82 protein-coding genes, 9 tRNA genes and 1 pseudogene (2 of these 92 cut by a window edge) are annotated in these 115,343 nt (G+C 35.7%); 69 read left to right on the forward strand and 23 right to left on the reverse strand.

The genetic code is table 11. The annotated features are described in order from the left end of the window. From IEW45_RS03545 to IEW45_RS03575, 7 genes are all read right to left on the reverse strand, one after another. Nucleotides 1–486, reverse strand: partial view of a phosphatase PAP2 family protein gene (locus IEW45_RS03545; RefSeq protein WP_229665885.1) — the 5' portion only. Its footprint begins 372 nt before the window's first position; the window shows 486 of its 858 coding nt (coding positions 1–486); its start codon is at nucleotides 484–486; its stop codon lies beyond the left edge, outside the window. A gap of 74 nt (nucleotides 487–560) precedes the next feature. Further along, nucleotides 561–1,661, reverse strand: a complete 1,101-nt coding sequence (locus IEW45_RS03550) for a DUF4407 domain-containing protein (protein WP_188619864.1) — start codon at nucleotides 1,659–1,661, stop codon at nucleotides 561–563. 95 nt (nucleotides 1,662–1,756) lie between these two features. After that, nucleotides 1,757–2,878 (reverse strand): energy transducer TonB, encoded by a 1,122-nt coding sequence (locus IEW45_RS03555; protein WP_188619865.1) that lies wholly within the window; start codon nucleotides 2,876–2,878, stop codon nucleotides 1,757–1,759. Beyond that, the gene (locus tag IEW45_RS03560) at nucleotides 2,868–3,416 is read right to left on the reverse strand and encodes an RNA polymerase sigma factor (protein ID WP_188619866.1); all 549 of its coding nucleotides are present in this window, start codon (nucleotides 3,414–3,416) and stop codon (nucleotides 2,868–2,870) included. The genes IEW45_RS03555 and IEW45_RS03560 overlap by 11 nt, the downstream gene beginning before the upstream one ends. Before the next feature lie 16 nt (nucleotides 3,417–3,432). Continuing rightward, nucleotides 3,433–3,852: a WG repeat-containing protein gene (locus IEW45_RS03565; RefSeq protein ID WP_188619867.1), complete on the reverse strand. Its 420-nt coding sequence runs from the start codon at nucleotides 3,850–3,852 to the stop codon at nucleotides 3,433–3,435. Nucleotides 3,853–3,967: 115 nt separating this feature from the next. Continuing rightward, on the reverse strand, nucleotides 3,968–4,426 hold the full coding sequence (locus IEW45_RS03570) for an energy transducer TonB (RefSeq protein ID WP_188619868.1): 459 nt from the start codon (nucleotides 4,424–4,426) through the stop codon (nucleotides 3,968–3,970). Between the two features lie 23 nt (nucleotides 4,427–4,449). Continuing rightward, nucleotides 4,450–5,838: a dipeptidase gene (locus IEW45_RS03575; RefSeq protein WP_188619869.1), complete on the reverse strand. Its 1,389-nt coding sequence runs from the start codon at nucleotides 5,836–5,838 to the stop codon at nucleotides 4,450–4,452. A 145-nt stretch (nucleotides 5,839–5,983) separates the two neighbouring features. Between IEW45_RS03575 and IEW45_RS03580 the strand changes: the two genes are divergently transcribed. Then, nucleotides 5,984–6,065: transfer RNA gene (locus IEW45_RS03580), tRNA-Leu, on the forward strand. Between the two features lie 120 nt (nucleotides 6,066–6,185). On the opposite strand, the gene IEW45_RS03585 is transcribed toward IEW45_RS03580, so the two are convergent. Together IEW45_RS03585 and IEW45_RS03590 are read right to left on the reverse strand one after the other, a co-directional pair. Further along, complete coding sequence (locus IEW45_RS03585) at nucleotides 6,186–9,506, reverse strand: CotH kinase family protein (protein ID WP_188619870.1); 3,321 nt, start codon at nucleotides 9,504–9,506, stop codon at nucleotides 6,186–6,188. Nucleotides 9,507–9,633: 127 nt separating this feature from the next. Then, entirely contained in the window at nucleotides 9,634–10,644 is a 1,011-nt protein-coding gene (locus IEW45_RS03590) for a helix-turn-helix transcriptional regulator (RefSeq protein ID WP_188619871.1), read from the reverse strand. A gap of 161 nt (nucleotides 10,645–10,805) precedes the next feature. Between IEW45_RS03590 and IEW45_RS03595 the strand changes: the two genes are divergently transcribed. From IEW45_RS03595 to IEW45_RS03665, 15 genes are all read left to right on the forward strand, one after another. Continuing rightward, the gene (locus IEW45_RS03595) at nucleotides 10,806–12,194 is read left to right on the forward strand and encodes an RtcB family protein (protein ID WP_188619872.1); all 1,389 of its coding nucleotides are present in this window, start codon (nucleotides 10,806–10,808) and stop codon (nucleotides 12,192–12,194) included. Nucleotides 12,195–12,469: 275 nt separating this feature from the next. Continuing rightward, nucleotides 12,470–14,233 carry a hypothetical protein gene (locus IEW45_RS03600; protein ID WP_188619873.1) on the forward strand — a complete coding sequence of 588 codons (1,764 nt, stop codon included), beginning with the start codon at nucleotides 12,470–12,472 and terminating at the stop codon, nucleotides 14,231–14,233. Next, entirely contained in the window at nucleotides 14,233–14,979 is a 747-nt protein-coding gene (locus tag IEW45_RS03605; RefSeq protein ID WP_188619874.1) for a nucleotidyltransferase domain-containing protein, read from the forward strand. The genes IEW45_RS03600 and IEW45_RS03605 overlap by 1 nt, the downstream gene beginning before the upstream one ends. After that, nucleotides 14,976–16,037 (forward strand): nucleotidyltransferase domain-containing protein, encoded by a 1,062-nt coding sequence (locus IEW45_RS03610; RefSeq protein WP_188619875.1) that lies wholly within the window; start codon nucleotides 14,976–14,978, stop codon nucleotides 16,035–16,037. Before IEW45_RS03605 ends, IEW45_RS03610 begins: the two co-directional genes overlap by 4 nt. Nucleotides 16,038–16,690: 653 nt before the next feature. Further along, nucleotides 16,691–16,777, forward strand: a tRNA-Ser gene (locus IEW45_RS03615). 6 nt (nucleotides 16,778–16,783) lie between these two features. Next, a tRNA-Asp gene (locus IEW45_RS03620) sits at nucleotides 16,784–16,856 on the forward strand. A gap of 5 nt (nucleotides 16,857–16,861) precedes the next feature. Beyond that, nucleotides 16,862–16,934: transfer RNA gene (locus tag IEW45_RS03625), tRNA-Pro, on the forward strand. 27 nt (nucleotides 16,935–16,961) lie between these two features. Beyond that, nucleotides 16,962–17,035, forward strand: a tRNA-Leu gene (locus IEW45_RS03630). 6 nt (nucleotides 17,036–17,041) lie between these two features. Continuing rightward, nucleotides 17,042–17,115, forward strand: a tRNA-Leu gene (locus IEW45_RS03635). Nucleotides 17,116–17,120: 5 nt separating this feature from the next. After that, a tRNA-Gln gene (locus tag IEW45_RS03640) sits at nucleotides 17,121–17,191 on the forward strand. A gap of 9 nt (nucleotides 17,192–17,200) precedes the next feature. After that, nucleotides 17,201–17,271: transfer RNA gene (locus IEW45_RS03645), tRNA-His, on the forward strand. A gap of 164 nt (nucleotides 17,272–17,435) precedes the next feature. Continuing rightward, complete coding sequence (locus IEW45_RS03650) at nucleotides 17,436–19,328, forward strand: cytochrome-c peroxidase (RefSeq protein ID WP_188619876.1); 1,893 nt, start codon at nucleotides 17,436–17,438, stop codon at nucleotides 19,326–19,328. A 7-nt stretch (nucleotides 19,329–19,335) separates the two neighbouring features. After that, on the forward strand, nucleotides 19,336–21,312 hold the full coding sequence (locus IEW45_RS03655; protein WP_188619877.1) for a cytochrome-c peroxidase: 1,977 nt from the start codon (nucleotides 19,336–19,338) through the stop codon (nucleotides 21,310–21,312). Between the two features lie 475 nt (nucleotides 21,313–21,787). After that, on the forward strand, nucleotides 21,788–29,686 hold the full coding sequence (locus tag IEW45_RS03660) for a LamG-like jellyroll fold domain-containing protein (RefSeq protein WP_188619878.1): 7,899 nt from the start codon (nucleotides 21,788–21,790) through the stop codon (nucleotides 29,684–29,686). Between the two features lie 88 nt (nucleotides 29,687–29,774). Next, nucleotides 29,775–30,686, forward strand: coding sequence for a leucine-rich repeat domain-containing protein (locus IEW45_RS03665; protein WP_188619879.1), 912 nt, complete (start codon nucleotides 29,775–29,777; stop codon nucleotides 30,684–30,686). Between the two features lie 94 nt (nucleotides 30,687–30,780). Here IEW45_RS03665 and IEW45_RS03670 read toward each other — a convergent pair whose 3' ends face one another. Beyond that, nucleotides 30,781–31,587, reverse strand: a complete 807-nt coding sequence (locus IEW45_RS03670) for a ferritin-like domain-containing protein (protein ID WP_188619880.1) — start codon at nucleotides 31,585–31,587, stop codon at nucleotides 30,781–30,783. A 23-nt stretch (nucleotides 31,588–31,610) separates the two neighbouring features. Continuing rightward, nucleotides 31,611–32,369, reverse strand: coding sequence for a ferritin-like domain-containing protein (locus tag IEW45_RS03675; RefSeq protein ID WP_188619881.1), 759 nt, complete (start codon nucleotides 32,367–32,369; stop codon nucleotides 31,611–31,613). 451 nt (nucleotides 32,370–32,820) lie between these two features. Between IEW45_RS03675 and IEW45_RS03680 the strand changes: the two genes are divergently transcribed. After that, a complete protein-coding gene (locus IEW45_RS03680) occupies nucleotides 32,821–33,846 on the forward strand; it encodes a LacI family DNA-binding transcriptional regulator (RefSeq protein ID WP_188619882.1) in 1,026 nt (341 codons plus the stop codon). Between the two features lie 45 nt (nucleotides 33,847–33,891). Here IEW45_RS03680 and IEW45_RS03685 read toward each other — a convergent pair whose 3' ends face one another. The 3 genes from IEW45_RS03685 to polA form a co-directional block, all read right to left on the reverse strand. After that, nucleotides 33,892–34,170 carry a hypothetical protein gene (locus tag IEW45_RS03685; protein ID WP_188619883.1) on the reverse strand — a complete coding sequence of 93 codons (279 nt, stop codon included), beginning with the start codon at nucleotides 34,168–34,170 and terminating at the stop codon, nucleotides 33,892–33,894. Between the two features lie 50 nt (nucleotides 34,171–34,220). Beyond that, nucleotides 34,221–35,549: a serine hydrolase domain-containing protein gene (locus tag IEW45_RS03690; RefSeq protein ID WP_188619884.1), complete on the reverse strand. Its 1,329-nt coding sequence runs from the start codon at nucleotides 35,547–35,549 to the stop codon at nucleotides 34,221–34,223. A 63-nt stretch (nucleotides 35,550–35,612) separates the two neighbouring features. Beyond that, nucleotides 35,613–38,447 carry a DNA polymerase I gene (gene polA / locus IEW45_RS03695; protein WP_188619885.1) on the reverse strand — a complete coding sequence of 945 codons (2,835 nt, stop codon included), beginning with the start codon at nucleotides 38,445–38,447 and terminating at the stop codon, nucleotides 35,613–35,615. 147 nt (nucleotides 38,448–38,594) lie between these two features. Here polA and IEW45_RS03700 point away from each other — a divergent pair, with 147 nt between their 5' ends. Continuing rightward, nucleotides 38,595–39,824, forward strand: a complete 1,230-nt coding sequence (locus IEW45_RS03700) for a metallophosphoesterase (RefSeq protein ID WP_188619886.1) — start codon at nucleotides 38,595–38,597, stop codon at nucleotides 39,822–39,824. 75 nt (nucleotides 39,825–39,899) lie between these two features. Then, nucleotides 39,900–40,196 carry a thioredoxin family protein gene (locus tag IEW45_RS03705; protein WP_188619887.1) on the forward strand — a complete coding sequence of 99 codons (297 nt, stop codon included), beginning with the start codon at nucleotides 39,900–39,902 and terminating at the stop codon, nucleotides 40,194–40,196. Here IEW45_RS03705 and IEW45_RS03710 read toward each other — a convergent pair. From IEW45_RS03710 to IEW45_RS03720, 3 genes are all read right to left on the reverse strand, one after another. Next, nucleotides 40,193–40,837 (reverse strand): polysaccharide deacetylase family protein, encoded by a 645-nt coding sequence (locus tag IEW45_RS03710; RefSeq protein WP_188619888.1) that lies wholly within the window; start codon nucleotides 40,835–40,837, stop codon nucleotides 40,193–40,195. The two genes, IEW45_RS03705 and IEW45_RS03710, sit on opposite strands and share 4 nt — an antisense overlap. 77 nt (nucleotides 40,838–40,914) lie before the next feature. After that, complete coding sequence (locus tag IEW45_RS03715) at nucleotides 40,915–44,199, reverse strand: DUF2723 domain-containing protein (protein ID WP_188619889.1); 3,285 nt, start codon at nucleotides 44,197–44,199, stop codon at nucleotides 40,915–40,917. Between the two features lie 88 nt (nucleotides 44,200–44,287). Continuing rightward, a complete protein-coding gene (locus IEW45_RS03720; RefSeq protein ID WP_188619890.1) occupies nucleotides 44,288–47,563 on the reverse strand; it encodes a glycosyltransferase family 117 protein in 3,276 nt (1,091 codons plus the stop codon). Nucleotides 47,564–47,710: 147 nt separating this feature from the next. On the opposite strand from IEW45_RS03720, the gene IEW45_RS03725 reads away from it, so the two are divergent. After that, a tRNA-Gln gene (locus tag IEW45_RS03725) sits at nucleotides 47,711–47,782 on the forward strand. A 156-nt stretch (nucleotides 47,783–47,938) separates the two neighbouring features. On the opposite strand, the gene IEW45_RS03730 is transcribed toward IEW45_RS03725, so the two are convergent. Continuing rightward, nucleotides 47,939–48,763 carry a universal stress protein gene (locus tag IEW45_RS03730; protein WP_188619891.1) on the reverse strand — a complete coding sequence of 275 codons (825 nt, stop codon included), beginning with the start codon at nucleotides 48,761–48,763 and terminating at the stop codon, nucleotides 47,939–47,941. Nucleotides 48,764–48,941: 178 nt separating this feature from the next. Here IEW45_RS03730 and rimP point away from each other — a divergent pair, with 178 nt between their 5' ends. The 3 genes from rimP (at nucleotide 48,942) to infB (ending at nucleotide 53,673) form a co-directional block, all read left to right on the forward strand. Then, on the forward strand, nucleotides 48,942–49,409 hold the full coding sequence (rimP, locus tag IEW45_RS03735) for a ribosome assembly cofactor RimP (RefSeq protein WP_188619892.1): 468 nt from the start codon (nucleotides 48,942–48,944) through the stop codon (nucleotides 49,407–49,409). Nucleotides 49,410–49,426: 17 nt separating this feature from the next. Continuing rightward, complete coding sequence (gene nusA, locus IEW45_RS03740; protein ID WP_188619893.1) at nucleotides 49,427–50,665, forward strand: transcription termination factor NusA; 1,239 nt, start codon at nucleotides 49,427–49,429, stop codon at nucleotides 50,663–50,665. 80 nt (nucleotides 50,666–50,745) lie between these two features. Next, nucleotides 50,746–53,673, forward strand: coding sequence for a translation initiation factor IF-2 (gene infB / locus IEW45_RS03745; protein WP_188619894.1), 2,928 nt, complete (start codon nucleotides 50,746–50,748; stop codon nucleotides 53,671–53,673). A gap of 68 nt (nucleotides 53,674–53,741) precedes the next feature. On the opposite strand, the gene IEW45_RS03750 is transcribed toward infB, so the two are convergent. Next, nucleotides 53,742–54,131 (reverse strand): SPOR domain-containing protein, encoded by a 390-nt coding sequence (locus IEW45_RS03750; RefSeq protein ID WP_188619895.1) that lies wholly within the window; start codon nucleotides 54,129–54,131, stop codon nucleotides 53,742–53,744. Nucleotides 54,132–54,344: 213 nt separating this feature from the next. On the opposite strand from IEW45_RS03750, the gene IEW45_RS03755 reads away from it, so the two are divergent. From IEW45_RS03755 to queG, 11 genes are all read left to right on the forward strand, one after another. Continuing rightward, on the forward strand, nucleotides 54,345–55,691 hold the full coding sequence (locus IEW45_RS03755) for a c-type cytochrome (RefSeq protein ID WP_188619896.1): 1,347 nt from the start codon (nucleotides 54,345–54,347) through the stop codon (nucleotides 55,689–55,691). A gap of 33 nt (nucleotides 55,692–55,724) precedes the next feature. Beyond that, the gene (locus tag IEW45_RS03760; RefSeq protein ID WP_188619897.1) at nucleotides 55,725–58,781 is read left to right on the forward strand and encodes a TAT-variant-translocated molybdopterin oxidoreductase; all 3,057 of its coding nucleotides are present in this window, start codon (nucleotides 55,725–55,727) and stop codon (nucleotides 58,779–58,781) included. Between the two features lie 36 nt (nucleotides 58,782–58,817). Further along, entirely contained in the window at nucleotides 58,818–60,224 is a 1,407-nt protein-coding gene (gene nrfD, locus IEW45_RS03765) for an NrfD/PsrC family molybdoenzyme membrane anchor subunit (protein ID WP_188619898.1), read from the forward strand. 22 nt (nucleotides 60,225–60,246) lie between these two features. Then, nucleotides 60,247–60,771: a DUF3341 domain-containing protein gene (locus IEW45_RS03770; protein ID WP_188619899.1), complete on the forward strand. Its 525-nt coding sequence runs from the start codon at nucleotides 60,247–60,249 to the stop codon at nucleotides 60,769–60,771. A gap of 8 nt (nucleotides 60,772–60,779) precedes the next feature. Further along, the gene (locus IEW45_RS03775; protein ID WP_188619900.1) at nucleotides 60,780–61,325 is read left to right on the forward strand and encodes a c-type cytochrome; all 546 of its coding nucleotides are present in this window, start codon (nucleotides 60,780–60,782) and stop codon (nucleotides 61,323–61,325) included. A 27-nt stretch (nucleotides 61,326–61,352) separates the two neighbouring features. Beyond that, nucleotides 61,353–62,765 (forward strand): quinol:cytochrome C oxidoreductase, encoded by a 1,413-nt coding sequence (locus IEW45_RS03780; RefSeq protein WP_188619901.1) that lies wholly within the window; start codon nucleotides 61,353–61,355, stop codon nucleotides 62,763–62,765. A gap of 19 nt (nucleotides 62,766–62,784) precedes the next feature. After that, nucleotides 62,785–63,975 (forward strand): cytochrome c oxidase subunit II, encoded by a 1,191-nt coding sequence (locus IEW45_RS03785; protein WP_188619902.1) that lies wholly within the window; start codon nucleotides 62,785–62,787, stop codon nucleotides 63,973–63,975. A 38-nt stretch (nucleotides 63,976–64,013) separates the two neighbouring features. Further along, nucleotides 64,014–65,822 carry a cytochrome c oxidase subunit I gene (locus IEW45_RS03790; RefSeq protein WP_188619903.1) on the forward strand — a complete coding sequence of 603 codons (1,809 nt, stop codon included), beginning with the start codon at nucleotides 64,014–64,016 and terminating at the stop codon, nucleotides 65,820–65,822. Nucleotides 65,823–65,915: 93 nt separating this feature from the next. After that, on the forward strand, nucleotides 65,916–66,212 hold the full coding sequence (locus tag IEW45_RS03795) for a GNAT family N-acetyltransferase (RefSeq protein ID WP_188619904.1): 297 nt from the start codon (nucleotides 65,916–65,918) through the stop codon (nucleotides 66,210–66,212). Nucleotides 66,213–66,239: 27 nt separating this feature from the next. Next, nucleotides 66,240–67,271, forward strand: coding sequence for a Holliday junction branch migration DNA helicase RuvB (gene ruvB / locus IEW45_RS03800; protein WP_188619905.1), 1,032 nt, complete (start codon nucleotides 66,240–66,242; stop codon nucleotides 67,269–67,271). Continuing rightward, nucleotides 67,261–68,184 (forward strand): tRNA epoxyqueuosine(34) reductase QueG, encoded by a 924-nt coding sequence (gene queG, locus IEW45_RS03805; protein WP_188619906.1) that lies wholly within the window; start codon nucleotides 67,261–67,263, stop codon nucleotides 68,182–68,184. Before ruvB ends, queG begins: the two co-directional genes overlap by 11 nt. Here the strand turns inward: queG and IEW45_RS03810 are convergent. Further along, nucleotides 68,125–68,862, reverse strand: coding sequence for a hypothetical protein (locus tag IEW45_RS03810; protein ID WP_188619907.1), 738 nt, complete (start codon nucleotides 68,860–68,862; stop codon nucleotides 68,125–68,127). The two genes, queG and IEW45_RS03810, sit on opposite strands and share 60 nt — an antisense overlap. Nucleotides 68,863–68,996: 134 nt before the next feature. On the opposite strand from IEW45_RS03810, the gene IEW45_RS03815 reads away from it, so the two are divergent. From IEW45_RS03815 to tsaB, 17 genes are all read left to right on the forward strand, one after another. Beyond that, entirely contained in the window at nucleotides 68,997–71,294 is a 2,298-nt protein-coding gene (locus IEW45_RS03815) for an NADP-dependent malic enzyme (RefSeq protein WP_188619908.1), read from the forward strand. Nucleotides 71,295–71,346: 52 nt separating this feature from the next. Further along, on the forward strand, nucleotides 71,347–71,928 hold the full coding sequence (gene ruvA / locus IEW45_RS03820) for a Holliday junction branch migration protein RuvA (protein ID WP_188619909.1): 582 nt from the start codon (nucleotides 71,347–71,349) through the stop codon (nucleotides 71,926–71,928). Between the two features lie 3 nt (nucleotides 71,929–71,931). Continuing rightward, nucleotides 71,932–79,266, forward strand: a complete 7,335-nt coding sequence (gene sov, locus IEW45_RS03825; RefSeq protein WP_188619910.1) for a T9SS outer membrane translocon Sov/SprA — start codon at nucleotides 71,932–71,934, stop codon at nucleotides 79,264–79,266. Nucleotides 79,267–79,326: 60 nt separating this feature from the next. Next, the gene (gene gcvH, locus IEW45_RS03830) at nucleotides 79,327–79,707 is read left to right on the forward strand and encodes a glycine cleavage system protein GcvH (protein ID WP_188619911.1); all 381 of its coding nucleotides are present in this window, start codon (nucleotides 79,327–79,329) and stop codon (nucleotides 79,705–79,707) included. After that, nucleotides 79,700–80,083 carry a VanZ family protein gene (locus IEW45_RS03835; protein WP_188619912.1) on the forward strand — a complete coding sequence of 128 codons (384 nt, stop codon included), beginning with the start codon at nucleotides 79,700–79,702 and terminating at the stop codon, nucleotides 80,081–80,083. Before gcvH ends, IEW45_RS03835 begins: the two co-directional genes overlap by 8 nt. A 46-nt stretch (nucleotides 80,084–80,129) precedes the next feature. Then, nucleotides 80,130–80,873: a deoxyribose-phosphate aldolase gene (gene deoC / locus IEW45_RS03840; RefSeq protein ID WP_188619913.1), complete on the forward strand. Its 744-nt coding sequence runs from the start codon at nucleotides 80,130–80,132 to the stop codon at nucleotides 80,871–80,873. Nucleotides 80,874–81,142: 269 nt separating this feature from the next. Beyond that, nucleotides 81,143–82,045 carry a heme o synthase gene (gene cyoE, locus IEW45_RS03845; RefSeq protein WP_188620273.1) on the forward strand — a complete coding sequence of 301 codons (903 nt, stop codon included), beginning with the start codon at nucleotides 81,143–81,145 and terminating at the stop codon, nucleotides 82,043–82,045. A gap of 3 nt (nucleotides 82,046–82,048) precedes the next feature. Beyond that, nucleotides 82,049–82,627, forward strand: coding sequence for a cytochrome c oxidase subunit 3 (locus IEW45_RS03850; RefSeq protein ID WP_188619914.1), 579 nt, complete (start codon nucleotides 82,049–82,051; stop codon nucleotides 82,625–82,627). A 45-nt stretch (nucleotides 82,628–82,672) separates the two neighbouring features. Next, nucleotides 82,673–83,653 carry a cytochrome c oxidase subunit 3 gene (locus tag IEW45_RS03855; protein WP_188619915.1) on the forward strand — a complete coding sequence of 327 codons (981 nt, stop codon included), beginning with the start codon at nucleotides 82,673–82,675 and terminating at the stop codon, nucleotides 83,651–83,653. Between the two features lie 27 nt (nucleotides 83,654–83,680). Further along, nucleotides 83,681–84,031 (forward strand): cytochrome C oxidase subunit IV family protein, encoded by a 351-nt coding sequence (locus IEW45_RS03860; protein WP_188619916.1) that lies wholly within the window; start codon nucleotides 83,681–83,683, stop codon nucleotides 84,029–84,031. Nucleotides 84,032–84,108: 77 nt separating this feature from the next. Beyond that, complete coding sequence (locus IEW45_RS03865; RefSeq protein ID WP_188619917.1) at nucleotides 84,109–84,759, forward strand: hypothetical protein; 651 nt, start codon at nucleotides 84,109–84,111, stop codon at nucleotides 84,757–84,759. Between the two features lie 5 nt (nucleotides 84,760–84,764). Beyond that, nucleotides 84,765–85,391, forward strand: a complete 627-nt coding sequence (locus IEW45_RS03870) for an SCO family protein (RefSeq protein WP_188619918.1) — start codon at nucleotides 84,765–84,767, stop codon at nucleotides 85,389–85,391. Continuing rightward, a complete protein-coding gene (locus IEW45_RS03875) occupies nucleotides 85,392–85,946 on the forward strand; it encodes a DUF420 domain-containing protein (protein WP_188619919.1) in 555 nt (184 codons plus the stop codon). Between the two features lie 12 nt (nucleotides 85,947–85,958). Continuing rightward, nucleotides 85,959–86,201, forward strand: coding sequence for a CAMCR motif-containing small membrane protein (locus IEW45_RS03880; protein WP_188619920.1), 243 nt, complete (start codon nucleotides 85,959–85,961; stop codon nucleotides 86,199–86,201). 117 nt (nucleotides 86,202–86,318) lie between these two features. Next, complete coding sequence (locus IEW45_RS03885; RefSeq protein WP_188619921.1) at nucleotides 86,319–87,704, forward strand: TolC family protein; 1,386 nt, start codon at nucleotides 86,319–86,321, stop codon at nucleotides 87,702–87,704. A gap of 10 nt (nucleotides 87,705–87,714) precedes the next feature. Then, nucleotides 87,715–88,998, forward strand: coding sequence for an efflux RND transporter periplasmic adaptor subunit (locus tag IEW45_RS03890; RefSeq protein WP_188619922.1), 1,284 nt, complete (start codon nucleotides 87,715–87,717; stop codon nucleotides 88,996–88,998). A gap of 35 nt (nucleotides 88,999–89,033) precedes the next feature. Then, entirely contained in the window at nucleotides 89,034–89,708 is a 675-nt protein-coding gene (gene tsaB, locus IEW45_RS03895; RefSeq protein ID WP_188619923.1) for a tRNA (adenosine(37)-N6)-threonylcarbamoyltransferase complex dimerization subunit type 1 TsaB, read from the forward strand. Here the strand turns inward: tsaB and IEW45_RS03900 are convergent. The 3 genes from IEW45_RS03900 to IEW45_RS03910 form a co-directional block, all read right to left on the reverse strand. Continuing rightward, nucleotides 89,705–90,379: a hypothetical protein gene (locus IEW45_RS03900; RefSeq protein WP_188619924.1), complete on the reverse strand. Its 675-nt coding sequence runs from the start codon at nucleotides 90,377–90,379 to the stop codon at nucleotides 89,705–89,707. The genes tsaB and IEW45_RS03900 overlap by 4 nt on opposite strands. Nucleotides 90,380–90,482: 103 nt before the next feature. After that, on the reverse strand, nucleotides 90,483–91,322 hold the full coding sequence (locus tag IEW45_RS03905; protein WP_188619925.1) for a mechanosensitive ion channel family protein: 840 nt from the start codon (nucleotides 91,320–91,322) through the stop codon (nucleotides 90,483–90,485). A 7-nt stretch (nucleotides 91,323–91,329) separates the two neighbouring features. Next, the gene (locus IEW45_RS03910; RefSeq protein WP_188619926.1) at nucleotides 91,330–93,354 is read right to left on the reverse strand and encodes a thioredoxin domain-containing protein; all 2,025 of its coding nucleotides are present in this window, start codon (nucleotides 93,352–93,354) and stop codon (nucleotides 91,330–91,332) included. 183 nt (nucleotides 93,355–93,537) lie between these two features. Between IEW45_RS03910 and IEW45_RS03915 the strand changes: the two genes are divergently transcribed. From IEW45_RS03915 to IEW45_RS04000, 18 genes and pseudogenes are all read left to right on the forward strand, one after another. Further along, entirely contained in the window at nucleotides 93,538–94,245 is a 708-nt protein-coding gene (locus IEW45_RS03915) for a peroxiredoxin-like family protein (protein WP_188619927.1), read from the forward strand. A gap of 14 nt (nucleotides 94,246–94,259) precedes the next feature. Continuing rightward, complete coding sequence (locus IEW45_RS03920; protein ID WP_188619928.1) at nucleotides 94,260–94,967, forward strand: flavodoxin family protein; 708 nt, start codon at nucleotides 94,260–94,262, stop codon at nucleotides 94,965–94,967. A 228-nt stretch (nucleotides 94,968–95,195) separates the two neighbouring features. Then, nucleotides 95,196–96,341: a site-specific integrase gene (locus IEW45_RS03925; RefSeq protein WP_188619929.1), complete on the forward strand. Its 1,146-nt coding sequence runs from the start codon at nucleotides 95,196–95,198 to the stop codon at nucleotides 96,339–96,341. A gap of 595 nt (nucleotides 96,342–96,936) precedes the next feature. Beyond that, on the forward strand, nucleotides 96,937–100,587 hold the full coding sequence (locus IEW45_RS03930) for an RHS repeat domain-containing protein (protein WP_188619930.1): 3,651 nt from the start codon (nucleotides 96,937–96,939) through the stop codon (nucleotides 100,585–100,587). A 28-nt stretch (nucleotides 100,588–100,615) separates the two neighbouring features. Beyond that, complete coding sequence (locus tag IEW45_RS03935; RefSeq protein WP_229665886.1) at nucleotides 100,616–105,553, forward strand: DUF6443 domain-containing protein; 4,938 nt, start codon at nucleotides 100,616–100,618, stop codon at nucleotides 105,551–105,553. A gap of 6 nt (nucleotides 105,554–105,559) precedes the next feature. Then, entirely contained in the window at nucleotides 105,560–106,270 is a 711-nt protein-coding gene (locus IEW45_RS03940) for a hypothetical protein (protein ID WP_188619931.1), read from the forward strand. A gap of 173 nt (nucleotides 106,271–106,443) precedes the next feature. After that, nucleotides 106,444–107,337, forward strand: coding sequence for an RHS repeat domain-containing protein (locus IEW45_RS03945; RefSeq protein ID WP_229665887.1), 894 nt, complete (start codon nucleotides 106,444–106,446; stop codon nucleotides 107,335–107,337). 1 nt (nucleotide 107,338) lies between these two features. Beyond that, the gene (locus IEW45_RS03950; protein WP_188619932.1) at nucleotides 107,339–107,875 is read left to right on the forward strand and encodes a hypothetical protein; all 537 of its coding nucleotides are present in this window, start codon (nucleotides 107,339–107,341) and stop codon (nucleotides 107,873–107,875) included. Between the two features lie 72 nt (nucleotides 107,876–107,947). Continuing rightward, a complete protein-coding gene (locus IEW45_RS14860) occupies nucleotides 107,948–109,462 on the forward strand; it encodes an RHS repeat-associated core domain-containing protein (protein WP_308421025.1) in 1,515 nt (504 codons plus the stop codon). 18 nt (nucleotides 109,463–109,480) lie between these two features. Beyond that, on the forward strand, nucleotides 109,481–109,885 hold the full coding sequence (locus IEW45_RS03960) for a hypothetical protein (protein WP_188619933.1): 405 nt from the start codon (nucleotides 109,481–109,483) through the stop codon (nucleotides 109,883–109,885). A 190-nt stretch (nucleotides 109,886–110,075) separates the two neighbouring features. Further along, nucleotides 110,076–110,495, forward strand: coding sequence for an RHS repeat-associated core domain-containing protein (locus IEW45_RS03965; RefSeq protein WP_229665888.1), 420 nt, complete (start codon nucleotides 110,076–110,078; stop codon nucleotides 110,493–110,495). Nucleotides 110,496–110,574: 79 nt separating this feature from the next. Continuing rightward, nucleotides 110,575–110,982: a hypothetical protein gene (locus IEW45_RS03970; RefSeq protein WP_188619934.1), complete on the forward strand. Its 408-nt coding sequence runs from the start codon at nucleotides 110,575–110,577 to the stop codon at nucleotides 110,980–110,982. Further along, nucleotides 110,979–111,593 carry a hypothetical protein gene (locus IEW45_RS03975; RefSeq protein WP_188619935.1) on the forward strand — a complete coding sequence of 205 codons (615 nt, stop codon included), beginning with the start codon at nucleotides 110,979–110,981 and terminating at the stop codon, nucleotides 111,591–111,593. The genes IEW45_RS03970 and IEW45_RS03975 overlap by 4 nt, the downstream gene beginning before the upstream one ends. Before the next feature lie 228 nt (nucleotides 111,594–111,821). Further along, nucleotides 111,822–112,553: an RHS repeat-associated core domain-containing protein gene (locus tag IEW45_RS03980; RefSeq protein WP_188619936.1), complete on the forward strand. Its 732-nt coding sequence runs from the start codon at nucleotides 111,822–111,824 to the stop codon at nucleotides 112,551–112,553. Nucleotides 112,554–112,722: 169 nt separating this feature from the next. Continuing rightward, a pseudogene (locus IEW45_RS03985) lies at nucleotides 112,723–113,380 on the forward strand (IS1 family transposase). Between the two features lie 661 nt (nucleotides 113,381–114,041). Then, entirely contained in the window at nucleotides 114,042–114,344 is a 303-nt protein-coding gene (locus IEW45_RS03990; protein ID WP_188619938.1) for a hypothetical protein, read from the forward strand. Then, nucleotides 114,334–114,660 carry an N-6 DNA methylase gene (locus tag IEW45_RS03995; protein WP_188619939.1) on the forward strand — a complete coding sequence of 109 codons (327 nt, stop codon included), beginning with the start codon at nucleotides 114,334–114,336 and terminating at the stop codon, nucleotides 114,658–114,660. The genes IEW45_RS03990 and IEW45_RS03995 overlap by 11 nt, the downstream gene beginning before the upstream one ends. Beyond that, nucleotides 114,648–115,343, forward strand: partial view of a hypothetical protein gene (locus IEW45_RS04000; protein ID WP_188619940.1) — the 5' portion only. It continues 162 nt past the right edge of the window; only the first 696 of its 858 coding nucleotides appear in the window; the start codon lies at nucleotides 114,648–114,650; its stop codon lies off the right edge, out of view. Before IEW45_RS03995 ends, IEW45_RS04000 begins: the two co-directional genes overlap by 13 nt.

Consider the following 115,343-nt stretch of genomic DNA (forward strand, 5'->3'; position numbering starts at 1 on the left):
GATAATATTTTTAGTTATGGTTTGCAAAACACCTGACGCTAAAGCTGAGGAAAATAAAAGTACTCCTGTTTTTCTTATTTTTTCCTGTTTTGTAACCAGCCCCAGTATATATACAGAGCCTGTAATAGAATAATTATATCCCGGGCTACCCATTGCCCAGCCATAATCAGAAATCTCCTGAGGAATGTCATCACGCTGCCTCCTCATAAAGTCGCTTGTTTCCTGATCTGTAGCAAAAAGAATAGCAGTGCCCGCTACTGAAGCCCCCAATGTATAAAAATCATTTTTCTCCCAGTGTAATGGGCGTGTATAGGCATACTTAATACCTCCGTACATGTTTAGGGCATCACTTTTTAGATTTTGCCATATAGTAGGTTTTACTTTTTCAATTTCAGCGGTAGAAATTGTGTCTTGTGAAAAGCTGTACAGTGTACAAAGTAAAGCACTCCATAGGAAAAGTACTTTACGGTATTTAAAGATATTCAAGGTTTTATGTTATTGCGGAATTGTCCTGTTATAAACAATAAAGATACAATATTTAAAGAGTATTATACAATACCCTACATAACGCCTTTTTGTTTTTCTGTAAAGCGGTCGCTTTGCAGTTTTAATAACTCAATAGCTTTTTGCTTTTTATAGTTATATAGTTCTTTATCAGTTCTTATTTCTCCATATACATCGTCATAAATAGCAGCATCGGTATCACGCATTAAGTTACGCTGATAGTTATTCTGCTGTAGATTGGTTTTTAGTGCGGTTTCACTGTCTTCCAATTTAAAATCATATTCACCTTTAGGCGATAAAAGTTTTGCAATGATGGGAGAGGTTTCGATAGCTAAAAATAAAAGCATTATAAATAATGAGGGTAAAAATGGTAGCTTATTAAGCGCATTAATTCTTGCCATTAAACCATCAAAATTATCAACTATTGGTTGACTTTCTGCTATCTTTTTATCTAAGTTAGTCTTTAAAGTAGCTGCTTCCTTCTCTTTATCACTTATTTTAGCTTCATTCTTTTTTCTTAGCAAGTCCAGTTCAGCTAACGCAGCATCATGTTTCTCCCGCTTTTCTTTATATACAGGACCTTTTCCCAACTTCATAGTTCCGCTTGTGCCTTCTGCTTCGCTTATGTAGGTGCTGTAAAGTGCATTAACTTCTTTTTCCTTTGCTGTAATTTCATTTTTCAGGCTATCCATAGCAGCTTGATTTTTTTCAAAATCAGTAGCGTAGTAATTAGCCATTTGCTCTTTATTTGCCAAGGCAAGTTCATTTTTTTCTTTTAGTAATACCGTATCTATTTCCTTTTCGAATATTTTTATTTCTAATGGTTTTGATATTACCAAAGCTATGATGATAGCTAACACTATACGCGGAGATGCTTGCAGTAATTCCTGACTGAATTTATCCCGTTTACGAATGGTAGAGACTATAAACCTGTCGAGATTGAATATTAGTAAACCCCATACCGCACCAAACAATATAGCAGGCAGCATACTGTCAAAAACTACATATAGTGCATAAGCTGAAGCTATCCATGCCATAAGTGCTGTAAAAAATACTGTAGCACCTATTCCGGCATATTTATTTTGCTCTCCGTTAGAGCAACTATAAATTAGATTTTTATCTGCCCCGGAGCAGATAATAAAAAAGCGTTTCAACATGATGATTGATTTTTTGATTGATGATGTTTAAATATAACGCTTTTTTATATCAGTATCTTATAACAGGGTGATTTTTTAATCTGATTATCTTATAGTTATTGGATAGTTATAGTTATTGGAATAACGAAGTTAAGTTTATCGGGTATCGTGTCCGTTCCTATAGGCTGTAACTTAGCTTTAGCTTTTTCGGCAGCTTTAATTACAGCTTCATCTAAGCCATAGCCTGCTTTTTTAATAACTTTAATATCTGATACTGAACCATCCGTATTTACTACAAAGTTTGTATATACTTTGTAAACCCCGGCAGGTATATTTTCGGGAAAAACTATATTTTCATTTATATCTTGTAGAAAAGTTTCAAAACCATCCAAGCTATAGGGTTGTATATCAAGTTTATTATCTTCCGATTTAATAAGTGGTTTGTTTTCTGTAAGAGTGTCAATTTGTTTGTTCTTTATAGGCATGAACCTAACATATTTTGTCTTTACAGTATCTGTACTTGCTTTTTTAGTGTATTTGGTAATACGTTCTCTATAAGGTTTAAGCCCCGGTGCACGTACAATTAACAAACTATTATAATGCTGTTGGTATGTTTTAAAAGAGGTATTTACAAGGCTGTCAAATTGCGTTTGTGTAATTCTTTCTTTTACCTGAACTAATATGCGCCCTTTGTATTTTTGAGTAGCAACCTTTATACCCGATGGTTTTACAGTATCCAGCGCTGTTTGGAACGCTGTTCCTTTCAGGCTGTCTAACTGTATTTTCGGAGTAAGGTGTATAGCAAATGGCTTTAAAACTATAGCTTCATTAGTGTCTTTTCGAGTTTTATTTTTGATAGGAATATTTGATGTGCTTATGCTTGCCGATGTTTCTTTTTCTGTGATTTGTTGAGTATTAATTTCTGGTTCTGTTGTATCTGTTTTATGCGTTTTTGAGCTATTGATGGTATCGGTGATTACTACATTCTGTTTTGATGAATTGTGAGGTTGAGGTAAATGGTTTGATTTCTGCGGAACTATCATATAAATAATTATTCCAATACCTAGAACGCTCAAAAGTATTAAAAAAGTCATTTTAGCTTTTCCTCTTGATGCAGATTGGCTATCCATTTTCTCAGTAATTGAATTCCAAAGCGCATCCCCCGGTTTTTCATCCAATGTATTACTACGGGTTCTAAAGTGATTATATAGCTCTTTGTCTGTTATTTTACTTGACATGATTTTTTGTTTTAGGAGTGAAATCTGCAAAAAAAGTTTTCTTCAGCTTTTCTTTAGCGTAGTTAAGTTGCGATTTTGAAGTGCCTTCGGATATGCCTAGCTGCTTTGCAATTTCTTTATGTTTATAGCCTTCTATAGCATATAGATTAAAAATAATACGGGCACCTTCAGGAAGTATAGCAAGCATTTTTTCAATGTCCTCGTGGTATATCTTTTCTAGGGTATTGCCGTCAACGGGTAGTTGTAGGGTGTCGGGTGATACCTCCTGATTAAAGTTTGTTTTTTTGCGTAATTCCATCAGGCAGCAATTCACGGCTATTTTTAATATCCAGCCTTCGAAACTACCATCACTTTTATATTGTTTTATTTTCTGAAAAACAGATAGGAAGGTATTCATTACCATTTCTTCGGCACGCTCCCTGTCTTTCATGTACCTGCGGCAAATGCCCAGTACCTTAGCTCCATAGGTATTGTAAACCTCCTGCTGAATGCGACGGTCTTTTTTTTGACAACCTTTTATAAGATCGGTTTCGATCATAGTATTTACTGAAGCGTTAATATAGTTTTGGTGTTTCGTTTTCTACTGCTTCGTATTCGGGTTTCACAACTTCCTCGCCTGTTTCGTCTATAAACCCATAATAACCATCTTTGCTTACTAATAACCATCCTTTTTTTATATTACCCGATTGTCCTATTGTGTCATATTTCGGTGGTACTATTTCTTCTCCGGTTACGTCAATGAAACCTAATAATCCATCTTTTTCAACTAAAGCCCATCCTTCAATATAATCACCAAACACACCGATGTTAGTGTAGACAGGTGGTACAATTTCGTTACCTGATTCATCTATATAACCAATTAGCCCGTCTTTTTGTATCTGCACCCATTCAGGTTGAGGTAAAGTGTTTTTGTACACCTGTGCATTACAATATATAGTAAAAATGAATAAACAAAATACAATAATCTTTTTCATAAGACATACTTTTAGTGGTTTCTTATAAAGATGCAGGCTTGTGCAATAGGGTTGGAACTATTCATAAAAAAATCCGCCACAATGGGCGGATTTTGTAAAAACTACATATAGAAGACTATTTTTTACTTGTAATATTTATAGTAATAGGCAAGTTATAATTTGCAGACACTTTTTCTCCATTTAATTCACCAGGTATCCATTTTTGATCCATACTTTTAAGCACCCTAACCGCTTCATCTCCCATGCCATAACCAGGGTCTCTTAGTATTTTAATATTAGACATAGAACCATCTTTTTCAATTACAAAAGAGAGGTATATTCTGGCAGTCATGTCTTTATTAACCTTTGGGACTTTAAAATGCTTATAAACATAAGTATAAAAGCCTTGCATACCACCATCGCTATATTCGGGTTGCTTTGTAAGTTCAGAAGCAGCATAGCTTAATTGCTGTTCTACAAGCGGGATACCTTCAAATTTTTCTGTTTTGCTTTTTTCTTGCGCATTTGCTTCCTCAGATAATGATAGCATTATGATTACCAATAAAAGACTTCGGACTATATTTCTCGATATCATAAAAAGATAGCTGTTGATGGGTGTTATTTACTCATTTCAGTAAAATACTTATAGAATAACGGAATTGTCTCAATACCTTTAAGGTAATTGAAAACCCCGAAATGCTCGTTAGGGGAGTGGATAGCATCACTGTCTAAACCAAAGCCCATCATTATAGTTTTACTTTTTAACTCTTTTTCAAATAAAGCTACAATAGGAATACTTCCTCCTGAACGTACCGGTATTGGTTTTATATTAAAACTTTCCTCATAAGCTGCTGCTGCTGCCTGATATCCTGTGCTGTCTATAGGCGTAACATAAGCCTGACCACCATGATGAGGTGTAACTTTTACTCTTACTGAATCAGGGGCAATGCTTTCGAAATATTTAGTGAACAATTCCGTTATCTCTTCCCAGTCTTGGTCAGGAACTAAACGCATTGATATTTTTGCATAGGCTTTACTGGCAATAACCGTTTTAGCACCTTCTCCTGTATAACCACCCCAAATACCATTTACATCAAGTGTAGGGCGAATGGAGTTACGCTCGTTAGTAGTATATGTAGCCTCACCATGAACATCATTAATGTCTAATGCTTTTTTATATTCGTCTAAAGAGAACGGAGCTTTAGCCATTTCATCACGTTCTTCACGCGAAAGTTCTTCTACTTTGTCATAAAAACCGGGAATAGTTATATGGTTGTTTTCGTCATGTAGCTGTGCTATCATTTTAGCCAGAATGTTGATTGGGTTGGCTACTGCACCACCGTATAAACCTGAGTGCAGGTCGCGGTTAGGTCCTGTAACTTCTACTTCTACATAGCTTAAACCTCTTAAACCTGTTGTGATAGATGGCTGTGTGTTAGATATCATTCCCGTATCAGAAATCAGGATAACATCATTTTTAAGTTTTTCCTGATTGCGTTCCACAAACCAGCTAAGGCTCGGCGAACCTACCTCTTCTTCACCTTCAATCATGAATTTCACATTACAAGGCAGGCTGTCATTTTGTACCATGTACTCCATTGCCTTTACATGCATATACATTTGCCCTTTGTCATCACATGCACCACGTGCAAAAATTGCACCTTCAGGGTGTTTAGGTGTTTCTTTAATAACAGGTTCAAATGGTGGTGAAGTCCATAGCTCTACAGGATCCGGTGGTTGTACGTCATAATGCCCGTAAACCAGTACTGTAGGTAAGTTTTTATCTATTATTTTTTCACCATATACAATTGGGTAGCCCGGAGTTTCACATATTTCAACTAAATCACATCCGGCTTTTTCTAAGCTTTCTTTTACTGCTTCAGCGGTATTTATTACATCCTGAGAGTAAGCACTGTCTGCACTAACAGAAGGTATTTTAAGAAGCTCTATCAGCTCGTTTAAAAATCTTTCTTTGTGTTCTTGGACGTAGTTTTTAATGTTATTCATTTTAAAATTAACGATATAGGTTTCTTGTCAAAATTACGTAAAAAATTAATTAAATATTTTTCGAATTTTTACTTGCATTATATCAAACTATGCGTATATTTGCACCCACAATAATGAAACACAATATCGAGTTCGTTATTACCCTGCGGGTGTGGTGAAATTGGTAGACACGCTAGACTTAGGATCTAGTGCTTCACGGCGTGTAGGTTCGAGTCCTATCACCCGCACAACAAAAGCTTCTGAATTTTCAGAGGCTTTTTTATTTTATATAGTTTTTATTATAAGTATTTCTAAATAAAAAAGCCACCTCTCGATAAAGGTGGCTTTAATTTTTTATACAGATTATATTATCGTTTAATTACTTTAATTGTTTTCTCCGTATTGTTTGAGGATACTTTAAGTAAATATATTCCTGAAGGAAGGTTTTCTAAACCAACCTGATAATTAGAAGTGTTAGGAGTATACTTATTTAAAGATTGCCCGTAAATACTGTAAATAGTTATTTCATCAATACTATTAGAGGCTTCAACTCTCACATAGTTGTCAGCAGGGTTAGGATATACATTAAAAGTAACATTTCTTTCAGGTGTAGTAACAGATAGTACTTCCAGACCTGTAACAGCAATGTTATTAAAGTAAACTCTTTCGCCATTTTCAGCAAACATATCTGTGCCGTCAAAACGAATACGAACTTTAAAATCAGGATTGTTGTTCGCTATAGTAATACCCGAAAAATCAAACTCTTTTACTTCGTAGCTATCCGCTAATGTAACTGATGCATTTTCAAGTTCATTGGTTGTCCACTCAGTACCGTTCCAGTAATCAACAAGCAATGTTTGCGCAGCACCATCTGAATATACAGCAAATGAAACTTTTACTTCTTCTAAATTAGTAGTTGGTACTTGTAACTCCATAGCGTTTTCTAAATCAGCAGCTCTGAAAGGTTGCCTTATTTGTATTCCTTTCATAATCCCGTCAGCATAAGGTATGTTATCGTTAGCTTCAGGGTAGTAGTTTAATGGAGTAGGTTCATTTTTACGCTCCATAGAAGCCTTGCGCCAGTTTTCATGACTACTGGTAAACGGATACCCTTCTAAACAAGAACTGTAAACTATTTCAGCATTTAATTCATTTGCAGCGTATGTTGCCGCAAGATTTTCTAAAGGTGTGTCGTTTGGAATTTCAGAATCCATTAACCAAAAATAAACAACCTCTTCTCCTGCCGGTTCCGGTTCAAAATTAGCCTGTATTTGCATGTCAGCGGTTGGAGTAACTGTTATGGCAGGTTCTGTACTGCTTACGTCACCAGACCAGTGAGAGAATACATAACCCGGCATTGCTTCAGCTTCCAGCGTTACAGGAATTGCGTTAAAGTAAGTACCTGTCCATGGGTATGGTGTTTCAGGTACACCCGGAGTAGAAGCTTCTATAGCAATAGTGTTAATTGTAACAGTACCGGCTTCGGTGTCCGAAACATTAAGTGTTAAATCGTGTGTTTCTGTAATATCAAAGTAGGTTTTAATTTGGTCTCTTTGTATATCAGGTCTGTTTGTTCCCCAATCCAATAAGCTCTGTCTTTCAATTTCCTGATAAAAGCTTTCACGTGGGAAACGGTTTGTGTCTTCTGCTAAATAAGGAGCAACTTCATCAAAAGTATTGTTTACTACTGTATTGAAGTACTCAGGAGTATATACCGTATTTAAAATATCAGCAAAGCGATTGATAAACTGTACTCTGAATTCATCATTATCTAACAGGTGTGCTAAAAACGATTCGTTAATCGATTCGCTCATATCGCCCCAGTGCTGTAACCAGTCTGTTTCACTTTTAAGTGATGCTTCAAAATCCTGAACGGTTAAACGCCATTTTCCGTCTCCAAAGCTATCATTTTCAACATCTCTTACTTTCCAGAAATTTCTTTCGTAGCTGTCATTGGCAGCGTAAATTTCCATAACCATATGATCAATAAACGATGCCATATCCAGCATATCGGCAGCCTGTGCATATAAGCCTGCATCAGCCATATCGTTTTGTACAATAAAATCGCGCATTTCAATAAAGGTCTGATAGTCGGTATCATCACCTTCATCTATTTCACAGTTAGCACCCTTACAGTCTACCTGAACAATATTGTCTTTATCAAGGTCAAAGTTTATAGCGTAATGGTGGTTGTCAAACCTGTCTCTTAGTGCTGTTATACCCCAATACTCACCGTTAATAAAGTGTATAGCTGGTTTTATACGGGTAACACCATTATAAACAGGTTGCATAACACGGTTAAAAACAACATCGTAAGATACAGGACCACCTGAACCGTCACCTCTTAGCATTATACGCTTAAACTCATTATTATTAATTGAACCCGGAATTGATTGCTCAAATAGATCATGTTCAAAAACATCTGTTTCGTCATAATCACTTCGGGCGTATAGCCTAAGGTTTTTTATAGCAAGAGCCCTTGAGTTGTTACCGTGTATTCTGAATCCTGCATTTACACTCATTACGGAGTTTAAACCTTCAGTTTCAAAAAACTCTACATTAATAGGGTACTCCCAGTCCGAACCACTTCTCCAGTAATTAGACCATTCCGGTCTGTACCATTGGTTGTTATCAGGGTTGTTTTCTCTCCATGTGTCAAAGTCCACCCCTGATGTGTAAACCCCATCGTTATAATCAAATAAATGGTTTTCCTGTATTTGTAATGAAATTACAGGTATTTGGTATGGATTACCTTCGCTCCAAACAAAAAATGTTTTAGCTATAGTTTCAGAACCTACTCCGTCAACAAAAACCTTTGCTTTTACAACGGTTGCCTTTCTTACCGGGTTTACAGGAGTGTGTAATGGATGCTGTCTTGTGTTTTTAACGGCTAACTCGTCTGCATCAGCAGAGCGGTCGTATATATTTACAGGTGCAGTATACGTGTTGGAAGTGTAAGAATCACTTAGTAGAGGTCCCGGTGTATCGGTACTTTCCAGCTTATAACTGTTTTTATAATTAAATTCAGTACCTGTTGTATTACCTAAATCGGGTTCAGAGCCATCTGTAGTATATATAATTACCGCATTAGGATTAGTGTGTGATAATGTAAGGTCAAAAGCTTCTGTGTACAGTCCTGATTCGTGAGAGAATACAGGAGGTGTTAATAGTTCAGATAGTCCTGTACCTGTATTCGACTCTCCCGGTGTTGGAGTATAGAAAAATAACCAATCTCCTGTGCCATCAGGCTGTCTTCCTGTAGAAACATCTCCTTCAAGAGCTGTGGCGGGAGCTTGGTTAACAATGTTTTCGTCAGAACTGGTAAGTGTTATGACTTCTCCTCCCGAACTGATTTTAAAGTTGGTGTGTAGTGGTTCTCCTGCAATAGCACGATCCTTATCAGATGCCCATATCAGCATATATTCATTAGCTGCTATAGTAACATCAGGGAAAACCCACTTAAACGGAACAGTTTCATCATCTGAAATACCGAATCCCTGTAAGTTTACAGGGGTTGTTCCGTAGTTATAAATTTCAATCCAGTCTTCATTATCTCCATCTTCATCTTCAATAATAGAGTTGTTTGATGACATTACTTCGTTAATTGCAATTTCCTGAGTCCAGCCTATACTGTAACTCATGAGTAGCAAAAATAAAGCACATAGCTTTTTAAGGGTAGTTTTACTCATGTAATAACATTTAAGAGTTTAAAATAATTTTAAGTATTTATAAGGTATAGGGAATTAATGCTTTACAAAAATAATGTTTTATAAAAGTTATGGTACATTTATTTTTTAAATATGTTAATACTTAAAGCTATTTGTATAACGCTACAGCTTTTTCGTGTTTTTTCCTGATTTTTCTTCGTAAAAGTCGGGGTTTTATAACCTCTATACACTCACCAAAACCTAAAATAAGACGTTCCAGTTCAAAGTTTATATGTACATCCAGTTTAACTATAATACTTTTGTCCTCCAATTCCTCTATAACCTCCTGAGTATGGTGTAAGGGTTTGGTAAGTACATAGGGAGCATTACTTCTATCTACTTTTAAATGAATTTCTTGTACATGCTCTTCTGCCAATACGGTAACGCCAACGGTGTTTTTATAATATTCTTCTCCGTTAAAGTTAATATCCAAATAGGGAATGTTTAAATCATAATCTACTTTCTCAATCCTGTCCAATGCGAAAGTAGCTATTGGTTTTTTTGCTGAAGTTTTACCTACCAAAAACCATCTGTTATTAAACTCTTTTAAGATGAATGGGTGAAAAACAATCTCCGATGCCTCTCTGGCTTTAAATGATTTATAGGTAATTCGTAATACTATTTTTTTGAGTATTGCCTGATATAGTGTGTCAAGATACTCCAATCCCTTTAGGTTCTCGTTTTTATCTAAATGGATAATAGCCGATTGTTTTGTTTTTTCAGTGTATACCTTGTCTTCCAATCGTTGAATGATACCGCCCAACTCCGAGAACAGCGAAAAATCTTTAAACTGTTTCAGCATTTCTACCGTTTCGGTAAGCACGCTCATATCATTTTCATTAAGCGGGATATCAGTTATAGAATATTCAGGGTCTTCATACTGGTAAAACTTTTTGTCATAGACTACAATAGGGGCGTTGTACCCCAGTTTATCACTTCGCATCATTTGTATATCAAGCTGAATTGTGCGCTTGCTCACGTTTACTTCTCTGCCTTCATATTCGTATAGTGCGTTGGAACAAGCTTCAATTAAGTCATCTAAAGTCCATTCCCTGTAATTGTTTTGCAGGCATTTATCAATGGTTTTATAGCGTATTAAAGCATTTTTATTAAGAGCCATAACAGATTTTTTTGGAAAAATAGTGAATAATTTCTTCTACGCAAAAAGAATGCGTAGTTGGGTTAAAATATTTGTATCGGAATCAAAACAATCTATACTAGATTAAACAGTAGTGCTCCGCCTAACGAGGGGTCGGCGGAGCTCCCTAAAAGGATAAAAAAATGGAAAACAAAATTGACATAACAGGAAAAGAACTTATAGAAATGGGTTTAAACCCGGGTAAGTGGATGAAGGAAGCTTTAGAGCATATTCATACAAATCAATTGGAAGGTGAAGCACTAATGAATTATTTAGAGCAGTTTAAATCGCCTCCTCCAATAGGTTTACATAACGCTGCTATCCCTTTTTCTATTAATATAAAAGCAGAAAATGAGTTGGAAGATGCCAATGTAAATAGTGTAGTAGAAACTATGGATGCTTTGATGCGAACTCCAACATTAGTAAAAGGGGCTATAATGCCCGATGCCTGCCCTACAGGTGGCATAGGTACAATTCCTGTAGGTGGGGTAGCTGTGGCAAAAAATGCAATACACCCCGGCATGCACAGTGCAGATATTTGCTGCTCTGTAATGCTAACCGATTTTGGAAAAGCGAACCCGAAAGATGTTTTGGATGCAGCACATAGTATTACTCATTTTGGTCCCGGAGGACGTTCTCGAGAAGACCAGTTCAGGTTTCCTATGGATTTACTTGCCGAGATTGAAGCTAACTTCTTTTTAAACGACCAGAAATGTATTTCAGCAGCGAGATCACATTTAGGAACTCAGGGTGACGGAAACCACTTTTTATTTATAGGTACTTCCAAAAAAACAGGAAATACCATGATGGTTACACACCACGGAAGCAGAGGTTTCGGAGCTAACTTATATGATAAAGGTATGAGGGTGGCTGAACGTTTCAGAAAAGAATTATCTCCTGAAACATTAAAGCAAAATGCATGGATTCCTTTTGATACTGAAGAGGGGGAGAAATACTGGGAAGCATTGCAGATTGTACGTAAATGGACAAAGATAAACCACGAATGTATTCATGATGCTACGCTTGAGAAACTGGGAATGGAGAAAGAAAACAGGTTTTGGAACGAGCATAACTTTGTGTTTAAAGATGGTGATTTATTTTATCATGCTAAGGGGGCTACGCCGCTTGACAAAAAGTTTATGCCCGATATTACAGGACCACGATTAATTCCTTTAAACATGTCTGAACCCGTTTTGATTGTGGAGGGTGAAACAACCGAAGGTAACCTGGGATTTGCTCCTCATGGTGCGGGTAGAAACATAAGCCGTACGCAGCATAGAAAGAGTAAAGAGGGAACATTTCAGGAAATTTTTGAAATGGAAACCGAAGGACTTGATGTTCGATTCTTCTCAAATGAGATTGATATTACAGAATTACCGAGTGCATATAAAAATGCCGAAACCGTGAGAAACCAAATGGAAGAATTCGGGTTAGGAAAAGTAATTGATGAGGTAATGCCTTATGGTTGTATTATGGCAGGCGACTGGAAAAAGAATGCGCCATGGAAGAAAAAAAGAAGACAAAATAAATAAAAAAAATACTACGCAAAATGATTGCGTACTACAACTATACTTTTGAAGTGTAATTAAAAAACAAAGTAAAAATCGGCAAAGGGAGTTCCTATTTATTTCCAAAAGATTACTTCTCGCTGATAAATAAAAGACAAAAAGAGTTCCTATATACTGGTTCGACTCCAGTGCTCGAAAGAGTCGTGGTTGATTTTACTCTTCGTCTTTTTAAAATAGGTAAAGGAAGTTCCTATTTATCAACCCTTAATTGACATACTTCCCACTTATTTTTTATAAAAATGAAAACATTAAAATTATTCAATGCAGTTGTTGCTAAAGAGTCAACTCAAAAACCATTTGTATCAGAACAAGGTTTTATAATAGAATCCGGTGCACTATGGGCTAAAAAAGAAATTATTAAGTTTTATAAAGATGAAAAACTTGATGGTTACGGACTGAATAAAACATTCCATAAGTCATGGAGCAAAATTCTGTTCAGTTCACGTGAGAATTTATTGATGGAGCAGATTGCACATTATATATCTACTTACGGCAGTAACTTTCAGAGTGAAATTTATATACCCGAAGAGGTGCTGAATGTACCTGGACTAAAAGTTACCTTTAAGGTAGTTAAGGCTTATACAAAAGCTGAAATGACTAACAAATGTTTAGCGTTATTGCAGTCGGGTATTGCCTTGAAGGAAGAAACAATAAATGATGTTTTATCTGTTTTAGCAGATGAACTTGGCTTTAAGTTTACAGGTAATGAGAATATTAAAAACAAAGAGGCGGTAATAAAGCTGGCCGATATGTATGGTGTGCTGCCTACCGATACTATGGAGTTTTTCCGTTACATTATTTACAGGGCTACAGGCGAATCATTATTAATTAAAAATGATGATGCCATAACAGCTATTACGGAGTCTAATTATAATCCGGCAGTTCAGTTAGAACAGTTTGGTTTAGAAAAAATGGCAGAGATATTTAACCGTTTCAAGCCCTTGTTTTTAGCGTTTAAGCCTAAGTGCGGTAAAACAATTAATAAGATAACTAAGCTGTCTAAAATACATCATAAGCCATTAGTTGTAAATCCGTTGAACTATGTTACCAGTATGCTGCTTTCAAAAGCAGATATGCATTGGTTAGATAACGCTACACCTTTTGCATTGTTCAAAGCTATTTCAGCTTGTTATACACGGATGAATGGTCAGGATGCATTTTTGTACCGTATAAGAAACGGTAAATCCTTCGTTAAAAAAGGAGATACAAAGCATGTTGTTTGGAATAATTATCAATTCCTGGAAAACTATATAAAAACAAGATTTAATATAGCAGGTAAGACATTTTTTATGCCCTACGATGTACAGTTTGCCTTGCCAACCTCAGAGAAAATGTATGTAGGTAACATTCCTACGGGTACCAAGTTTTATGGTAATGCTTTAGCGGTTGGCGTGTATTGGGAGGATGCCTGGGGTGCTCGTGATATTGATGTATCAGGTTTAAACATTGGCGGAAAAGTAGGCTGGAATTCAGCTTACAATCAGGCTAATAATCTGTTATATTCAGGTGATATTACCAGTGCACCAAACGGAGCGGTAGAGTACTTATATGCTAAGAGAGGTTTAAGCATGCCAACGCTTATTATGAGTAATGTATTCTCGGGTTCGGGTAACTGTGAGTATAAAATAATTGTTGGTAAGGGTGATAGCGTAAACTACAACTATATGATGGATCCTAATAAACTATTTGCAGAGGTTAAATGCCAGTCAGTAGAAATAGGAACCGTATTAGGTATGTTAATCCCCGAAGGTAAACGACAAAGTTTTGTATTACTAAACTTTGGCTCGGGTAATGCAAGAGTTTCCGGTAATTCGGAAGTGTCGTTACTTGCTACCCAAGCTTTATACCAGCAATGGCATAATCCTTTGATGTTTAATAATATTATTGAGCTATTAGGTGGAGAGATAGTTACAAAAGAGGATGAGGCTGATTATAATTTCTCTTTAAATAAATTAGAGAAGGACAGCTTTATAAAAGTTTTTACAGATAACGATTTAAAGTAATGAAAGATAGAATACTAAATAAATTAAAACAAATAGAACAGGAACGAAATGTAGAAATCCTGTTCGCAGTAGAATCGGGAAGTAGGGCATGGGACTTTGCTTCCCCCGACTCTGATTACGATATACGTTTTGTATATAAGCACCCAAAAGACTGGTATTTAAACCTGTGGGAACAGGGAGATACTATACAGTTTATGACCGAAGATGATTTAGATGGTTCGGGTTGGGATGTACGCAAAGCATTACGGCTCTTGGCAAAATCCAATGCCTCATTTTTAGGCTGGTTGTTTTCTCCGGTTGTTTACATAGAAAACGGTACATTTTTAAAGGAGGCAAAAGAACTTGCCGACAACAACTTTAATCCTGTAGCGGGCTTTTATCATTACCATAGTATGAACAAAGGTTTTGAGGAAACATTGGGTACAAATGAAATGACCCTGAAAAGCTTTTTCTATGCTATCCGTACGGCATTATGCGCTAACTGGATATATAAAAATGGTACTGTGCCAACAGTATTGTTTAAGGAACTATATCCTTTGATAGATAGTGGTTATCATAAAGTTCTTGATGACTTGATAGCTTTAAAGGCTACGCAGATTGAAAAGAGTAATGAGCCTGTTGATGATGTTTTAATCGATTTGGTGCGTACTATTGTAGCCGAAAACAATAAGGTTAAAAACGATTTGGTTAATAGCAAGCCAAACCTGGAAGAATTTAATAAGCTCTTCTTAAAAACAATATCATGACTATAGACGATTTGAAAAAATCAGGAAGTATAATATTTGAATGTATTGCCGGAAGCAGAGCATACGGTTTGGACACCCCTCAATCGGATACCGATATACGAGGGGTGTTTATATTGCCTGAAAATGATTTTTATTCCTTAAACTATGTAGATCAGGTTAATAATGAAACGAATGACATTGTTTATTATGAGCTGAAAAAGTTCATGGAGTTATGTTTAAAAAACAACCCTAATATTTTAGAGCTTTTAAACGTTCCTGAAGAATGCATTTTATATAAACATCCTTTATTCGATAAAATAAAAACAGATTATTTCCTGTCGAAGCAATGCGAATTGTCATTTGCTAATTATGCTTATGCTCAGATTAAAAAAGCCAGAGGGTTAGAAAAGAAAATTGTAAACCCAATGGAAAAAGAGCGTAAATCAGTACTCGATTTTTGTGTGGTGTACACTAACGGAGAATCTAAAAAACTAAAAAAGTTTTTATCAGAAAAAGGTATAGCGCAGGAAAACTGTGGTATCAGTAGTATTCCTAATCTGAAAGATTGTTATAATTTATATCATAGCACTGCTATTCCTTATAAAGGAATCATGAAAAGTGATATAGCTAATGATGTTGCTTTGAGCTCAATACCTAAAGAAGAAAGCGCAATAGCAATGGTGTACTTTAATAAAGAAGGGTATTCTACCTATTGTAAAAAGTATAAAGAATACTGGGATTGGGTAGAAAAACGAAATGAAGAACGTTATAATACAACCGTTACCCATGGTAAAAATTATGACTCTAAAAACATGATGCATACCTTTAGATTACTGCACATGGCGAAGGAAATAGCGGTGGAGAATGTTATTAATGTTAAGCGTAACGACAGAACATTTCTGTTAGATATAAAAAACGGAGTATATGATTACGACCAGCTTGTAAATTGGGCTGAAGAAAGAAAAAATGAGTTACAGGAACTTTATGCAGTTTCAAAACTGCCTGAAAGACCAAAAATTGAAGAAGTAAACCAATTACTGATTGAAATCAGAAAATCATTTTACAATCAGGCAGTATAAACTGAAAAAAATTATAATATTTGCAATCGAAATGAATTCAAACAGATTACATAGCATTCAACAGCCGAGACTAAGTCTCTGTATTTCTCGCTCAGATATTGAGCGCGGTGGACGCTATGTGATAATTTTAAATGATTTTTAGAGGTAATAACTAAAATATCTATATACAATTTAAGCGTCCAAGTAATATTGGACGCTTTTTTTATGAAATTTTTTTAACGATATGAAACCGAGTAAACAAGAACATAAAAAATAAACATTGAACAAGAAACAATTGAGAGACAGACGATTGTTGAAAATCAGAAATATCTGCGTAATGCGGACAGGGATTTTTATGCCTTTAAATCAATATAAACAACTGATAATCAATAAAATAAATTAAAATTTTTCTTGTATAAGTCAAAAATACATTTCATATTTGCAACAGTAAAAACAACAACAAATAATGATAAAAATGAAACATCAAGTACTACATAGTATATATACAAGTCAGCAGCTCTGCCTGCCGCAGCCCATGCTGTTATGTAGTGATGACAAACTTGTTTCAACCCAAAAGGAGATGATATATGTAATGACCTAAATGTACAGGCATATCATACTATTCATGAGCATCTCCTAAAAAGAGATGCTTTTTTTTATGGTTTAAAATTAAAGGAGAGTAGGTAAATACTGGTTTGTTACGCTTGCCTGCTAAGCTAGTTCACTGCAAAGTGGTGAAGGTTCGATTCCTTTGCTCTCCGCAAAAAAGTACTGTAGCACAACGGCTAGTGCACCCGACTGTCTCTCGGAAGGTTGCGGGTTCAAATCCCGTCAGTACTGCAAAACTGGGAATATAACAATTGGTAGTTTGCCTGCTTTGGATGCAGGAGGGTGCAGGTTCGAGTCCTGCTTCCCAGACTAATTTTTTAGAAGACAGATTGAAATGCGGGAATGGCGGAACCGGCAGACGCGCTTGGCTTAGAACCAAGATTTTGGGAGTTCGACTCTCCCTTCCCGTACAAAAAACTCCACTAGCCCAATTGGCAGAGGCATCAGACTTAAACCCTATATAGTCCTGGTTCGAATCCGGGGTGGAGTACAAACAGACCTGTAATGTAACCGTTAGATACAAGATTTTGATTCTTGGCGTACAGGTTCAAATCCTGTCAGGTCTTCTAAAAATGGTGACTTTAGTTTATGCGGTAAAACACCTCACTGTGAATGAGGAAAACAGGGTTCGAGCCCCGAAGTCACCCAAAGTTGAAAAAGCCTCGGATTTTTCAGAGGCTTTTTTATTCATTTCTTTCTATAATAAAGAAATAATTAAACATCGCTTAATCATTTCTTAAACCTTAGTGCAGGAAATAAGGTTTGCTTGTGTGTTACATTTGCGGCTTAAACACACAACACAACAACACAATGCATACCTATAAAAACTACAGAGGTTTCCTTTGGTTAGTTTTCATTGCTATTACCCTAACTTTAACTTCTTTTAGGTTTATAGCAAATTCAACAACAGTTGAAAAAACTATTCTGGAAGAGAAAACATACCTTAACCAAGAAGTAAAAAGTGTATATAAATCATTTGCGGAACTTGATGCTATTGCTGAGATGTACCGTAAGGGTGAAGCTGATTTAAATACATTTAGAAGTGCATTATCTAAAGCCAGAAACCAATACAAGCGTATAGAGTTTTACTTATCGTTTCATTTCCCTGAGTTTGTGAAAAAACACATTAACGGAGCACCATTAATGCATTTAGAATTAGAAAATGCCCGTTCGGTAGTAGAACCGGAAGGGTTACAGGTTTTAGATGAGTTGGCTTATGCGGAAGAATCAAGCTATAACAAGCAAAAGATATATGAGATTTCTAAAAAGCTGTTCAACAATATATATGCTTTTCAGCAGAAAAATGCCATACTAAATGTTGAAGACGACTCTGAAATAGAAACATTACGATTACAGTTAGTCAGGATATTTTCTATGGGTGTAACAGGGTTTGATACTCCGGGTTCTTTAAACGGTTTACCTGAATCAAAAGCCTCTTTACAGGGTATGCAGGATTACTTTACAAAAGCATACTCCAAAACAAAAGAAACCAAAGCTTTTACTACTATAAACAGTTTATTTAACGGAGCAGTTGAGTACTTGGATAAAAATCAGTCTTTTGAAGATTTTGACAGGCTGGAATTTTTAAAACAGTATATCGACCCCTTATATAAGTCGTTAAAAACATTCAAGTCTAAAAATACAGCTACAAGACTTACTTACGTGACCTCTTGGAATGCGGATAGCGAATCACTCTTTGCAGCAGATTTTTTGAACCCTTATGCTTTCACACTCTTAAAGAAAGAAGAGGATAGCGAAGCCTTGAAATCATTGGGTGAGAAGTTGTTTTATGATAAAAGCATCAGTGGTAACGGTAAAGTAAGCTGTGCTACCTGCCATCAGCCGGCTAAAGGTTTTACAGACGGCTTGCCAAAATCGATGAGTATTGTGGAGGGGAAAACAGTACTGCGAAATTCACCTACATTATTAAACGCTGTTTTTGCTGATAGATATTTTTATGATTTACGTGCTTATACATTAGAACAGCAGGCAGAGCATGTAATATTCAACCCGCATGAGTTTAATACTGCTTACAGTGCCATTCTGCAAAAAATAGAAGATGATAAAGAGTACCAAAACAGTTTTAAAAAAGTATTTGGTAATAAAGCCGGAGTAAGCCGAGCCAATTTTGCTAAAGCATTAGCGTCTTATGTACTTTCATTACAGTCCTTCAATAGTAAGTTTGATAAATACGTTAGGGGAGAAACTAAGAGCATACCTGACGGTGTAAAAAGGGGGTTCAACCTTTTTGCAGGGAAGGCTAACTGTGCTACGTGCCATTTCACTCCAACTTTTTCAGGGTTGGTTCCGCCAACGTATACAGAGAATGAAAGTGAAATTTTAGGGGTACTGGCAGACAGTAAAAAACAACCGTATCAACTAGATGATGATATGGGGAGAATAGCAAACGATATTAATGCTGAAAAAGCATGGATATATAGCCGTTCGTTTAAAACTACTACAGTTAGAAATGCAGCACTTACAGCACCATATTTCCATAACGGAGCGTATAAAACACTGAAAGACGTAGTTGATTTTTATAATGATGGCGGAGGAGCAGGATTAGGTTTAAGTGTTTCCAATCAAACACTTTCTGATGAGCCGTTGGATTTAACCGATCAGGAAAAGAAAGACCTAATTAGCTTTATGGAGTACTTGACCGATAATACGGCAGGAGAAAAGCAAATGAAGAAAAAGCTATAGTTTATAAATGAAAAACCATTTTAAAAAATATCAGGCTTTTCTTTTATGTGTTGTTGCTACTGTATATGTGCAGTTTACCAATAAAACCACAACAGGTAACTATGCTGTTATCTCCGAAATAAAAACAAGAGAATATATTATAGCATCGTCTGAAAATATTACTTCGCAGATAGTTGCTTTAAATGAAAAGGCGAGGGCTTTTAAAGCAGGGGAGATTGACGAGAAGGAACTGCAGAAACAACTAAAAGCTACCCGAAACGCGTATAAAAAAATAGAAAGTATCCTTACGTATTATTACCCTGAGCATATAACAGCTTATATAAATGGTGCGCCTTTACAGCATTTAGACCCTTACCCGTTAAAAGAAGGGGCTGAAAAAAGTAATTACTACGGCAGTGTGGATGATTATTTAAACTCTGTTCCGCTGGATAAACTGGAAACAGGGCACTATAAAGGGGAGAATGCTCCCGTTATAGATCCTGTGGGACTGCAAAGACTGGACGAAATTATTTTTACTGATGAGGTTTTTACAAGTCAGGATAAAATCATGGAATTGTGTAAGCAGTTGCAAGTAAAATATGAGGTTGTAGAACGCGATTTAAATCTTAAAAAGTACTATTATGATTTTGAGGTTATTGAGTCGTCAAGATTGGAGTTAGTAACAATATTAAGTCGTGGAATTACAGGGTTTGATACACCGGGCTCGCTAAATGCCGTGCAGGAAGCCTCTTCGGCTTTAGATGGTATTCATAATATAGTAAAACCATATATAGCTAAAGCAACTCCTGATTTACAAAAAAAACTGAATGAGTTATTTGAAGATGGAGAAAAATATTTACACAGACATGACAATTTCGAGAAGTTTGACCGCTTTAAATTTATAACCACTTATTTAAATCCGCTTTATAAAGAGTTATTATCCTTACAAAAAGAACTGCAAATTAAAAGTTCGGCAGAGACGTATATAACAACACCGTCATGGAATGCTTATACAACTAATATGTTTGATAACGACTTTTTGAATCCATATTATTACAGTATGCTAAAGGAGAAAGATGACTCTCCTGAATTACGTGCTTTGGGTAAAAAGTTGTTTTATGATACATCATTAAGCAGTAGTAAAACCATCAGTTGTGCCAGTTGCCACAATCCTGATAAGGCTTATACAGATGGAGAGAAAACCTCTTTAGCAAGCGTTGAAGGGAAAAGAGTATTACGAAATTCGCCTACATTGGTTAACTCGGTATTTTCTGCACGATATTTTTATGATTTAAGAGCTTTTGATTTAGAAGATCAGGCGGAGCATGTAATAGAAAATCACATGGAGTTCAACACTTCTTTTGAAGATATTGTAGCCGGATTAAACCAAAATGAAGAATATACAGCGCAGTTTAAAAATACTTTCGGTACGGCAGAAATTAATAAATATCAGTTTTCATCGGCTTTAGCTTCTTTTATAATTTCATTACAATCATTTAATAGCGAGTTTGATAAATACATAAGAGGCGAAGTAAAAAAAACAGATAAAAAAGTAATAAGGGGTTTTAACCTGTTTATGGGTAAAGCCAACTGCGGAACCTGCCATTATGCCCCTACTTTTAGCGGGCTTACTCCTCCGCTGTTTCAGGAAAATGAAAGTGAGGTTTTGGGTGTATTAAAATCACCCGGTATGTTGGTGGCAGATGATGATTTGGGCAGGGCAAAGAATAATGTATTTAATGAAGATAAATATATTTACGAACATTCTTTTAAAACTACTACAGTAAGAAATGCTAAGTTAACAGCACCCTACTTTCATAATGGTGCTTATAAAACACTGGATGAGGTTTTAGATTTTTATAATAAAGGCGGAGCAGCAGGTATGGGGCTTTCACTGGAAGTTCCTAATCAAACACTTTCACCGGATCCGTTAGGTTTAACCCAATCTGAAATAGAAGATTTAAAAGCATTTATAAATGCTTTGACAGACGTACCTTCAGAATAGTTTGTAATAGTTTTTTCATACACATATTTTGTTTTTAATGCCCCACAAGAGCCACTTAATGTGGCTCTTGTATTTATATAGTAGTATTAAAGTATTTTTTTATCATTACAATTCTTACACTTTGCTATTTGTAATATGTCTAAATAACAGATATGTTTCCTAATTGTTACCTCGCTACCTTCTTTTTAAAGTTTTCGTAATACGTTTCAGATTAAAAAATTTAATGATTTATATAATTATATAAGTGTCTTTTTTGTAAAATGTTGATTTACATTAAAGTACTTTTTAATCGCTTTTTAACGATGTTTTCAGTGAGTATTTACTTACGTAATTATACCTGTTATCTTATGGTTAAAAAACCACTGCCATACTTAACTGTAAACTAAAGTTTTGGTAAAATTCACGCTTGTGCTAATACTTAAATTTGGCGCCAAAGAAAAATTAATAATCTTTCACTTTTAATCAACACAACACAATGAAAAAAAGCATTCTATTTATTAGCTTGCTGTTTTCGCTATGTATTAATTTAAGTTTACATGCGCAAACACCATTGCCCGGAGACTCGCTGGTCTATGGACCAATGTTCAGTCCGGTTTACGAAAACAAAGTTAGAGTTTGGGTTCTAACTAAGAGCAACACAGGCTCAGGAGATGAGCTTTCTCTATCCATGACGGGACAATCTGCACCGAGTGTGGAACTAACAGGAACGGTTTTTAATTCTGATGACAGATTTGACTACAACCTGAGATCTTTTGAATTTTCCAATTTAACAGAAGGTGAAACATTCACCGCTACACTATTAAAGAATGGTGTTGCGACAGAAAGAACATCTACTATTGAAAACGGACAAAACATTATTGATGATTTCTCTTTCTTAGCAGGAGGATGTGCGAGAATTTATGATACTTCTCGTTGTATTGACTATCCGGAATCTACCACTCATATAAATGGTGATCCTGAGATGTTCAATCACATGGCTGAAGAAGACAGTGATTTAATGGTTTGGTTAGGAGATGCTGTTTACCTTTTAGGTTTAGAGCATGCTCAGGGTAACTGTCCTGATGGTACACTTGATGACTGGCATGATAAAGACCAGGCGTTTTTACGCTATTACTGGTACAGACAATTTCATGACAACCTGTTAATGTCGATGCCTCAATTGGCAATTACAGATAACCACGATACAGGTTCAAATGAATTCAATAAAAACCTACCGGGTTTACCTGCTACAAGAGAGGTATTCCAAGAGTGGTGGCCTAACCCTGAGTACATGAGTACAGAGGAAGGTGACGGGCTATTCTCTTCTTATGTATATAAAGATGTAGAATATTTTTTAACAGATAACAGAAGCTACCGTGAAAGTACATCTCAGCATTTTGGAGATGAGCAGTTAGATTGGTTAAAAGAAGGTCTTTTAAACTCTACTGCCACATTCAAAGTAATAATAAACGGTACACCTACTTTCAGACCAATAGGAGGTAGAAACTTTAGTGTAAGTTCTCAGGTTGATGAACTTTTAAACTTTATTAAAGACAACAATATTAACGGTGTACTTTCGTACTGCGCCGATATTCACGACCAGCGTTTTATGGTACGTGAAATGGATACTAAATATCCTCTTTACGATATCATGTCAGGAAACCTTAACTCTGATATAGGAGGTAATGGTGAAGCAGGTAACTATAGTGTAAATTATAACGCAGGTAATGATATACTAACAGGAGTAAAACACGCTTACGTTAGAACATCTGTTTACGGTGATGAAGGTGACAGAAGACTTAAAGTAGAATATGTAGGTTTTGACGGTGAAACGTTCTTTGAGGAGATAATCCACGAAGATATGTTAACAAGCCAAAATACAGATGCTTTAAACCTTTCATTAAGTTTTACTAATAATTTAGATGATGCTTCTCAGTACACACATACAGTTGCAGGAAGTGACTTTGTTTACGGAGCAGACAGAGAAGGTAATGCTAACGAAGCTTTAGTAGTAAATGCAAACTCATCATTCAGTGTACCAAATGCAAGTTCATTAGATTTTTATAATGAAGCATATAGCATCAGCTTTTGGGTAAACCCGTCAGAGTTTACTGCTAACGGCGGTACCATTCTTTCAAACGGTAGTGCAGATGCAGGTATGTCTTTCGGGATTTCTGCTGCAGGAAACTTAACGTATACTAACCATGCTAACGGAGAAGAACTGGAAAGTTCGCTTAACCTTTTAGCTAATAACTGGTCGTTTGTAACATGGAAGTATAACAACGTAAGAAAAAAACTTTCTTTATACTATAACGGCTTCCTTACCCAAACCTGGGATAACGTAGAGTCGCCTGCAACTTCTGTAGCAGACTTTACCATAGGTAACAACTTTGAAGGAAAACAATTTATAGGTAGCCTTGACGAAATTAATGTATATGGCAGACTAATACCTGATGCTGACATTTTAACTGAAGCTGACCCTGAAACGAACAGAGGAGGTATGCTTAGCTTAGATGGCTCGCAGCAAACTATGATTGACGGAACTGTAACTAACGCAGCTTTAGCTAATGACTTTACTATAGAGTTCTGGGCTAAACTAAATGCAGACCCTGGGACTAACAATAAAATATTTTCAAGTAACGGTCGTGTAAACAACCTTTCTACAGGAATATCTTTTGAGTTTCCTTCAAGCAACAAATTAAACGTTGTTGTAGGTAACAACGGTTCAGGATGGGATGCTATTTCTGAGCAGGGAGAAGCATGGAATGTAGGGGAGTGGAACCACGTTGCAGTTACTGCTACTGTTGGTGGTATGTTACAATACTATGTTAACGGAGAGTTTGTAGCAGAAATGAACTACGGCGGTTACGTTCCTAACGATTATGGTTTAGGCTTTGGTTACAGCCCTTATTATGGAGGTTCTGTACAAGCTGAAATGGACGATATAAGAATATGGGAAAGAGCTTTAACTGCTGAAGAAATCACAGAAAGTATGCACTACATACTTCAGGGAGATGAAGAAGATTTAGCTATATACTACGACTTTACATCAGAAGAAGAAGAGGTTACAAGCCTTGTAAGTTTAGGTAGTGTAAACTATGAACTTGATATTACTTCTGCTGCACTGGTTACAGCAACTTCTCCTATAGGAAACATTCCTGTAGAATACAGAGATGCTGTATCAGGAAAATGGAGCCAAAATAATGATGTGACACTTTACGGTTTAAGCTTACCGGGCAATATTACTGCTTATAATAGTAATATAGTGGTAGGTAAACAGGAAAATGCTGCTATAGCAGAAGCAACATCTTTAGAAGATGTGTTTTACTTACAGGGCGGTTGGAAAGTAGACCCATTAAACAGCCCGTTAGCCAATGTAAGCATAAACCTTAATGAAGCATTAGGAGAAAATGCTGCAGAGGTAATAAACGCAGCTAACCGTTACTACTTAATAACAGCAAACGAAGAAGGTACAGAGTTTTCAATTGTAAGCGAAGGTAATTTTGATGGTGCAAATGTAAACTTCTTTAATGCTACTTTAATAGAGTCAGTTTACTACTTAGCATGGGAAGAAGGTGACTTTACTCCCGGCAGAGGTGGTGCAATGGCACTGGCTAACGACCATGATATTCATGTTCACTATACTTCTCCGGAAATTATATTTAACGGAGCACACACTATAGAAATGTGGGTAAATCTTCCGTCGCTTGATACTTCAAACGGTAAAACTATTATTTCTAACCATGGTAGAATTAATAATAATACTACCGGTATGACAGTAGAATTAAACGGTAACGGAACTTTATCAGCAGTATATGGTACAGGTACACCTAACTGGGTTAAAGTAACAACTGCAGAACCGTTAGAAGTTGGCGAGTGGAACCATATTGCAATAACAGCAGTAGCAGGTGGAGAATTAAAAATTTACCTGAATGGAGAACTAAGCCAGTCTAACTCGTTTGATGCTTATACATCAAACAACACATGGGACTTTGCTTTCGGTACAAGTATTAACTACGGAGGCGAATACATTTATACAATGGATGAATTCCGTATGTGGTCAGAAGAAAGAACTCAGGAAGAAATTGTAGCAAGTATGCACAACATGCTGGATACAGATGATGAAAACCTTAAATTCTACTATACTTTCGACCAGGAAGATACCGGAATGTTAGTAAACAATGGTGTAAATACTGATGAGGTAGCATATACAAACGCTTCAGTTATTGGTTCTACAAGCCCTGTTGCAGATATGGATGAGGACTATGAAAGCTCTGTTACAGCAAGCTGGAGTTATACTAACGAAGAGACTAACGGTATGTATGTAGCTGATGCTATTTCAAGTTATGCTCAGAACATAGTATTTGGTAGAAATAATGATAATACTATACTTGAATTAGAAGGTACAGAAGAGGAAACTCATTATGCAGCAGGAGGATGGCAGTTAAACACTCTTAACATAGAAGAGGCAAACATTGCTGTTAAACTATCAGAAGTATTTGAAAATGTTGAGATGGTAAATGCTACAGTAGCAGACTACCTATTAATAAAAGGCGACCCGCAGGATGCATACGAAACAGTTGCAACAGGTTTAGAAGAAGATGGGGTAGTTACTTTTGAAGTTTCTGCGTTAACACAAGGAGTATACTACTTAGCATACGAAATTGATGAAGAAGCAGCTATTGCAGCACAAGGTGGCGTTATAGACTTACCGGGTTCTCATGAAGTATACATACCGAAAGAAGGTGTTAACCAGGCTCTTTCAGGTGAGTTTACTATAGAACTTTGGGGTAAACTAAACGCTCCTGCCGGAAGCAACACTAAACTATGGGGCTTTAGCCACTATGGCGGTGGAGAATATGGTATAGAAATGGAATTCCTTTCTAACCAAACACTTGAAACTACAAGAGGAGCAGGTTCAGGATGGCAACACTTAAATTCTGACCACGTTTGGAATGTGGGTGAGTGGAATCACGTTGCAGTAACGTTTGTGCCAAACGGAAGCTATAAGTTTTACGTTAACGGAGAGCTTGTAGACTCTATGGAAAATGCCGGTACATTCCAGGAAAACACATATGACTTAGCATTAGGTAAAAATATTTTTAATAATGCACCTACTAATTCATCTATAGATGAGTTCCGTATCTGGACAAAAGCTAAAACTCAGGAAGAGATTAAAGCTGATATGTACCGTACTATTACTGCAGAAGATGAAAACCTTGCTTATAACTATACCTTCAATCAGGAAGATAGTGGTTACTTAGTAAACTCAGGTACAGAAACAGTTGAGGTTGCTTACGCTAATGCAAGTATAGCACCGGCAACAACTCCTGTACGCATTGCAGAAGCACCGTTTGATGCTAAAGTTACCGGTAACTGGAGCGTTATGAATGATAAAACAAATGGGCTTCACTTTGGTAATGTTATTACTGACTATGACAGAAACGTAGTTATAGCAAGAGAAGAAGGTAATGAAGTGTTACCTACAATTGACAACGAAACATCAAGCCAGTATTATCTAAGCGGTCGTTGGGTTATATATCCTTTATTTATCAATTCAGGATCACTAAAAGTTGATCTTTTAGAAATATTCGAAAACCTGAATCAGGTAGAGTTAATTGCAAATGATTACTTCCTGCTTAAAGGAGATCCTTCTACAGCTGTAGAAGTGTTTGCTACAGGTACTAAAGAAGGTACAATTGTAACTTTTAACAACGTAACATTTGACGATGAGCCTGTTTATTTAGCATGGACTAATATTGATGAGTACCCAATGGGAACCTTCCCTATTGCATCCGGTGGATTATGGAAATATAACGATACTGGTGTAGATTTAGGTACTGATTGGAAAAACACTGATTATGATGATAGTGAGTGGGCATTTGGTAACGCAATATTAGGTTACGGAGACGGAATTGAATCTACTACATTAGACTACGGAACTGATGCTGATAACAAATACCCTACATACTACCTGCGTCACACATTTAACGTAGAAGACGCAAGCCAGATAGGTTCATTAGTATTTAATACTATGAAAGATGATGGTGTTGTAGTATATGTAAACGGCGTTGAAGCGTTTAGAGATAACATGCCGGAAGGTGAAATTACTTATAACACTTACGCAACAAATGCAATAGGTGGTGCTGATGAAGAAGCTTGGACAGAAGTTATGATTGAAAACTTACTTCAAAACGGAGAAAACGTAATTGCAGTAGAGTTACACCAAGGTTCAGCAGGTAGTTCTGATTTACGATTTGATATGGAAGTAAACTACACACTTCCTGCACTTGAAGTTACAGATTATCCTGTAGCTAAAGATGAAGAGTGGTATTTCCTTGATAACGGCAGTGATCAAGGTACTGAATGGACTGCAACTGAATTTGATGTTATACCATGGAGCAGAGGTAACGCTCCTTTCGGATACGGAGATGTTGTAAACACTGAAATCTCTTATGGTCCTGATTCTAACAACAAATACATAACTTCTTACTTTGTTAAGGACATTAATGTTACTTTAAGCGAATTAACAAGTGAAGTTGAGTTTGGTTTAAGAAGAGATGACGGTGCAGTAGTTTATGTAAACGGTGTTGAAGTATTCAGGCAAAACATGCCGGAAGGGGTTGTTGATTACGAAACATCAGCAATAAACGCTATAGGCGGTATAGATGAGAATATTTATCACATTGCTCAGGTGCCAAGTTCAGCATTTGTGGATGGTGTTAACAGAATTGCTGTTGAATTACACCAGGCAGGCGGAACAAGTTCTGATACACGATTTGATATGTATATTAAGAATGTAGAAGACCTTGCAATTGATTGTGAGGAAGAGCACGTAGGCTGCTTTACTTCAATTGACCCAACATCGCAAACTACAAACTTAATTATTGCTGAAGAGCATGATTTCCAAATGCTGTTTAAAGAAGGTGATGCTTATATCACAGGGGGCGGTACAGTAGCAGGTAATAATGACTTTACTGCTTATGTGCCAATAAACGGAAGCAGTGAGGAAGGATACCTTTCTGTTAACCATGAAAACACACCGGGTGGAGTATCTATTGTAGATATTCATTTAAATACTGAAAACCAACTTTGGGAAGTAGATGACAGTCAGCTTGTAGATATGTATAACGATGCGCTGGTTACAACAACAAGAAACTGTTCAGGTGGTATTACACCATGGGGAACTATAGTAACTGCTGAGGAAACCATGAATACAGGAGATGTAAATAACGATGGTTACCAAGATGTAGGATGGTTAGTAGAAATAGACCCTGTAACTGCTGAAGTAGTAGATTATGACGGAGATTCTCAACCGGATAAACTATGGGCTATGGGTAGAATGAACCACGAGAACGTAGTAATATCTCAGGATGGTACTACTGCTTACTATGGTGAAGACGGAGGAACACACTGTATGTACAAATACGTTATGGATACTCCTGGTGACTTGAGTGAGGGTACAGTATATGTATTGAAGTTAGAGCTGCCACTTTCAGGTAACGATCCAAGTTCTTCTACAGGAGAATGGATAGTAGTTCCTAACGATACTCAGGAAGACAGAAACAACCTAAGCACAGTAGCATCTAACGTTGGTGGTACGTCATTTAACGGTGTTGAAGACGTAGAAATAAGTCCTATAGATGGTAAAGTTTACTTTGCAGCTAAAGGTCTTGACAGAGTATACAGATTTGTTGACGAAGGTAATACCTTCCGTGAATTTGAAACTTTTGTAGGTGGTATGAGTTATAGTGTAACTACTGCATCAGGCGAGCAAACTGAGCCTTGGAGCAATGGTAACGACAACCTTACTTTTGATGATAAAGGAAACCTTTGGGTATTACAAGATGGTGGTAACAACTATATATGGGTTGTAAGACCGGATCATACACAAAGTACTCCTAATGTAGAACTATTTGCTTCTATGCCAATAGGTTCAGAACCTACAGGTTTAACATTTACACCTGATTATAAATACGGATTCTTCTCTGTACAGCACCCTAGCTCAAGCAACACTCCGCAGGAGGATGCAACAGGCGAGGAGGTTACATTTAATGCTTCTGCTTCTATAGTATTTGCATTAGAAAATAATATTGGAGAAGTTCCTGCAGGAATAGCTAATCCTGATGTTACAGAGGCAGGTATTATGGTATATCCTAACCCTGCTGATTCAGAACTAAACATTCAGTTTAATTCAAACCTGACAGGCGAGAAAGTTACTGTTACAGTTTATGATATTTTAGGTCATGAACTTACCAATGTAACTAACGCTATTGAGGGCGGATTACAAACTGTTAAGTTAAATGTAAGTGCTTTTGCTAGTCAAAACCAAGTATTAGTACTTAACGTTAAAGTAGGAGAAACTGTTCACCACTTTAAAGTATTAACTAAGTAATTAGTTTTTAATTGATAAGAAGGAGCCGGCGTTTAGCCGGCTTCTTTTATTTAATTTTGTATTTGTGTACAATAAATATTTTATGATAATGAAAAGAGCAGTTATAGTAGTATTGCTTGTTGTTTTTGCTTTACCATTAGTACAGGCGCAAAATGCCAACCCGTTAAGGGATGATGTTTTAAATGACCTTTCTAAAGCCTTATTAAAACCGGATGCTGTTACACAGCTTAGCCTGAGAGACCAAAGTTATTATTATGTGCCTAAAGACATAGCAAAACTGAAAAACCTTGTCTTTTTAAACCTGATGGGGAATAATTTAGAAGATTGGGGTTCGAGTATTTTTACTTTGAATAAACTAGAGGTTTTAAATGTAAAGCAAAATGAATTGACTTATATTCCTAATGAAATTTCAAACCTTAATAAACTAATTCGTTTAAACCTTTCTAATAATAAATTTAAAGAATTGCCTGAAGCTATTGGAGAGTTAAAAGAGTTACGTTTTTTGCACATTTCGTTTAATAATATAGCCAGAGTAAACGCTGCTATTGAAAACTGTAATAATTTAGAGAGCTTAGAGATTGATAATAATCAATTAAGTTTTTTACCAAAGGAAATAGCTAAACTGAAAAAATTGAAAACGTTAAACTTAGGGTATAACCAGTTTCATGAGTTTGAAACAACGTGGTTAAATCTTACAAACTTAGAGGTGCTTAACCTTGAAAATAATAAATTGAAGAAAATTCCAGCTTCAATAAAAGAACTTAAAAGCCTAAAAACACTTATTGTAAGTAATAATGAACTTACAGCTTTGCCTGATGAAATAACACAACTTGAAAACTTAGAGTTATTGATTTTATCTAAAAATAACCTGATTGCTTTACCTGGTAATATAGCTGAGCTTAAAAATTTGAAAACACTAATTTTAGTAGATAATCCTGTTTCAAAAACTGAAAAGGAAAGAATAAAAAAAGCGTTGCCAAACTGTAAAATATATTGGTAATAATACTAAAGTAATAAACAATAAAAAAGCCTTAGTGTACACTAAGGCTTTTTTATTTATACTAAACTAACTTGCTACGTATGTAGCAGTGTTTTTATACTATAAACAAGTTTGCAATAGTAGTAGCTTCATCTCCTGTAAGTATTTCATCAAAAGACTCTGAACCTGCTATTGCAGGTATACCACTAACAGAAGTAGTATCAAAACCTGCTTGTATTGTGTTTTCTTCTCCTGCATATACTGCATCCGCAGCAGCAGGGTGACCGCCTTGGTCATTACCCGGAATCCAACCTTTAAGGTTTCTCAATCGTCTTACCTGCGAAGCATGTCTTGCCTCTACAGAGTGTATTTGTAAAGCCGCTTTCAACAACCCCGGTTCCGTCATTAAATTACCTGCCTGCCCTTTGTAGGCACGTACTCCGGTATCTTCAAAAGCCTGGGCTAATGCCATAAATTGCATATAATCATTAAAAGGGTCAAATGTTCCGTCTGCGGTGAAATCAAATGTTGGTTTTTCAGGAGCAGCATCACCTAAAGCATTCATTAAAAACTGCACGTGTGCTGATTCATGCTGACCGATTTGTTCAAATACTGTTCTGTCTTCGGCAGGTATTAAACCATTTGTATCCAGTGCCATTGCATAGAATTCATCTTCTAAATATTCCAATGTTAAAGCCAGTTGTAGTGCTGAAGTTGGTGTAGCAGCTGTAGACATAGCCGATGCGCTTGTTGCTGCATTTGCCTTTTGCGGAAACAATACCGAGGCAAGCCCGAAAGGTATTGCTGCCATTGCAGCATTAGTACCTACTTTTCTAAACTGGTTAAAACTATCTCTGCGGGAACCCTTACTATTTAATACATTATCGTCAGTAAGAGATTCTATAACTTTCATAATATTCATAATCTTGCGTTTTAAAGGGTTAATTAAGGTAAGTACATTGCAGTAAAATCTGTTTGAATAAAGTTTAGATCTGATACTGCACTAATAATCTGTGATGGCATTTGCGATACATCTAAACCATTAGCATCTACAATATCATTTCCTGCAAAGTCTGCTGAACCTGGGTTCAGTAAGTCTCTTATCGCCGCGGCATGTCTTGCTTCAACCGATACTATTTTACCTGCAATAACTAAGTAATCAGGAGTGTTTATATACTGCCCCGCACCGTTATATGCTGATACTCCGGTATCCTCAAGCGCCTTTGCGGTGGTAAGTACACTCATTCTGTCGCTAAAGTTCAGGTTACCATAATCAAATTGTAAGTCCGGAAGTACACGTTCAGGGCTGTCTTGTAATGCACCTGAAATAGCTGTTCTAAAAAACTCTCTGTGTATCACCTCATGGTTGTAAAGGTCTTCAAGAATTTGTTGCTCTTCGTTATTAAAAGTTGAGCCGAAAGTATTACTGTTTACCACTCTTGTATAAAAATCAGCTTCAAGCTGTTCCAGTGCATAGGCATAAGTAAGTATACCTAAATCACCCCCACCAAGGTCAAACACACCATTCCTTACACCTGGTAATTGGTTGTCTTCAGGTGGTGAGCCTCCACCGTCATCATCACTACTACACCCTGTCAATATTAGTCCTGTACTGGCAACAGCCAGTCCGCTCATCTTTAAGAAGTTTCGCCTGCTGTTTTGATTACCTTGGCTAACCTCTTTTACTTCTACTTTCTTTCTCATAATAAATTATGTTATGGGTTAATAATTATCAAAATTGGATTTACCAGGTTTGATGTTTTTCAAAGTTAATTTTACTTACGGCGGTAAACTGTTAATGGTTTTTAAGAAGTTTTAATTATTTACTCTTTTTAAGATTTTTTTAGCAAATAAGAAATCTTTATTTAATTAATTCCTTGGTTTTATAGGTAGTTTATGAGCTTTTCTTTTATAATCTCTTCGTAACATTAATTTAACAAATGATAAGGGTGGGTTTTGTGAAAATATTAACGTTTTAAAAACACTTTTTTAAATCTTTACATACGGTTGCTGTATTATAATACCTACATTTTTTATGGTTAAATTCCTGTTTCTGGTTTATTATTAATACAAATAGCGATAATATTTATAACACATAGAAAATAAATTTTCGTAAAATTTTCGCTATTTTTACAGGACATAAAATCATCAGGATATGAGACAAAAAGCTACCCTAAAGCAAATTGCTAAAGAACTGAATGTTTCGGTGTCTACTGTTTCCAAAGCATTAAGTAACAGCCCCGAAATAAGTGAGCCTACTAAAAAAAGAGTGCAGGAATTTGCGAAGCTTAAAAACTATAAACCCAATAATATAGCGGTAAACTTAAAAAGCAAACGCTCTAAAACCATTGGGGTTATAATACCTAATATCCTCAACCCGTTTTTTGCAAAAGTGTTTAGTGGTATAGAAAAAGCTGCCAATGACAGGGGCTATAATGTTATTACATGTATATCTAACGAGTCGTTAAAAAAAGAAGAACACGCTATGGATATGCTTAGTAACGGTACTATAGATGGTTTTATACTTTCGATAGCTGAAGAAACACAGGCAGAGCAGGACTTTAAGCACTTTAATGAAGCTATAGCGGATGGTATACCTATTGTAATGTTCGACAGAATTTCTGATGAGGTAAACTGTGATAAAGTAATTGTAGATGATTTTGATTCTGCCGTATATGCTGTTAACCACTTAATAAAATTACAGACTAAAAAAATAGCATTACTTTCTACTATTGATAACCTTAGTGTGAGTAAATTAAGAGAAGATGGATACAGGAAGGCACTAATAGATAAGGGCTATGAGATAGATGAAGATATAATCATACTTACTGATAATACGGAAGAGTTTGACGAAAAGCTGGATGCGCTTTTTGAAAATAATAAATTTGACGGTGTTTTCGCTTTAGATGAGCATGCATCTGTAATGGCTATGAAAAAGGCTATTAAAAAAGGAATTAAAATACCTGAAGAGTTAAACGTAATAGGCTTTGCTGATGGGGTATGGTCAAGAAGGTTAACGCCAAGCCTTTCTACCGTTAGCCAGCATGGTCCCGAAATAGGTGAGGCTGCTGCCGAAATGCTTATTAACCGTTTGGAAGCAAAAGAAGGAGAAGAGCCGGAATTTGTTACTAAGGTTGTAAAAACAGAACTAAGGCAACGCGACTCTACCAGAAAGTTATAAAAAAACAGCCTGCTTTTAAGCAGGCTGTTTTTTTATAATATATTTTTAAATTGAAAGGTAATTATAAACTCCAAAACCTATGGTCCAAGCAATAAATATACCCGCTATAGCTATTCTTTTGTAGTTTATTTTTTCTGCTTTTCTATCATCTCCAAACTTTAAATAAGCTAAAAACGAAGCTAAACCAATAAAACTCACAGTAATTGCTAAAACAATATTTGGATTTAAATCAATAATTCTGTCTTTAATAGTAATAAATAGGAATAACAACATAAATATCACTATAGCATATTTGTTTTTTTGTACAAGCGAGTTGCTTTTCATAACAAGTAATTTTTTATTTTGAATAGCAGCAAATGTATGAAAATACTCTTTTACTCTCTTGTAAATTCATTAACCATACCACCCTGTTTAATAGTAAAGCCATTCTCTTTAAAAATGATGGTTATTTGTGCAGGGTCAAAAGTAAACTCGGTATCGCTTACAGGGTTTAGGGGGAAAGCACCTTGCCCCGTTGCCTGTGCCATTAGCTTGTTACTTTCAGTGTCATAAGTAATAGTGATTTTTAAAGGTATGGTAGGAGAGGAGTATAACCCTTCATATCCTTTAAGTATCTCAGGTGCTACATTCGCTGTTTTTAGGTTAGGGAATTTATAAGGCATTTTGTAGTATATGCTAAGTATACCTATCAAAATTTCGTTATAGTCATAATTACTTCCGTTAATAATAAGCGAAATAGCAAACTCTTCTTTAGGGTAGTAGCCCAAAATTGAAGTGAACTCTTCTATACCCCCGTTATGTCCGTAAAATTTACGTTCTCCGAAAGGAAATATAAAAATACCTTTACCGTACCCAAAGTCCATTTCCAGCATTTCATCAAGTGATTTTTGTTTGATAATATCACCTTTAAAAAGTGCACGAATAAATTTAGTTAAATCTTCCGGTGTACTTTGCAATGCTCCTGCAGCGCCAGCAACAGATTCATTCCATTCCTCCTGCTGTATCCAGTTAGTACCATCAAAACCGTATGAAAAAGCCTCGTTTTGTTGCGGATTTATTTTAGAGAAATAATCTGTGTTTTTTAGTTTTAGCTTTTTAACTATCCTTTTTTCAACCGCATCTTTATATGGTTTACCGGTAACCTGCTCTATAATATAGCCTAACAGTAAATAATTACTGTTACTGTAATCTGCTGTAGTGCCGGGCTTAAATGCAGGTTCAAAAGCAGCAATCTGCTCAACCATTTCTTTATGACTCATTTTGCTGCCGAGGTATGCCATAAAAGCCCCGTCATTAGTATAGTTAAAAATACCACTGGTATGGTTCAGCATATTTTTAATAGTAATACTGTCTGCATTTTTTATTTCAGGGAAGTACTCCGAAAGTTTAGTGTCAAAAGATAATTTTCGTTCTTCTATAAGTTGAAAAATTATAGAGGCAGTAAACATTTTAGTAATAGAACCTATTTTGTACTGCGTTTCGGTATTAGCTTCAATGCCGTTTTTAACATCGGCATAACCGTAAGCTTTCTTAAAGATTACTTCATCTTTTTCCTGTATTGCAACCGAACCCATAAACTTATCATTCTTATAAAAATGGCTAAGTAAGCTGTCAATTTTTATAAGTCTCGGATTAATGTTTTGCGCTGTTGTAGTAGCCGTATAGCTACATACAATTAAAAGCGTCAGTATATATTTTTTCATGTTGGAAATGTTTTATAACTATATAAGAAGCCAAGTAACTGAAAATGTTACAAATATTTCTGTTTAATGCGCTTCCAGCCAGTTTTCGCCTACACCCATTTCCACAACTAACGGTACATCCAGCTTAAAGGCATTTTCCATTTCTTCTTTTATCATAGGCTGTATGCGCTCTATTTCGCTGTTGTGTACATCAAAAATAAGTTCATCATGTACCTGTAGCAACATTTTACTTTTCCAGTTTTCGTCAGTGAGGCGTTTGTGAATATTAATCATCGCTATTTTAATAATATCCGCTGCGCTGCCCTGTATTGGTGCGTTAACTGCATTTCGCTCGGCAGCACCGCGCACTACAGCGTTTTGCGAGTTAATATCTTTTAAATAACGTCTTCTGCCCAGTACGGTTTGTACATAGCCCTGCTCTCTGGCAATATCAATTTGCTCCTGTATGTATTCTTTTAAGCGAGGGTAGGTTTTATAGTAGGCATCAATCAACTCTTTAGACTCCGCACGGCTAAGTGAGGTTTGGTTACTTAACCCAAATGCCGACACTCCGTAAATAATACCAAAGTTTACCGTTTTGGCATGGCTACGTTGTTCGCGGGTAACTTCTTCCTGCGGTACGTTAAATACTTTTGCTGCGGTAGCCGCATGAATATCCTCTCCTTTTTGGAATGATTTTACCATCTCAGGATCACCACTAAGGGCAGCTATAATACGTAATTCTATTTGTGAGTAATCGGCAGAAAGTAGCTTGTAATTTTCATCACGTGCTACAAATGCTTTGCGTACTTGCCTGCCACGCTCGGTACGTATAGGTATGTTTTGCAGGTTCGGGTTGTTAGAACTTAAACGCCCTGTAGCTGCTACGGTTTGCATATAGTCAGTATGTACCCTGCCGGTTTTTTCCTTTACCTGATTTGGTAACGCATCAACATAGGTATTTTGTAACTTTACAAGCTGTCGCCAATCTAAAATATCTTGTACTATAGGGTTGTCCTGTGCTAAGTATGATAATACTTCTTCGCCCGTAGCATATTGCCCTGTTTTTGTTTTTTTAGGTTTAGAACCACCAATTTTCAGCTTGTCAAACAATATGTCTCCTAATTGTTTAGGTGATGCTAAGTTAAATGACTCGCCTGCGGTTTCATATATTTTTCCTTCAAGCCCTTTTATATCACTGCTTAATGCTTCGGATAGTTCCTTTAAATAATCAATATCCAGTTTAATGCCTTCAAGTTCCATATCGGCTAATACAGCCACTAACGGAATTTCTATTTCATCAAATAGTTTTCGGGTTGCAGTTCCTTTAAGCTCAGGCTCAAAAATGTCTTTAAGTTGCAATGTAATATCAGCATCTTCAGCAGCATATTCTTTTACTGTGGCTAAATCAACATCGCGCATGCTTTTTTGCTTTTTCCCTTTTTTACCAATAAGATTTTCAATCGGCATAGGGGAGTAGCTCAAATACGTCTCCGAAAGTATATCCATATTATGGCGCATATCAGGATTGATAAGATAATGCGCTATCATGGTATCAAATAGTTTTCCTTTTATAACAACACCGTAAGTACCAAGTACTTTCATATCGTATTTAAGGTTTTGGGCTACCTTTTCGATATTCTCACTTTCAAAAAACGGAAGGAATTTATTTAGTAGCTCCTGCGCTTCTTCTCTGTTTTCAGGGAACGGTACGTAAAAACCTTTCCCTTTTTCCCAGGAGAATGATATACCTACTAACTCGGCAGTTAAAGGGTCTATGCCTGTGGTTTCAGTATCAAAACAAACTGTTTTTTGCTGTAATAAATCGCGTAATAATAGTTTTATAGCAAGCTCGCCTTCTATTAACTGATAAAAATGGCTAGTATCTCCCAGTGTTTTATAGAAGTTGCCTGTTGTGTCATTACTATCAGCAGTAGCATTTATATCTCCGCCAAATAATGATGTTTGCTGGCTGTCGCTATTTTTATTCTGTTTTGTAGTTTTTTGTGCAGGAGCAGGTTCAGGGCTGCCGCCTTCTGTAAATATTTTATGGAACTGCTCTGCCATACGGCGGAATTCCAGTTCCTGGAATATAGTCTCTACCTTTTCAGTATCAGGAGGGCTTAGCTCAAAATCTTCTTCATGGAATGTTACGTCGCAATCGGTTATAATAGTTGCCAGTTTTTTTGAAAGAATACCTAATTCAGCATTATCTTCAATCTTTTCTTTCATTTTTCCTTTCAGCTCATGGGTGCTGGCGAGTAAATTCTCCATAGAACCGTATGTTTTCAGGAACTTTTTTGCAGTCTTTTCACCTACACCCGGTAATCCCGGTATATTATCTACAGCGTCACCCATCATGCCTAAAAAGTCAATAACCTGTTCAGGGCGTTCTACTTCAAAACGTTCCTGTACTTCGGGTACGCCCCATATTTCTATACCATTACCCATACGTGCGGGGCGGTACATAAATATGTTTTCGCTTACAAGCTGTGCAAAATCTTTATCAGGAGTAACCATATAAGTTTTATAGCCTTGCTTTTCAGCTTGCTTTGCCAGTGTACCTATAAGGTCATCCGCTTCGCAACCGGCAAGCTCTATAACAGGAATATGCATAGCTTTTAAAATATCCTGTATATAAGGTATAGCTATCCTGATGGCTTCAGGCGTTTCATCCCTGTTGGCTTTATAGTCGGTAAACATTTCTGTTCGCACAGCGCTCCCTTCTTTATCAAAAGCTACTGCCAAATGGTCGGGCTTTTCACGTTTAATAACATCAAGCAGTGAGTTCATAAAACCCATTATGGCAGAAGTGTCCATGCCCTTAGAGTTTATTCGCGGGTTTTTAATAAAAGCATAGTATCCACGAAATATAAGTGCGTAGGCATCCAGAAGGAAAAGACGTTTTTGTTGTGACATGAAGTAAATATTTGTTTGTAAAAATAAACAAACCTACGCAGAATAAGAAGTGTGTCTGTTTTTGTTTTAAATTGCATGCTCATAAACAGGGTATGGCATATTTTGTGCGGTATCTGTTCGTTTTTTATTCTAATATAAAATAAACCGATGGTTAGGTGGATACTATTTTTTGTTTTTGTAGCCTTAGTTGAGGTGTATACTTTTCAGGCGATAAAAACAGTTACTAAATTACGTTGGCTTTTACTGGTATATCAGGTAATTTCTTTTTTAGCCTTAGCGTATATTGTATATTCTTTTACACAGTTTGACAGAAGTGTAGGGCAAAACAAACAAACTCTTTTTACGTTCGGTTTACTACTTATTATTTATATACCTAAACTTATTATTACAGTTTTTTTACTTGGCGAAGATATATTCCGAGTTTTAATAGGAATAGTTGGTAAAGCATATGGCAGAAGTGATGAGAACTTTTTTATTGCCAGAAGAAAATTTGTAAGCCAGATAGCAATGGGAGTGGCAGCAATACCTTTCCTTTCTTTACTGTATGGTATGACAAAAGGGAAGTATAACTTTCAAGTACGAAAGAAGACTGTTTATTACCCTGACTTACCAGAGAGTTTTGACGGTATGACAATTACTCAAATTTCCGATATACACAGTGGTAGTTTTGATGATGCTGAGGCTATAGAACATGCTATTGATATGATTAATGCACAGCAATCGGATATTATATTGTTTACAGGGGATATTGTAAACACACATGCCGATGAAATGAAGCCTTGGATTGATACTTTTAACCGAATAGAGTCGCCGAAGTTTGGTAAGTATTCCGTTTTGGGTAATCACGATTATGGTGAGTATGTTTCATGGCCAACCAAGCAAGCTAAACAAGAAAACTTTGAAGCTATAAAAGACTTACACAGGCAAATAGATTTTAAATTACTCCTTAATGAGAATGTGAAGATTAAGAACGGTACTGATGAAATTGCCTTAATAGGAGTAGAGAACTGGGGGCATAATTTTAAGCAGGCAGGCGATTTAACTAAAGCTTCAGCAGGAGTAAGGCAGGAAGATTTTAAAATACTAATGAGCCACGACCCGTCGCACTGGGAAATGGAAGTAAAGAACCACCCGAATAATTACCACTTAACCCTTAGTGGTCATACACACGGTTTTCAGTTTGGTATAGAAATACCACAGGTTATTAAGTGGAGTCCTGTACAATATGTATATAAACAATGGGCGGGATTGTATAAAAATGCAGGGCGCTATATATATGTAAACAGGGGCTTTGGCTTCCATGCTTACCCCGGCAGGGTAGGAATATGGCCTGAAATTACAGTATTGGAGCTAAAAAGAGGTGAAAATCTAGGTTAGGTTAGTAAAATTGTTATATTTGTGTAGTTTTTATCGAGTTACAAATAGATTTCTGGTCGATTTAAATCTTATTTTATGTCAAAATTTGGAGAACTTATAAACTCCCAGGTACCGGTACTGATTGATTTTTATACAGAATGGAATGAGCCATCAGTGTCTATGCACCCAGTAATGCGCGATGTAGCAGCAGCACTTGGTGACAGGGCAAAAGTTATAAAAATTGATGTGGATAAAAACCAGGAACTGGCCGATGCCCTTAGAATTAAAGGGTTGCCAACGCTAATGATTTATAAAGGCGGGCAAATGGTATGGAGGCAATCCGGTGAGCTTGATGCCAACACTATTATAGGTTTGGTACAGGAGCAGGTTTAACGTACTGTTGCAAACGTAAATCCATTTTCTTTCAGGTATTTTATTGAACTTGGCAAAGCATGTTTCAGGTTAGGGTATGCTTTTACGCTATCATGAAATATTATTATACTGCCATTACGTGTGTTTTTTGTAACATTACTAAGGCACTTTTCAGGTGTAATGGTTTTATCAAAGTCTGCACTCAATACATCCCACATTATTATTTTATACCCTTTTTTAAGTACTTCTTTCGCTTGAGATGATTTCATTTTCCCGTAAGGCGGGCGAAATAGCTTGTTGTCTTTAAAGGAACTGTAATACTGTGTTATTATACGTTCAGTTTTATCTACATTCTCAAAATACTTTTGGTTATCAGTATTCCACCCGTTAAGGTGGTTAAAGGTATGATTGGCTATAGTGTGCCCCTCCTCAATTACCTTTTTAAATATATCAGGATGTTTTTCAATGTTGTTACCTATACAAAAAAAAGTAGCTTTTATATCGTGTTCTTTTAATACTGATAATACCCATTCTGTAACTTCAGGAGTGGGGCCGTCATCAAATGTAAGGTATACGGTATTGGGAATATTGCCCATATCCCACACAAAGCGAGAGAAGATTTTCTTTATAAACCACCGTGTTTTTACCCAATACATTTTCATAACCTGAACCTTTTATAAAGTAAAAAAGTGATATTACTTAGTAATACCACTTTTCAAAGTTACTTATTTTAAAAAAGCTATTCTTCGTTTTTTCTGCCGAAGCGTTTAAACATTTCGTTATGTTTATTAAAGGCTGCCTTCTCTTTGTTATAAAATTCCATGTCGCCTTCTTCTTTCATAATCAGTAGTAAGCTACGATAACGCTCAATGTCTTTCATTATGTCGTAATGATAGCTGTTCTGATCTGATATTTTTTGGCTGGCAAAGAAAACAAGGTCTTCCTGATATTTCTTAATTATTGTACTAAGCAGTGCTCTTGCTTTTTCTTTATTACCTGTTTGATAATACCCCGAAGCAAAAGGCTCCAGTAAGGTATAATAACCAAAATATTCTACAGGCATTTTTTCCATAGCAAGATCTATAACTTTTATAGCTTTGTCCGTTTTACCTTCTTCAATTAATCTTTCCATTAATCTGGCAAGGTTAGTACGGTAAGTAATACTGTTTTTACGAGTTTCAGGGTCATGGTAAATATCAGTGCTTTCGCTGTTGCCCCAATCCCAACTCATAACTATATTGTACATTTTTTCAGTATCAATGTGTCCCATATCAAGCGGGCTGCCATCTTCAGGTATTGGTGTGCGGAATGGTACTAATTTATAAACCACACCGTCCAGCTGAAGATAGTCTTTCATCCATAGGTAATCATCATCACCAAAACTACCACCGGTAAAGTATATAGGACGTTCCCAGTTGTTATTGGCTAATATATCCAGCATTATCATACGGTTTTTGTACAATGCATCACCTTTAATATTTATATCTATATAAGGTACTATTGAATCGTATTGCGCAGGGGCTACAATTTTATTTTCAATAACAACTTTCCTGTCAACATCAAGTCTGATTTTATTAGTACTGTAGTAGTTTACTTTGTGCCCGTTGTTAAGTTCTTTTTTAACTCTAGGGTCATCAGAACCTAAGAACTGAAGGAATGTTTTTATATCCCAACGGTCATCTCTTTCCGGTATGTGCAGCATATAATCCCTTGTTCCCTGTACATATTGTTTATGCTCAAAAGAAATTGGCATTGGTGCACTTTCGTATGCCTGACGTTTCATTTGGTCAATATACCAGTCTGTCATAAGTAAACTTGTATTTACAATACGAACATCAGTCCTGAAACCTTCTATTTCCTGAGCATACCAAAGTGGGAAGGTATCATTATCTCCAATAGTAAACAGTATAGCATTTTCATCACATGATGATAGATAGGCTTTAGCCATTGCCAGTGCAGTATAACGGTCTGCACGGTCATGGTCATCCCAGTTTTGAGAAGCCATTAATACCGGAGCACCTAATAATGTTACTGCGATTACTACAGGACCTGCAATTTTTGGAGTAATATATTTAACTATAGCTTCGTAAATGGCATATACCCCGAAACCAATCCACATGCTGAATACAAAGAATGAACCAACAAGAGCATAATCTCTTTCACGAGGCTCAAAAGGTCTTTCGTTAAGGTAAATTTTTAAAGCTAAACCTGTAAATAGGAATAGGACTAATAGTACGTAAAAACTTTTAACGTCTTTAAAAGCATGGTAAATAAGACCAATAAAACCTAATAGTAAAGGAATCATGTAATATACATTTCTTCCTTTATTGTTTTTTTGGTCAGAACTTAATTTATCCTGATTACCTATGTGAGTGTTATCTATAAGGCCAATTCCACTTATCCAGTTACCATCTAAATTATCATAACGTCCTTGTATATCATTTTGTCTTCCGGCAAAGTTCCACATAAAATAACGCCAGTACATGTAACCAAACTGATACTCAAACATGTATTTCATGTTTTGTGTAAATGATGGTTTTTCTATAATAAGATACTGCCCATAGCTTTTAAGGAATTGGTCATACCCTTCAAGGTCAATATCGCCATTAGCATAAGCGGTTTTAAATTGCTGAATGGTTTTTTCAAGTTCCCCTCTTATCTGGTTGATGTACGAGTAATACTCATCCTCGGTCATTTGTTCAGGGTTAATACCATACTGCATTAACTCCCTGTCATAATCAATATTCGGGTCTAACCTAAAATCTAAAGGTTCGGTAAAACGCATATAGTTTACTGCATGGTCTGTACTCCACATTCTTGGCATAAAGCCTTTGTGGTTATCATCAGTATTTTGTTTTGCGTTTTTGTAATTGTTTACAATTACATACTTACCTTTTTTGTAATCTCTTTGGTAGTTTGGTTTTTCATCTTGGTAAGGGTTGTTCTTATCAAGTCCTGCGTATATATCCGAGAACATAGGGCCGTAGAATAACTGCTGTTCTCCGTACTGCTCCCTGTTATAGTAAGCCAGTACCTCGGCAGCATCCGAAGGTCTGTTTTCGTTAATTACCACGTTGGCATTTGCACGAATAGGTAGCATCATCCATGTAGAGAAACCTATCAGTATAAATAAAGTACAAAGTAATATAGTGTTGTATAATGGTAGTTGCTTTTTGCGTGTGTAACGAAGCCCAAAATAGAAGAAAGCTACAATTAGCAACGCCATAAATATAGTGCCTGAGTTAAAAGGCATCCCTAAGCTGTTTACCATGAAAATTTCAGTTTTACCGAACAATGCCATGGTGTACGGTAACAGGAATTTAAATATAAATAGCAGGATAGCTACAATAACTACATTAGCTATTATAAAGTTTTTAACGGTTACTTTCTCATAATTTTTAAAGAAGTAAAGGAAACCAATAGCAGGTATGGCAAGTAATGCCATAAAGTGTACCCCGAATGAAAGCCCTACTATTAATGATATAATTAATAACCACTTGTTGCCTCTTGGTGTGTGCATATCCTGCTCCCAGCGAAGTCCCAGCCATAATAAAAGCGCAATAAATAAAGATGCCATTGCATATACTTCGGCTTCTGTAGCGTTAAACCAAAAACTGTCTGAGAATGTAAAGGCAAGCGCACCAACAAAAGCACTCCCCAATACTACAACAGCACTACTGTTAGTAAACTCGCCAAAGCGTGATAATATGTTTTTTAATAATATGGTTACTGACCAAAACAGAAACAATATAGTAAAGGCACTGGAAACTACTGAAACCATATTAACCATAAAGGCGACCTGACTGTTGCTTGTGGCAAACATAGCAAAGAAAGCCCCCATCATTTGGAATAAAGGTGCTCCCGGTGGGTGTCCTACTTCCAGTTTTGCTGCTGTTGCTATATACTCCCCACAGTCCCAAAAACTAAGGGTAGGTTCAACAGTCATAGTATAAACAATGAGTGCTATGGCGAAAACAGTCCAGCCAAGCAGGGTATTCCATTTCTTAAAGTTGAAAGTAGTCATGTAAATGTATTGTACCTTATTTATATGCAAAGAAACTATTTTTTTGCATATAGTTAAGTTATAGCCTTGATTTTTTACTTAGTTACACTTATTGGTTTTCGCGCCCAAACCTGCTGAGTTTTTGATTATGACGATTGAATATTTCTCTTTGCTTGTTATAAAGTTCAGTATCGTTGTTTTCCTGTATTACGAAGAGTAAGCTTCTGTAACTTTCTATATCTTTAATTATGGTGTACTGTAAACCATTTTGTACAGATGCTTTTAAAGAAACATAATACGTTAAACTTTCTTGGTATTTACCCGCCAGTTTTAGTGCAAGGGTTCTTGCTTTTTCTTTTTCTCCGGCTTTATAATAGCCGTTTACAAAAGGTTCTTCGATAAAATATGTTCTGTATGCTTCAACTGGTAAGTTCTCTAAAGCTAAATCCATAATACGGACTGCTTTCTCCATTTCTCCTTTTTCAATTAGGGAATCAGAAAGGCGCGCCAGATTTCTTTTAAAGTACACCCCTGTTCGTCGGGTTTGCGGGTCGTGGTAAATATCGTTGTCTTTGCTGTTACCCCAATCCCATTTCATTACGGTATCATACATTTTTTCGGAATATACCATGCCTAAATCAAAAGGTGCATCTTCATCAGGGGTAGTTTTAACGGGTACAAGCCTGTATGTCATTCCTTCCAGTTGCAAGTAATCTTCCAGCCAAACAAAATAATCATCTTCCGGGCTGCCTCCTGTAAAATATATTGGTCGCTCCCAGTTGTTGTTTGCCAGTATATCCAGCATAATAAGGTTATGCTTGTATAGTACATCCGGTAAGTCAATATCTATATAAGGAACAATTTTGTCATAATATTGTGGAGGTACAATCTTATTTTTAATCACTTTTTCCTTGTCTACAGGAATACGTATTTTATTAGTAGGGTAGTAGTGTACCCTGTGCCCATTGTTTAATTCTACAGTAGCACGGTCATCATCTAAAGAAAGAAAGGCTATAAAATCTTTAATATCCATTCTATCCTCTGTTTTTGGGTTGTACAGCATGTAATCACGCGTACCGGCTCTGTATTGGTCGTGCATTAAAGAAATAGGTAGTGGGGTAGAGTCATACGCCTGTCGCTTCATTTGGTCGATATACCAATCAGCAGGCAGGTAAGTAGTACAGGCTACCCGAACATCAGTTCTGTATTCTTCTATCTCCTGAGTGTACCATAATGGGAAAGTATCATTATCTCCTACGGTAAATAATATGGAGTTAGGCTCACAAGAATCAAGATATGCTTTAGCTGTTGCCAATGCAGTATAACGCCCTGAACGATCGTGGTCGTTCCAGTTTTCTTTTGCTATTACTACCGGGGCAGAAAGTAAAGTTACTACCAGTACAGCAGGAATTACTATTTTAGGTTGAATATATTTTTTTAAAAATTCGTATATAGCGTATACCCCGAAACCAATCCACAGTGCAAATACATAGAAAGAACCTACCATTACATAATCTCTTTCGCGAACTTCGAAAGGGCTTTCGTTCAGGAATATTTTTATAGCGATGCTGGTAAAGAGAAATAGCGTTAGTAATACATAAAAACTTTTCCAGTCTTTTTTAGCATGATACGCTAAACCAATTAGCCCCAATAGTAAAGGAAGGAGGTAATAGGTGTTTCGCCCTTTATTGGTAAGCATATCACTAGATAGTTTCTCCTGATTGCCTAAACGCATTTCATCTAAAGGTTTAATGCCGCTTATCCAGTTTCCGTTCAGCATATCGTCTTTACCTTGTATGTCGTTTTGTTTACCTGCAAAATTCCACATAAAGTAACGCCAGTACATATAACCAAACTGGTAACTGAACATAAATTTTAGATTTTGCGTCAGCGTTAGCTTATCTACAATTAAGTATTGACTATAGCTTTTTAAAAAGCCGTTGTACTCCTCATTACCAACTTCACCTTTGTTGTATGCCGATTTAAAATCAGTAATTATGTTTTGTAATTGGTTTTTCAGTTGGTTTGCAGCAATAGCAGTGTCTTCAGGACTCAATTGCGAAACATTTACGCCATAATATGGTAGCTCTTTTTCAAAGTTGTAGTTAGGGTTAATTTTAAATTCGGGCGCGCCGGCATACGCCATATAGTTGGCTGCATGTTTATCTTTTGTCATCCTTGGTAAAAAGCCGTTGTGCTTTTCATCAAAATTTTGCTTCTCGTTTTTATAATTATTGATGATTACATATTTACCTGTTTTATAATCACGTTCATAATTGGGTTTACCATCTATATATGGAGTGTCCTCATCCAGTCCTGCATAAGCCTGTGTATACATAGGTCCGTAAAATACTTTTTGTTCAGGATATTGCTCTCTGTTATAATACGCTAAAAGGTCGGCTGCATCAGTAGGCGGGTTCTCGTTTATAGTAACGTTAGCATTTGCTCTTATAGGCAGCATCATCCATGATGAGAATCCCATAAAAATAAATAGCAGGCATAAGATAGCGGTGTTGTATAAGGGGAACTGTTTTTTTCGGGTGTAGCGTATTCCTAACCAAAATAGTGCGGTAACTGCTATAAACATAAATACAGTACCGGAATTAAAAGGCAGGTTCAAGCTATTTACGGCGAATATTTCTGTTTTTGCAAACAATACCATAGTGTATGGTAACAGAAACATGAATATAAATAGTAATACAGCTACAATACTAATATTCGCAATAATAAAGTTTTTAAGGGTAACTGTTTTGTAGTTTTTAAAGTAGTATATAAGCCCTATTGAAGGGATAGTTAACAATGCTAAAAAATGCACCCCAAAAGATAGTCCCACTAATAATGAGATTAGTAAAAGCCATTTATTGCCTCGTGGTTTATGCATATCTTCTCCCCAGCGTAGCCCTGCCCATAACAGCATAGCTATAAATAGAGAAGCCATGGCATAAACCTCTGCTTCGGTGGCGTTAAACCAAAAACTATCTGTAAATATAAAAGTTAGTGAACCTATTGCAGCACTACCCAGTACCATGATAGTGTTTTGTTTGTTGAGTTCGGAGAATCGGGATATTATGTTTTTTAATAAAAGTGTTAACGACCAAAACATAAAAAGTATGGTAAAAGCTGCTGAAACTACCGATACCATATTGACCATAAAAGCAATATTCTCCTTACCGGAAGCGAACATGGCAAAAAATGCACCTGTTAACTGGTATAAAGGTGCTCCCGGCGGATGCCCAACTTGTAGTTTTGCCGAAGTGGAAATATACTCTCCGCTATCCCAAAAGCTAACGGTAGGTTCTACAGTTATTGTGTAAACAATTAAGGCGATAAAAAAAATTATCCAGCCAAGTAATATGTTCCATTTTTTAAAGTCAAGTTGATACATACGTTGTCTTTTAGGTAGTTAAGTGGTATTGTAAAAATAAGTGTTATTTCTTACAGAACGGTAAAAAACATTTTTTCATATTTTTTTGTTTTAAAAATTTGCACAAAAGAAATTATGTGTTACATTTGCACCCGCAAACAAGAAGTTTGGCCTATGGTGTAATCGGTAACACAGCTGATTTTGGTTCAGTCGTTCTAGGTTCGAGTCCTAGTAGGCCAACAAAAAAAGCCTCTCAATTTTGAGAGGCTTTTTTATTTGAAATAATTAGAATTTATATAATTCTGTATTAACCGGATGAGTTTGTAATTGTATAGCAATAAAAAACTCCTGATAAGCTATCAGGAGTTTTGCTTTTTAGAGTATATTTTTAAAAAATTATATTTTAAAAGTAACAACCGGTCTTACAGAGTGGTTTACTAAATCCTCACTTATGCTTCCGTTAAAGAAGTGAGCAAGACCTTGTCTTCCGTGTGTACACATCCCTATAATGTCTGCATCAATGCTATTGGCAAAGTGTAAAATACCTTTTTCAACATTTACATCATTGTAAATATGTGTCTTCATATTATTAATGTTGAAACCTAAAGCAAACTCATGCATTAACTTTTCAGCAGCATGGGTTGATTTAAAATCATTAGGAGTGTTAATGTAAACTAAGTTTAATTCCATGTCAAAGCTGTTTACAAAGTCTACAACTTTTTCAAAAGGTTTCTTTATTTCGTTGGAGAAGTCAGATGCAAAAACAAATTTTTGTGGCGCAAACTCTCCTTCTTCTTTTTTAATTACTAATACAGGTATGTCAGATGTTCTTACAACTTTTTCTGTGTTAGAACCTATAAACATTTCTTTAAAACCACTGGCGCCATGAGAACCCATAACAACTAGGTCTATGTCATGTTGCTTACTGTGCTTAATAATACCGCTAAAAGCTTTTTCAAACTGTACAGCTTCTGTTACAGGTATACCGTCTAAGTAAGGAGCGTTTTTTATTTCCTCAAAACGTTCGTGCGATTTTTGCATAAAGAACATTATTTCAGGAACATCACTACCTTTTTCTATTGCATCACTTTCCTGAGAAGGGAGTTCAAGCATGTTAAGTAGGTATATCTCTCCGTTGTTTTTACGTGCTATTTGTGCAGCAACTTTTAAAGCATATTCAGCGTGGTCAGAAAAATCTGTCGGAACTAGAATTTTTTTCATAGTGTCGTGTTAGATGATATTAACAAGTTTATGTTTAATTTAACATTATAAAAGTAGGAATTAATTTTACATTATCCAATGATTTTCAATATATAAAAAATATTCCTTATATTTGCGCGGTTATTTAATGGGAAAATAAATAATGAGGGGGCTTTAGTCCCCTCTTTTTATACTGAATATGACATTTAAACAAAAAGTAGAGAATTTACTTGAAGAGGCGCTTAATGAGCGTCCTGAGCTATTTCTAATCAATCTTGATATTTCAGAATCGAATAAGATACTGGTTACAATTGATGGGGATAACGGAGTGAATTTACAGGATTGTATTGATGTAAGCCGTGCTATAGAGCATAACTTAGACAGGGAAGAGGAAGATTTTTCTCTCGAGGTTGCTTCGGCAGGCGCCACAAGCCCGCTTACTAAAGTAAGGCAGTATAAGAAAAACGAAGGCAGAAAGCTAAAAGTTACTACGAATGAAGGGGAAGTTACCGAAGGAGAGTTAACTGAAGCTAATGAAGATGTTATAGTGTTGGAGTGGAAAGCCCGCGAACCAAAAAAAGTAGGAAAAGGTAAAGAAACTGTACAAAAAAGGGCTGAAATAGCTTATGCCGATATAAAGGAAGCAGTTGTTGTAATAAAATTTTAAATTAAAGATACGTTGGTATGGAAAATATCGCATTAATAGAATCATTTTCGGAGTTTAAGGATGACAAGCTGATAGATCGTGTTACGCTGATGGCGATACTGGAGGATGTGTTTAGAAATGCTTTGAAGAAAAAGTATGGTTCTGATGATAATTTTGATATCATTATAAACCCTGATAAAGGGGATATGGAGATATGGAGAAACAGGGTTGTTGTAAATGACGGTGAGGTAGAAGATTCTAACCAGGAAATATCTTTAACAGAAGCACGTAAAATAGAGCCTGACTTTGAAGTAGGAGAAGATGTTTCGGAAGAGGTTAAACTTATACAATTGGGTAGAAGAGCTATATTAGCACTACGTCAAAACCTTATCTCTAAAATACATGAGCATGATAACACCAACCTTTATAAACAATTTAAAGATATAATTGGTGATATTTATACTGCTGAAGTGCACCATGTTCGCCCAAAAGCTGTAATTTTGGTGGATGATGAAGGAAATGAAATTATTTTACCTAAAGACAAGCAAATTCCTTCTGATTTTTTCAGGAAAGGAGATAATGTTCGTGGGATTATAGAAAGTGTTGAGCTTAAAGGTAATAAGCCGCAAATTATAATGTCGAGAACATCTGAGAAATTCCTTGAAAAACTGTTTGAACAAGAAATTCCTGAAGTGTTTGACGGTCTTATAACCGTTAGAAAAGTAGTAAGAATGCCTGGCGATAAAGCAAAAGTTGCTGTAGATTCTTATGATGACAGAATTGACCCTGTAGGGGCTTGTGTAGGTATGAAAGGTTCTCGTATTCACGGTATTGTTCGTGAGTTGGGTAACGAAAATATAGACGTTATTAACTATACAACAAATACTCAACTGTACATATCAAGAGCGCTTAGTCCTGCAAAAATATCATCAATAAAAATTGATGAAGAAAATAAAAAAGCAGAAGTGTTCCTTAAGCTTGAAGAGGTTTCTAAAGCTATAGGTCGCGGAGGTCACAATATTAAACTTGCAGGCTATTTAACAGGTTATGACCTTGATGTAATACGTGAAGGTAATCCGGAAGAAGAGGATGTAGAACTAAAAGAATTCTCTGACGAAATAGAAAGCTGGGTTATTGAAGAGTTTGCAAAAATAGGTTTAGATACCGCAAGAAGCGTACTTAAAGAAGAAGTAGAAGATCTTGTAAGAAGAACTGACCTTGAAGAGGAAACTATTCTTGAAGTGAGAAGAATACTTAAAGAAGAGTTTGAAGACTAATTTAGCGTAAAGTAAAAAAGAGTAAGTTTAACAACATAAACAACATCGCAACTAAGAGAAGATAATATTAAAAAGATTATATGTCTGGAGAAAGAGCAATAAGAATAAATAAAGTTTTAAGGGAATTAAATATTTCGCTGGACAGGGCTGTGGACTACCTGAAAGATAAAGGGTATACTATAGATGCTAGCCCTAATGCCAAGATATCCGGTGAAGAGCGCGATGTCCTTTATAATCAGTTTTCTGCTGATAAAGGGAAGAAAGAGGCTTCTCTCGAGGTAGGGGAAGAAAAAAGAAAGGAAAAAGAGGCGCTGCGTATAGCGAGAGAGCGTGAGTTGGAGGAGAAAAGAAAGCAAGAGGAGGAAAAGGAGAAATTGAGGCAACAACAGGAAGTTATTAAGGCTAAGGCGTCTTTATCGGGTCCTGTAGCTGTAGGTAAAATAGACCTTAAGAAAGATAATAAAGCTCAAGAATCATCTTCAGACACTGCTAATAAAAAAGAAGAGGCTAAAAAGCAACCTGCTCCAGAGGTTAAAAAGCCTGAAGCGGAACAAAAGCCTAAGCAAGAGGAGAAAAAAGAGCAACCGAGTAAGGTTGTACAAGAAGCTCCAAAAGCTAAAAAGGAAGAACAGGTGGAAAACAATACCTCTGATAAGTCTGATAAAAAAGATAATCAAAAACCTGTGGCGCAAAAGCAGCCTCAAAAACAACAGCAGCAGTCTAATAAGCCTCAGCCTAATAAGCAGGAAACTCCAAAAGCAAAAACGGAGGATACTGATGTTAAAAAGGAAGGAGAGCAGACTGTTGATGACAGAATAAAGACACAGTATAAAAAACTGTCAGGAACCACCTTCACAGGTCAGACTATTGACCTTTCTAAATTTGAAAAGCCTAAGAAGAAAAAAGAGGATAACAAGAAGGAAGGTGCAAATAATAAAGGTAACAACCAACAAGGTAATAATAAGAATAAGAGAAAAAGAATTACTAAGCCTCAAGGACAAGGAGGCGGAGGTAATAACCGAGGGGGTAATAATAACGACAACAGACGCGGCAGAAATCAAAACCAAAACAGGAGACCTCAAGTTACTCCTAAGGTAGAGCCTACCGAAGAAGAAGTTAAAAACCAAATTCGTGAAACTCTGGAAAAACTTCAGGGTAAAGGGAGTAAATCCAAAGCTGCAAAATACCGTAGAGATAAAAGGGATAGTCACCGTCAGAAATCTGATGATGAACAGCGTATGCTTAGCGAAGAAAGCAAAGTGCTTAAAGTAACAGAATTTGTTACTGTAGGTGAGGTTGCTACCATGATGGATGTGCCTATTACTAAAGTTATCTCTGTGTGTATGTCTCTTGGTATTATGGTAACCATGAACCAAAGACTGGATGCGGAAACGCTTACAATAGTTGCAGATGAATTTGGATATGAAGTAGAGTTTATAACTACCGATATAGAAGAATCTATTGAAGAAGTTGTAGACAGAGAAGAAGATTTAGAACCAAGAGCTCCTATAGTAACAGTAATGGGTCACGTTGACCACGGTAAAACATCGTTACTGGATTACATAAGGGAAGAGAATGTTATTGCAGGTGAATCAGGAGGTATAACACAGCACATTGGTGCATATGGTGTAACACTTGAAAGCGGACAGAAAATAACGTTTTTAGATACTCCGGGTCACGAAGCCTTTACGGCGATGCGTGCTCGTGGTGCTCAGGTTACCGATATAGCTATTATTGTAATTGCTGCGGATGATGATATAATGCCACAAACAAAAGAAGCTATCAACCACGCACAAGCAGCAGGAGTTCCTATTGTATTTGCAATTAACAAGATTGATAAGCCAACAGCTAATCCTGATAAAATTAAGGAGAAGCTGGCTGCAATGAATCTGCTTATTGAAGATTGGGGAGGTAAAATTCAGTCGCATGATATTTCTGCAAAAACAGGTATAGGAGTTAATGAACTTTTAGAAAAAGTATTGCTTGAGGCTGAAATATTAGACTTAAAAGCAAACCCTAATAAACCGGCTGTTGGTACAACGGTAGAAGCGTACCTTGATAAAGGTCGTGGTTATGTGTCTACTGTGTTAGTACAAGGTGGTACTTTAAGAGTAGGTGACTATGTTCTTTCAGGTAAACATCATGGTAAGGTAAAAGCAATGCATGATGAGCGTGGTAAGAACATTAAAATGGCAGGTCCGTCAACACCTATATCAATACTAGGTTTAGATGGTGCACCAACCGCAGGTGATAAGTTTAACGTGTTTGAAGATGAGAAAGAAGCGAAGCAAATTGCTGCTAAACGTACGCAGCTTCTTCGTGAACAGTCTGTAAGAACACAAAGACATATTACACTTGATGAGATTGGACGAAGAATTGCTTTAGGTGACTTTAAAGAACTTAATATAATTCTTAAAGGTGACGTGGATGGTTCAGTTGAAGCATTGTCAGATTCATTCTCTAAACTATCAACAGAAGAAATACAAATCAATATTATACATAAAGCAGTAGGTGCAATTACAGAGTCCGATGTACTTCTGGCTTCAGCATCTGATGCAATTATAATAGGATTTAATGTACGTCCTTCAGCATCTGCAAGACAGTTAGCAGATAAAGAAGAAATTGATATCAGAACGTACTCAATTATTTACGCTGCGATTGATGATCTTAAAGATGCGATGGAAGGTATGTTATCTCCTGAACTTAAAGAAGAGGTTACCGGTACTGCGGAGATTCGTGAAACGTTTAAAATATCTAAAGTTGGTACTATTGCAGGTTGTATGGTTACCGATGGTAAGATATATCGTAACTCGAGAATTAGACTAATACGTGAAGGTGTTGTAATCTATACGGGAGAACTTTCTACTCTGAAGCGTTTTAAAGATGATGTGAAAGAAGTTTCTAAAGGTTATGACTGTGGTATGCAGATTAAAAACTATAACGACATTCAGATAAATGATGTTATAGAAGCATTCCAGGAAGTTGAAGTTAAGAAGAAATTGAAGTAATAACTTTAATTCATATAAATAAAAAAGCCCGCTAAACAGCGGGCTTTTTTATTATATAAAGTTCAATTTTATTTGTTAGGCTTTATAAGTAGCGCATAAGGATATTTATCTCTTATTTTAGCCAGCATATTTTCAGCATCTATTCTGTTGTTAAAACTACCGGTCCATACTTTATAGCTTGTGCTTTCAAAAACAATAGTTCCGTCCATATCAGGGAACTCTTTTTTAAACTCAGCTAATGTTTTACGTGCTTTAACATTATCGCCGTAATATATCTGTACTTTATAACGGTCATTAACAATGATTGAAGAGTTGATTTTTCTTTTTTCATTTAACAATTCGGTAAACTTCTCATCTTGTTCTATGCTAACGGTTGAATTTTGTGCTGTTATTTTACCTCCTAATGCGGTTAGGAAAAAAGCTACAAATAAAATGTTTCGATTTCTTAAAATTCTCATAATGAATAATCTTTAATGCAAAAGTACAACATATTAATTTATCTGTGTTCTGTTAATTTATTTAGAATTGTTATAAATTGATTGTTAACATTTATTTCAGGTTTGAGAATGATTCATAAGTCGTATTTTTGTGGGAGTTTTAAAAAAAGTATAACATTTGTCATGTTTTACATTAAAAACTATACCAAAAATAGTCGATAATCATTTTTTAATATGAAAAAAGTGGGTAACCATAATTCGTTTTCAAGAATTTTATTGTTCTGTCTGGCGTTCTCGCTGTCTTTTTCCCTTGTGTCATATGCTCAGCAGGCTGAAACTTCCCCTGCGGAGGCTTCTACTGAAGAAGCTGCTCCGGCTGAGGGTGTTGCTGCGGGAGATCCGACGAAAGGTAAAGAATTGTTTAATTCTTTATGTGCAGCATGTCACAAATTAGATTCAAAAGCAACAGGTCCTGCCTTGAGAGGTGTGGCTGAAAAGCACGAGACTGAGTGGCTTTACAAGTGGATTAAGAACAGTAGTGCTTTAATTGCATCAGGAGATGCAAAGGCGGTAAAATTATTTGAGGAGAATAACAAACAGGTTATGACTCCTTTTCCGCAATTATCTAATAAGGATATAGATGATATTCTTGCTTATACGTCACAGCCAAAAGCTGCTCCTGCTACACCTGCTAATGCCGGTGGGCAAGCGATGGCTGCTTCAAACGACGGTGGTGTGAATAATACACTTATTCTTGCTGCGCTTGTTTTAGTTTTAGTAGTGCTTGTAGTTATGTTGGCATTAGTGAACAAAACTTTAAAAAGAGTTGCGGCTGCAAATGGAGTTGAGATTCCTGAAAAAGATTCTTCTGTTTCAATTTGGAAAGCTTACGCTAAAAATCAGTTCTTGGTTTTAGTAACAGTTGTTCTTCTGTTGCTTTCAGGGGCTTATTTATTATATGGTTACTTAATGCAGATTGGTGTTGATCAAGGCTACGAGCCAATACAGCCAATACACTTCTCGCATAAAATACACGCTGGTGATAATGGTATAGATTGTAAATACTGTCACTCTTCTGCAAGAGTTAGTAAAACTTCAGGTATACCTTCGTTAAATGTGTGTATGAACTGTCACAAGAATATTTCAGAATTCCAAGGTGATGCAGATTCTACTTATGTTGAATATTCTAAAGAATTCTATACTGCAGAGATACAAAAGTTATATGATGCAGTAGGTTGGGATAGAGCTAACCAACAATATACAGGGAAGCAAAAACCTGTTAAGTGGGTGAGAATACATAACCTTCCTGACTTCGTTTACTTTAACCACTCTCAGCACGTTTCTGTAGCTGGAGTTGAGTGTCAGAAATGTCACGGTCCTGTAGAGACTTTTGAGATAATGAAGCAAAATGCTCCTTTAACAATGGGTTGGTGTATTAACTGTCACCGTGAAACCGGAGTTAAGGTAGAAGGTAATGAGTATTACGAAAAAATCCATGCTGAACTTGCTAAGGAGTATGGTGTTGTAAAGCTTACTGCTGCTGATATGGGTGGAACCGAATGTGGTAAGTGTCACTATTAATAATCTATAAAGAAGCTAATATCTATATATAATATGGCATCAAACAAAAAATACTGGAAAAGTGTTGAAGAGCTGAATGAAAACAGTTCTGTTGTTGAGACGCTGAGAAATAATGAGTTTGTTGAAGAGATTCCTACAGATGAGTTTCTTGGTGATAAGGAGTCTTTGGAGGCTTCATCAACAAGCCGTCGTGACTTTTTGAAATATGTTGGTTTTAGTACAGCTGCTGCTTCATTGGTAGCTTGTGAGGGACCTGTAGTAAAGTCAATTCCGTATGTAGTTCAACCGGAAGAAATCATTCCTGGTGTTGCAGATTATTACGCAACTACTATTGCTGATGGTTTCGATTTTTCTAATATACTAATCAAAACCCGTGAGGGTAGACCAATCAAGGTTGAGAATAACAATCTTGAAGGTTCTAAAATTAAGCCGAATGCAAGGGTGTACGCATCTGTGCTTTCTATGTACGATAGCATGCGTTTAAAACAGCCAATGATTTCCGGGAAGCCTGCTTCTTGGGAGGAAGTTGATGCTCGTGTTAAGGCTGGTTTAGAAGAGGCTGCTGCTTCAGGCGGTCAAATAGTATTGTTAACCAGTACTATGGCGAGTCCTTCAACAGATAAGCTTATAGCTGAGTTTGGTGCTCGTTACAGTAACTTTAAGCATGTGGTTTATGATGCAGTTTCATCATCTGCTGCTATTGATGCTTTTGAAACTGTATATGGAGAAAGAGCTCTTGCTGATTATGATTTTTCTAAAGCAGATGTAATCGTTTCTGTTGGTGCTGATTTTCTTGGTGACTGGCAAGGCGGTGGCTGCGAAACAGGATATACACAAGGACGCATACCTAAAAATGGTAAAATGTCCAAGCATATACAAATTGAGGCTAACATGTCATTAACAGGTGCAAACGCTGATAAGCGTATCCCAATGACAGTTACTCAACAAAAATATGCACTTGTAGCATTATACAATGAAATTACAGGTTCATCTGTAAGTACTCCCGCATTCCCTAATAAAGAAGCTGTTACAAAAGCTGCTAAGCAATTAAAAGCAGCAGGTTCTAAAGGTGTACTTGTTTCAGGTATTGATGATGTAGATGTTCAAATGCTTGTTTTAGCAATAAACAATGTATTACAGTCTGAAGCATTCAATCCAAATAATGCACGTTATATTCGTCAGGGTAATGCTAAAGAAGTAGCGCAATTAGTAGCCGATATGAAAGCAGGATCGGTACATACACTTATAATGAGTGGTGTTAATCCTGTTTACACACTTGCTAACAGTAAAGACTTTGCTGATAGTCTTAAAAAAGTGAAATTATCAGTTGCTTTCTCAATGAAGGAAGATGAAACGGCTTCTCTAACTACTATTGCTGCTGCGGCTCCTCACTATTTAGAGTCTTGGGGAGATGTTTCAATCGCTAAAGGGTACTATTCTGTAACACAGCCTACAATTCGCCCTTTATTTGATACAAGACAATTACAGGATTCTTTACTAAAATGGTCTGGAAATCCTCAATCATACTACGACTATCTTAAAGCTTCTGAAGCTGTGGCTGCTACCGGTAAGTCATGGAATCAGTTAGTTCATGATGGTGTTTATAAGTCTTCTGATGTTGCTCCTGCTGCTGGTGGCGAAGTTGCTAACTACGGTGGTGCTGCGGCTAACTTAGCCGGTGCAAAAGCTCTTTCAGGTATGGAGCTTGTTTTCTATACTAAAATAGGGATGGGAGACGGTCAGCAGGCTAACAACCCTTGGTTACAAGAGTTCCCTGATCCTATTACAAGAGTTTCTTGGGATAACTATGTAACTGTTTCTAAAGCTGATGCTGAACAATTAGGTCTTGAAAACTACAATGTAGATAACGGAGGGCTTAATGGTAGCTATGTTACTCTTGAAGTTGGAGGAGCTAAGCTGGAGCATGTGCCGGTATTGATTCAACCTGGTCAGGCTAAAGGTTCAGTAGGTTTAGCTTTCGGTTATGGTCGTAAAGCGGCTATGAAAACTGAAATGATGGTAGGTGTTAATGCTTACACATTATATAAAGATTTTAACGGAGTACAATCAGTTAAAATAACTAAAGAATCAGGTGTACATGAATTTGCATGTATACAGCTTCACAATACCTTAATGGGTAGAGGCGATATTATAAAAGAGACTACATTAAAAGAATATAACGAAAAAGAGCCGGCTGTATGGAATGAGGTGCCTAAGGTATCGTTAGACCATAAAGAGGTTCCTGCAACTTCGGTAGATCTTTGGACTTCTTTTGACAGAACTGTAGGACATCATTTTAATCTTTCTATCGACTTAAATGCATGTACAGGATGTGGTGCTTGTGTAATAGCTTGTCACGCTGAAAACAACGTTCCTGTAGTAGGTAAGTCAGAGGTTAGAAGAAGCCGTGATATGCACTGGTTGCGTATTGACCGTTATTATTCTTCTGAAGATACATTTATTGAAGATACAGAGCTTAAGGAGAATACATCTGGCTTAATGAACTCTATTGATACATTTGGTGAGATGGAGGATCCTTCAGAGAATCCTCAGGTAGCATTCCAGCCTGTATTCTGTCAGCACTGTAATCACGCGCCATGTGAAACAGTTTGTCCTGTAGCGGCAACATCACATAGCCGTCAGGGTCAAAACCATATGGCATACAACCGTTGTGTAGGTACCCGTTACTGTGCTAACAACTGTCCTTATAAAGTTCGTCGTTTCAACTGGTTCTTATATAATAAGAATGAGGAGTTCGATTATCATATGAATGACGATTTAGGACGTATGGTACTAAATCCTGATGTAAACGTTCGTTCGCGAGGTGTAATGGAAAAATGTTCACTTTGTATTCAAATGACTCAGGCTACTATACTTAAAGCTAAGAAAGAAGGTCGTCCTGTAAATAAAGACGAATTCTATACAGCTTGTTCTGAAGCATGTGGTTCTGGAGCTATGGTATTTGGAGACGTTAATAATGAAGAGGATACTGTTGTTAAACTTAAAGAGGATGACAGAATGTATCACTTATTAGAGCATGTGGGTACTAAACCAAATGTGTTCTATCAGGTTAAAGTAAGAAATACCTAAAAATTAGTATTAATAAGAAATCAATATATAAAGGATATGTCGTCTCATTACGAAGCACCCATTAGAAAACCTTTAATTATAGGTGACAAAAATTATCACGATGTAACAGTAGATGTTGCAAGACCTGTGGAAGGAAGAGCTAATAAGCAATGGTGGATTGCATTTACCATAGCACTTGCAGCTTTCCTTTGGGGTGTTGGTTGTGTTGCTTATACTGTTGGAACAGGTATCGGAACATGGGGGTCTAATAAAACAATCGGCTGGGCGTGGGATATTACCAACTTCGTTTGGTGGGTAGGTATCGGTCACGCGGGTACACTTATTTCTGCTGTACTATTATTATTCCGCCAAAAATGGAGAATGGCCATTAACCGTTCTGCAGAAGCAATGACAATTTTCTCGGTAATACAGGCAGCAATGTTCCCTGTATTCCACATGGGTCGTCCTTGGTTAGCATACTGGGTTATGCCAATACCTAACCAGTTTGGTTCGCTTTGGGTTAACTTTAACTCACCGCTACTTTGGGACGTATTCGCGATATCAACGTATTTATCTGTTTCGCTTGTTTTCTGGTGGACAGGTTTACTTCCTGACTTCGCAATGCTTCGAGACAGAGCAATTACTCCTTTTACAAAAAGAGTTTATTCTATATTAAGTTTCGGATGGAGTGGTAGAGCTAAAGACTGGCAACGTTTTGAAGAAGTTTCTCTTGTACTTGCAGGTTTAGCAACTCCTCTTGTACTTTCAGTACACACCATTGTATCGTTTGACTTTGCTACGTCGGTTATACCGGGATGGCATACTACAATACTTCCGCCATATTTCGTTGCGGGTGCGATTTTCTCAGGATTCGCAATGGTAAACACACTACTTATTATAATGAGAAAGGTTTCTAACCTTGAGGCATATATTACTATTCAGCACATCGAGTTAATGAATATCATTATCATGATTACAGGTTCTGTAGTAGGTATTGCTTATATAACAGAGCTTTTCATTGCTTGGTATTCCGGTGTTGAGTATGAGCAGTACGCTTTCCTTAACAGGGCTACAGGTCCTTACTGGTGGGCATACTTGTTAATGATGACTTGTAATGTGGTATCTCCGCAGGTGATGTGGTTTAAAAAGATAAGAACAAGTATTATAGGTTCATTTATTATATCTCTTGTTGTAAACGTAGGTATGTGGTTTGAGCGTTTTGTAATTATCGTATCATCATTACACAGAGATTACCTTCCATCATCTTGGACTATGTTCCAGCCTACTTTTGTAGATGCAGGTTTCTTTATAGGTACAATTGGTTTCTTCTTTGTATTATTCCTTCTGTATTCAAGAAGTTTCCCTGTAATTGCACAGGCAGAAGTTAAATCGATAATGAAGACTTCCAGCGAAACATATAAGAGACAAAGAGAAGAACAAGGAAACGACAATCATTCACATTAAGAACATAATCTATTAAGAGGTCATGAGTAATAAAGTTATACATGTTTTATATAATGATGATGATATCCTGATGGATGCGGTAAAGCAAACACGCGCTGCACATCATCACATTGAGGAGGTTTATACCCCGTTTCCCGTGCATGGTTTGGATAAAGCCATGGGATTAGCTCCAACCCGAATAGCTATTGCATCGTTCTTATATGGTTTGGTTGGTTTAAGTGTAGCTACTGCTATGGTACGCTATATGATGATTGTGGACTGGCCACAAGATATAGGGGGTAAGCCTAGTTTTAGTTTTATAGAAAATATGCCGGCATTTGTACCGGTAATGTTTGAGCTTACAGTGTTTTTTGCTGCTCACTTAATGGTTATTACTTTTTATTTAAGAAGTAAATTATGGCCATTTAAAGAAGCTGAAAATCCTGATGTTAGAACCACTGATGATCATTTTTTAATGGAAGTTGCTGCTCACGGAGATGTTGATCAGTTAGTTTCATTCTTTGAGAACACAGGAGCTGTGGAAGTAAAAGTAATTGAAAAGCATTAATCGAGATTATGAAAGTATTATATAAATCAGCATTATTGGTAGCTATGGCTTCAGCTTTAACAGGCTGTTTTAACAAGTCAGAACCAAACTATCAGTATTTCCCGAATATGTACGAAGCTGTTCCTTATGAAACGTATTCAGAGGTTTCGGCTTTCCCTAATGGTAAAGAAGGGCAAATTCCTGCTGCGGGTTCTATACCAAGAGGTTTTGAACCTTATGAGTATGAAAATACTACCGAAGGGTATAACCTTGCAAAAGCAAACCTGAAATCTCCATTAGATGCTTCAGAAGTAAATTTAGCAGAAGGAGAACAGCTTTTTACAATTTACTGTGCAATATGTCATGGTGATAAAGGTGATGGTAAAGGTAACCTTGTAAAAAGAGAAAAATTCTTAGGTGTGCCTAGCTATAAAGACAGAGAGATTACAGAAGGTAGTATTTACCATGTGATAACTTACGGACTTAACTCAATGGGCTCTCATGCTAACCAGCTTAATCAAAAAGAGCGTTGGCAAGTTACACACTATGTGTTAAAACTTAAGAGCGAATTATAATTTGTAGAACACTGAAAGTATATAAAGATGTACACATTTTCAAGTAAATTAAAAGTTTTTTCCTTTGTCCTTATTGTACTGGGTATCCTTGGAATAGGCTATAGTTTTTTAACTGCACCTAAAACCATTGAGGATGTAGAGAAAATACTAAATGAAGAAGCAGCTCATGGTCATGGAGGTCATCATGCAGAAGCTTCTCATCATGATGCAGAGTTCACTGCTCACGGACCTGCAGCTGAAGAATCACATGAGGGTCATGTTGAAAAGGCACACGGGCATGAAGCAACAGCTGATGCACATCATGCAGAAGCAGCTCATGATCACGATGAGCATCATGCGCATTTAGAGCACGTTTTACATCAGTTAAAAAATAAGCCATGGGCAGCACTATATGTTCCGGCTTTATTCTTTATGTTAATTTCACTTGGTGTTCTGGCATTTTATGCTATTCAAAACGCTGCACAGGCAGGTTGGTCTCCAGTACTTTTCAGAGTTATGGAAGGTATATCGGCTTACCTTGTTCCGGGAGCAGTTATAGTGTTCTTATTATTAGTTGCAGGTGTTCTGGATTTGCACCATATATTTATATGGATGGATGAAGAAGTAGTTAAGGGTGATCACCTTATACAAGGTAAGTCAGGTTACTTAAACGGAACATTCTTCCTTATAAGAGCAGCAGTGTTTATGGGTGGTTGGATACTTTACCGCCAGTATGCAAGAAAAAAATCAATAGCACAAGATGAAGCTACGGATAACCTTAACTTTAAAAAGCATTTTAAAGCTTCTGCAGGTTTCTTAGTATTCTTTATAATAACTGAATCTATTATGTCTTGGGACTGGATTATGTCTGTAGACCCACACTGGTTCAGTACACTATTCGGATGGTATGTATTTGCTAGTTTTATAGTAAGTGCTGTTACTGTTATTGCAATGGTAACGCTTTACCTAAAATCTAAAGGTTACTTAGAATATGTAAATAATAGTCATATTCATGACCTTGCTAAATTTATGTTTGGTTTTAGTATATTTTGGACATATTTATGGTTCTCTCAGTTCATGCTGATATGGTATGCTGATATACCTGAAGAAATCACTTATTTTGTAACTCGTATAGAAGAATACAACCTTCCTTTCTTTGGTATGGTAGTTATGAACTTTGTATTCCCATTATTAATACTTGTTAATAGCGACTTTAAGCGTCTTTCTTGGGTTGTTGTTATGGCAGGTATTGTAATACTTTGCGGACACTACTTAGACTTCTTTAATATGATTATGCCGGCAGTTGTAGGAGATCGTTGGTTCATTGGGATAGGAGAGATAGGTTCTGTATTATTCTTCTTAGGTTTATTTATACTGGTAGTGTTTACTGCTTTAACTAAAGCGCCACTACTAGCAAAACGTAACCCGTTAGTAGAAGAGAGTAAGCATTTTCATTATTAATATTTAAAGAAATAAACAAATGACAAGTTTATTGATAATTGCAGTTTTAGTTTTATTAGGCATTGCAATATGGCAATTAACTAAAATATTTGACCTGACTCAACTAGGTACAGTATCGCAAACTGAAAACAGCGAAGTGGCTAATGACAGGGATAATAATGTTAATGGTTACCTAATGTTTGCCTTTGTAGGCTTTATATATGTGTTTACAATATATTCATTAGTAGAATGGGGTCATTTAGTGTTAGGTACTCCGGCTTCAGAGCATGGTCCTCAGTACGATAACCTAATGGCTATATCTTTAATCCTGATTTTTGTTGTACAAACTATAACACAGTTTTTACTACACTATTTCTCTTTTAAATACAGAGGGAAACAAGGAAGAGTAGCATATTATTTTGCTGATAATGATAAGTTAGAGTTCGTATGGACTATAATTCCTGTGATTGTTCTTGCCGGTCTTATTCTTTACGGTCTTTATGCATGGACAAACATTATGTTTATTGATGAAGATAAAGAAGATGCTTTATATGTTGAAGTATATGCAAAGCAGTTTAGCTGGGAAGTACGTTATGCAGGAGAAGACGGTATGCTAGGTAAAGCAAACGTTAGATATATAGAAGGAATTAATACAATGGGTGTGGATATGTCTGACCCTAATTCACAAGATGATATTCCTGCAAGAGAATTACACTTACCAAAAGGTAAAAAAGTAATATTCAAAATTCGTTCCCAGGATGTACTTCACTCTGCATATTTTCCTCACTTTAGAGCGCAGATGAATGCTGTGCCCGGTATGGTAACACAGTTTGGATTTACTCCAACACTTACTACTGAGGAAATGCGTCAGGATCCTGGTATTGTAGAAAAAGTAGCTAATATTAATAATATAAGATCTAAAAAAAGTGCTGAGCTTGTAGCTAATGGTGAGTCACCACTAGATCCGTATGAATTTGACTACTTACTATTATGTAACAAAATTTGTGGAGCATCTCATTACAATATGCAAATGAAAGTTGTAGTAGATGAAGAAGCTGACTTTAACAAGTGGCTAAGCGAACAAGAAACGCTTGGTAAAGCTGTGAAGAAAGAAAAACAACAAATGGCTGATAGTGTAGAAGCTACCGCTCCTATAGAAGAAACAACAGATTCTGAAACAGCAACAGACTCTACAATGGTGGAAACTGATTCTACAATGGTAGTGCAATAAAAGAAATTAATATTTTAATATATTCAAAGTAAAAAAATATGTCAGTAGCAGGACACGAAATACACGGAGAAAACGATCATGTTGATGCTCATGCTCATCACCATAAAGATACTTTTATAACAAAGTACATCTTTAGCATCGATCATAAGATGATTGCCAAGCAATATCTTATTACCGGTATAATAATGGGTATTATTGGTATAATGATGTCAATTTTATTCCGTATGCAACTTGCTTGGCCAGAAGAATCTTTTGGCATATTTAAAGCACTTTTAGGTGAGGAGTATGCTCCTAACGGTGTTATGAGGAATGATATTTATTTAGCCCTTGTTACAATACACGGTACTATAATGGTATTCTTTGTACTTACTGCGGGGTTAAGTGGTACATTTAGTAACCTTCTTATTCCGTTACAGATTGGAGCAAGAGATATGGCTTCCGGTTTCATGAACATGTTATCATACTGGATGTTCTTTATATCTTCTGTTATAATGGTAATATCACTTTTTGTTGAAGCTGGTCCTGCCTCTGCCGGATGGACAATTTATCCTCCGTTAAGTGCATTACCACAGGCAATAGGTGGTTCAGGTGCAGGTATGACACTTTGGTTAGTATCTATGGCAATATTCATTGCTTCCTCATTAATGGGATCACTAAACTATGTTGTAACTGTAATTAACTTAAGAACTAAAGGAATGTCTATGACAAGACTTCCATTAACAATATGGGCTTTCTTTATTACTGCTGTAATTGGTATTGTTTCCTTCCCTGTTCTTTTATCTGCTGCATTACTATTAATATTCGATAGAAGTTTCGGTACATCGTTCTTCCTTTCAGATATTTTTATTGCAGGTGATGTATTGCATTACCAAGGTGGTTCACCGGTATTATTTGAGCACCTTTTCTGGTTCTTAGGTCACCCTGAGGTATATATTGTATTATTACCGGCATTAGGTATAACATCAGAAATTATTGCAACAAATGCCCGTAAACCAATTTTTGGTTACAGAGCGATGATTGCTTCAATCCTTGCAATTGCATTCCTTTCTACAATTGTATGGGGTCACCACATGTTCGTATCAGGTATGAATCCATTCTTAGGTTCAGTATTTACCTTTACAACATTACTTATTGCAATTCCATCAGCTGTAAAAGCATTCAACTATATTACAACACTATGGCGAGGTAATTTGCAGCTTAATCCTGCAATGCTATTCTCTATAGGTCTTGTATCAACATTTATTACAGGTGGTCTTACAGGTATTATACTTGGAGACAGTACGCTGGATATTAACGTTCACGATACATATTTCGTAGTAGCTCACTTCCACTTAGTAATGGGTATATCTGCACTATACGGTATGTTTGCAGGTATTTACCACTGGTTCCCTAGAATGTTTGGCAGAATGATGAACAAAACTTTAGGTTACGTTCACTTCTGGGTAACTGCTGTATGTGCTTACGGAGTATTCTTCCCAATGCACTTTATAGGTATGGCAGGTTTACCAAGACGTTACTATACCAATACTGCATTCCCTTTATTTGACGACTTACAAGATGTAAACGTACTAATAACAATGTTTGCTATAATAGGTGCGATATTCCAACTTGTATTCTTATGGAATTTCTTCTACAGTATATTCAGAGGTAAGAAAGCTCCAATGAATCCATGGAAATCTAATACACTTGAGTGGACTGCTCCTGTAGAACACATGCACGGTAACTGGCCTGGTGCTATACCTGAAGTTTACAGATGGCCTTACGATTACAGTAAACCGGGTCATGAAGATGACTTTGTTCCTCAAAACATTCCTATGAAGGAAGGTGAAGAACAATTACACCACTAAGATTATATTAAAAGAATTATAAAAAAGCCCCTCTTCATTAAGAGGGGCTTTTTCTTTATTTAGAGAAAGAGTATCTTTATAAAAAACATACTTATGAGTACAGAAGGAAGATTTAAAGTTAATACTGCCGAAAATCAGTATGAGTACCACGTAGGAGAACACATGGCGTTTTTAGAATATATAAAAGAACCGAATAAGATATTCTTTGTTCATACAGAAGCTCCCGAAGAACTTCAGGGTACAGATGCAGCAGCTAAGCTTGTTGAAAGTGCTTTACAGCATGCAAAAGATAATAACCTTGCAGTAGTACCTTCATGTACTTATGTGGCTAATTATATTAATAAACATCCTGAATGGTATAGTGTCCTTTCAGAAGGGTATCAAATGTAATTAAGGTTTTTGGAGTATATTTGCCCAATGAATGAAAACTTAGATCCTACAAACGCTAATTATAATGCAGAAGAACTTGACCTTGAAAAGAAGTTAAGACCACTTTCTTTTGACGATTTTACAGGTCAGGATCAAGTATTGGAAAATTTAAAAATATTTGTTCAGGCAGCAAACTTACGAGGAGAGGCATTAGACCATACGCTGTTTCACGGTCCTCCTGGTTTGGGAAAAACCACTTTGGCAAATATTTTGGCTAACGAACTTGAAGTAGGTATTAAAATTACTTCGGGTCCTGTGTTAGATAAACCCGGTGACTTAGCGGGTTTATTAACAAATTTAGATGATAGGGATATTTTATTCATTGATGAGATACACCGCCTTAGCCCAATAGTAGAAGAATATTTATACTCTGCTATGGAAGACTTCAGGATTGATATAATGATTGAATCGGGACCTAATGCGAGAACAGTACAAATAAATCTAAGTCCGTTTACACTTATTGGGGCAACTACCCGCTCAGGGCTTTTAACAGCACCTATGCGTGCCCGATTTGGTATATCAAGCCGATTACAATATTACACTACAGAGCTACTTACCACTATTGTACAACGTAGTTCAGCTATATTAAAAATGCCTATTACTATGGAAGCCGCTATTGAAATAGCCGGAAGGAGTAGAGGTACACCGCGTATTGCCAATGCTTTATTGCGTAGGGTACGCGATTTCGCTCAGATAAAAGGTAATGGTAAAATAGATATAGAGATAGCTAAGTATTCGCTTAAAGCCTTACATGTAGATGCACATGGCTTGGACGAGATGGATAATAGAATACTTACTACTATTATTGATAAGTTTAAAGGTGGTCCTGTAGGGCTTTCTACACTGGCAACAGCCGTTTCCGAAAGTGGTGAAACTATAGAAGAAGTATATGAACCGTTTTTAATTCAGGAAGGGTTTATTATTCGTACCCCACGCGGTAGAGAGGTGACCGATAAAGCCTATAAACATTTAGGAAGAATACAAACACGTAACCAAGGAGGTTTGTTTGATGTTGACTAACAGACAACAGTATACTGACTTTATAAAAGCCGAAGCTAAGCGCCTCGGCTTTTTGTCATGTGGCATATCAAAAGCAGGTTTTTTAGAAGATGAAGCACCCCGTTTGGAACAATGGCTTAATGAAAACAGAAATGGGCAAATGCAGTATATGGAAAATCATTTCGATAAACGCCTTGACCCGACTTTACTTGTAGACGGTGCTAAAAGTGTTATTTCGTTATTGCTTAATTACTACCCAAATGAAACACAAAACACCGAATCCTATAAAATTTCAAAATATGCCTACGGACAGGATTACCACTTTGTAATTAAGTCAAAGCTAAAAGACTTACTACATAGCATACAAGAAAATATAGGCGAAGTAGGAGGAAGGGCTTTTGTAGATTCGGCACCGGTGCTTGATAAAGCATGGGCAGCTAAAAGCGGACTGGGCTGGATAGGTAAAAACAGTAATTTGCTGAGTAAGCAGGTAGGTTCTTTTTTCTTTATAGCAGAACTTATAGTGGATATTGAACTGGAGTACGATACTCCCGTTACCGATCATTGTGGGAGTTGTACAGCTTGTATAGATGCTTGCCCTACTCAAGCAATAGTAGAACCTTATGTTGTAGATGGCAGTAAATGCATATCTTATTTCACTATAGAGCTAAAAGATAATTTGCCTATGGAAATGAAGGGTAAGTTTGATGACTGGATGTTCGGTTGTGATGTATGCCAAGATATTTGCCCTTGGAACCGCTTCTCTAAACCACATAATGAACCGCTTTTTAACCCACACCCTGATTTACTTACTATGACTAAGAAAGATTGGGAGGAAATAACAGAAGACACTTTTCGGGCTGTATTTAAAAAATCAGCAGTAAAAAGAACCAAGTTTGAAGGGCTTAAACGAAATATAGAATTTTTGAAATAATAAGACCTTAGTCTTGTTTATTACTTTATACTTCCCTTGAAATACAATTTCTTTTAAAGGAGAAAGTGAGTTTTTAGAAAAAAGATAGTCCCTTGCTTGATTATAGAAATCAGTTGAAGTGTAGGTGTTAGAAAAATAAGTTAATAAATTATTATCACCAATATGCTGATTTTTTTGATCTATGAATACTACTTCAACTATATGAAATATTTTGAAATATAACCAAGATTTTTTTCTATGATCCATGCTCTTTAATCTGGTTAAATATTTTATACAATCATCTATTGTTTTAAAGAAAAAATGTGACTCGAATCTATCAGGTAATCTATTTCCATTTTCTTTGAAAGTATCTTTTCTTACTTTGTCTAGTATGAAATCATTAAAATATCTAAACTCTCTTCTAATATTAAACTTAGTTCTTTCAATTTCGTTTTTGATTTCTATAATTGAATTTGAAATATGCTCATTAACTTTAATACTAGTGAGGTTTTGAGTGTGAATTAGCTCTATGATTTTGTGTACAGCTATATCATGCTTTAGAGATACGTTATAAATTAAATTAAACAAATGGGTTAACTCTTTAAAACGATACTTTCTTTTGATATCTATATTTTTAGATGTAGAAATCAATTCTCCAACCCTATAAGATTTATTTACAATTTTATAATGATTTTCCATAACAATGATTTTAATAAAGCTTAAAAATTTTAAATGTAAAGAAATAAAGTTTGTGTAAAATATTGAGCGTTAAAAATTTCTTCATTTCATACATAGGTTTACCTTTGTAAGTCGTTTCAAAAAGTCTATTATAAATGAATCACTACAGTAAGCGCAGGGAGGCATTGTTATATCATGCAAAGCCAAATCCGGGGAAAATACAAGTTGTTCCAACCAAAAAATACGCTACACAGCGTGATTTATCTTTAGCTTACTCACCGGGGGTGGCAGAGCCATGCCTTGAAATAGCAAAAGATGTAAATAATGTTTATAAATATACTACAAAAGGTAACCTTGTAGCTGTAATTACTAATGGTACAGCAGTACTGGGTCTGGGAGATATAGGACCAGAGGCATCTAAGCCGGTAATGGAAGGGAAAGGATTACTGTTTAAAATATTTGCAGATATTGATGTTTTCGATATAGAAGTAGATACGAAAGATGTAGATGCTTTTGTAGAAACGGTAAAAAAGATAGCACCTACTTTCGGGGGTATCAACCTTGAAGATATTAAAGCACCTGAGTCATTTGAAATTGAACGCAGACTGGTAGAAGAATTGAATATACCGGTAATGCACGATGACCAGCACGGTACAGCAATAATATCGGCAGCAGCACTATTAAACGCCATAGAGCTTGCTGAAAAGAATATAGAAAATATAAAAGTTGTTGTTTCAGGAGCAGGGTCAGCAGCTTTAGCGTGTGCTAACCTATATATGCTTATAGGAGTGAAGCCTGAAAATGTAACCATGTTTGATAAAGATGGTATGTTGGTTCAGGATAGAGAAGACCTTTCTGTAACACAACGTAAGTATGCAAAAGATACTGAAGCAATACCATTAGCTGAAGCAATAAAAGGAGCGGATGTGTTTTTAGGGCTTTCAGTAGGTAATGTACTTACTCCTGAAATGTTGCTGAGCATGAATAATGATCCTATTGTTTTTGCAATGGCAAATCCAACTCCGGAAATTGACTATGAGTTAGCTATATCAACACGTGAAGATGTGATTATGGCGACAGGTCGTTCAGATAACCCTAATCAGGTTAATAATGTATTGGGTTTCCCGTATATATTCAGAGGAGCGTTGGATGTTCGTGCAACTACTATTAACGAAGAAATGAAGATGGCTGCTGTAGTAGCTCTTGCACAACTGGCAAAAGAACCGGTGCCGGAACAGGTAAATATAGCGTATGGCGAAACCAAACTTAACTTTGGCAGAGATTATATAATTCCTAAACCTTTTGACCCCAGACTTATAGCAGTGGTAGCGCCGGCGGTAGCAAAAGCAGCTATGGACAGTGGTGTGGCAAAAAGCCCTATAACTGATTGGGATAAGTATGCGGAGGAACTTTTAGAACGTTTAGGAAATGACAATAAAATGGTACGACTACTTACAAACCGTGCCAAAACAAACCCTAAGCGTATAGTGTTTGCTGAAGCAGACCATTTAGATGTGCTTAAAGCAGCGCAAATAGTACACGAAGAAAAAATAGGTATTCCTATTTTGTTAGGTAGTAAAGAAATTATTGAAGAACTAAAGAAAGAAATTGAGTTTGATGATGAACTTACTATTATAGATCCCAAAACAGACGAAGAAAAAGGGCGAAGAGACCGATATGCAAAAGTGTTTTGGCAGGCAAGACAACGTAAAGGTATAACCGAGTTTGAGGCACAAAAATGGATGCGTGAGCGTAACTATTTTGCAGCAATGATGGTTAATGAAGGCGAAGCTGATGCTATGGTTACAGGCTACTCCAGAAGTTACCCTTCGGTAGTGAAACCTGTAATGCAGCTTATTGGTAAAGCACAGGGGGTTACTAAAATAGCAACTACAAATATGATGCTTACCAAAAGAGGTCCTATTTTTCTTTCGGATACTGCTATAAACCCGGACCCTAATGCAGAAGATTTAGCAAAAATTGCTTTAATGACTGCAAAAACAGTAAGAATGTTTGGTATAGAACCGGTTTTAGCCATGATATCGTTCTCTAACTTTGGTTCAGCTTCATCACCAAGTGCTAATAAAGTAAGAGAAGCAGTAGCTATACTGCATAAAAATCATCCTGATTTAATTGTTGATGGAGAGGTACAGTCAGACTTTGCTTTAAATCCTGAAATGCTTAAAAAGCAGTTTCCGTTCTCTAAATTAGCAGGTAAAAAAGTTAATACTTTAATATTTCCTAATTTAGAATCAGCCAATATTACATATAAATTACTTAAAGAACTTAACAAAATAGTGTCTATAGGACCTATAATGTTAGGGTTGGATAAACCTGTTCACCTGTTCCAGCTTGGGGCAAGTGTAGAGGAGATGGTAAACATGGCAGCAGTAGCAGTTGTAGATGCCCAAGAGAAAGAAAAAAGGAATAAAACAGCTAAGCTACAACGATAAAGGTGCAGGGTTAAAGAATTTTATTATTTTTGGAAAACTTTAAAAATCAGGTATGATAGCACATCTTCAGGGAAGGATGGTAGAGAAACTGCCAACAGAGGTAGTAATAGATTGTAATGGCGTGGGGTATCAGGTTAATATTTCACTACACACCTATTCGCTTTTACCCCAATCAGAGAATGTTAAGTTGTTTACACATTTACTGATAAAAGAAGATGCTCATACCCTTTTCGGTTTTATGGAAAAATCGGAAAAAGAACTTTTTAAATTACTTATATCCGTATCGGGTGTTGGTGCAGGTACGGCAAGAACAATGCTTTCCTCTTTAAACCCTAAACAAGTTATTAATGCTGTTGGCTCCGGAGACGTTGCTACTATACAGTCGGTAAAAGGAATAGGGGCTAAAACGGCACAGCGTGTAATACTGGATTTAAAGGACAAAGTGTTAAAACTGTATGATATAGAAGAAGTTTCTGTTTCAGATTACAATACAAACAAAGATGAAGCGTTATCTGCCTTGGAGGTGCTTGGCTTTAACAAAAAATTAGCTGAAAAAGCTATAGATAAAATTGTTAAGGAAACACCTGATGCCAATGTGGAGACTATTATAAAACAAGCATTAAAAAATTTATAATCCTTGAAGACTAAATACTCTAAAGAATCTTATAGTTATCTGAAATATACTCTTTCAATAGTATTTTTATTTTTTAGTATAGCTTTACAGGCGCAGATAGACGAAGATGAGGAGGCGGAAGAAGCGGCAAGGGATACCATAAAAGGCTATAATAAAGGTAAAGTAGAGATTGGTAACCCAAGGAGTATAGTTGATGCCTATACTTATAACCCTGTTACCAATCGTTATGTATATACCGAAAAGTTTGAAGGCTTTAATGTTACTTATCCTTTAATACTTACACCTGAACAGTATGAAGAATTAGTATTACGCGAATCAATGCGTGAATACTATCAGGAAAAGTCCAGAGCTGTAGACGGAAAAGGTAGTGAAGAAGAGAATCGTAACTTACTACCGCGTTACTATGTAAACTCTAAATTTTTCGAAACTATATTTGGCGGAAACACTATAGATATTAAACCAACAGGTTCGGTAGAGATGGATTTGGGGGTTCGGTTTACCAAGCAGGATAACCCTTCCTTATCACCAAGAAACAGGCGTACTTTTACTTTTGATTTTGACCAACGTATTAGTATGAGCTTACAAGGTAAGGTAGGAACCAGATTAAATGTAACAGCGAATTATGATACAGAGTCTACCTTTGCTTTCCAAAACCTTATAAAATTAGAATATACTCCTACCGAGGATGATATAATACAAAAAATAGAAGTAGGTAATGTTAGTTTCCCATTATCCAATTCTTTAGTACGAGGGGCGCAAAGCCTTTTTGGTGTTAAAATGCAATTACAGTTTGGTAAAACCACAGTAACAGGTATTTTCTCCGAACAAAAATCGCAAACCAAAACAGTTACTGCCGAAGGTGGCGGCACAGTTCAGGATTTTGAAATTTTTGCACTTGAATACGATGAGAACAGGCACTTTTTCCTTTCGCAATACTTCCGTAATCAATATGATTTTGTATTAAGAAACTATCCTTATATAGACACTCGTGTACAAATTACACGTATAGAAGTTTGGGTAACCAACAGGCAAAACAGGATAAACGCACAGGAAAATAACTCCCGTAACATTATAGCATTACAGGATTTAGGTGAATCTCCTATGACGAGGTTTACTGTGCAGGGAAATACACAGGAAGATTTTACAGATGAAGCAGTAGGTTTTGCCGATTCAGGTTCAGCTTTCTTTAATGTGCCTGCAAACACTCCGCCGGATAACGAAAATAACAAACTCGACCCTAATACAATAGGGACAACAGGTTGGTTAGCCCCATCGGTTAGAGAGATGGTTACTATTTCCAATTCAAGCTTTTTAAATGTTAACGCTAATGAAGGTAGCGATTATTCAAAATTAGAAAATGCCCGTAAATTAACAGCCGGTGAATATACATACCATGCACAATTAGGTTATATATCGCTTAACCAAAGGCTTAATAATGATGAAGTTTTAGCAGTAGCATACCAGTATACTATTGGTGAAAATGTTTACCAGGTAGGTGAATTTGGTACAGATGGTGTAGATGCTACAGTAGTAACTGAAGATGTTTCGGGTCAGCAAGACCAGTCAGCAGTATCAAACCAGAGTTTGATGTTAAAGATGCTGAAAAGTAACTTGATAAATGTGGAAGAACCGGTATGGGACTTAATGATGAAAAACATTTATCAAATACCGGGTGCATACCAACTTTCTCAGGAGGATTTCAGGTTTAATATATTATATACAGATCCTTCACCTTTAAATTATATTACACAGGCTCCGCCAACACCTGCAGACCCAACCCCTCCGCCATTACCCGAAGGTGTCGCAGATACTCCCTTATTAAGAGTGTTTGATTTAGACAGGCTTAATTATACTAATGACCCGCAACCGGGAGGAGATGGTTTCTTCGACTTTGTGCCGGGGCTTACGGTAAATCAGCAATATGGCTATGTAATATTTACAAGTGTGGAACCTTTTGGTGCATCGTTATTTGACAAACTTTCAACTGACGATCCAACCGAAAACTATCATGATGATGAAGATGAAAACACCTTTAATGCAAACCAAAAGCGTTATGTGTACAGGAGTCTTTATAAATCTACATCAGCAGAAGCACAACAGGACAGCCAGAAAAATAAATTCCAGTTACGAGGTCGATTCAAATCCTCAGGAGGAGATGGTATCTCTCTGGGAGCTTTTAACGTTCCGCAAGGTTCTGTAGTAGTAACAGCAGGAGGTCGTACGCTTGTTGAAGGTCAGGATTATACCGTTAACTATCAGTTAGGACGCGTACAAATATTGGATCCGTCATTACAAGCCTCTAATACACCTATTGAAGTTTCTGTAGAAAACAACTCCGTATTCGGGCAGCAAACAAGACGTTTTGCAGGGGTTAACGTAGAACACAAGTTTAGTGATAAGTTCTTAGTAGGTGCCACATTATTAAATATGTCCGAAAGACCGTATACTCAAAAAACGAATTATGGTCAGGAATCAGTAAATAACACCATTTTTGGTTTAAATACAATCTACTCAACAGAAGTTCCATTCTTTACCCGTATGGTAAATAAACTTCCAAACTTAGATACAGATGTTCCTTCCAATGTATCATTCAGAGGGGAAATAGCCTATTTAAAACCGGGTGCTTCTAAAGCCGATCAATTTAACGGAGAGGCTACTACTTATGTAGATGACTTTGAAGGTTCTCAAACCAATATTGATATGCGTTCGGCTCAGGGTTGGACACTTTCCAGTGTTCCTGTAACTATTTTTGATGATAATCAAGTGCCAAATAACGATTTATCATCAGGTTATAAAAGAGCAAAACTGGCATGGTACAGTATAGACCCTATATTCTATTCCAGTCAAAGACCAAGTGGTGTTAGCCCAAATGACCTGTCTACTAACAGAACAAGACGTATATATTATGATGAACTTTATCCGCAAACAGATGTTGTGCCCGGGCAAAGTACAGTAGTTAATACGTTAGACCTTAGTTACTATCCTCAAGAGCGTGGACCGTATAACTTTAACCCACTTGCACAAGCTGATAATACTTTTACAGAAGCTGAAGCAGAGACAAACTGGGCGGGTATTATGCGTGGTATTAACTCAACAAACTTTGAGCAAACCAATGTTGAGTATATCCAGTTTTGGATGTTAGACCCATACGAAGGAAACCCAGGTTCGGTTGATGCTGATAACACAGGTGTACTTGAGATTAACTTAGGTGAAATTTCGGAAGATATATTAAAAGATAACAGAAAGCAATATGAAAACGGATTGCCTGAAGCGGGAGGTAATCAGCCTATATTTAGTACAGTGTGGGGAGATGTTCCTGTGTCGCAGTCTTTAATTTATGCATTTGATACTGATGCTGCTAACAGAAGTGTTCAGGATGTAGGTTTTGATGGCCTTACTGATGAAGAAGAAGCTATTAAATTTCCAGGTTTTGACCCTGCTGACCCCTCTGCGGATAATTATCAATTCTATCTTAATGCTACAGGAGATGTATTAAATCGTTATAAAAATTATAATGGTGTTGATGGTAACTCGCCGGTTGATGTAGGAGACAATAACAGAGGTAATACAACTTTACCGGATATAGAAGATGTGAACAGAGATAATACTATGAATACCATTGATGCATATTACAGGTATCAGGTGCCAATAGGTCCGAATGCTGTAGTTGGTCAGGGGTATGTAGTAGATGAAAGACCATTTACAAATGTTGAACTTGCCAATGGTGATAATGCGAATGGTAGATGGTTATTATATAAAATTCCTATTGAAGGTCCTGACAGAGAAGAAGTAGGGGGGATAAACAGTATCCGTTCAATCCGCTTTATGAGAATCTTCTTAACAGGTTTCAGAAGAGATATCACACTTCGTTTTGGAGCATTAGACCTTGTTCGCGGTCAGTGGAGAAGATATACAAACTCATTAGACCCACAGGAAACAAACGAGCAAAACCAGCTTGATAATACAGGTTTTGATGTTGTAGCACTTAACATTCAGGAAAACGGAGACCGTTCTCCTATACCATATGTTTCGCCACCGGGCGTACAAAGGGAGCAGTTGTATAATAATAATGCTGTAATTAACCAGAACGAACAGTCATTATCTTTACGAGTATATTCTGCAGATGGTGCTCTTGACGGAGGTTTAGAACCAAATGATGCACGTGCAGTATTTAAAAATGTAAATGTTGATATGCGCCAGTATAAAAAACTGAGAATGTTTTTACATGCTGAAGCACTACCTACAGATACCAACCCGCTACTTGATGATGAGATGAAAGCATTTTTAAGGTTTGGTAATGACTTTGTAGATAACTTCTATCAGGTAGAAATTAAACTGAAGGTTTCTGAACAAAATGCAAGAACTGCAGAGCAGGTATGGCCTTCTGAAAATGAAATACTATTACCACTTGACGCGCTTACAAAACTTAAAATAGATGTTTTAAATAATGTAGCTCCTCCGGAAGATGAACTGGGTATTATATATGTTCCTTTAAATGAACTGAGCCCAGGCGCTGACCCTGATAACAGAATACGTATAGGTATAAAGGGTAACCCTAATTTTGGTTATGTAAGGACTTTAATGCTCGGGGTAAAAAATGCTTATATGCCGGGTGAGATTGGTGCTGAAAACATCAGAGGTGAAGTTTGGTTTAATGAGCTACGCCTTAGTGATATGGATAACGAGGGAGGTATGGCTGCTGTGGCAAGTATGGACAGTAACTTTGCGGATTTTGCAACACTATCTGCTACAGGGCGCGTTAGTACCATAGGTTTTGGTTCGGTAGAGCAAAGCCCTAATGAAAGAAGCAGGGAAGATATTAAACAATATGATATTGTTACTAATGTAAACCTTGGTAAACTGCTTCCTAAAAAATGGGGTATTAACCTTCCGTTTAACTATGGAGTAGGAGAAGAGATTATTACGCCTGAATATGATCCATTCCAGCAGGATATACGTTTGGAGCAGTTAATTGGCGAGACGGATAGTGAGGCTGAAAAAGATAATCTAAGAAACAGAGCTATAGATTATACCAAACGTAAGAGTATAAACTTTATAGGGGTGAAAAAAGAACGTTCTCCCGAACAGAAAAAACATGTTTATGACCCTGAAAATATTACCCTGTCTTACTCTTATAATCAAACAAATCATCATGATTATGAAATTGAAGACCTGATAGATAAACAAGTACGAGTAGGGGCAGATTATACTTATTCTTTTGAAAGTAAACCTGTAGAACCATTTAAGAATACAGGTTTTATGAAGAAAAGTGATTACTGGAAAATGTTGAGAGATTTTAATTTTAATTATTTGCCTTCTAACATTTCTTTCAGCTCTAATATTATAAGGCAATATAACAGGCAGCAATATAGAAATGTTGATGTAGAAGGTATTCCTATTAGTCCGTTATACAGGAGGAATTACTTTTTTAACTATCAGTACGGGTTTAATTATAATATTACAAAGTCACTTAAATTTAATTATACTGTTGCAACAAGTAATATTGTAAGAAATTACCTTGATGAGAACAATATACCAATTGAAAGGTATGATGTATGGCATGACTTCTGGAACACAGGTGAACCAAATACCCACACACAACAGTTTGTATTTAATTATGATTTACCTATAAATAAAATACCTGCGCTTAGCTTTATAAAATCTACTTACAGCTATACAGGTACATATAACTGGCAACGTTCATCAGATGCATTATCTCAAATAGAAGTTTTAGAAGAAGGTAATTTAGTGACTTATCAATTAGGTAATACAATACAAAACTCTAATTCGCATAAGCTGAATGCAGCATTTAATATGGATATGTTCTATAAGTATATAGGATTAGGTCCTAAAAAGAAAAAGGCTAAAAATGCTGCGCCACAAGGTCCGCCAAGACCGGGGCAAAAAATAACCTCTAATCAAAAGGCGAATGAAGATGGAAACGTTTTCCTTAATGGCTTAATAGGGGTAGTAACCAGCGTTAAAAACATTCAGGTTAATTATACAGAGACGAATGGTACAGTACTACCGGGCTTTTTACCTAGTATAGGTTTCTTAGGTACTACAAAACCGTCACTTGGATTTATTGTAGGTAGCCAGGATGAGGATATACGATATGAAGCGGCAAGAAATGGCTATTTAACTACTTACCCTCAGTATAACCAGAACTTTACTCAGGTACAAACAGAATTATTAAACATAACTGCTTCGGTTGATTTATTCCCTGACTTTAAAATTGATTTAACAGCAGATAAATCAACTTCTGAAAATTTCTCAGAACAGTTTGATGTAGAAGATGGAGAATATATGCCACGCTCGCCATATACTGCGGGTAATTTCCAAATCTCAACAATACTTATAAAAACGGCGTTTGATAAGAGTAATGTAGACGGTTCGGATGCGTTTGACCAAATGCGTGAAAATAGATTAACTATAGCAAACAGACTGGCAGAACAGTATTATAATGGTGGCAACATACCAAGATATGGAGACCCGGGTGCACCAACAGGTGACTTTGCGGAAGCGAATGAAGGTTACCCTGTAGGCTTCGGTAAGAACAGTCAAAGAGTATTATTGCCGGCATTCCTGGCAGCATATTCAGGACAGGATGCTTCTAAAGTTTCAACAAGTCCGTTTAGAGATATTCCATTACCAAACTGGGTTGTAAAATATACCGGTTTAATGCGATATAAATTCTTTAAAGAAAGATTCAGAAGGTTCTCCTTACAGCATGGTTACAGAGCGTCTTACAACATTAACTCGTACCGTTCTAATTTTGAATATGATGAAAATCCTGATGGGCAGGATAATGGAGGTAATGGGAACTTCTATCCTAAAAACATTATATCAAACATTAACCTTGCGGAACAATTTAACCCGCTTATCAGAATTGACTTTGAAATGAAAAACTCAATTAAGGTATTGGCAGAGGTTAGAAAAGACAGAACATTAAACATGAGTTTTGATAATAACCTTTTAACGGAGGTTAGAGGTAATGAGTATATTGTAGGTTTAGGTTATCGTATTAAAGATGTAGTTATAAATTCCAGTCTTGCCGATAATCCTACTAACACTATAAAGAGTGATATTAACCTTAAAGCAGATTTCTCTTTAAGAAAGAATGAAACTATAGTACGTTATCTGGATTATGATAATAACCAACTTGGAGGAGGGCAGAATATATGGTCAGTTAAGTTTACAGCGGATTATTCATTCAGTAAAAACTTAACAGCTATTTTCTATTACGACCACTCATTCTCTAAAGCGGTTATATCTACATCATACCCTATAACTAATATACGTGCAGGGTTTACACTGAGATATAACTTTGGAAATTAATTGAAAAAAACCATTTTGTAATTATGCTTTAAAGCATACATTTGTAAAAACAAACAACAAATGAATATACCAGCAGAATTAAAGTACACAAAAGACCACGAGTGGGTTAAAATTGAGGGAGATACCGCAACTGTGGGAATTACAGACTTTGCCCAAAAAGAACTTGGAGATATTGTATATGTAGAAGTTGAAACTCTTGACCAGACTTTAGATAAGGATGAGGTTTTCGGGACAGTAGAAGCTGTTAAAACCGTATCAGACTTATTCCTTCCTTTAAGTGGTGAGATAATAGAGTTTAATGAAGAACTTGAATCTGCTCCTGAAAACGTGAATAGCGATCCTTATGGAGAAGGGTGGATGGTAAAAGTAAAAATATCTAACCCGGCAGAAGTTGAAGAATTGTTAAACAGCGAACAGTATAAAGAGCTGATAGGTGCGTAACATTTATTTCTGGGCAGCTATAACATGGACAGTTTTAATAACAGTTCTCTGTTTGGTTAGCATGGAAAAACTGGGGAGTGTAAACAATTTTAAAATTCCCTATAAAGATAAGTACGGTCACTTTGCGTTCTATTTTGTTTTTACACTATTGTGGGCGACTTACTTAAAAACTAAATTTAGGATTAATCCTAAAAAAGCAAGAGTAAACGCATTACTGGCAGCTGTTATTTACGGTACTTTTATTGAAGTTTTACAAGGCTTATTTACCAACGGAAAGAGACAGTCAGATTTTTTGGATGTTGTTTTTAATACTTTGGGTGGTCTTGTAGCCGTTTTAGTGCTTTGGCTTTTGCACAGAGACAAAAAAATCAAATAATCAATCCCTCCGGTTTTTATTGGAGGGATTATTTTTTATATAAAGTATGGATTTAAGGCAGTATATAGACGCTACATATTTAAAAACTACTGAACAGTCAGGTTTATCAGAACAGGAAAATACAGCCGTTGTAAAAACTTTGGTTAATGAAGCTATTGCAGAATCTTTTAAGGCTGTAATGATACGTCCTGATATGATTAGCCTAGCTAAAAATATGATGTCAGCTTCAGGAGCTTTGGTTAAGGTAGGTACTGTTATAGACTTTCCTGAAGGTACAAGTACATTAGAAGATAAGCTGAAAGAAGCACAGCAGGCAATTAATGACGGTGCTGATGAACTGGACTTTGTAATCAATTACACAGCTTTTAAACAGGGAGATACTGCAAAAGTAAAAGCGGAAGTACTTGCCTGTACCGAACTATGTTTACAAAATAACAAAGTAGTAAAATGGATTATTGAGGTAGCTGCCCTTACAGAGCAGGAAGTAGTGCGAATAACTACTTTAATAAAAAATGTAGTGCTTTCTAATTTTGATGAGAAAAATTATAGCGATGTTTTTGTAAAGTCATCAACGGGTTTTTATAAAACAGATGATGGCAGACCTAACGGCGCTACAGTATATGCAATTAAATTAATGCTGGAAAACTCATTCCCGTTACCTGTAAAAGCTGCCGGAGGTATAAGGAGTTATGAAGATGCTTTACAAATGATAGCACTTGGGGTAAAACGACTGGGAACTTCATCTGCTAAAAAAATAATTGACGGAGAGGTTAATGGTGACGATTATTAAAGGTATTAGAACCATCTGAAAAATAAAAAATCCTTCCAAACCGGAAGGATTTTCTTTCTACACATAGCAATTATTCCCAACTTTTCTTTTTCATAGGGCTTGAATAAGTTGTTAAATCAAACGCTTTTATTAGGTAGATGTATCTAGGTTAAAAAGGTTGCGTAAAAAAGCAGAAATTTTTTAATTCTGACTTTTAAGACTATTGCGGTTGAAGAAATATAATTTTTGGAGTATCTTTGCGCCAGTTTTTAAATTCTATGAAAATTACATTGAACGCTACAGAAAATAAGGTTTCTTTAAAATCGCTTTTTGTCGATTTTACCTTAATTACCAAAGCCAGGCTTGCTATAAGCGTTGTTTTTTCATCTGCGGCGGGGTATCTTCTTGGTTTTTCAGAGGAACATCCATTTAGTTGGGTTACCTTTATTTTACTAACTATAGGAGGGTATTGTATGGTTGGTGCTTCAAACGTTTTTAACCAAATTATAGAGAAGGATCTTGATGCTTTAATGGACAGGACTAAAAACCGTCCTATACCATCAGGTAAAGTATCCGTAAAAAGCGCTTTCTTTCTTGGTTGTGCTCTAACTATAGCAGGTATTGCAATATTATATAGCATAAACCCTAAAACAGCAATGTTTGGGGCAATATCTATATTTTTATATACCAGTATTTATACTCCGTTAAAAAGAATTACACCACTTTCGGTATTTGTGGGTGCATTTCCGGGAGCTATACCTTTTATGTTAGGCTGGGTTGCTGCCACAAACGATTTTGGTATTGAAGCCGGAACACTTTTTCTGGTACAGTTCTTTTGGCAATTCCCGCACTTTTGGGCTATAGGCTGGTTTTTGTATGATGATTATAAAAAGGCAGGTTTCTTTATGTTACCTACCAAAAAGAGAGATAAAAAAACAGCATTACAAACTATACTGTATACAGTGTGGTTAATTTTAGCATCGTTAATTCCTGCTACAGGCTTTACAGGCAGGTTACATTTAAGTTTGCCGTTTGCGGTATTAGTGTTGCTGTTAGGTTTATGGATGTTGGTATATGCTGTTAAGCTATACAAAAAAATGGATGCTCCTGCAGCAAGAAAACTTATGCTTGTAAGTGTTTCTTATATTTCATTGCTTCAGGTAATATATGTGATAGATAAATTTATTGGATAAGATATGGAAATGTCAATAAAAGAACATAACGAAAGAAAAGGTAAATCGTACAAAATGCTGCTTTGGTTCGGTATGGTAAGTATGTTTATGATGTTTGCGGGGCTTACCAGTGCTTATGTAGTAAGTGCTTCGCGACCTGACTGGATAAATAATTTTGTTTTACCTACAGCTTTTACAATAAGTACAGTTGTTATTGTGCTAAGTAGTATAACCTTTCATTTAGCTAAAAAAGCAATTAAAAATGATAACAGAGGTTTGTCTACTACTATGCTTATGGTAACCCTTGCATTAGGTTTAACATTTGTAGCTACTCAGTTTTACGGTTTCTCTCAGGTAATTGCCGAGGGTTATTATTTTACAGGGGCTGAAAGTACTGTTACTACTTCTTTTCTTTATATAGTAGCCGTGGTACACTTAGCGCACTTGTTTGCCGGGCTTATTGTATTATTAGTTGTAATTTATAATCATTTTAAACAAAAATATAATTCTTCTCAAACCCTTGGAATAGAGTTAGGTGCAATGTTCTGGCATTTTCTCGATATTTTATGGGTTTACTTGTTTCTGTTTTTCTATTTCTATTAATGAAAAAAAATGTAAATTTGAAAACTTTTTAACACTTAACACTATATGGCAGCGACAGTTACTACTACAACAGCTACTACAGAAAAGACATGGGGCGGCGGTAATGAGCCAATGGGAGCCAGTTATGGTAAGATGATGATGTGGTTCTTTATCTTATCAGATGCGCTTACATTTTCAGGATTCTTAGCATCATACGGTTTTTCACGTTTCAAATTTATGGATACGTGGCCAATTGCCGATGAGGTATTTACCCACTTCCCATTTTTACACGGAGTTGATGCTCCTATGTACTATGTAGCATTGATGACCTTTATACTTATTTTCTCATCAGTTACTATGGTACTTGCAGTTGATGCAGGTCATCAGTTAAAGAAAACAAAAGTAGCTATTTACATGCTGCTAACTATTTTAGGAGGTTTAGTGTTCCTTGGTTCTCAAGCTTGGGAGTGGAAAACTTTCATTAAAGGTGAGTACGGAGCTATAGAGACTACAGGTGGTGCACTTCTTCAGTTTGTAGATAAAGAGGGTGAAAGAGTTAATATTGATGATTTTGCTTTAAGCATACCTACAGAAAGAGTTAACCATACCGAAAGTAATGGTATTTGGTTTGAGAGTTCTGATAGATTAGGAGACCATACTGTAGAAGAGGTGGTGGAAGGTTTTAAAGCTAATCCTGATGTTTTAATAAGAACAGAATGGATAAATGAAGATAAACAGAAAACAATACTTTCTCGTGAAGAATCGCTTGAAAAACTACAAAATGCAAAATTAGTAGTAAGAGGAGCAAACCTTGAAAGAAACGAGTACGGGCATAAATTATTTGCAGACTTTTTCTTCTTTATTACAGGTTTCCACGGTTTCCACGTATTCTCAGGAGTAGTTTTAAATATTATTATTTTCTTCAACGTTATATTAGGAACGTATGAGAAAAGAAAAAGCTACGAAATGGTTGAGAAAGTTGGTTTATACTGGCACTTTGTAGACCTTGTATGGGTATTTGTATTTACATTCTTCTACCTGGTTTAATTATAACAAAATTAAAAAGTAAAAGGCATGGCACATTCGCACGAGTCTAACGTAAAAAGAATATGGACAGTTTTCGGTATACTTTCGGTAATAACCATAGTAGAGGTTGCGCTGGGTATATATAAACCGGATGCTCTGTTTAAGACAGATCTTTTTAAACTGAACTTATTAAACTGGATATTTATAATCCTTACTGTAGTAAAAGCATATTATATTATGTGGGCATTTATGCACTTGGAAGGTGAGAAATCAAGCTTCCGATGGTCAATAGTTGCGCCAATGGTATTCTTAATTATCTATTTAGTGTTCATCTTACTTATGGAGGGTAATTATGTATATGAGGTGTTTAACGATTCTCCATATAAATGGATATTCTAGGTTAACACATTAATTATAAAAAAGGCGGTTTTTAAACCGCCTTTTTTTATTTTTGTATCTGAAATTTCTTTGTAATTATGAAACGTAAAATCGTTCTAATAGTACTGTTGGTATTACCTCTGTTTCTATACTTTTATTTCTCGCTTGCCAAGCATAATTCTTTGTTTTTACCTGTAGTGGTAGAAGGTATAAAACCTTTACCAAAAGGCGAAACGCTTGACGGGAAGGAAGTTTATTTAAAAGATAAAATAACAGTTCTTGGCTTTTTAGGTGAAGATGCCGTAAAGAAAAAAGAAACTATTTTTAACCTTAACCAAAAAGTGTACGACCGTTATGCAGAGTTTGAGGATTTTCAAATGGTTATGGTAGTGCCTGAAGGTAATCAGGAGGAGATTACTAAACTGATAGAAGATATTTCTATTATGGGTAACCTAAACAAGTGGCGATTTGTGTTTTTAAGCACCGAAGATATTGAAGCCTTTTTTAATGCTATGAAGGTGAAAGAATCACTTGATGCTGATTTTGGAACTAATTACGTTTTTATTGTTGATAAAGACAGAAACCTGAGAGGCAGAAAAGGAGAAAACAAGAAAGGCGAAGATGAATATAAAGATGCTTATAATGCCTTTTCAGCTTCTGAACTTAGTAATGAAATGACTGATGATGTTAAAATATTACTTCGTGAATATCGCCTTGCATTAAAAAAGAACCAGAAGAGAGAAATTTAATACTCATGAAGAACAAATCATATATAGGCATATCATTCATAATCCTGATTTTCGGGATATGGGCAGTACCGAAAATTGTAGCTAAATTTCAAAAGTCAGATTTAGTAGAAATAGGTCCGGTTCCTTCTTTTGAACTTACAGACCAAAACGGTAAAACAATTACCGATGAAGATTATTTAGGGAAAGTTTATGTAGTAGAATTCTTTTTCTCTACTTGCCCAACAATTTGTCCTAAAATGAACCAAAACATGCTAAAACTTCAAAAAGAGTTTTACGGTAACCCTGAGTTTGGTATTGCTTCTATTACTATTAACCCAAAATATGATACACCGCAGGTTTTAAAAGAACATGCCGAGCATTTAGGGGTTAAGCATTATAACTGGCATTTTCTTACCGGAGATCAGGATTATATTTTCAACTTAGCAGAAAAAGGCTTTAACCTGTATGCAGGAGAAAATAAAGAAGCTGCCGGAGGATTTGAACATTCTGGCTTATTTGCTTTAATAGATAAAGAAGGGAAGATACGTTGCCGTAAAGATGAATATGGTAACCCTATTTTATATTATGACGGGTTAGAAGATGAAGGTGTAGAAGCAATAAAGGAAGATATCAAAAAGTTATTAGAAGAATAGATGGAGAATACAATAACAGGGCGCGAAGCCGAGAAGAAATATAATAAATGGATAGTTATACTATCCATAGTTATACCTGTAGTGGTAGCAGTTTTATTTGGGGTTAATCTGAGAGAATTAGGGTATGATGTAAAACCACTTTCATTTTTACCGCCAATATATGCTACTATAAACGGTCTTACGGCTATTGTGTTGATAACAGCTGTTTGGGCTATAAAAAACGGGAAGCAAAAGTTACATGAAAACCTTATGAAGTTTGCGATATGCCTTTCGGTAGTCTTCTTGGCAATGTATGTAGCATATCACATGACTTCGGACTCTACTAAATTTGGAGGAGAAGGTATGGTTAAATATGTATACTTTTTCATTCTTATAACGCATATATTACTATCTATAATAATTATACCATTTGTGCTAATAACGTATGTAAGAGCAATATCAAAATCATATGAAAGGCACAGGAAAATAGCGCGTATTGCATTCCCTTTATGGTTATATGTTGCTGTAACAGGTGTTGTGGTGTATTTAATGATATCACCTTATTACGCTCATTAAAAAGTATAAAAAATGAGAAAGAATAGTGTATTATATTTATTTGCTCTTTTACTTGTAGCTGCACAACCACTGCAAGCGCAGTGTGCTATGTGTCGTGCTGCCTTAGAGAGCAGTGAAGGTAGCGGACAGGCAGAAGCTGTGAATGACGGAATTGTTTACTTAATGATATTTCCTTACCTGTTAGTGGCACTTGTGGGTTATGCTGTTTACAGGTTAAGGACTAAAAAATCGAATACCGAAACTGCAAAGGACTAAAAATCATTCTAAATTAAAAACAGGCTGTAACAAAATGGGTTGCTGGTTGTCTAATTCATAAGAATAAACATTTACTTTAGATAATTTAAATACCTTTGTAAAAACCAGCTAACTATTATGAAAAGCAAATTAGCGGCAGTAATACTCATTATACTTACTTTATCTACCAATATTACACAGGCTCAGGAAAAGAAATGGACTTTAAGGGAGTGTGTGGCATATGCTATAGAAAAAAATATATCAATAAGGCAAAGTGAGCTGGATCTTCAAACTTCAGAAATAGCTAAAAGTGATGCTTTTGGTAATTTTCTGCCTAATGCCAACTTTAGTGCTACCCATTCTTGGAATATAGGTCTTACCATTAACCCTGTGACCAACTCTGCACAAAATACTACATCACAATACTCTAATGGTGGTATAAGCACAGGTGTAGATATTTACAAAGGACTTTCAAACATACGAACTTTTCAAAGAGCCAGACTGGCAATTGTTGCAGATAAATATAATATTACCAAAATGCAGGAAGATGTTGCGCTTAATGTAGCCAATGCATACCTGCAAATACTGTTTAACAGAGAAAATCTAAAGGTACAGCAAGAGCAGCTTAAAGTTGATGAAGAGCAAATGGATCGCTCTGAACAACTTTTAGAAGGCGGTGTTATACCAAGAGGTGATTTACTGGATATACAAGCTACTGTAGCTGCAGATAAACAACGTATAGTAGATGCTGAAAACCAGTTACTACTTGCTAAGTTAAACCTTGCGCAATTAATGCAGTTGGAAGATTTTAAAACCTTTGAAATTGCAGATGAAGATTTAGAGCAGGAAGAAAGCGGAGTGCTTGTACAAACTCCTGATGCTATATATGAAAAAGCAAAAGATGAGCAAACAGTAATAAAACTGGCAAGAGCAAATCTTGAAGTAGCATATAAAGATGTGCAGATAGCCAGAGCAAGCTACCAACCTACACTTTCAGGTTTTTATAGCTTAAATACTTCTGTTAGTTATAATGACAATGTTAATTACGAACTTGATGACGTTACAGGCGAACCTATCCCTGTAGTAAGTCCGCCAAGACCATTTGCCGATCAGGTATGGGATAATAAAGGTCACTCATTCGGGTTAAGGCTTACAGTGCCAATATTTAACGGCTTCGCAGTAAAAAACAGTGTTGAAAGAGCCAAGGTAGCGGTACAACGTTCGCAACTGGCATTAGAGCAACAAGAATTAGATTTAGAACGTAACATATACACCGCATATACTGATGCAATGGGAGCTTTAAAAGCTTATGATGCAGCCGTAGCTGCTGCCGATGCAAGGTCCGAAGCATTAGAATATGCCAGAGAACGCTATGAAGTAGGTTTGATTAATGTATTCGATTTTAATCAGGCACAAACCTTACACGTAAACGCACAGTCTGATGTGTTACGTACTAAGTATGACTTTATGTTTAGAGTCAAAATTTTAGAATTTTATTTCGGTATACCAATTATAGAACAATAATAAAAAAGCTATGTCTAAAAAAACAGTATATATTTTAATAGGAGTTGTAGTAGCTGTAATTGTCCTGGTTTTAGCATTAAAGTCTACAGGAACAATAGGAGGTAATGATGAAGGTAAACAAGTAGAAGTTGCCAAAGTAAAAAGTATTACCCTAACAGAAACTGTTACCGCTACAGGTAAGATACAACCTGAAGTAGAAGTTAAAATATCATCGGAAGTTTCAGGTGAAATTATAGAACTTCCTATTAAAGAAGGGCAGGCTATTAAAAAAGGCGATTTATTAGTACGTATTAACCCCGATTTGTATCAATCTGGTGTAAGCCGTACGGCAGCGTCATTATCTACAGCCAAGGCAGGACTTCAACAAGCGGAAGCGCAATTGAAAGAAGCTAAAGCAAACTATGACCGAAATAAAACACTTTTTGAAAAAGGAGTAATATCTAAATCAGAGTGGGATAAAATAGTTTCTGCTTATGAAGTAGCACAAGCATCTAAACAATCTGCATATTTTAATGTACAGAGTGCAAGTGCAAATGTTACAGAAGCAAGAGATAACTTAAACAGAACTACTATATACTCTCCTGTAGATGGTACAATATCTAAACTTGATGCCGAACTGGGCGAGAGAGTAGTGGGAACACAACAAATGGCTGGTACTGAAATATTAAGGGTGGCAAACCTTAATAATATGGAGGTAGAAGTAGAAGTAAATGAAAATGATATTGTAAAGGTACAAATAGGTGACAAAGCAGAAATTGAGGTTGATGCTTACTTAAAAAGAAAGTTTGAGGGAGAAGTAACCAGTATTTCTAACTCTGCAAGTAGCGACCTTACTGCCGACCAAGTAACTAACTTTACGGTAAAGGTTAGAATACTTAAAGAGTCTTATGCTGATATGACAGAAGGTAAACCTTCCAATTATTCGCCATTCAGACCAGGGATGACCGCTACAGTTGATATTATAACAGAAAGAAAAGAAAATACAATTGCTGTGCCTATTAGTGCTGTGGTAATTAAAACTGATACTACCGCTACAAAGAGAGATGTTATAAAACAGATGGAAGAACAGGAAAAAGAACAAAAAGGCGAACTTACAGATGAAAGGTTTGAGTGTGTTTTTGTAAAAGAAGGTGATAAAGCTGTTTTACGACCAATAACCACAGGTATACAAGATGATACTAATATAGAAGTATTATCAGGACTTAAAAAGGGAGAAGAAGTTATTACAGGACCTTATAATGTAGTAACAAAAGAACTTTCACCTAACGATAAAGTACAAGCTAAAGTAAAATAAGAACCTTAGTAAGCAAGGGAAGAAGAAGGATAATAATGTCTTTTATATTAAACTTAGAAACGGCAACTAAAAACTGCTCAGTTGCTGTAGCTGAAAATGGTGTAACAGTAGCTTTACACGAGTATGCAGGCGAAAACTATTCGCATGCAGAGAAACTGCATGTATTTATAGAAACTGCATTAAAAGAAGCTAATATTACGTATAAAGATTTGTCAGCAATTGCTGTAAGTATGGGACCCGGTTCTTACACGGGACTTCGTATAGGTGTTTCGGCAGCTAAGGGATTATGTTATGCTCTAAATATCCCGCTTATAGCTATAGATACTCTTGAGGCTTTAGCAAACAAATTAAGTTTGGCAGATACAGATGGTGTTATTGTACCACTGCTCGATGCAAGGCGTATGGAAGTATACAGTGCTGTTTTTGATGCTAATCATAAAAAAGTAAGAGATACAAAAGCTGAAATAATAACAGAAGAATCTTTTAACGATATTGAGTCGCCAATATACTTGTTAGGTGACGGCGCTGAGAAATGCAGGGAGCTATTAAACAGCGATAAGTTTATATATAGCCCTGAACTTTTGTATCCGTCAGCAGGAGAAATGAGTGCTTTGTCCTATAATAAGCACAAAAAAAGCGACACCGTAGATGTCGCTTACTTTGAACCTTTTTATTTAAAAGATTTTATTGTTAACAGGAAAGTTTCTTAAAGAAGTGTGCTAAGGTAGTTACCCAGTTCTTTTAGTTCTTCGTCATCAGAAACATTTATTCTGTTATCCTTAATAAATCTTTTAATTTCTTTTTCTTTACCCGGTATAAGTTTATAAACATCTTTTCTTCTGTCAGACATATAAACTATAGGACCATTGTTCAATTGGATATAGTATATAGGACTAAGTTCTTTATATTTCGGAGCTTTATATTTTTGATAACCAACTGATGGATGTTGTTCCGGTTGTAAATATATACGTTCCTGTTTGTATATAGTAACGTTAGGGTTGTTGCTGATAACAACTAAGTATCCTTGTGCAGCATCTCCTTCTTCTTTTTTGTATTTTACAAATTTATATTCCGCTGCATTGTTAACCAACTTGATGTCCATATCATCTTTAGGTTCCAATACCATTATCTCGTCATTAATCTTCAGCTCCATTTCGTCATTATAAGCATTATATCTTACAAGAGCAACCTCTTTTGAATCGTCTATTTTAGCAGGAGTAAATTTCTCAATATAGTACTGAGTTCCCTGAGCCGGCTGGCTAGGAGCTTTTTTACTATACATGTAATCCATACTCCCGTTTTTGTTTACGTAAGTTTGTTGCGCTATCGCAAACGAAGATACAAATACCGTACTAACGGCTAATAATGTTTTAATTTTCATGAATATATAGTTTTTCTTGGTGAGTCCAAAAGTATAAATAATACTCTTTTTAATAAAAGACTACTTAATATTTAACAATTAGTGTGCCAATGAAAACGATATATTAATCTTTTATTGTGCCTTCGGGAAGGTTTCTTACATGGATGTCACGTTGAGGAAAGGGTATTTCTATGCCTGCTTTATCAAGTTCTATCTTACTGTTTTCTTTAAAATCAGAAAGCATTTGCCAGTAATCACCATTAGTTGCCCATACTAAAATCTGGAAGTTTACAGAACTGTCTGCAAGTTCTTTTACACGGATAATTGGTGCCGGTTCTTTTAAAATGGCTTCATCCATTTCTATAACCTTTGCTAAAATTTCTTTTGTTTTTTTAATATCACTATTATAACCTACACCTATTATAAGTTCAGCTCTTCGCGTAGTTTCTCTTGAGTAGTTTTTAATGGTGTCGTTAGATAATGCTCCGTTTGGTACAAATACCACTTGGTTACTGGGAGTAATTAGTTTAGTGTAAAGTATTTGTATTTCATCTACAGTTCCGCCTTCTCCCTGTACTTCAATATAATCTCCTACACGGAAAGGTTTAAACAGTATAATAAGTACTCCACCGGCAAAATTAGATAGCGAACCTTGCAACGATAAACCTATTGCCAAACCTGCGGCACCCAGTATAGCTACAAATGCAGAAGTTTCTACACCTAAAGCACCTACTACCATTACAAATAAAAGTACTCGTAAAGCCCAGGTTAAAATATCCATACTGAATTTAATCAGTGTAGGATCCATGTCTTTTTTACGGTGCATTAAACGCTTCATAAACCATCTGAAGAATTTAATGGCGAATAACCCTATTATTAATATTGCAATAGCTTTTAATAAATCAGGGAAAAAGTTTATTACTGCTTCACTAAGTCTTTCCAGCGCATCGTCAAAATCTTTCATACTGTCTTTATTCTGATATTTTTAATTTGTTAATGGTTTCTTTTGTCGAATCGGACGGCAAATTACAAGTATTATTCCTACAAACATATAACATTAGTCTATCTTTAACAAAACGATTGGCTAAGAATGGAATAGAAGAGTTGTTTGTACACCCGGCTTTTATAACATGTGGCAGGTAGTGGCTGTTTATTTCTTTAATAGCTTTATTAGCATTTTTACCACATACTGCCAGTTCCCGATTTTGAGATGCTGTAGTATACCATAAATTTAACCAGTTTGAAAATGCAGAAGGATAATCCAGATTAGGAATAATATGCGATAGCATTTGTTCTGCCACTTTTTTATAATGGCTATTTCCATAAATATGGCTAAGTGTATACAGTACATTTGCCATTACAGAGTTAGATGCGGGTATAACATTATCTTCAACTTCAAAATGTGGGGCTATTAGCTGTTCTCCTTTTTGCGAATTGAAGTTAAAAAACTGCTGTTGCTCATCATAAAAGTAGTCTAAACAATAATCTGTAAGTTGTTTTGCCTGTGTTAACCATTTTTCTTCAAGTGTAGCTTCGTGCAGGGTTAGTAATGCATCTATAGTATGGGCATAGTCTTCAAGAAAGGCTTCAATTTTTGCTGCTCCATTTTTAAAAGTGCGCCATAGGTTGCCTTCCTCACTCCACATTATACTGGTAATAAATTCAGCATTTTTAATAGCTGCCTGCACATATTTTTCATCTCCCAAAGCCATATAACAATTTGCATAGCCTTTTAGCATAATGGCATTCCAGGAAGTTAATATTTTATCATCAAGCCTTGGTTTGCTTCTTTTTTCCCGTTCTTTATATAGTAAGTGTTCCCAATTTCTCTTTTTTTCCTGCAATGTTTCTGTAGAAATAGTATTCTCCTCTGCAATGGAACTAATATTTTTATTTTGAATTAAAACGTAGTTACCCTCTTCCCAATATCCAAAATCATTAATATTGAATATTTGAGCGAATAAATCAAAGTCTTCACCAAGTAGTTTTTTAAGCTCTTCTTTTTTCCAAGTATAAAAAGCACCTTCTTCAAGGTTGCCCTTTTCATTAATACTGTCCGCATCAAGCGCACTGTAAAAAGCACCGTTTTCATCTGTTAGTTCAGTACTGATAAAATTATGCGTTTTTTCAATTACCTCTTTGTATAATGTGTTTTTGGTTCGTTTGTATGCTTCTGCATATAGCGTCATAAGCTGACCGTTATCGTACAGCATTTTTTCGAAGTGGGGCACGTGCCACTTCATATCAACAGAATAGCGTGAAAAACCCCCACCTACAGTATCAAAAAGTCCGCCCCATGCCATGCGGGTTAAGGTTAAATCAACGTGATTTAATATCTCGGTATTTTTATTTTGATAGCCATAACGTTGTAAAAACAAATAGTTGTTAGGCATCATAAACTTTGGTGCACGTGCATAGCCACCATATTCGTCATCAAAGCTCTTTATCCACTTTTCTATATAAGGTGCAATGGTAGTAATGTTTGGTAGCTCTTCACAATCTCCTGTTTTTAAAGGAATAAGGCTTTGTAGTCCTGTTTTTAGCTTAGTAGCATATTCTTCAACCTTTGCAGGATCCGTAGCGTATAAAGATTGTAGTTGTGTTAAAGCATCAATCCACATTTCTTTCCTGAAAAATGTACTGCCCCATATAGGTCTTCCATCGGGTAATAAAACTACATTCATAGGCCAGCCTCCCTGCTGTGTCATAAGCTGAACGGCCTTCATATATATTGCATCAATATCAGGGCGTTCCTCGCGGTCTACCTTTATAGATATAAAGTATTCGTTCATTACTTTGGCTACCTCTTCATCTTCAAAACTTTCATGCTCCATAACATGACACCAATGGCATGCCGAGTAGCCTACACTAAGTACTATTAGCTTATTTTCTTTTTTCGCTTTTTCCAGTGTGGTTTCATTCCATGCTTTCCAGTGTATAGGGTTGTTAGCATGCTGTAAAAGGTAGGGGCTGGTTTCACGATTCAGTTCATTCATAAAATCAGTTTTATTATTTGTAAAGTTACTTAAAACATATTGCTTGTTAATTAAGGAGAAGTTAAAAGGGGATATTGTTGTTAAAGCTATATTAAATAAAATGTATAGTACTGATTTATAGTGTATGCTTTTCTAAATTTGATTATTAAACTAATGTTTTATTAACCAATACTATAATAACCAATGAAAAAAGTAATAGTGCTTTTAGCAATCTCAGCTTTAGTTTTAAGCTGTAAAGAAGAAAAAAATGACACAGACCAAATTCCTGAAGCAGAAGCGGAAGAAACAACGATTGGTGTGCAAAGAGAAACAGTAGATTATGATGCCTTTGGTATAAAAAAGCCTAATTTACCTAAAGGTTTAAACAAAGGAAATAAAGCACCTGATGTAATGCTGACAATGCAGGATGGAACAAGAATGAGCTTAGAAGGTTTATATAGCGAACAGCCTGTTGTATTATTTTTTTACAGAGGATATTGGTGTCCTGTTTGTATAAAACATCTTTCGGAGTTTGCTAAAGAAGCAAAAAAAATAGAGGATAAGGGAGTTAAACTGGTAGCAGTAACACCGGAAACGTATGATAATGTAGGCAAGACAAAAGAAAAAACAGGAGCCAATTTTACTATAGTTTCGGACGGTGATGGTAGTGTAATGCAAGCGTTTGACGTAGATTTTGATGTTACCCAAAACTACCAAGGTATGATTCAGGATAAATTAGATGCTTCTATAGCAGAATCAAATGCTACGGGAGAAGCTGTATTACCTGTGCCGGCTACCTTTATTATAAATACTAAAGGAGAAATAGTTTATACACAATTTAATCCTGATTATAAAGACAGGGCTTCTATCCAGGAGATAATAGATAATTTACCTGAAACAAAAGAAAAGTAGAAAACAAAATTGCTATGAAAAATGATTTTAAGGGACTAAAAGCATTTTATATCAATTGTACGCTAAAGAAATCTCCTGAGTTAAGCCATACGCAAGGACTTATGGAGGTTTCTATGGATATAATGAAGAAAGAAGGTGTTACAGTAGAGTTAATACGGTTTGTAGATCATGATGTTGCATCAGGTGTTTATCCTGATATGACAGAAAAAGGTTGGGATAAAGATGAATGGCCGGAATTGTCTAAAAAAGTATTGGATGCTGATATTTTGGTGATTGGTACACCAATATGGTTGGGCGAAAAGTCATCGGAAACAAAGAAGTTGATAGAACGTTTATACAGCCTAAGTAGTGAAACTAATAGTAAAGGACAATATATATACTATGGCAGGGTAGGTGGTTGTATTATTACCGGTAATGAAGATGGTGTGAAGCATTGTGCCCGTGATATTCTTTATGCATTGCAGCATGTAGGTTATTCAATACCGCCACAAGCTGATACAGGCTGGATAGGAGAAGTAGGGCCGGGACCTAGTTATCTTGATAAAGAGTCTGGAGCTAAGGATAATGATTTTACAAACAGAAACACGACTTTTATGACCTATAATTTGCTACACTTGGCAAAAATGATGAAGGAAAATGATGGTTATCCTGCCTATGGCAATTCAAAAAAGGACTGGGATAATGGTTCCCGATGGGGTTTTGAAAATCCTGAATATAGATAAAAATAAAAAGTATTGTAAATAAAAAACCCACTCATTGAGTGGGTTTTTTGTGGTACCTCCAGCACCCACCTTTGATGATTTCAAACAGATGTTAAATGTGTTCAAATGATTTCAATTCCTTTTTATATAAAGGATTTTAGCTGTTTTTAGTAAATGATTTTTTTAAAAATAAATTCAATTAAAACTAAAAGAATCCATATTTTTACGACGTATTTTACGACGTAAAAAATGAAGCATCCCATTATTCGATTTTCTTTAGATTCCAAACCCAATAAATATGGCGAGCACCAAATTTTTGCGTTTATAAGTATTGGATATTTTGAGGTTGATTATACCAAGGAAGTAAAAAAATACAAATCGGATACTAAAGATTACAAGCCTGTAAAAATATCTACACGATGCCGCATTAAACCGGAGCATTTTGGTAAATATGTAGTAAAAGGAAATCGTAAGGTTTTGGTCTATGACGAAAAAATATTCAATCAATATGCCAGAACTAACCGTTTTTTAAAAACACGCTTACAGAAGATAACAAATGCGGTTAGTGATGTAGCCAATCAATTCTATGCCGAAGAAATTAACCCAACTGATAAACAGTTTAAAGATGCTTTAGAGATAAAATTAGATAGAAGAGAAAAAGAGGTAATTAAGGAAAGACCAGTTTTAGAGTTTCTCTATGACAAAATTAAAAGTGACCGTAAGGATTTAGAAATGAAAAAGAAAGGGGCTTTGACTGAAAATCACATTAAGACTTATGTTTCATTATCCCGAATGTTCGAGAATTACCAAATTGCTACTAAATCTATTGTTAAGTTTTCTGATTTCAATGACAAAGCCTTTTACTGGGATTTCTTTAGGGTTGTAGATGCTATTTATCGGGATGAAATCCAAGTTGATAATCCTAATCAACCAAAGAAGCAACGAAAAAGCCCTACGGGTTACGGGGTAAAGTCTTTAAACAAATATATTAAACTATTACATAGAGTATTGTCCTTAGGAAAGAAATCAGGAGAGAACGTAACGCTTGATTTAAATGATGAAGGACTTTCTCTGGAAAATCCTCCTGCTGAAAAAGAAATATATTTGAATGAAGAAGAAATTAAATTGGCGATTGAGAATAGAACAAATAACGTAGAGTTCAAAATCGCAAGACAATATTTAATAATGGCTTCTTTTATGGGGCTTCGAATAGATGATATGGAACAACTACATGAGCTTTCACCTAAATACTATAAAGGAAAAAGAAGTAGTTTTTATGGTATACAAATCTCAATAGGGAAAACAAAATCTGAAGTGATGATTCCTTTACTAAAACCAGTTAGAGGCATTCTAAAAGAAAATATCAGTTTCCAGTACTTAAGGAAAGAGTTGTAAACGTATCTATTAAGAAGTTTGCAAAATTTTTGAGGATTGATACTCTAGAGAGAAAGACGAAAATAAGCTTTAGCCAAGGGAAGATAATTTCGGAGGGTCTTCCAAAATATGAACTTTTAACTACGCATGATTGTAGACGTTAGTTCATCACAAATCTTTTGAAGAGTGGAGTGAATGGAGAAAGAATAAAATATATTACACATCCCAAAAAAGCAGATAGTAAGGATATGATAGCCTTATATAACAAAGCAAATCTAATTAATAAAGCAGAAGTTTTTTTGGAAGAATTAAGGTTCACTTCTAGTAAAATTTATCATTATTGATTTTTACCTTCTTGAGGTTGTAACGGGTTTAAATCCCATCTTCGCTACCAGTAAAATAGAGGCTTTTATAGAAATTTAAGAACTTTTTTGTTTCTTCCTAAAACAATACTAAAACAGTATACAGTATTAAGAGGTAAAATTTGATACAAAATCAATTTGTCAAATTAATAAAATCTATTCATACCACAATTATTCATACAATATTAGCATTATTTACTTGTTAAATATTTCATAAAAAAATTATATTTGCCCAATCATTAAAAATCCAACCAATGAAACAATCATTTTTATTCTTATTGTTTTTATGCTCAATTATGGCTTTTGGACAACCCAGTAACCATCAAGAGCCCTCATTACCGGAGGTTATTCCGCCGTCACCAACAGTAGCGAGTCTAATGACATTTGAAGAAGTTCCAGTTGATTATTATACAGGACAGCCTGACATATCCATTCCAATTTATTCCAAAAAACTAAATGGAGACATGAGCTTACCAATAGCTCTAAAGTATAATACACAAGGTGTAAAAGTTACCTCAAGATCAGGATGGACAGGTACAGGATGGTCGTTAGAGGCAGGAGGGAGTATTTCCCGAACTGTAAGAGGTACTGCTGATGAAGCGAATAGAAATAATAGCATCTTGACAGGAGTTTATAACTTACCAAACGATGAATTTTTCTCATACGACCAACTGCTTGTTGATGATCAAATTAGCTACTCTTGGTATGCAAACGGAACAAACTCTCATAAATACGATTCAGAATTAGATTTATATCAGTTTAGTATACTAGGAGCAACAGGTAGGTTTGTCCTTGTCAAAGGGGCATATGAATTAGAGGCAAAATTACTGACAAAGGATCAAAAAGTAAAAATAGCTATTACTCACAATAAGACCGATGTTAATGGTGCATATTATAAAGTAACAGAAATAACAGGTTTTGTTATCACAGACGCTAATGGCTATAAATACTATTTTGGAGAAAGTGGTGCTATCGAAACTACTACATCAACTCCTTATTCCAGTTTTGTACCTCAGGTCGGGGCAGGTGGAGGACTTAACCCTGATAGTGGTATGCGAACTACAGTTCATACCTCAGCCTGGCATTTATACAAAATAACAACCAATAACGGAGAAGAGTTGGTGTCATTTAACTATACCACAGTTAATGAATCTTATAAAGAGCTGGAAAACCGTACAGAATACATTCTTGATAATAATATTAGAGATACTTATTTATCTGGAGGTTTTGAATTTGAAGGAGGAAGTAATCCTAATATAGTTTTTAATAATGGCATGTTGTATCCAAAGTCAACCACCAGTGGAGCAAATACTACTGTAGCGACTAAGAAACTCTCTCAGATAGTATTTAGAGATGATACTAAAATCACTTTTAATACCTCAGGCACACACCCTGAATATATAGACTCCGAAGATAATAGAACTGGAACTATTTTAAATGGTTTAAGTCTTTACAGTGCTTCAAATACTTTATGGAAAACTTTTGCCTTTGCTTATACGGAAAATAATCGCTTATGGCTTGATAAGGTAACAGAATCAACAGTAGGTTCGCAGGGAGGTATTACTGAACATAGCCTAGATTACAAGCTAGAATATAATTCTAAAAATTTACCTGAGTTTGGACATGGAGATAGTTGGGGTTATAAATATGTGAATCCAAACAATAGCTTCCTATATTTAGAAAATCATTTAGATGGTGTGCTAAAAAGAATTGTATATCCTACAGGGGGAGTAAAAGATTTTGAATTTGAGCCTCATACTTATTCTTATGAAGGGGATCAGTTACTGCCAGAGGAAGAAACAGATAAGAATCCAATGAATCATATCAATCAATCTCAATCCCCATACTTTTATATACAGCCAAGTACAGCTCCAACTAATTTTACTTCTTCTTTTTATATTCAATATACTCAGAATATAAATTTTAATTTTAATATCATTGATCAGTCATATACTCAAAACCCATCTTCGAATATTGATGGTCCTGACGATGAATTTGATGATGAAGCCGAAATGGAATGGCATTATGGTAGTTGGTTTTTTGAATTGGAAATACAAAGGTATAATTCAAATACAAATCAATGGGAATACAATAGTGCAACTCCAATAGACCAAGGAAATCAAAGCGTTAATTTGGCGGAAGGTACTTATAGGGTAAGAATTAGATTTCAGATTAATAAAACAACTACAGATAGTAACATATTTTTAAAAACTTATGTGAATTTTTCTTATCAGAATTTAAAAACTGGAAATCAATACAATCAATTTCTTGTAGGAGGAGGTTTGAGAATTAAAGAAATTAATTTTAGAGAAAATGAAACTACAACAGAGTCTGAGAAAAAACTAATGTATTTTTACAATACCCCTTATGATGTTGAAAGTACAGAAAATTTAATAGGTAATATTACAATGTTACCTGAATTAGAGCCTACGGGTGGAGTTGTATCTTTACCTAATCCTTCAGATCCACATCTCATATCATCAGGTGCTGTAGATGGGAGATCCGGAAGCTATTCTTGCGAATATTTTCTCCCAGATCAAGTATTTCTAAAAAATTTGCCCAGTGGCGGAGGAAATGGACAATGTAGTTTAGTAAATGTAAATTATGATATTGTTACCACACAACAAAATAAACAATTAACTAAGGGAGGATTTGTAAGTTATAAACATGTAAGAGTTCGCGAAACAGGAAAAGGGTATAGTTATTATAACTATAAAACACCACAGGATGAACCATTAACATGGAGTAAATGTATATATCCTTTTAAAGATTTTCCTAATATCGATTATAAAAGAGGATGGCTGCTTACAAAAAAAGTATTTAACGAGCAAAACCAATTGCTGGTTGAGGAAACCAATACCTACGAACTTAGAGAAGAAGAAATTGCAATAACACGCCCTTTAAGTTCTATAGCTTGTGCATGGATTAAGTGCTATACTAACGTTGACCAGTATTTAGAAGGAACCAACCCTGATATTGATTTAGCATGTCTTTCAAATTCAATTCCCCCATATAATTGTGGAAGTACGACACCTTATTTTGTAGGCGATCAAACTCTTATGGCTGGCTCCGCGCCATTAAAATCTAAAATAAAGAAAGAATACTTTATTGATGAAGAAGAGGTTGTAATGACACAAACGGAAACAAGCTATGAATATAACCCTGTAAATTATCAAATAAGCAATCAATCTGTAACAATAGAAGAAGGAGGTGCAACAGATGTTTATAAAACAGAATATCAATATCCTGTTGGAGGATATACGAACTCTCTTTTTACACCTCAAGAAAACAGCACAATACTTAATATGGCAACCACCTACCATGTTATTAATAAACCGATAGTAGTAGCTACCTATAAAAATGACATACCGTTACAAAAAACAGTTAAAAAATATAAAATTGAGGCAGCGCAGCCAGTAATTAAAGAAATAGAAACACTAAAAGGAAACATAACATCTACCGGAGAAGACAGAATAGTATACCATCAATATGATGAATTAGGTAATCCGTTAGATGTATCTATGAAAGATGGAACCCACATATGTTATATATGGGGGTATAACAATACTTTCCCTGCTGTTAAATTGGAAGGTGTTCAATATTCAGATATACCAAGTTCGCTTAGGGATAATATAATAAATGCTACAGACCCTGTTAATTTTTCAGAGTCAGCTCTAATTGCAGCTCAGGACGCATTACGAACATATTATGATCAGCCCGGTTCAACAACAATGGTAACAACATTAGTATATGAACCTACAAGAGGTGTAGTAACTTCCGTTACTGACCCAAGAGGAGATGTTCTACATTATGAGTATGATAATTTAGGAAGGCTTTTAACGGTAAAAGACAAAGACAACTATCTTCTTTCCAAAAACGAATACCATTACAGAACAGAGCAGTAATCCATCCCCTATTTAAAAAACGAAAGGCATGAAAAAATTAATATATATTGTTACAGTACTGTTTCCGTTTCTGGTTCAGGCGCAGGTACAATCCCCAACACAAGATAAGAACTACGTTCTTACCTATACCTATAATAATGCTAATACTATATCTTCCTATTCATCACCTGTAGATACTACTGCAGCAAAGATTAATATAACCTATCTTGACGGGCTTGGTCGCCCTATACAACAAATCGCAGCAAGAGCATCAGGCGATGGTAAAGATATTATTACCCATATAGAATATGACGCTAACGGAAGACAGGCAAAGCAATACTTACCTTATGCTTCAGATAACTATAATTTTGAATATGACCCTTATGCTTTAACAAATACAGAGAATTTTTACAATACAACAAAGTACGAAAATACAACCAATCCATACAGCGAGACTTTCTTTGAAAGTTCCCCGTTAAACAGAACAACAAAACAATCTGCACCCGGAGAAGATTGGCGAGGAAACATAGATACCGACAATGACGTTGATAATGACGGAGATCATACTGTAAAATTTAAATACGGACTTAATAAACATGGTGAAGTACGACGCTTTGGAGTAGCTTTTGGACAGACAAATGGACAGGAGGATACAGAAAAAACAACATTAATTTATAATAATTATTACTCCGCGAACCAGTTATACAAAACTATAACTAAAGATGAAAACTGGACACCCGACGATGGCAATAATAAAACCACAGAAGAATTTAAGGACAAATTAGGACGTTTAATTTTAAAACGAACTTACAATGAAGATCTTCCTCATGACACATATTATGTATATGATAGATTCTCTAATCTTACCTATGTAATACCGCCTCTTGCATCAGATGCTATTGTAGAAAGCACTGTGAATCAAGATAGACCTCAAGTTAATTCTTCATGGGTGAGGCTTGCTATGGTTGATATGCAATTAGCTGAAGATTATGAAAGGTATTTATTAGATTATGATAATAGTGAAATACTTAACTTAGATTTAATGGATAAGTATGGAGGCCAGGGAGGTTTTTCTGTAATTCCTCAACAAGATGGCACACTTACTATGACAATAAATATTGCTACATACCAAGCAATGGAATATAAAGTAGGTTCAATATTCGATTTGAAAGATTTAGGCGTATTTAAAGACACGGAATTAGGAAGAATATCCGGTACCGATTATGCATATACTTTCCTTATAAGAAACAACCAAATAACTGTAGAGGGTGGTGGTAAAGTACCTTCATTAAATACCAGTTTTAATAGTGCCCAAAAATTAGATTATTATAGAAATTATCCGTGGACAGCTTTTTGTAAAGCTGATCCAAAAGTAGCTGAAAAATACAATAGTGATATTTCTGCATTAGATAATAGTGAAATATTAACAACATATACTCCAAACGAATATGGAGCTATGGGGGGAATGTCAATAAGCGTAGATGAAAATGACTTGGTTACATTATCTATAAATCTTTCTTCCACAAACGCACTAGAGTTTAATCAAGGTAATACTGTTTTATTGCCATTAGAAAGGAGTTTACCTAATATTGATTTCGGCACATTAAGTGGGGAAGGCTATAGCTATAATCTTTCTATACTTAACAATAATATTTATATAAGCGGAGCAGGAGGAAGTTTTAAAACCCTTAACTTTTCAGGAGCTATAAACGCAACAATATCGTTTTCTATAAAACAAGAAGTTGTTGACGGTTTATGTTATATATATCATTACGATGATCGCAACCGCGTGGTAGAGAAACACATACCCGGTGCAAATTGGACTCATATTGTATATGACAAGTTAGACCGCCCTGTATTGACACAAGACGAAAACCTGAGAGTAGAAGGGAAATGGCTGTTTACCAAGTATGACCCGATAGGAAGAGTTGCCTATACAGGGTTGTATACAAGCCCGACTAGTGAAGACAGGTATGCTATTAAAACGGCAGTAGCAAGTAACACCTCGTTATTTGAAACACGTACTACTTCGTTTTTTACTAATGGAGGCACTGATATAAATTACAGCAACAAAATTTTCCCTAACAACAATATAGAGGTTCTTACAGTTGCTTATTATGACGATTATGATTTTGAAAGTTCGGGTATTACAGTACCCACTCCACCACCTTATCCTGCTTATACCACAGCAACTAAAGGATTAGCTACAGGAGGCAAGGTAAGAGTGCTTGACGGGACTTTTGCAGACGACACTGCCAATAATTGGATAGTATCCGTTTCTGCATTTGATGAAAAAGCAAGACCAAACTGGAGTCAGGTTAAAAATCACTATCTAGGAACAGATGATATTGTAAAAACAGGGTTTGATTTTACCGGTAGAGTTGGAGGTACAGTAAGAGAACATATGCGAGGAACACTTCCTGAACTTGTGGTATATGACAGTTTCCGGTATGACAATCAAGACCGATTGTTGCTCCATAAACAATCCCAAACCCCACAAAGCGGATGGAATATAGGACCTTACCAGCACATAATAGCCCAAAATGAGTATGATGAGTTGGGGAGATTAAGTCAAAAAGGAGTTGGCGGAAAAGGCGGAGGTTATAGTAATGAAAACCGACTGCAAACAGTAGATTATACCTATAACATACGCGGATGGTTAAATAAGATAAATGATCCTGATAACTCACTAACAGATGATTTATTTGCTTTTAAAATAAACTATAATAACAAAGAAGAAGCCGCTGCTACAGGACTGTATAACGGTAATATAAGCGAAACCTACTGGAGAAGTAAAACGGACAACGTAAAGAAAGGTTACTTCTACCAATATGATGCACTAAACCGTATAGAATTAGCTAAGTACAAGAGTGGACTGCCCACACCACCACTTCGTCAGCAAATAGTAGATTACAGCACCCAAAATATAGAATATGACAAAAACGGAAACATATATAAACTTAAACGTTATGGGCTTGCAAACGCATCGTTACCGGCTGTTTATGATGTTATTGATGATTTGACTTATTCTTATTTACCTAACAGTAACCAGCTAAAATACGTACACGACTCTGCAAATACCACGCTGGGCTTTACCGAACCCACTAGCAACAATAACCAGGATTATAGCTATGATACCAATGGTAACATGCTGAAAGACCTTAACAAGGGAATAGGTACTGTACCTGGAAATGAAATAAAATATAATTATTTAAACCTACCAATGGAAATAGGCTTTAGTGGCGACCAAAACGGTAGAATTAATTACGTGTATGACGCTACAGGAGCAAAATTGCAAAAAAAGGTAAACGATAATAATAATGTAACTATAACAGATTATGCGGCAGGGCTTATATACGAAAATGGAGTATTAAAGTCGTTAGCTCATCCTGAAGGTTATGCCCGAGTGCCTGCAGTTGAAAATAATGAATACAACCCCGATGATTTTGAGTACATTTACCAATACAAAGACCATTTGGGTAATGTACGATTAAGTTATACAGGAACCCCGCAGGTAGTGGTGGATGGTAATTTTAGTAGCAGTACCGAAGGGTTTACAGCAAAAGGGCTATCAGGTGCTACCTATTCAGCACAAATACAATATGGCGAATTAGTAGTAACCGCAAAAGAAGAATATGGAGGCGTAAGAAGAAACCTTGCAACCAACGCCACTGTCGGCGATGTATATGAAATAAGGCTGATAGTAGATAGAGGAACAACTGATGTAGTAAGACTATTTATGACTGAAGGAGGAGACCCCAATACACCGGAATGGCAAGAATATTTAATTCAAAATTTAGAGCCTGGTATTCAGGAAATTAGTTTTACCTATGTAGTAGCCGAAACAGGAAGCCTATCCTTAAATCTCGATAAAACACCTGATAGCTCACTACTAGGTGTAGAAACTACCTTTAAGATACTGGATGCAGAAATTGAGAAGGTAAACTTCGAAATACTGGAAGAAAACAGTTACTATGCTTTTGGAATGAAGCATGAGGGATATAATGTTGTAAATGCTACTGATCCTGCCCTGAAGTATAAGTACAATGGTAAAGAATTGCAGGATGAGATGGGGCTTGGTTGGTATGATTACCAAGCACGTAATTACGACCCTGCACTAGGCAGATGGTTTAATATTGACCCTTTGGCAGAGACATCAAGAAGATATTCGCCATATACCTATGCGTTGGATAACCCTGTGTACTTCATCGACCCTGATGGGATGATGGCAGAAGGGAGTGGTGGCTCTGACCAACTTGAATTGGACGATGTTGATGTGAATGTAGATATGGGGTATGGCAGGAAGACAAATGTAAGAAACTCTACTGCAGCAGTCAATTATTCGGGGGCTTCTATCAGCTTGAACAGCTCTGGACAGAAGAAAGCGAACAAAATGTTTGAAAATGAAGTTGGAAAACTAGCATTAGGAACAGAGGGGAGGTTTGCATATGATAGAGATATAAGTAGTATGCCTGATGGAGAAAGAGAGCAATATATTAAAGATATGAGATATGAAGTAGGAATGGCAAATGCTTTATATAATCAAGCAGGGGATCCTGATATGAGATATAGTATGTGGGTGCGTGAATTTATAGCAGGGGAATTTGTACCAGTCGTTGCATCATACGAATGGGACTATGATGTTGTGAGCATAAGTTCCCTAGCATTTATAACTAATTTGAGTCTATTTTCAACTATTATGCATGAAGGAATGCATGCGTATGATGATTGGAATAATATAGCCTATCAATGGGGATGGTACGAAAATACTTCTATGCCGAGACATATAAGAGCTTTACTTGAGCATAGAGCATATAGCATGCAAAGATTGATTGGCGGATCTAATTTTGGCTATAAACCACCAAGCAGTCAAGGTGAAACTGATAACAACTATTATAATAGATATACTGAAACTGCTAAAAGTTATTTATATTATGGGAGCGCTCATCTTAGTGATACTGAATTACTTCAAATTTTAAAAGATTAATAATATATGAAATATTTTGTCATATTTTTTAGCATTGTAATGGCTTTTTCAAGTTGTGTAACAAAAAAAGAAGGAGTAAAATTAACTGTACTTAATAATGAGTTATACTATACTAAAAGTAGTAAACCAGATGGTACTAAACAGAAAAGCACCACAAATTTAATCAAATATAAAATATCAAATCATACTAATAAAAAACTACTTTTTTTCGCAAGAGATTTGAATTTAAGTAATATAGTTGGTATAAAAACATTCATAAAGTCAGGTGACAAAAGAATAAGTGGTCACAATAAATCAATAAGTTTTCATATTTCAGATAGCTGTTATTTTCATACTTTAAATACAATGACAGATGTTTTACTGGATAAGAATTTGAAATTAAAAACCCTTGGATACAGTGTAACTGAATATATTGAGAAATACCATTCTCAAACTTTTATCATAAACCCACATGAAAGCTGGACTTTTGAAGCACTACTAACATTACCAGTAATAGTTGAGGGAAATATGTATTTAGATATTCTTCCATATGAAGTAGACTTAGACCCTTCACGGGTAAATAAACTCCTATTGGAGTATGAAGTCCCCTCATTAACTATAAAATGTTTATCGAAAAATGAACTTGAAGAACTAAGAAAAAATGGGGTCGAAGTTTATTTGGGGAAATTAATCTCAAATGAGGTTCTGCTAAAGCCAGTTGATAGTGGTTCAAATTAGTTGATGATTAATAAATGTTATTTGGTTTGTTGATTTTCAGTGAACTAAAATGAAAATAGGATTTAAGAAAGGTGTACAATTAGGTATACCTTTCTGCGATTATGAAACACGAAGGGTATAATGTTACAACCGCTACTGAACCTGCCTTGAAGTATAAGTGCAATGGTAAATAATTGCAGGATGAACTGGAACTTGGCTGGTATGACTACCAAGCAAGGAACTATGAACCTACTATAGGGCGTTGGTTTAATGTTGATCCATTGGCACAGACATCAAGAAGGTATTCGCAATATACCTATTGCCTTGATAACCCTGTGTACTTTATAGACCCTGATGGGATGATGGCAGAAGGAAGTGGTCTTGAAATGGACGATCTAGAGACAACTATTGATATAGGATATGGTAGGACAGCCAGTTCAAAAACCGCTACTTTTGGTTTGAGTGGTTTTGGTTCGAAAACTCAACTTAGTAAAAAAGGAGAAACAAAGTTAGACAGGCAATTAGATGCTGCTTTCCCTAAAGATGCTGATCATCCTGAAGGGGCTGATTCTAGAGCTCCTTTTGCAGAGTCAACAGTAAATGAAATAATCAATAAAGTCCCTATTCTAAAAGATTTAAGTAATTTGTTTGGGGATGAGTTTGGTTATAAATTAGAGTTTAGTATAAATAGCAATTTTCAGCATTCAAGTGGGGCTGATGCGATAACAGATATTAGACGTAACGGAAACGATGTTACACACGAAGAATTAATGGGAGAAAGCCCCTATATCATTTTTTATGGAGCTTCATTTAATGAAAAATATAGAGGTCTAGGACATACGATATTACATGAATTTGGGCATGTATTTAGTTTCTTATCTAAAAATTTCTATTCAAACTATTTAAGTGAAGTCAATCATTGGAATAGAGCGGTATATTTAGATGAACTTTTTGTTTACAAATTTGCTTTCAAGCATGGAGGTCATGATCCATTTTATTACCCCTCTTATGATATTTCTATGTTTAAGTACCTTAAATCAAAAAGGGAAGAATCTTTATATAGATTTTTTTCTAATAAAAAATTTTAAAATGAATCAAGTAAAGTTTCTATCAAAAATTATTTTAATTGTATTTATAACTTACCTGTATGGGTGTAATTCAAAGAGAGACGAAAGTGTACCAAGAGAATCTGAGTATACGTCTAAGTTAGATAGTATTAGTATTATCTATTACAAATTAAATACGATTCCTAGATTTAATGAAGTAATTACACTCGAGCAAGAAAAAACTAAGAATTATTTAAAAGAAGTTTATTCTTATGATAAATTACAAGAAAATAAAGATTCAATATTTATTTATAAAGACTCTATCATTTTTAATACTAATAAAATACAGTTTTTAAACGAAAAAATTTATGAAAGCAGTCTCGGAAATATTACTGTTAGAAAGTATGTAGTAGATAATGTCTATAGTTCTTCAAACCTTTACTTTAATAATAAAAATGAGCTTTTAATGAGTAGATCAATTTCTTCAAATAATGTTGTTGAATATCATAATGACAGTACTCCTGAGAATATATACTCTTCAATTCTTAACGATTCTATTTTCTTTAGACCAGAATGGTAGTTTTGGTAATAATTCAAACTAGTTGATGAATACAACCGATGAATTTGAGTATATATCCAGTACAAAGACCATTTGGGTAATGTACGATTAAGTTATACAGGAACCCCGCAGGTAGTGGTGGATGCTAATTTTAGTAGCAGTACCGAAGGGTTTACAGCAAAAGGACTATCTGGTGCTACCTATTCAGCACAAATACAATATGGCGAATTAGTAGTAACTGCAAAAGAAGAATATGGAGGCGTAAGAAGAAACCTTGCAACCAATGCCACTGTCGGCGACGTATATGAAATAAGGCTGATAGTTGACCAGGGAACAACCGATGTAGTAAGGCTATTTATGAGTGAAGGAGGAGACCCCAATACACCGGAATGGCAAGAATATTTAATTCAAAATTTAGAGCCTGGTATTCAGGAAATTGATTTTACCTATGTAGTAACCGAAACAGGAAACTTGTCCTTAAATCTCGATAAAACTCCTGATAGCTCACTACTTAATGTAGAAACTAACTTTAAGATACTGGAAGCAGAAATTGAGAAGGTAAACTTCGAAATACTGGAAGAAAACAGTTACTATGCCTTTGGAATGAAGCATGAGGGATATAATGTTGTAAATGCTACTGATCCTGCCCTGAAGTATAAGTACAATGGTAAAGAATTGCAGGATGAGATGGGGCTTGGTTGGTATGACTATCAGGCACGTAATTATGACCCTGCACTAGGCAGATGGTTTAATGTTGACCCATTGGCAGAAACAAGTAGAAGGTATTCGCCATATACCTATGCGTTGGATAACCCTATTTACTTTATTGATCCTGATGGGATGGAGGCGGAATCTTCCAGTGTGGATATGGAAGTAGAGTATGATATGGGCTATGGCAGAAAAGCTACCGCCACAAGTAGTATTTCTAAAGTAGGTGGAACAGGCGTACTAAAAAATGATGATAAAGATGATATAATATTAAGAGCGAAAAACGCATCTACTGGAAATATGGAAGACATATACATTATTAAGTCTGATCTTATCGATGTTACTATAGAGAGCGAAGATATTGTTGTTACATCAGGTCATGACCCGATTTCAAATAGACAAAACCCATTTACTCCCATTGTAGATTATAGTAAACAGGTTGATCAAATCGTTCAATGCTTAACGGCTCTATTTGGAACTCCAGATGCTTATATAGTAAATTTTGCTGGAGAGCTAGTTGGAGGAGGAGGAATGAGTGCTTCAACTACAGTGGCAATTATTAATAGAGGAAAAGATGCAGGTGGGATATTTTTATATACCCCTACTGCTCCTGTTGCGGGTGTTGGTTTAAGTGTCGGTATAGGTTTTGAAGTAGGGGTATTATATTCAACTGGCTCCTCTTCTAACTTTAGTAGAAATAGCGTTGAAGGACTATCTGTAAATATAGGTGGAGGATATGGTCCAGTTAATGCATCTGGTTCTATGGGTATAAAAAGTTTAATAAATTGGACTCTGACAAGTTTTACTTTTACTTCTGGGACAGGAACTTCTTTAAGGTCAGGAGGTTCAGCTTCTATATCTGAAACTAAACTTCAAACTACATTAAGAAAACCTGATTAAATTAAAAATTAAATGATTATGAAATTTAGATATTACCTACTCCTATTAATTTTACTCCAAGCATGTGTGAAAAAACAGTCAGACATAACTATTGACTCCTCAAAAATAGATGAGATCTTAATAATAAATAAAGTTGATTGTAACCCTAATGGTGACTTTGTTAAAAGTAAAGTGGTTATAGATAATCCTAAAGAAATAAAGAAAATAGTGAAAGTTCTTTTTGATTCTAAATCAATTTCAGAAAGTGTTAACATGAAAGTTAATAATGGCTTTTTTGAAATTGATTTTAATGAAGGAAATAAGAATCATTATTATACAATAAATTACACTATATATGATGGTGTAATAGTCAGAAATGATTATAATGGAGAAAGGTATAAAAATGATGAATTGGAAGTATTGGTTTATAAACTTTTTCGATAGGTAGTGGTTCAAATTAGTTGATAGTCAATAAATGTTATTTGGTTTGTTGATTTTCAGTGAACTAAAATGAAAATAGGATTTAAGAAAGGTGTACAATTAGGTATACCTTTCTGCGATTATGAAACACGAAGGGTATAATGTTACAACCGCTACTGAACCTGCCTTGAAGTATAAGTGCAATGGTAAATAATTGCAGGATGAACAGGAACTTGGCTGGTATGACTACCAAGCAAGGAACTATGAACCTACTATAGGGCGTTGGTTTAATGTTGATCCATTGGCACAGACATCAAGAAGGTATTCGCAATATACCTATTGCCTTGATAACCCTGTTTACTTCATTGGCCCTGATGGGATGGAGGCGGAAGGCAGTGGTCTTGAAATTGACGATCTAGAGACAACTATTGATATAGGATATGGTAGGACAGCCAGTTCAAAAACCGCTACTTTTGGTTTGAGTGGTTTTGGTTCGAAAACTCAACTTAGTAAAAAAGGAGAAACAAAGTTAGACAGGCAATTAGATGCTGCTTTCCCTAAAACTGATTCAAACCCCGAAGGAGCAGATGGGCGTATTCAAGCAAGTCAGGAAAATTTAGATACAGTTTGTTGAAAATGTTCCAATTTTACATGATTTAAATGTATTACTTAATGTTGAACTTGTATTCAATTTACCGAATGCTCCAGGTGAAATGTTTACTGAAGCCATAACAGACTCTAGAAAGCGCGATAGTAAGACCGATAAGCTCTTAGAATATGAGTATAAGTCAGGGGCTAAACCGTACATGCATTATTACCGCTCAGCTTTTAGCTCATATAGAAATTTAGCTCATACGATATTACACGAGTTTGGTCACGTAACAAGTTATACGAAAGGCTATTTTTATTCAAACTATCAAAGCTTTGGAAAAAGCTATGCCATAAATGTTGATGAAGTTTATGCTTTTCAATTTGCAGAAATTCATGGAGGAAGATCTCCTAACCATCCGTATAATATTAATCATTATACTAAAAATTATGATGAAGTAAGTAAATATATGAATATGGATTCTAGTATAAAAAGAAGGCTTAATGAAAACTTTGATAAGACACACAAATGAAAAATTATAAATACTATTTTTTAGTTTTAGTTATGATTGCTTGTAGTTGTAATGGTAACCGACCGAAAGAAGAAGAATTGTTACAGAAAGGAACTGTAGTGATTCCTAAGAAGCAGAAATCTAATATATATAAATCAGACCCTCTAAATGCTTCAGAAAGCAAATCTACTTATAAGGTTTCTTATGAATTATTTGAAAAGCAGGGCAGTATAGAGAGTGTAAATGAATATATTTTGAATGTAAAGCAATTACAGTTTTCTGAAGCTCAAGTTTTTATTTATGAATATGAGTTTGCAAAAAGTGATACTTTAGAAATATATCAGGACTCGATTATATTTAATAGTACTGTAATCGATAAAATATCTTCTAAGAGTTTTAAATTAAATGATAGAACTGTTTTGGTAAATAAATACTTCTACTCTTCGGTTGGTGAAAATACGCTTGTTTCATCTAACTTATATATAGTCCCTTCAGAAGGTTTAGTTTTACAGAAAACTATTTCACAAAAGTCGGGGAGTGTTGAATATAATATTGGCTTAGAATTATTACAAAGGCAAATACAGAATGACTCAGTGTTTTTTAAATTCAAAAAGCCAAGTTTTGATAATTAGTTGTGATGGTAGGGTAGACGCTAATTTTAGTAGCAGTACCGCAGGATTTACAGCAAAAAAGTATATGGCACCTATTCAGCACAAATACAATATGGCGAATTAACAGTAACCGCAAAAGAAGAATACGGAGGCGTAAGAAGAAACCTTGCAACCAACGCCACTGTCGGCGACGTATATGAAATAAGGCTGATAGTAGATAGAGGTACGACTGATGTAGTAAGGCTATTTATGAGTGAAGGAGGAGACCCCAATACACCGGAATGGCAAGAGTATTTAATTCAAAATTTAGAGCTTGGTATTCAGGAAATTGATTTTATCTACGTAGTAACCGAAACAGAAAACTTGTCCTTAAATCTCGATAAAACTCCTGATAGCTCACTACTTAATGTAGAAACTAACTTTAAGATACTGGAAGCAGAAATTGAGAAGGTAAACTTCGAAATACTGGAAGAAAATAACTACTATGCCTTTGGAATGAAGCATGATGGATACAATATTGTAAATGCTACTAATCCTGCCCTGAAGTATAAGTACAACGGTAAGGAGTTAGAAAAGGAGCTAGGTAAAGATACTTATGCTTATGGGTGGAGGGATTACGACCCTGCACTAGGTAGATTCATGAAAGTTGATAGGTTTGCTGAAAAATATTATGATAACACTCCTTATGGTTATGCTAAAAATAATCCTATCTATTTTATAGATGTACAAGGTGATAGTGTAAAAGGAGTCTCAAAAAAATCAACGAGGAGGATTAGAAGAGAGATCAGAAAAACTTTTAAGAATAATAAAAAGTTAGCAGCATTATTTAAGACTGAAGGGAAAAAATTTAAAGGAATTTCACAGGATGACTTTGATGATGCAACACAGAATTCAAGTACTGATGAAAAAGCTCTTGCACAAGGTTATTTTGATGCAGTGAATTCAAAAGAAATACATACAGTTGGTAGTGGTTCAAATTAGTTGATGATTAATAAATGTTGTTTGGTTTATTGAAAATCAATAAACTAAAAAATGAATAGGATTTGAAAGAGGTGTACATAATTGTACACCTTTTTCTTTTCAATACAACTAAAAGGTTAAAAACGCGTTTTTCTCATCTTTATGGGTTCAATTAGTTGATAGAAAAATTATGAAATGTACAAGCTGTAAAATTTTTAGCTGTGAAAAATGGAAGACAAACCAACGGAAAACAACGTTACTATTGTAAAAGTTGTAAAAAGAGCTTTCAAAGTACATACTGCTATAAAGCATATAAACTTGAAACAAACACATTAATAAAGAGCCTGTTAAAAGAAGGTTGCGGTATAAGGAGCATCTCACGAATATTAGAAATATCGAAGAAAACAGTGCTTTCGAGAATGCTGACAATAAGTAACCAAATAAAACCTATAAATTTTACTAAACTTGGCTGTAAATTTGAGATAGATGAGCTTTGGAGTTTTATAGGCAGTAAAGCCAATGTAACATGGATAACCTATGCCATAGAAAGAGCTACTAAAAATGTTGTTGCTTTTTTTGTTGGTAACAAGTCAAAAGAAAATATTAAGACCTTAATTGACAAAGTTTTATTACTAAATCCAACAGCTATTTTTACCGATAAGTTAAATATCTATCCAAGTCTGATTCCAAAACCAATTCATAAACGATTTCAATATTGTACGAATACTATTGAAAGAAAGAATCTCACTTTGAGAACACACATAAAAAGACTAAGCAGAAAAACAATATGCTTTTCAAGGAGTAAGATTTATCTCGAAGCACACTTGAAAATTTATTTTTGGGGATGATTGTATAATTAAGGTACAAAATTAAGCTTTTCTATTTTATTGCAAATGTAAATTTTGAGAGGTACACAAGTAAAATAATTATATTACAATCTAATAATAGTACAATAGTACACGAAACAGTACATAATTTTCTATATATCAATTATATAAAAAGAACTAATTTTTGGGGAACACCAGACTCATAACCCGAAGGTCACTGGTTCGAGTCCAGTTCCCGCTACTAGGAAAATCAAGGATTCTGAGAAATCAGGAGCTTTTTTTTATTTCTCTGGTTAAACAATGGTTAAACAAAAAGTGGTTTTTAATGCAGTTATTTGGTGTTTTTTGATTCTTACTCTAAATTTTAAAATAACAAGAATTATTCAAGCTAAAGCCATCAACCAATTTACAAATCTTTCTTTTCAAGAAAATTTTTTATAAGAAAAGGAACACATGCCTCTATACCCATCATCAAAAAAAGGGCTAACGGTACGACTTATCAAACTCCGTAAAGATAAACTCAAAACGTTTATCTTTGCTTCCTTTTCTACCTAATAAGCAATCACCATTAAGTTGGCTTCGAAATTTTTCACATATAGTATTTATAGCTTTTTAAAAACTTTTTATTTTTTTCAGAGGGAAACCACTAAAATTGTAAATTGTATTACTTGATAAATAAAATATGCAAAATCAAAATATAAAAAATAAAGTACAGGCATTATGGGATAGACTATGGTCTGGAGGATTAGCTAATCCTATTACTGCTATTGAAAATATCTCTTACCTACTTTTCATGAAACGATTAGAAATATTTAAAAAAGGGTTGGAGGATGAATACAAATGGAGTTTTTACCACAAACTTGATGGAAATGATTTAGTGGCAAAACTAAATGCAGTTTTTGAATATATACAAAAGCAACTAGCTAATGAAGATGAGCCATTTGCTAAAGCAATGAAAAAAAGCTACCTTTCAGTTGGCAGATAAACCTTCTTTAGCAAAAGATGCTATTAAATACATTGATGAAATATATGAAGATATTGATAAAGAAATAGAAGAAAAGAATCAACACTTTCAAGATATACAAGGAGATTTGTATGAGTACTTATTAAAGCATACAAGCGAGGCAGGAAAAAACGGACAGTTTAGAACTCCAAGGCACATCATCCATTTAATGGCTGTTATTTTAGACCCAGATGTTGATGGTAAGATATGTGATTTGGCAAGTGGTCCTGCAGGATTTTTGGTCGGAGCATACCAACATATTACAGCAGAAATAATACTTCCCTTTTGTACGGATTAGAACTTAAATGCACCTCAAAAAATGGTTTAGCAACTATTCTTGATAAAGAAATTCTAGCAAATTCAGGTTCTATAAATGGAGTTATCGGATTTCAAATTAAGAACAAAAAGCATAATCGAAATAATCTTAAAACGTATATTAAATTAGAAATAGAGCACGATAGCTTGGTAAATTTAATTGAAGAGGAAGAAATTAAAATATCATCCCACGTATCAAAAATGGTTGTAAATGGAGTTATTACTAAAGAAAAAGAGAACGAGTTTCTTAAATTTTTAATTGTAAAAAAAGGAGATAACCCAATATTAGATAAAATTAAAGAGATTATTACGAAACTTGATCGCCTTAATAATCCTAAAAAACCAGATGTGGATAATACAAAAAGACTAGAAGAAATTAATACTCAAATAGATGTCTTAAAAAACTCACTTATTATTGTAGACGACGTTTTAAACAAATATGCTACTTTTAATATCACTACTCTTAAAGATTCTGACTCAGATTTGATTTATCTACGCAAAAGCAAAAGTGATATTGTGTTTGAAATGAATGAATTAAATGAAAACCATAACATTTATAAAACTACACCTATTGATATTAAATTAGAAAAATATCTTGACCATACCACATGGAAAGATGCCAAAAAAGCTTTAGAAAAAATTATAGCTTATCGTAATAGCGAGAAG

The organism is Flavobacterium suaedae, from assembly GCF_014642915.1.
Lineage (GTDB): Bacteria > Bacteroidota > Bacteroidia > Flavobacteriales > Flavobacteriaceae > Flavobacterium > Flavobacterium suaedae.

What these genes read in the sequence shown, in the direction of transcription:
- IEW45_RS03550 (WP_188619864.1), bottom strand. Translation starts at nt 1,661, where the DNA reads ATGTTGAAACGCTTTTTTATTATCTGCTCCGGGGCAGATAAAAATCTA.
- IEW45_RS03555 (WP_188619865.1), bottom strand. Translation starts at nt 2,878, where the DNA reads ATGTCAAGTAAAATAACAGACAAAGAGCTATATAATCACTTTAGAACC.
- IEW45_RS03560 (WP_188619866.1), bottom strand. Translation starts at nt 3,416, where the DNA reads ATGATCGAAACCGATCTTATAAAAGGTTGTCAAAAAAAAGACCGTCGC.
- IEW45_RS03565 (WP_188619867.1), bottom strand. Translation starts at nt 3,852, where the DNA reads ATGAAAAAGATTATTGTATTTTGTTTATTCATTTTTACTATATATTGT.
- IEW45_RS03570 (WP_188619868.1), bottom strand. Translation starts at nt 4,426, where the DNA reads ATGATATCGAGAAATATAGTCCGAAGTCTTTTATTGGTAATCATAATG.
- IEW45_RS03575 (WP_188619869.1), bottom strand. Translation starts at nt 5,838, where the DNA reads ATGAATAACATTAAAAACTACGTCCAAGAACACAAAGAAAGATTTTTA.
- IEW45_RS03585 (WP_188619870.1), bottom strand. Translation starts at nt 9,506, where the DNA reads ATGAGTAAAACTACCCTTAAAAAGCTATGTGCTTTATTTTTGCTACTC.
- IEW45_RS03590 (WP_188619871.1), bottom strand. Translation starts at nt 10,644, where the DNA reads ATGGCTCTTAATAAAAATGCTTTAATACGCTATAAAACCATTGATAAA.
- IEW45_RS03595 (WP_188619872.1), top strand. Translation starts at nt 10,806, where the DNA reads ATGGAAAACAAAATTGACATAACAGGAAAAGAACTTATAGAAATGGGT.
- IEW45_RS03600 (WP_188619873.1), top strand. Translation starts at nt 12,470, where the DNA reads ATGAAAACATTAAAATTATTCAATGCAGTTGTTGCTAAAGAGTCAACT.
- IEW45_RS03605 (WP_188619874.1), top strand. Translation starts at nt 14,233, where the DNA reads ATGAAAGATAGAATACTAAATAAATTAAAACAAATAGAACAGGAACGA.
- IEW45_RS03610 (WP_188619875.1), top strand. Translation starts at nt 14,976, where the DNA reads ATGACTATAGACGATTTGAAAAAATCAGGAAGTATAATATTTGAATGT.
- IEW45_RS03650 (WP_188619876.1), top strand. Translation starts at nt 17,436, where the DNA reads ATGCATACCTATAAAAACTACAGAGGTTTCCTTTGGTTAGTTTTCATT.
- IEW45_RS03655 (WP_188619877.1), top strand. Translation starts at nt 19,336, where the DNA reads ATGAAAAACCATTTTAAAAAATATCAGGCTTTTCTTTTATGTGTTGTT.
- IEW45_RS03660 (WP_188619878.1), top strand. Translation starts at nt 21,788, where the DNA reads ATGAAAAAAAGCATTCTATTTATTAGCTTGCTGTTTTCGCTATGTATT.
- IEW45_RS03665 (WP_188619879.1), top strand. Translation starts at nt 29,775, where the DNA reads ATGAAAAGAGCAGTTATAGTAGTATTGCTTGTTGTTTTTGCTTTACCA.
- IEW45_RS03670 (WP_188619880.1), bottom strand. Translation starts at nt 31,587, where the DNA reads ATGAATATTATGAAAGTTATAGAATCTCTTACTGACGATAATGTATTA.
- IEW45_RS03675 (WP_188619881.1), bottom strand. Translation starts at nt 32,369, where the DNA reads ATGAGAAAGAAAGTAGAAGTAAAAGAGGTTAGCCAAGGTAATCAAAAC.
- IEW45_RS03680 (WP_188619882.1), top strand. Translation starts at nt 32,821, where the DNA reads ATGAGACAAAAAGCTACCCTAAAGCAAATTGCTAAAGAACTGAATGTT.
- IEW45_RS03685 (WP_188619883.1), bottom strand. Translation starts at nt 34,170, where the DNA reads ATGAAAAGCAACTCGCTTGTACAAAAAAACAAATATGCTATAGTGATA.
- IEW45_RS03690 (WP_188619884.1), bottom strand. Translation starts at nt 35,549, where the DNA reads ATGAAAAAATATATACTGACGCTTTTAATTGTATGTAGCTATACGGCT.
- polA (WP_188619885.1), bottom strand. Translation starts at nt 38,447, where the DNA reads ATGTCACAACAAAAACGTCTTTTCCTTCTGGATGCCTACGCACTTATA.
- IEW45_RS03700 (WP_188619886.1), top strand. Translation starts at nt 38,595, where the DNA reads ATGGTTAGGTGGATACTATTTTTTGTTTTTGTAGCCTTAGTTGAGGTG.
- IEW45_RS03705 (WP_188619887.1), top strand. Translation starts at nt 39,900, where the DNA reads ATGTCAAAATTTGGAGAACTTATAAACTCCCAGGTACCGGTACTGATT.
- IEW45_RS03710 (WP_188619888.1), bottom strand. Translation starts at nt 40,837, where the DNA reads ATGAAAATGTATTGGGTAAAAACACGGTGGTTTATAAAGAAAATCTTC.
- IEW45_RS03715 (WP_188619889.1), bottom strand. Translation starts at nt 44,199, where the DNA reads ATGACTACTTTCAACTTTAAGAAATGGAATACCCTGCTTGGCTGGACT.
- IEW45_RS03720 (WP_188619890.1), bottom strand. Translation starts at nt 47,563, where the DNA reads ATGTATCAACTTGACTTTAAAAAATGGAACATATTACTTGGCTGGATA.
- IEW45_RS03730 (WP_188619891.1), bottom strand. Translation starts at nt 48,763, where the DNA reads ATGAAAAAAATTCTAGTTCCGACAGATTTTTCTGACCACGCTGAATAT.
- rimP (WP_188619892.1), top strand. Translation starts at nt 48,942, where the DNA reads ATGACATTTAAACAAAAAGTAGAGAATTTACTTGAAGAGGCGCTTAAT.
- nusA (WP_188619893.1), top strand. Translation starts at nt 49,427, where the DNA reads ATGGAAAATATCGCATTAATAGAATCATTTTCGGAGTTTAAGGATGAC.
- infB (WP_188619894.1), top strand. Translation starts at nt 50,746, where the DNA reads ATGTCTGGAGAAAGAGCAATAAGAATAAATAAAGTTTTAAGGGAATTA.
- IEW45_RS03750 (WP_188619895.1), bottom strand. Translation starts at nt 54,131, where the DNA reads ATGAGAATTTTAAGAAATCGAAACATTTTATTTGTAGCTTTTTTCCTA.
- IEW45_RS03755 (WP_188619896.1), top strand. Translation starts at nt 54,345, where the DNA reads ATGAAAAAAGTGGGTAACCATAATTCGTTTTCAAGAATTTTATTGTTC.
- IEW45_RS03760 (WP_188619897.1), top strand. Translation starts at nt 55,725, where the DNA reads ATGGCATCAAACAAAAAATACTGGAAAAGTGTTGAAGAGCTGAATGAA.
- nrfD (WP_188619898.1), top strand. Translation starts at nt 58,818, where the DNA reads ATGTCGTCTCATTACGAAGCACCCATTAGAAAACCTTTAATTATAGGT.
- IEW45_RS03770 (WP_188619899.1), top strand. Translation starts at nt 60,247, where the DNA reads ATGAGTAATAAAGTTATACATGTTTTATATAATGATGATGATATCCTG.
- IEW45_RS03775 (WP_188619900.1), top strand. Translation starts at nt 60,780, where the DNA reads ATGAAAGTATTATATAAATCAGCATTATTGGTAGCTATGGCTTCAGCT.
- IEW45_RS03780 (WP_188619901.1), top strand. Translation starts at nt 61,353, where the DNA reads ATGTACACATTTTCAAGTAAATTAAAAGTTTTTTCCTTTGTCCTTATT.
- IEW45_RS03785 (WP_188619902.1), top strand. Translation starts at nt 62,785, where the DNA reads ATGACAAGTTTATTGATAATTGCAGTTTTAGTTTTATTAGGCATTGCA.
- IEW45_RS03790 (WP_188619903.1), top strand. Translation starts at nt 64,014, where the DNA reads ATGTCAGTAGCAGGACACGAAATACACGGAGAAAACGATCATGTTGAT.
- IEW45_RS03795 (WP_188619904.1), top strand. Translation starts at nt 65,916, where the DNA reads ATGAGTACAGAAGGAAGATTTAAAGTTAATACTGCCGAAAATCAGTAT.
- ruvB (WP_188619905.1), top strand. Translation starts at nt 66,240, where the DNA reads ATGAATGAAAACTTAGATCCTACAAACGCTAATTATAATGCAGAAGAA.
- queG (WP_188619906.1), top strand. Translation starts at nt 67,261, where the DNA reads ATGTTGACTAACAGACAACAGTATACTGACTTTATAAAAGCCGAAGCT.
- IEW45_RS03810 (WP_188619907.1), bottom strand. Translation starts at nt 68,862, where the DNA reads ATGGAAAATCATTATAAAATTGTAAATAAATCTTATAGGGTTGGAGAA.
- IEW45_RS03815 (WP_188619908.1), top strand. Translation starts at nt 68,997, where the DNA reads ATGAATCACTACAGTAAGCGCAGGGAGGCATTGTTATATCATGCAAAG.
- ruvA (WP_188619909.1), top strand. Translation starts at nt 71,347, where the DNA reads ATGATAGCACATCTTCAGGGAAGGATGGTAGAGAAACTGCCAACAGAG.
- gcvH (WP_188619911.1), top strand. Translation starts at nt 79,327, where the DNA reads ATGAATATACCAGCAGAATTAAAGTACACAAAAGACCACGAGTGGGTT.
- deoC (WP_188619913.1), top strand. Translation starts at nt 80,130, where the DNA reads ATGGATTTAAGGCAGTATATAGACGCTACATATTTAAAAACTACTGAA.
- IEW45_RS03850 (WP_188619914.1), top strand. Translation starts at nt 82,049, where the DNA reads ATGGAAATGTCAATAAAAGAACATAACGAAAGAAAAGGTAAATCGTAC.
- IEW45_RS03855 (WP_188619915.1), top strand. Translation starts at nt 82,673, where the DNA reads ATGGCAGCGACAGTTACTACTACAACAGCTACTACAGAAAAGACATGG.
- IEW45_RS03860 (WP_188619916.1), top strand. Translation starts at nt 83,681, where the DNA reads ATGGCACATTCGCACGAGTCTAACGTAAAAAGAATATGGACAGTTTTC.
- IEW45_RS03865 (WP_188619917.1), top strand. Translation starts at nt 84,109, where the DNA reads ATGAAACGTAAAATCGTTCTAATAGTACTGTTGGTATTACCTCTGTTT.
- IEW45_RS03870 (WP_188619918.1), top strand. Translation starts at nt 84,765, where the DNA reads ATGAAGAACAAATCATATATAGGCATATCATTCATAATCCTGATTTTC.
- IEW45_RS03875 (WP_188619919.1), top strand. Translation starts at nt 85,392, where the DNA reads ATGGAGAATACAATAACAGGGCGCGAAGCCGAGAAGAAATATAATAAA.
- IEW45_RS03880 (WP_188619920.1), top strand. Translation starts at nt 85,959, where the DNA reads ATGAGAAAGAATAGTGTATTATATTTATTTGCTCTTTTACTTGTAGCT.
- IEW45_RS03885 (WP_188619921.1), top strand. Translation starts at nt 86,319, where the DNA reads ATGAAAAGCAAATTAGCGGCAGTAATACTCATTATACTTACTTTATCT.
- IEW45_RS03890 (WP_188619922.1), top strand. Translation starts at nt 87,715, where the DNA reads ATGTCTAAAAAAACAGTATATATTTTAATAGGAGTTGTAGTAGCTGTA.
- tsaB (WP_188619923.1), top strand. Translation starts at nt 89,034, where the DNA reads ATGTCTTTTATATTAAACTTAGAAACGGCAACTAAAAACTGCTCAGTT.
- IEW45_RS03900 (WP_188619924.1), bottom strand. Translation starts at nt 90,379, where the DNA reads ATGAAAATTAAAACATTATTAGCCGTTAGTACGGTATTTGTATCTTCG.
- IEW45_RS03905 (WP_188619925.1), bottom strand. Translation starts at nt 91,322, where the DNA reads ATGAAAGATTTTGACGATGCGCTGGAAAGACTTAGTGAAGCAGTAATA.
- IEW45_RS03910 (WP_188619926.1), bottom strand. Translation starts at nt 93,354, where the DNA reads ATGAATGAACTGAATCGTGAAACCAGCCCCTACCTTTTACAGCATGCT.
- IEW45_RS03915 (WP_188619927.1), top strand. Translation starts at nt 93,538, where the DNA reads ATGAAAAAAGTAATAGTGCTTTTAGCAATCTCAGCTTTAGTTTTAAGC.
- IEW45_RS03920 (WP_188619928.1), top strand. Translation starts at nt 94,260, where the DNA reads ATGAAAAATGATTTTAAGGGACTAAAAGCATTTTATATCAATTGTACG.
- IEW45_RS03925 (WP_188619929.1), top strand. Translation starts at nt 95,196, where the DNA reads ATGAAGCATCCCATTATTCGATTTTCTTTAGATTCCAAACCCAATAAA.
- IEW45_RS03930 (WP_188619930.1), top strand. Translation starts at nt 96,937, where the DNA reads ATGAAACAATCATTTTTATTCTTATTGTTTTTATGCTCAATTATGGCT.
- IEW45_RS03935 (WP_229665886.1), top strand. Translation starts at nt 100,616, where the DNA reads ATGAAAAAATTAATATATATTGTTACAGTACTGTTTCCGTTTCTGGTT.
- IEW45_RS03940 (WP_188619931.1), top strand. Translation starts at nt 105,560, where the DNA reads ATGAAATATTTTGTCATATTTTTTAGCATTGTAATGGCTTTTTCAAGT.
- IEW45_RS03950 (WP_188619932.1), top strand. Translation starts at nt 107,339, where the DNA reads ATGAATCAAGTAAAGTTTCTATCAAAAATTATTTTAATTGTATTTATA.
- IEW45_RS03960 (WP_188619933.1), top strand. Translation starts at nt 109,481, where the DNA reads ATGAAATTTAGATATTACCTACTCCTATTAATTTTACTCCAAGCATGT.
- IEW45_RS03970 (WP_188619934.1), top strand. Translation starts at nt 110,575, where the DNA reads ATGTTTACTGAAGCCATAACAGACTCTAGAAAGCGCGATAGTAAGACC.
- IEW45_RS03975 (WP_188619935.1), top strand. Translation starts at nt 110,979, where the DNA reads ATGAAAAATTATAAATACTATTTTTTAGTTTTAGTTATGATTGCTTGT.
- IEW45_RS03980 (WP_188619936.1), top strand. Translation starts at nt 111,822, where the DNA reads ATGAGTGAAGGAGGAGACCCCAATACACCGGAATGGCAAGAGTATTTA.
- IEW45_RS03990 (WP_188619938.1), top strand. Translation starts at nt 114,042, where the DNA reads ATGCAAAATCAAAATATAAAAAATAAAGTACAGGCATTATGGGATAGA.